The following is a 115,343-nucleotide window of genomic DNA, read 5'->3' on the forward strand; positions in this document are numbered from 1 at the left end:
GAAGGTGACGCCGGCATAGTAGTCATGCCCGTGGTCGAGCCAGTCCCAGCGCGACGCGGTGAACGTCATCCCGTCGAAGTCGCCGACGATGTACTGCATGCCGGAACCCCCGCCCGGATGCCCCGGATTCACGGATAGGGCCAGCACCCACCTGTCGCCCACCGGGAAGAGGTCGGGGCATTCCCACATGCCCTCCGGCGCGCCGAACGGACCGAACACGCTCAGCGGCTTCCACTCGCGCAAATCATCAGACCGGAAGAGATGCACCTGCCGGTCGAGCGCCTCCACTGCGACGAGGATCCACTTCCCGTCATGGCGGAACACCTTCGGGTCGCGGAAGTCGGGGGTACCGCGATCGAGCACGATGCCGTGCTTGGTCCACGTGTAGCCGCCGTCCGCGCTGTGGGCGAGCGCCTGCGCTTGCCCCTGATCCGTCGCCGACGTGTACAGCGCGATCAGAGGAGGACGGCCGTCGGTGCCGAGACCGGACGAGTTCGACGCATCGAACACGATCGAGCCGGAGAACACCTGCTCGTCGTCATCGAATCGCAATGCCACGGCGTGCTCCTGCCACGTGAGCAGGTCGGGGCTGGTGGCGTGCCCCCAGCTCATGTTCCCCCAGTCCGCCGACTCGGGGTTGTGCTGGAAGTACAGGTGGTAGAGGCCGTCATGGTGGATGAGACCGTTCGGATCGTTCATCCAGTTCTCGGCGGGAGCGAAGTGGGCCTGCGGGCGGCTGGTCGCGTCGGTGAGGGGCGTCGTCATTGCGTGGTTCTCAGTTTCGAATCGTGGTGGTCGTCGTGGTGCGGATCAGCGAGATCGGGATGGGCGATCACTCGAAGCCGTCCTGGCTGTACCAGTGCGTCGAGGAGACGAACCGGTGCTCCGGCCGCTCCTGCGCGGGCGATCGCCCCTCCGTGATCGTGTGGATCAGTGCCCGGACGCGGGCGCGATCTTCCCGATCGAACGGAGTGCGCCGGAGCGGATCGGGGGCGGCCGAGACGAGCAGCCGCGTGTACGGGTGCTGCGGCGCGTCCATCACTTCGGCACTCCGCCCGCCTTCGACGAGCGCTCCGCGGAGCATGACGATCGTCGTGTCTGCGACGAACCGCGCGGAGGCGAGATCGTGGGTGATGTAGAGGATCGAGATGCCGCGCTCGTCGCGGAGGCGCTTCAGCAGCTGCAGCACTCCCATCCGCACGGACACGTCGAGCATGGAGGTGGGCTCGTCGGCGAGGATCACCTTCGGGTTCACGGCCAGAGCCCGGGCGATCGCCACACGCTGGCGCTGCCCTCCGGACAGCTCGTGCGGGTGCCGATCGAGCAACGTGGGGTCGAGCTCGACCGATCGCATCAGGTCAGCGGCCTCTTCGCGTCGCTGCGCGGCGGAGAGGTCGGAGTAGATGGCCAGCGGGCGCTCGAGGAAGTGGCGGATGCGCTTCGTCGGGTTCAGGGATCCGAACGGATCCTGGAAGACCATCTGCACCGCGTTCCGGTAACGCCGTGACGCGCGCCGCGGCTCGTCGCGGAGCACATCGATGCCCTCGACCACCAGTCGTCCGTCGGACGGCTGCTCGAGTCGCGCCAGGATGCGGGCGATCGTGCTCTTGCCGCTGCCGGATTCTCCCACCAGCGCCATGATCTCCCCGGCATGCAGGTCGAAACTCGCGCCGTCGACGGCTCTGGTGCTGCGCCGCGCGAACATCGATCCTGCCGTGAAGTCCTTCGTCACGTCGCGGAGCGATACCACCACGTCGTCCTTCGCGGCCGGATCCGGCACGGTTCCGTCCACCGCGTCGGACGCCACCGGCTCCGGCGCTGGCTCCGAAGGATCGCGCTTGACCGGTGGGAAGGCATCGATGAGCTGCCGCGTGTACTCGTGCTTCGGTCGGGCGTACACCTCGGCAGACTCCCCGACTTCGAGCAGGACGCCGTGACGCATGACGCCGAGCCTCTGACTGATCTCGACCATCAGAGACAGGTCGTGCGTGATGAAGAGGATCGCGAACCCGAGGCGGGCCTGCAGCTCCTTGATCTCGTTGATGATCTCCTGCTGCACGACCACGTCGAGAGCGGTGGTGGGCTCATCCATGATCAAGAGGTCCGGCTCGAGTGCCAGCGCGATCGCGATCACTGCGCGCTGGCGCATGCCCCCGGAGAGCTGATGCGGGTACGACGTCATGCGGTCGGGGTCGATGCCCACGAGCTCGAGCAGTTGCCGCGCCCGATCGCGCGCCTCAGCGCGTTTCATCCTCCGATGCGTGGTGAAGACGTCGACGATCTGATCCCCGACCGTCATCACGGGGTTCAGGGAGTTCATCGCGCTCTGGAAGACCATCGAGACGCGGTTCCAGCGGAAAGCGCGCAGCTCCTCCCCGTGCAGACTGTCGATGTCGACGTCGCCGCAACGGATCGATCCCGACACGATGCGGCCGTTGCCGCCGAGGAGCTTGAGGATGGCGTTCGCGATCGTGCTCTTGCCGCTACCCGATTCTCCGGCCAGGCCGAACGTCTCGCCCCGGCGGATCGAGAAGGACACGTCCTCCACAGCGGTGACGGACCGTCCGTTCACGTCATAGGCGATGGTGAGCTCGCGCACGTCGAGGATGACGTCGGCCGCGTCCGGCTGCTGTGTGCTGCTCGCGGGCGCGTGCGGTGTGGTGATCATCGCCGACGGTCCTTTCTCTTGGTCCGTCCGGCGAGTCGAGGGTTGGTGATCTCGTCGACGGCGTAGTTGATGAGGGCGAGCGCGAACGCGACGAGGGCGATGGCGACACCCGACGGGATGAAGGTCCACCAGGTGCCCCGGATCAGTGAGCCCTCGATGCTCGCCCAGTAGAGGTTGGTACCCCAGCTGATGGCCGAGACGTCGCCGAGCCCGAGGAACTCGAGACCCGCCTGAGCGCCGATGCCGAAGATCACACAGGCGAGGAAGGTGCTCATCACGATGGACGCCATGTTGGGCAGCATTTCCCGGAACATGATGGTCAAGGGCCGCTCACCGGTCACGACCGCCGCATCGGTGTAGTCCTTCCCACGCAGGGAGAGTGCCTGCGAGCGGACGACGCGAGCGGACCCCGCCCACCCCGTCGCGACCAGCACCACCACGATCGTCCCGGGTCCCGGCGGCAGGAATGCGGCGAGGATGATCAGCAGCGGCAGCCCAGGGATCAGCAGGAAGATGTTCGTCACCACCGACAGCACGTCGTCGACCACCCGTCCGAAGAAGGCCGACACCAGACCGACCAGCAGGCCGATGAGGGTCGCAAGTGCTCCGACGGTGAAGCCGATGCCGAGCGAGCTCTGCGATCCCCAGATCAGAAGAGCGAGGACATCCTCGCCCTTCGCCGTGGTGCCGAGGAGGTGCGCCAACGACGGCGCCTCGGAACCCTCGACGACGGAGGCGCGGGGATTGCCGGGTGCCAGCAGCGGTGCGGCGATGGCGACCACCACGAAGAGCGCCAGGATGATCAAGCCGATCATGGCGCGCCGGTCGCGGAGCAGACGCGCGAGCAGGTGATCGCGGTAGACCGGGCTCTTCACCGGGACGCCGGGACGCGAAGTCGTCGCGGTGGAGAGCATGCTCGATCCGGAGTTCTGTACGGACATGATTACCTCACTCGCACACGCGGGTCGAGCCGCACGTAGAAGATGTCGATCAGGAAGTTGGCGACCAGCACTGCGGCGGTCAGGGTGAGGAAGATACCCTGCATGAGCGGGTAGTCCAGCGCCTGCACGGCCCGGAGCAGCTGGTAGCCGATGCCGGGGTAGGCGAACACCACCTCGGTGAGCAGCGCGCCACCGACCACGAAGCCGATCGACATACCGAAGGCGGTCACCGAGGGCAGCATGGCATTGCGGGCCGCGTAGCGGTACATGATGCGCCGCTCGGTCAGTCCCTTCGCGCGCGCCATCGTGATGTAGTCCTCGGCGGCGGTGCCGATCATGGTGTTGCGCATGCCCAGCATCCATCCGCCGATCGAGACCGCGACGATCGTCCCGGCGGGGAGGACGAGGTGGAACAGCAGGTCGCCGATGAACTCGCCGCTGAACGACGGGACAGTGCCCAACGTGAACGCCTGACCGATCGGGAACCACTTCAGGCTGACGGCGAACAGGTACAGCGCGATCATCGCGATGAAGAAGTAGGGGAACGATCCGGTGAACACCAGCAGTGGCGGGAAGATGGTGTCCAGCGCGCCGCCGCGACGCCAGGCGGCCCAGATGCCCAGCAGGTTGCCGAGGAGGAACGAGATCACCAGCGCGGTTCCGCCGAGCAGGATCGTGTAGCCCAGTTGAGCGCCGATCACCTGCACGACAGGAGTGGGGAATTGAGAGATCGACAGGCCGAGATTGCCGCTGAAGACATCCCCGATGTATTGGATGTACTGCTGCCACACCGGACGGTCGTCGAGACCGAACAGGTGCCGGAACTGCGCGATCTGATCATCCGTCAGGTTCTGCATCTGACCGAGCATGCGGCCGACGGGGTCGCCCGGCATCAGACGCGGGAGCAGGAAGTTGATCGTGAGGGAAGCCCAGAACGCGATCAGGTAGTAGCCGAGTCTACGGAGCACGAAAGCCATCAGACGCCTCTCAACGCGGTCGCCGCTGATCGCGGGTGGGGAACGGGTGGCCGGTGTTTCCGGACGAGTCCTGGTACCAGTACGCCACCGAGGACACGTCGTCCGAGCGCTCGACGAGGTCGGGCCCGACCTGTCCGATCTGCTGCACGGTGACGCGAAGATCGGTGTGGAAGTAGATGGGGTCGGGTTCGTGCCAGCGGTACATGCCGTGCATCGGAGCCATCGCGGTCGCGTACACCGCCTGCTGGGATTCATCACGCGTGATGTAGGTCGGGTATCCCACATACGGCGCGCTGTAGGTGAGTACCTGCGGCTCGACCTCGGACGACAGCCGATCCTGGAACGCCCATGCACCGCCGTAATAGTCTTCGATGCCGGTGCCGCAGATCGTCGGGTACTCCGTGTCGCCGTCGACGTAGAACTTCATCTCGCCCTCGCCCCACCAGTAGCGCTCCAGCGCGACGATCGTGAGGTACGAGCCGAGGAAGATCCCGCGGCCGGTGATCCCGTCGACCAGCGTGTAGTCCTCGGCGATGCGGGTCGGGTTCTCACGGCGGAACTCGGCGTGGAACCGCAGCTCGGGCACCGCGGCGGGCTCTGGGATCTCGATCCAGTCGATCTGGAAGAAGAAGCCTTCGACATCCACCGGATGCTGGTTCTCGACCGTGATCCTTGCCCCGTCGCGGAACGGCATCCGGAAATAGGAGTTCATGCCGCTGGTGGGCGCGACCAGCACCTGCGACGAGGTGACGAGACTGCGCTGACCGTTGCCGTTGCAGAAGAAGTCGCCGAGGGGGACCTCGACGGAGGGGACGTCGGATCCGTCCCAGTACATGCGCAGCACCAGGTCGCGCAGCACGAAGCCCACGGCGCGGGTGTGGTGGGTCACGGTGAACCAGATGTGCCGGATCTCCCCCGCCCCCGCGGCATCCGCCAGCGTCACCGTCTCACCGGCGGGAATCGTCAGGCAGGGCGCGCCCTTGCGCCCCGGTCCGAGTGCGGACACCGCCTTGCCACCGCCACCGCGCTCGGCGGTGCGATTCTCGGCAGTGAAAGCACGGGATCGATCACCGCGGTCGAGTGCCCGCTCGGCATCGTGCAGGAATGAATGGTTCATCGGTCCTCCTCGGGACGCGCTTGCAGAGAATGGATGTGGCCGGGAGCGACGTCGATGGCTCCCTCTTCGACGAACACAGCGAGCTGGTCACCGGCCATGTCGTAGCCGCGGAAGGTGATCGCCTTCTCTCCGTCGAGGTAGACCCTGGTCACCTCACCATCGAATTCGATCGAGAGACTGACGTCGTCGCCTGCGGGCACGAACGGACGCATGTCGAAGGGTGCGTCCGCGCCGAACCTGTCCAGGCGATCGATCCGAACGCGTCGGAGCGCAGGCTCGAAACGCAGGGAGGAGCCGTGCCGCCGATCGTCGTCGGTGCGCAGCTCGATGCCGAAGATCTTCGTCCCGTACGCGGGGGTGAGCACGAGATCGACGACACCGGCGTACGGCATGACGCCGAGGCTTTGTGTCGCATAGCCATGGGCGGATGCGACTTCCACGGCGTCGAACGCCGCTACGGGCGCATCGGCTCGAGCGATCAGTGCGTCTCTGGCCCGCTGCACGGGGTGCACGAGAAGACGTCCGTCCGCGGCTGCGGTGAGTTCGTGCATCACGAGGTCGCCGCCCCAGAGCCAGGCGGCCCCGTCCTTGCCCGCGGTGTAGTTGGGGCACCAGCCGACCAGGTAGCGTCGATCGCCGTCCGACATGGTCTTGGCGGCGTAGAGGCCGAGGCCGTCGAGTTCGTCGTCGTCCGGAGCCGTCCAAGGACCGGCGAGCGTCGGCGCGGTCCGGTAGCGGGTGACCGTGCGGTCGGTCAGCGTCGAATAGACGAGATACCAGAGCTCTCCCATCCGGAACAGATCCGGGCACTCGTGCACGGAGAACAGATCGGAAGCCCAGAGCGGATCCCCGAGGCTCCAGCGCTCGCCGTCGGGAGAGGTGGCCTGAGCGGTCACCCCTCGACGGAGCGCCGGCCCGTCGATGCTCTGTGCGACGATCAGCATGCGGAAGCAGTCGGCCTCGCCATCCCAGAACACGAACGGGTCGCGCCACTCGTGTCGGTCGTAGCGCGATTCGTCGGCGACGAAGGCGAAGGAGGAGTCCTTCGTCCAGGAGACCAGGTCGGGACTCGTCGCGCGGAGGATCGTCTGATGCCGACCGCCGTTCGCCAACTGCCAGCCGCTGAATCCCGTGTAGTAGGCGTGGAACTCCTCCCCCACGCGCACGATGCTGCCGGTCGCCGTGGAGTGATCGGCGTCGCGGATCCCACCCCGAGTGATGGCGACTCCGACCTCTTCGACGTCCACCAGATCATCTGTCGCGAGGTGCCACCAGTCGGTCTCGATTCGGTCGTGCGTATCGTCGGCGTACCGCTTGAGGTAGAACACGTGGAACGTGCCCTCCCAGTAGAAGGGGATCGTGTCGCCGACGCGGGCGTGCGGCGGCTTGAAAGTGCGAGGCATCTCGAGTCTTCCTGAGGGTGCGGACGGAGCGAGGGGTCCCGGTGGCGGCGCGCAGACGCCGCCACCGGTGGCCCTCAGTCGCGCGGGCGGATGTTCGTCAGCACCACCACGGTGCTCGAGACACCGGACGACAGCGTCGCGTACGGGTCCTCCTCGCTCGGCCAACCCACGAAGTTGGTGCTGTTGTATGCGCCCCACTCCGGGCCGGGGAACAGCGGGATGGTCGGCGCCGACTCCGAGTAGACGGCCTGCAGCTGATCCATCACCGCTGCCTGCTCCTCGTCGGTCGTGGCGGCCGCGAACTGATCGAGCAGCTGGTCGGCCTCTTCGCTGCAGAAGCGCTGGAAGTTCTGCGTCGCCTCTTCGCCCACAGGCTTGACCGTGCGGCACGACATCGCGCTGCGGTAGTACTCGAACGGAGTGACGCCCGCGCCGCTCCAGGCGATGTTGCCCTGGAATGTACCGCCGAACAGCGCCTGGTTGATCTGCGACCAGTCCTGCACCTTCAGCGGGGCGCTGATGCCGAGCTCCGTCATGTTGTCGGAGATCACCTGAGCGACCGCGATCCAGTCGGTCGAGGCAGACCCGACACCGATACTGAACTCGAGCGGCGCACCGTCGGGAGTGACACGCATTCCGTCGGCGCCGCGTGCGTAGCCGGACGAGTCGAGCAGCGCATTCGCGGCATCCACGTCGTAGGTCGTCCAGTCGCACTGCGAGACCAGGTCCTCATCGCGCCACGCGTCGTAGGCGTCGCTCAGACCGGTGCAGTCGGAGGGGTGCGTGTAGCCGTTCATACCCTTCGCGACCACGGCCTCGCGATCGATCCCCATGCTGATCGCCCTGCGGAGATTCACGTCATCGTAGGGACCCTGCGCGGTGTTCAGAGTCAACGCGATGGTGGATCCGACGGCCGGGAACCAGTAGCCGCGGTGCTCGGGGTCGACGTCGACGTAGGTCTTCTGGATGTCCTGGATGAAGCCCAGACCGAAGTCGATGTCGCCGTTGATGGCGGCGATGTTCGCCGCGTCATTGCCACCGTAGGCGATCACCCGGATGCCGGTGTAGTCGGCCTTGTCTTTCTGCCAGTAGTTCGGGTTGCGCAACAGATCGAAGGACTGGGCGGAGAAGTTGGTGACCTCGGTGAACGGGCCGGAGGCCACTGGATCCGGGTTCTGGAACTTTGCCGGGTCGTCGACGTCCTTCCAGATATGCTCGGGGACGATCAACTGGACACCCAGCTCGTACAGACCCGGCGTGTAGGGCCGGTTGAACGAGAACGCCACGGTGGTGTCATCCGGGGTATCGACCGAATCCACGTACTCATAGGTGGCCTCGCCGAGGACCTCACGTGCGAGGCCGAAGGAGTAGGCCACGTCTGCAGAGGTCAGTTCCTCCCCGTCGGACCAGGTGAGGTCGTCGTTGAGGGTGAAGGTGAGTGTGAGTCCGTCATCGCTCCACTCATAACCGGAGGCGAGCCAGGGGACGATCTCGCCCTTGGCGAGGTTCGTCACCATCATCGACTCGAAGACGGCGTTCTTCGACATCGCGACCGCGGTGGGCGAGAACGGGTTGAAATTCTGCACGAAGGACGCGTTTCCGATCGCGGCGACGCGGAGCATGTCGGAGGATTTCGAGCCGGAGGCGGCAGGAGCACATCCCGACAGCGCCATCGCGGCTGCGCCGACCACAGCGGTTACACCAACTAACGCGCGCCAGAAGCGGCGCGAACGAGAATCAGACATGATTTCCTTTCATCTTTGAACAGGACTGTTCGGGTGTCGAAATGGCTTCTCGCGATATGCGGGAACCCGGTGGGTCAGCGCGCGGTCGAGACCGAATTCCGGACGAGGGGCGGGCAGGCCACCGTCACATGGGACGGCGCCTCACCGGCAGCGGCGTTCATAAGGAGTTCCGCGCCCCGCTCGCCCATCTCACGGAAGGGAAGTGCGACGGAGGACAGGCCGGGACGCAACGATCCGGCGATGATCTCCTGATTGTCGAAGCCGACGATGGAGATGTCTTCGGGGATGCGCAGGCCGAGCTCTCTGGCGGCCTCGTATGCACCCATCGCGATACGGTCGTTCGCGCAGAACAGTCCGTCGATGTCGCGATCGCGCAGCACATCGACCGCGACCCGGTAGCCGTCCTCGGCTTCGGGGCCCGACCGGACCATGAGCGTCGGGTCGACAGCGATCCCCGCATCCGCCATCGCGCGACGGTAGCCGGCCTCACGACCGGCTGCGGCCACGAGGTCGCTGGGCAGATTGATGAACGCCACCCGTCGACGATTCGCCTCGAGCAGCATCGACGTCGCGGAATATCCGCCGTTCTCCTCGTCGGGCAGGACCGTGGAGTAACGACCGAGGGGATCGAAGCAGTGCACGAGGACGACGGGCACGCCATCGAGGGAGACGGGCAGTTCGATGGGTCTGTTCCAGGTGGTGGCGACGATGATCCCACCGACGCGATGCTCGAGCATCATCTCGATCGACCGAGCATCCGGGCGTTCGATGTGCGCGGCACCGGCGATGATGAGCGATTTGCCGTGGCGCCAGAACCAGTCCTGAGCTCCGGTGATCAGATCTCCACCGAAGGGAGTCGAGACGATATCGGTGACGAGTCCGAACAGGTCGGTGCGCTGCCCAGCGAGCGCCCGGGCGCCGGCATTGGGGCGGTACCCGAGTTCGGCTGCCCGCTCCCGCACACGATCACGAGTTTCGGCAGATACCTGATTCTCGTCGTTGAACGCGAAGGACACTGCCGAGCGGGAGAGACCGAGGTCTCGGGCTACGTCACTCATGGTGACGGGTCGCTTCGTCATCGTTGACTTTCTGTCGCGCGTTAGTAACTTCAACAATCAAACTAACGCGCGACAGGAGGACTGTCAAGCGTGTGCATCGCATGCTGCCGAGGGTGTTCGAGGTGCTCGCGCGAGGCGCCGGGTTCAGATCGACTCACGAAGGATCGGCGGGCAGGTGACGAGAGTCGGGTTCGAGACGCCCGGCTCGTCGATTCCGAGAAGAACCCGCACGCCGGCCGCGCCCATTTCGTAGTGCGGCAGCGCGACCGTCGAGAGCGTCGGACGCAGATGCGCCGCGATCACATCCTGGTTGTCGAAGCCGATGACGGCCATGTCTTCCGGGATGCGCAGACCGTGCTCGCGCAGCCCGTCGTACAGGCCCATCGCGACCCGATCGTTATGGCAGAAGACCGCCGTGGCGCCCGAGTCGATGATCTGCGGCGTCGCCAGGTAACCACCCTCCTGCTCCGGGGATGCCGGGAGCACCAGGGCGTCGTCGATGTCGATGCCTGCAGCGGTGAGAGCCTGCCGGAACCCGGCGAGCCGCCCGCTCTGCGCGGGCGAAGGCGTGGTGGTGTTCACGAACGCGATCCGCCGATGTCCTGCGGCGATGAGTTCATCGGTGGCCGTGCGCCCGCCCTGCACCTCGTCTGGAACCACCGCGGCCAACCCGCTGTCCGGGGCGAAGCAGTCCACGAGCACCGAATCGGTCTGATGGAGGGCCGCAGGCACCGTGATCTCCCGGTGGTACCAGGTGGAGTAGAGGATGCCGCGCACCTGATGCTCCAGCATCATCGCGATGGCGTCGTTCTCGACTTCGGGGTTGCCGTCGGTGTTGGCCACGAGCAGTACGAAGCCGTGCTTCCAGGCCTCGTCCTGTGCCCCGTGGATGATCTGACCGGCGAACGGCGTGGTGGCGATCTGGTCGGCGACGAGCCCGATGAAGCGCGACGTTCCCTGCGAGAGGGTCTTCGCGAGTGCATTGGGCCGATAGCCGAGCGCGGCGACGGCGTCGTGCACCCGCCGACGAGCATCCTCTCCGATTCGTGCACCTGGCTTGTCGTTGATCACGTGCGAGACCGTGGCGACCGAGACGCCGGCGACCTTAGCGACGTCGCGCATCGTGACGCTGGGCGCGTGGGCGCCGTTCCCTGCGGTAGTCATCCTTTGGTCGCTCCACTCTCGAGGCCCTGGATCATCGCCTTGTTGAGGACGAGGAAGACGAGCAGCAGCGGCGTCACCGAGACGCAGACGGCCGCGAAGGTCGCCGTCCAATCGGTGTTGCCCATTGCCCCAATGTAGTTCTGCAGTCCCAGCGGGATGGTCTTCAGCCCGTCGGAGAGCACGAAAGTGTTCGCGAAGATGAAGTCGTTCCAGATGAAGATGCTGTTCACGAGCACGACCGTGATGATCGTGTTGACCGACAGCGGCGAGGTGATCGTGAAGAAGATCCGGTATGGGCTCGCACCGTCCAGCGACGCGGCCTCGTACGTCTCGCGGGGGATGTACTCGTAGAACGAGGAGAAGAGGTACACCGCCATGGGCAGCGCGAAAGCGGCGAGCGGGATGATCATCGAGAGGTGGGTGTCGAGCAGGCCCACCTGGGAGTAGTCGATGAAGAGCGGCACCAACGCGATCTGCACCGGCACGATGATCCCCAGGAGGAACAGTGCGCGCACCATGCCGCTGAACCGGAACCCGAGCACCTGTAACGCGAAGGCGGCCATCATTCCGGCGATGACGATGAGCACGCTGGACCCGAGTGTCACGATCAGGCTGTTCACGATGTTCAGCCCGAGATTGCCGGTGGCGAACGCGCGCCCGTAGTTGTCGAGCGTGAACTCCGACGGGAGCGCGAACGGGTTGCCGCCGGCGAAGTCCGCCGCCGTGCGAAAGCTCGTCAGGAAGAGCCAGACGAGCGGATAGATCTGCACGACCACGATCAGCACGATGGTGACCGTGAGCAGAGTGCGCTGCGCGCGCAGCCGCGTCGAACTGCTCCGGCGAGCCGGAGGATGCGGCGTAAGCGGGGATGCCGGTGCCGCCGGCGCGAGGGTGGAGGTGGAGGTCATGATCGATCCTTCCGGCGCAGCAGAAGCAGGATGAGTCCGACGGCGACGAGGCACTCGATGACGATGAACACCGAGATCGCGCTGGCGTAGCCGTAGTCGGTGTGCACGAACGCGGTCTTGTACATGTAGGTGGTCAGGAGTTCCGACGCCTGACCGGGTCCGCCCCCGGTGAGCAGGTAGGGGATGTCGAACCCACGGAGCGCGAAGGTGGTCGCCATGATCGTCGTCGTGATCCACACGGGCCGGATGTAGGGGAACCGGATCCGCCAGAACACCTGCCACCAGGAGGCTCCGTCGAGACGCGCCGCCTCTTCCAGCTCGCGGGGCACCGCGATGAGTGCGGCGTAGATGATGAGCATGTACAGGCCGGTGAAGCGCCACCCCTCGGGGATCGACACTGCCGCGAGCACCGTCTGCACATTCGACAGCCACGCGGTCTGGAGGCCCTCGAGCCCGACCCACGCGAGAGCTTGATTCAACAGGCCCACCGGTTCGAGCGAATAGATCCGCTGGAAGAGAATGGCGATGGCCACCGTCGAGATCACGGCGGGCAGGAGGTAGATCGTCTTGACGAGTTCCCGCGCCTTCGGGAGGGCGGTGAGCAGACCGGCGACGAACAGCGCGCCGCCGAGCTGCAGTACGAGACAGATCACCAGGTAGGCGACTGCGTTCCCGAAGGCCGTCCAGAAGACGTCGTCGCGGGTGAGCATCTTGACGTAGTTGTCGAAGCCGACGAAGGCCATGTCCGTGATGCCGTCCCAGCGGAAGAAGCTGAGGACGAGGGACTGCACGATCGGCAGCAGCACGGCCACGCTGTACAGCAGCAGCGGTGGGATGAGGAACACGAGGACCGAGAGCGTCGACCGGCGCGGGAGCATGGCCCCCGACATCGGCCGGCGCCGTGGCTGCCGGGACGGGCGCGTGCGAGCCGCGACCGTCCCGGACGTGAGCACATCAGCCATCGCTGTTCTCCGAGAGCGTCTTGTCCATGGTCTCGATGAATTCATCCGGCGTGATCTCGCCCTGTACGAGCAGGGTGAGCTCCTGCTGAAGGCGCGTGTTCGTGGCCGGGTCCAGCTGCGTGTCCCACGGCATGGCGATCGCCTCGCCGACACCGTCCGCCTGCTCCACCGCGCGGCCGTAGAGCGACGTGGCCGTGTCAGGGATCGTGGTGGCCGCCGATGATGTCGGCGACAGAGCGCCCGTCGATGCGTACAGCTCCGGGTAACGCTCGAGCGCGAAGGCGAGGAAGTCGCGTACCAGAGGGTCGTAGGTCTTGGCGTTCACCGCCATGCCGATGCCGGAGGGCGTGACGTACTCGTTTTCGGCTGTCACCGCGTCGTCGATCGTCGGAAGGGTGAAGTAGTCCACGTCATCGCGGACTCGGGGATCGAGGGTTTCGGTGGCGAGGTTGCCGAACTCCCAGGTGCCGATGTTGTAGACGGCCGCCGCACCCGAGGTGAACTGAGCCTGTGCGTCGGCGTACCCGGTCGCGGAGAAGCCCTCGGAGAAGCAGCCGGACTGCCCGAGCGAGTACAGCCATTCGGCCGCCGCGCGACCAGCAGGGTCGGAGAAGGAGGCGTCCCCGTTCTTCAGGTCCTGCACGTACTCCGGCCCGGCCATGCGGAACGGGTAGTAGGCCATGTACCGCTCGAGGGGCCACTGGTCCTGGCCGTCCAGCGCGATGGGGGTGACGCCCGCGGCGCGGAGGTCCTCGCACATCTGCGGGAAGTCGTCGAGCGTGGCCGGCACGGTCGCGCCGGCATCCTCGAACAGGGCCTTGTTGTACCAGAAGAACTCCAGCTGGAACTCGAAGGGCACCATGTAGAGCGAGCCGTCATCGAACCGCTGATAGTTCAGCGCGGCGGGACGATAGTCATCGGTCAGACCGAGGTCGTCGAGGAGGAGGTCGACGTCGACCATCCGCCCCTGCTCGGCGAGCTTCTGGGCGAAGGGCGTCGCGTCGGTGTCGAAGAGCTCGGGGAGCTTGTTCGCCGCTGCGAGCGTCTCGTACTTCTGGATGTAAGAGGGGCGATCCGGTGTCGTGATCAGGTTGAGTGCGAATCCGGGGTGGTCCGCGGCGTACTCGTCCGCGATCTTCTCCATCGTGGTGATGACACCGCCGTCCGCCGGACGCGAGAGCAGCCAGGAGATCTCACGGGGAACGACCTCCCCCTCGGGGTCGATGTCGGTCGGGTCGCCTGCGGGGGATGCTCCCCCGCAGGCGGTGAGCACCAGCGCGGTCGTCGCGGCGGCGGCGAGAAACGCGATCCTGCGTGCGGGTCGAATCATGGTGAATCTCCTTCGATGTCCATCGGGTTGGGGGTCAGCTATCAGACGTTCGCTGTGAGGAGGCCGGGCTCTCGCGCGGCGGCGGGAGAGCGATCACGCGTGCGCAGGCTCAGCTCGCGAACGGTGGTCTCCCCCTCACCGACGAACACTCCTACCCGACCTGTCGGGTGGTCGTAGAGACGCGTGCTCAGCACGGTCGAGTCGTCGACCGTCGCGACGCAGAGCTCGCCCTCGACGATCACCTCGAGCTCGTGCTCGCCGGGGGCGAGATCGACGGGGCGCTCGAGCTCGATCAGGAAGGGCACGTCTCCCGAGATCTGCCACTGCTCCGTGCCAGTGGAGCGGCGCGGCCAGCGGTCGAAGACGAGGCGGTTACGCTGCGGCTCGAGCCTGAGGCTGTAGCCGGATTCGCCATCATCGCCGACCCGGAGCACGATGCCGCATTCCCTGGTGCTCGCCCCGATGTCGAATCGCGCGACGAGACGGAACGGCTCCTCGACGACGTTCTTCACCAAGCTCTGCTCGTACCCGTCGGGGGCGCTCAGCCTCGTGCCGGCGGGGAGCAGTGCGGTCGGCGCGCCGAAGGTCTGGCGAAGTTCATCGGTCGGGTGGAAGGCCAGCGTTCCGTCGGCGCGCTGCTCGGCTTCGATGACCGCCATCGTGCCCGCCCACTGCCAGGCGCCGTCATCGATGCCGCCCTCGCGCGTTGCGATCCATCCGAAGAAGAAGCGCCGACCATCACGAGCGGCGGACTTGGCCGCGTAGAAGGCGCGGGAGTCGAGAGTGTCGTGCTCGGGAACGATCCAAGGCCCGTCGAGGCTGCGCGCCATGCGGTAACGGGTCGTGAACGCATCGCTGAACTCGGACGAGACCAGGTACCACCAGTCTCCCCACTGGAACACCTCGGGGCATTCGTGCGCCACACAGCGCCGAGGATCCCAGAACGGCGCGACGGGCTGCCAGTGCTCGAGGTCGCTCGAGGTGCACTGGGCGATGACGCCTCGACGCCGGTCCGGACCGTTGTCGTGCCGAGCGGTGATCAGCATCCGCCAGAGTCCGGTGCTCTCGTCGCGGAAGACGAACGGATCGCGCCAGTCGGCGGTCTCATACCCGGCCGTCGCCCCGAAAGTGTGCTCCGGATGACGCTGCCATGAAGCCATGCCGTCATCGCTCGTCGCGTGGAGGACCAGTTGCAGGGGCAGCCCGTCCGGTCCGTGCCTGTCGGGATTCTGTCCTGTGTAGAAGGCGTGGTGCACGCCCTGCGCGTCCCGAACGATGCTGCCCGTATAGATGTTGAAATCGTCGGAGTGAGAGCCGCCGGAGGCGATCGCCTCGCCGTGAACGGCGAAGTCGACGAGGTTGTCCGTAGAGATGCGGTGCCAGGGCATGCCCTCTTTCGGCACCTGTCGCGTCTCGTGCAGGTAGAACAAGTGGAAGACGCCGTCTTCCTCCCAGGGGATGACATCCCCCACCCATGCACTCTGCGGCTGATAGAAACCTCGCTGGCTCACTGCCCGTCCAATCATCGTTGGTTAATCGGTTACGCAGAGAGTAGCCCGACAGATCGAGATTGGTCAAGCGGTTAATCAGATGAGTTCGGGGGGATCGAGCGGCGGCAGATTGAGCGACCATACTCCGGAACCAGAAAATCCCCGCCGGAGCGGGGATTTTCACTGCGGAGACGAGGGGATTTGAACCCCTGGTCCCCGTGAGGGGACTCCACCTTAGCAGAGTGATCCTGACGGAATTGCGGCACCGAGACACTAGACCTGATCAGCCGAGGAAACCTCTGCTTTTGCCTTATGAACAGGGATTCTCAGGATGCACGTGACGCACTTCCGGCACGCGAGAGATCGCCCGAAACAGTATCCTCGCGATGCCCGGGGACACCTGGGGGACACCTGGCGCCGCCCCGATCAGCGTGCTCGTCGCGAATTCGCGCTCACGCCCATACCTGTTGGACAAATGATCTGCACCGTCCCCTGCGACCGAGGTGTAGCGCCACTGATAGTCGTAACTATGTCAGTACCGGTCCGCTGGCCTTGCTGCTGCCACCTTCGTACCTAAAGGCAGTGCTGTCTGCCACACTGAGCTATATGAGCGCCCCAGATCTCTCCGCAGAGGTGATGGCTCAGTTCAAAGAATCTGGTGCCGAGAAGCACACGACCATCCTCTTGGGAGCCGGCGCGTCGACGACCTCAGGGCTCCCCGGGTGGGACGAACTCGTCACCCGTCTGCTTGTGAAGAGCGGAGCCGTGCCTGACACGTCGACAGCAGGCCTGTTGTTGGGGCGGCAGGATCCGCTAATCGTCGCTGAGGCAGCGCGTGCACAGCTAGAGCCGCAGTGGCTGGAGAGCGTTCGGAACGAGCTATACAGACTCTCTACACCCCCCGAGGCATCACCACTTCACCGTGCGGCGGTCTCGCACGCCCTCACGGGTGATGCCGACGACACGAGCTTGGTCACCCTGAACTTCGATGTCCTCCTGGAAGAAGCGCTCGTCGCCGAGCAGGAGTTGGGCAACGCTCCCATGGTGTCCGTCGTATCTGCCTCCGGGAACGTTGATGAAGCGGATGCAATCGTGGTGCACCACCTGCACGGCATCGTGTCCCGCGACGAGATGACGGATGTCGTTTTCACGTTGACCGATTTCCTGGTGGTCCTGAGTGACACCGGATCATGGCAGAGGGCTTACATGCGACAAGCTCTCGCCAAGGGCGCGCTAGTGATTGCCGGCACGTCCTATCGAGACCCCGACGTCAGACAATGGCTACATGCGGCCAAACAGGAGGCCCCACGTGAGCACGCGGCCCTCGTGATCCTTGCTCGAGAGGGATTCGGGGTCACTCGTTCAGAGTTTGAGAGCCTGCAGAACGCGCTTGAGTCGCAATGGGCAGCAGTAGGGCTCCGGCCGGTTCTGGTTGATGATCACTCTGACGCTGCCCAGGTGATTCGAGAGCTGAGGCATGTCAACAACCGTGGCTACCTCGCACCTCGGGAGCGTGCTGCAAAGGTGTGGGACCGACACTTCGAGCAGTTCGATGTGCTTCAAAAGGAGTACGCGAGGTTGCTGGCTGAGGAGTCCGAGACGCTGAGGTCGTACTTCAGTGTCGCCGCCCTCAACGTCTCCCTATGGCTGTCTGACGGCGATGGAGGTCTTGTGCGGTGGGCCGCTGGGGACCGCGTCTACCGAAACTCGGCGTCTCTTCGTCGGGTAGCGACAGGATTCGACACCCCATGGATTGCTGGTCGCGCACTGAGCGCCGACACGCTCCTCATCCAGGACATCGAGGGTGAGCGGACAAGACGCTGGAGGTCTGTCGCAGCCGTGCCGGTCGTCGTCAACATAGAGGGTCACCCTCCGATGTCGACTGCAGTCCTAACAGTGGGCCTGCCTGACGAAGTGGCGGAGTACGACGATTCTTCGTATCTCTGGGTTGACCAACTCGGCCTGGTAGCGGACTCATGGAGCGAGCGATTGTCTGACGCCGTTCTCAGTGACACGGGGTTAGACTCACCCCAAGAGGAACGAGGTGGAGATGACTAGGGCTAGGTCTTTCCAGAGTCTTGGTGACAACGTTTATCGGGTGGGCGGTTCCAACAGGAGCGCCATCACCGGTCGCTTCATCTCTAACGCGGCCGCCGCACGTCACCCGCGCACCGTTGCGGTGGAACGACGATCTTCACCGCCTGACGCGCCGACATCACCGCGCTAGCCCGCTGAGCTCCACGTGGGGTCCGATCTTCCTTCGACTGAGATCGGGCCCCACGTGTCTTCGTGCTAGTTGCCGCGCTCGGTGATGCTGGTGTTGGGCCAGCGAGCCGCGGCAGCATCCGAGATGTAGCGACCGCTGATGGCGCTGCGGTTATGTACACCGGATCCCGAGTTGCCGCCGGCCTCCCGGACGGAGGTTCGGGGGTGGCGCGCTGCTGCGGCATTCGAAATGTATCGACCTGTGACTGAACTGCGGTTCGGCATGATGCCTCCTGTTGTGCCCGCCGCGCGATCTGCCCAGCGGTTGCTTGATACAGTACGCAAGCAGGTTCCAAAAAGCAAGTGCTCGCAAGATCAAGCAATATGCGTGATACTGGGGGAATGATTTCCCGTACTGTTCTCTCCGCTGTGGCCTTGGGTGCAGCCCTCTCAGCAGTTGCCGGGGCAGCGATGCTCCTCAACGCACCCGCGAGCGAGTCAAAGCTCGGCGACCACCTGAAAGCGAGTCGCAAGGCGACGGGTCTCTCTCTTCGTGGCGTGGAAGCGAAGACTCAGATCACCAATGGGTATCTGTCACAGATCGAAAGCAACACGGTCGAGCGCCCATCGCCCAACGTCCTGTTCAAGTTGTCCGAGGTGTACGGCGTCGACTACGGAGATCTGATGCGACGTGCAGGGCACCATGTTCCGCGTTCCACTCCAGCCACGAAGCCAAACGCTCTTGCGGGGATACCGCTGCGGGCGCTGGAAGAACTGACGGAGGATGAGGCCGCGGAGCTACGGAACTACCTTGCCTTCATTCAGCAGAAGCGCGGGTGAATGAACCATGACGAAGCTGCAGCTGGTGTCGGGCGAAGAAGATGACGTTCGGAAATATGCACGCGGCGCACTACGCGCGGCATCTGCTGGCGACCGACTCCCCGTCCCGCTCAACGACGTTGCGGCGGCTGTCGATCTTCAGAAGCACGCCCTCTTCGATTTGGGTGGGCCCGGAGATCTGCCGCCGACGATTCGGTCAATCTACAAGAAGCTCAAGGGAAAAGTCTTGGGTCTGCTCGACGTAGAGGAGCGGCGCTACTTCGTCGACACGTCCCTGAGTGTCGAACGACAGCGCTTCACAGAAGCGCACGAGATCGGCCACGATGCCCTTCCGTGGCATAAGAGTGCCTATTACGGCGATGACCTGCATACGTTGGCGCCCGACACTCGAGAGAGCCTCGAGATCGAGGCGAACCTGTTCTCGGCGGAGATTCTTTTCGCTGGCAAGCGCTTCAACCGGGAAGCCGACGACTGGGCACCTTCGCTGGATGTCCCACTCGCGCTGAACTCTCAATTCCAGGTGTCGGCCGCTGCAGCAATTCGCCGATATGTAGCCGGAAGCAAGCGCGAGATCGCACTGATCGGCACGGGGCTGTTTGGGGGTGCAAGTGGCAGCCTGCCGATCTTCAACGCCATCACGGACCAGTCCATGACGTTCGAGGCTCGATACGGCCGCATTCGTGAGATGTTGCCGGCTAAGCTCACCGGCGGGATCTTCCCGAGTATCGCGGCCATTCACGCGGATCACCGAGGAACTATCGAACCGTGCGAGGTGACTCTCGTCACTCGGAGGGGACCGGTGAAGTTCGCTGCCGAAGCATTCGTGAACGGCAGGAACGGCTTCGTCCTGCTCACGCGCCGTCGCCGCCTCGATGGACAGCGCCTGAGCCTCGTGTAGGGCTTGTTGCTGGAGGATCCCGTTATCGCGCGGACAGATGCAGTCGAGCGTGAGGTCACCCGTTCACGACCATCGCAGGAGCGTCTGATTGCTGCCCAAGGCCAGGCAAATTCGCGGGTCAGCGGGCGCGGAACTGGGGTAACGCTAGTGCCACATCCCCCTGGAGCTAACGCAGGTCGAGGCACGTGGGCGCCATTGACCTCGGCTCCATGCCGTCAATCGTAGGTCGAGAGACCTGGCTCTTACGCGACAGCTACCTATCTCATATCCGTAGCCTTGCGAGGCGTCTTCCCTGACTCGACGCGAAGGAGGCGACCGCACCGTAATCTCTGGGCGGGCAGGTTCTCATAACTACGTGTCGCAACTAGGGCCGCCACCACGCAGACGCCGGCTGCGGTAACGACCCCGCACTGCCACCCGCCGACTTCTATGATGCTCCCCGCGAGAATTCGGCCGACCAGCCCTCCGATGGTGGCTCCCGCGATGTAGCTCCCTGTTGCTGCAGCGGTGTGGGCCGCGTCGATCTCTTCGCTGAGGTAAGCGAGCGCTATCGCCGGTACGGCGCCAAGCCCGACGCCTCCGAGGAATCGCAAGGCCAGAAGCGTCACGACGTCACCGCTGAGTGGGGCGAGCAATCCGAAAATCGGTCGGCTGCCCAGGTGCAGATCCCTACGGGCAGATTGGCACAGCCGGAGAAGATCGCTGCAGCGGTCACGTGGCTAGGTACAGTCTCCGACCCCCGGGGCTAGGGCCACTGCGGATGTGTTCCGGAGCTCCAGCCGCTTCCCCACAGCGTATAAAGGCTGCGGTGACGAGCCGGCGACGATTCCCAGCCCCGCTGCCGGACGATCCTGCACCAGGTCGGCCACAATCGCGGCCCCACCCTGCAATCTCGTTCTGAGTGGTCAGCACAACATCTCTCACGAGGGAGTCCCCATTCTCTTTCTCCGCCGCCTAGATCTGGGTGAAGTCGATGCCCAGGAGGTTCGCTGCCGCGCGGTAGTCATTGGCGTGATGCCCGATCGAGAGTGACCAGTGGTGACCAACACCGGTGCCGCTCCACTCGTCTACCCACACGCCGGGGTCGCGGTCGAAGTCCACTCGACTTGTCGTATTTCCGATCGACAGAAGTGGCCCCGGTCGGACGACGCCCTCGGAGGCGACGAACACCAGCGATCCGTCGCGGTCCTGGCCGAGCCCCAAAAGCGTGACGTGCCCGGGGTGCACATCGAACTCGACACTCACACCCCACCCGCGTTTACCGTGAAAAACGCCCAAACCACGAAGAAGGGGCTCCTGAGAAGAGACAGCCAGGTGCGCCGGACCGTCGTGACCCATCTCGACGACGTTGTCTTCGAAGTTGAGTGCCTGGATCTCAGTGAAGGACCCTCCCGCGCCAATCACCTGCGTCGCCAGCTGGGCCACGGTGGTGCGCAGCTCGTACTCGCCCGTGGTGGGGATCCCTCGTGCCGTGAGAAGCGAAGCACCGAGGATCATGCCCGCGCCGAGCCTCTCGTGAAGCTCACCATCAAGGCCCCGGTGGTAGTACGCGAGAGTATCGAGATCGAAGTCCTCCACGAGAGAGTCCAGCGCGACGCTGACCCGAGCTCCCCACGCAAAGTCCTCGGCATCCACGGTGTCATCCACAGTAAAGACCTCGCGTGCGAGCGCAACGCGCTCTGCGACCTGAGGCTCCGTTACGCGATCCACACGCTGACGCAGATCATCGAACTCTAGTACCTCCACATGCGAACCGAATGTCGTCGACAACAGCGTGAGGTCGGTGGACACATCCAGCATCCCCGGATAGAGGTGGCCCATAAGTCCGTGTCGAGCATGGCGCAGGGACGCCCTTATGTGCGCGGCCCGAACCCACACGCTGATGCGCTCCCATGCCGCCTCCTGTCGCAGGTGCCCCGACACCGATCGGAAGGGGATTCCCGCCCGCCGGAAGACATTCCCGACTTCAGGGACGGGGCATTGACCGCAATACGCCAGCCACATCCCGGTGTCGAACGCAACGTGATCCATCTTCTCGGTTGGCTGCAGGTCAATTACCAGTACGGGAGTGCGAGACCGCTGCGCGATGGGCAGAACCATCGAGGACGTGAGATAGGTCGTCAGAAACAGGACGATGAGGTCACAATCGGCCATTCGAAGCCTCTCCGCGGCAGCAGCCCCTTCGCGCGCGTCAGAGATAAAGCCGATATCGATGACCTCGGCATCCATCTCGGCAAACCGGGCAGAGACGAAGCGCGACGATTCCTCGAGCTGCGGGAGTAGTCCAGGAAACTGGGGCCAGTATGTGCCGAGACCGCCCGCAACGAGACCGATGCGGGTCTTCCGTCGGATCTTTGACGGAAGTGGGCTGAGCGTATTCGAGGTCATTCAGTTCTCCTTACGAGACGACAGGTTGCCCCTGCGCATGTACACAACAAAGATCACCAGATTGGACGGAGGGCGACGAACTCGTGTCGGCTCGGACCTACGAGATCAATGACGTCAGAGGGCTGGTACTCCCGTCCGCTTGTGGAATCGAGAACCACCACCCCCGCGAAAGCCGCCGGAAGCGTGAGCCGAGCCGTGAGCAACGGAATCTCGAGGGTGAGCCGCGACTCTGCCGGGCAGTAGTGCAAATACACCGCGCCACGCGGTGTCAGCGTCGTGCCCTCCACAAACCCCAACCCGGCATTCCTCGGCGCGATCGCGACCGCCTCACCACCGGGCGACTCAATGGTCACACCCAGCAGGTATTCATGAAGCCAGAGGAGGGGCACCGCGCCCCACCCATGAGAACCCGTGGGGTCCCCTGGCTGTTTCTCGTTGGGCTCGCCGGGAGCCAGGCCCAGGTCTTCCCTAGACAGCCAGTATTCCGGAAGCGGTCCACCATAGGGCCCTTGAAGAGCCAGCGGCTCCACATTTCGAGGATTGCCCGGCAAATAGGGGGCGTATCGTTCCAAGAGATGCGAAACCGCTCTCTCCTCGAATCCATGAACAGTCAGTCCGCGCAAAGTCCGGTAGGACCAGGTGGGTGAGTTCCAGCGTGCTACGTCGACGGGGGGAGTGGCCTCGGGTTCCGGGAAGGCGTAGTCGATCACGGCGACCGCCTCCGTGCCATCGAGGAGGTCGCTGTATAGAGCAACTGCCTGACCTGCTTGGCTGTACTCCGGGTATGCAGAGCCGTCGGGACGGACTCGATCAGCGACCAAAGGCACACCATCACTGCGACTTCGATCAATATGGTGAGCGCGAAACGCCTGCGCCATCCGCGATGCGGCTTCATTCCATTCGTCTGCAAGCTCCGGACGCTCGACAGCAAGCGCCAGTGAGGCACCCTCGCGTAACGCGTTCACCATGAAGGGTGTGGAGATCCCGCTCGAATCCCCGGAGGAGATCTGAGAGTTACGAATGTCCCCGAAGAGGTGAGATGTGCGCCAAACATCATCGGTGTCCACCTCCAGCAGTGCCGCCGAGAGGATTCCTTCAACGGTGGGCAGATAGGTTTGAACGAAGTCGGCGTCGGCGCTCCAGAGATACTCTTCGGCGAGAAGGCCGATCCAATGGAGAGACCAGTCCCACTGGCTAGGACCGTATGGGTGGTTGCTGGGAGAGAACGGGTGGAGGGCGCCGTCTTCGCTCTGGCCTTCAGCAAGAAGACGCACGCAGAGGCGTCGAAGCGAGCTGTCACCGAACCACCGTGCGGCGATATCGGCTCGAGGACGCGCATCCTCGATCCACTGTCCGTCTTCCCTGCCGGGCGTGTCGACGAATGTGTCCGACATGGTCAATTCCGCATGAATGATGGCCAGCTTCACGATCTGATCGAGACGCTCGTCGCTGCTTCGGAAGCTCCCCCGTGCCTCGAGAGGGAACTGCGACTTCACTATCCCGAGATCGTGCACGTGCATATCTGCTGCCTGGTCGAAGCGGATGAGAACTGATACCCAGCGCGCAGTGCGCTCGTCGGGGATCTCGTAGTGCCGGCGACCGATCGAAGGGAAGATGCGATCCAAATAGCCCCGCGCGACGACGCCGTGGGGGTCGATCCAGCCGTTCTCCTGAATGAGCGACTCGCCCGTGTAGGTCGACGTCGCCAGCTCCCCATACACGATGTCAACCACGACCCCCGGGGCCGACGTCGAAATCTCAATGAAGGGAAACCCATGGACGGGTCGCTGCAAGTCGAAAGTCAAAAAGAAGGAGTCTGCTGGTTGGCCGCTGATCGTCAGCTTCTCGCCCTTCACGAGCGATGCGCTGCCGGCTGCAAGTGAAGCGACGGGCGTGAAGACCGGTTGGGGCGCGTGGCTGTCGCGCTCCCCCGGAGACGGGGTCACTCCCGAGATGCGACCTGCGGCGAGTACAGAAAGCGGTCGTTGGGTGGACTCTCGCTGGCCAACAGTCTCGACTGGCGTCGGCACCTCGGGCCACGGACCTCGCTCTACTACGTGTGCGGCATCCCACGCCGAGTCGTCAAAAGTCGCGAGATGAAAGAGCTTCGAATCCGCACTCGTTCGGGCGTCTATGACTACAGGGAACCGGATGCGGGGAGTGGACGCGTCGATGCTGATGAACTGATCAGTTCCGTCGCGGAACTCATCTGCCGGCAACCACCGCCAGCGTTCGTCGGTGGCTATCCAGCTCGCATCGAGATAGAGCCCAGCGCGATCTCCCGCTGATCGCTGGAAAGTCGTTATGTCACCCCAGCTGTGGTGAAGCACAACGAACACATTCGCTCCTCGACGAAGCAGGTGAGCGACGTTCACGCGCTCAGCCCGCACTTCGCCCTGATGAAACCTCGTGACTTTCCTTCGCACCAGCTCGCCGTTCACCCACAGTCGGGCCGTACTATCTGCAGCGAAGAAAAACTCACCGGACTCGGGTGGGTCTTTCAACTCGACCACTCTGCGGAACCACGTGAAGTGGTTAGTCGCGGCTGCCGCAGCGGGGTCGCGCCAAATCCAGGTGCCAGCTCCTCGAGACGATCGGTTCGGGGTGAGCGACTCACGACTAGGTAACATACTGTCGATCGTGTCGATGAAGTTGCGGCGTTACAATAGATTCTTGTCGTCTCAATATGGGAGATTCTGCTATGGCACTGATCCAGCCGCAGGAGTCGATGCACCCCCCCGTCGAGCGCGTGTCCGCGGGCTACTTCCGGGAGGGGTCTGACTACGCGACGTGGAGAAGTACGGGCACGAGCGACTACCTCCTGGTGCACACGGTGGAGGGAAGAGGCCGGTTCGGAACGACCGGCGACGACTTGCTCGTCGGACCGGGAGACGCCGTTCTTCTTCCTCCCGGAGTGTTGCACGACTACGGAACTGATCTCGATGCCGGGGTGTGGGAGTTCGGATTCGCGCACTTTCGGCCTAGGACCGACTGGGTTTCGCTGATCGACTGGCCGCTGCGAGACGGGCTCGGCCTTTTGCAGACCAGCGGTGAAGTTCACACTCGCGTGAACTCGGCTCTCCTGAGGTCTGCGAGGATGCGCCAGAGCACTCTGCTGCACGCCGAGTTGTTCGCCGTCAACGCTGTTGAGGAAGCGCTGCTCTGGTTGGATACGCAGAACACACTATCCTCCCGCACCGATGAGCGGATACTGCGTGTGATGGAGTTCATCGCGGGCAACGTCGCGGGTCTGCTTGACGTCACGCAGCTTGCTTCCGTCTCCCATCTCTCGGTGTCGCGCTTCACCCACCTCTTCACCGAGCACGTGGGGCTCAGCCCGCAACGCTACGTGGAGAGGGAAAGGATGCTCGCAGCCCAGCAACTCCTCAACCTCACCAACCGCACGGTGGCGAGCATTGCGCGAGACACTGGCTGGACAGATCCGCTGTATTTCTCGCAACGCTTCCATCGGTTTACGGGGCTAAGCCCAAGCAAGTACCGCAAGCAGGGTCGTAGGTAACTCTCGCTACCGGAGCGGGCCATTTATGCGCTGAACGAGACTCGCGAAACACCCGAGCTAACGTCGTAAGTGGAACCATCCGGCGCCAGGAATTCGGCAACGACGCCCTCGGGCACCGCAACGACCGCGCTAACGGTTCCGTCATCCACGAGATCCCATCGGATAGCGATGCGCCCGCGAGGAGAGTCCAGCTCGGCTGCTGCCCATGTCAGCCCGCCTCCCGGCTTAGGGGCAAACCTGACGCGCTCTGCCCCAGGCGCCCGCAACTCGATTCCAGCCACCGTCGTGTGCATCCAATGGGCGACTGAACCGAGCGCATAATGGTTGAAGGACGTCATCTGGCCCGGGTTGACGCGGCCATCGACCATGAGACTGTCCCAGCGCTCCCAGATCGTGGTCGCTCCCTGGGTGACGGCGTACAGCCACGAGGGCAATTCTTCTTCCAGAAGCTGTCGGTATGCCGTGTCAACCGATCCGGTCTCCGTTAACGCCCTGGAGACTAGCGGGGTTCCCACGAAGCCGGTAGAGATACGGAAGTCCGCGTCTTCCACGAGAGCCCGCAACCGGCGTCCCGCGTGCTCGCGCTGTTCGCCGTCGACAAGTTCGAAGCAGATAAGCATGGCGTACCCGGTCTGGGACTCCTGGTGAAGCGTGCCGACGTCGTCGAGATATCGGAGCCGGATCGCTTGGGCCACTTGATCGGAAAGCCGGGAGTAGTGCTCGCTCTCCGCGACCTTTCCCAGCACCTCTGCGGTGCGGGCGAGCACTCGGCTGGACCAGGAGCAGTATGCACTCGCTACAAGATCGCGGTCCGTCATCGCCTCCGCCGGAGACTCTGGCGGGGCGGCGGGGTCGAGCCAATCCCCCAGTTGGAAGTCTCCTGTCCAAAGCCCGGCAACATCGCACCGTTCCATCATCAGGTCCACCCAGGCGCGAGCGCTGTCCCACTGCCGCACGAGAATCTGCACGTCTCCACTCGCGAACCATAGGTCCCAGGGAACGAGCACAGCCGCATCGCCCCACGCGGCACCGGGTCGCGGTGGCGTCCACACCGCGCGACCAGGCACCGTTGGCACATACCAGGGCACAGTGCCGTCCGGCAATTGCTCGATGGCGAGGTCGCGCAACCAGCCGGCCAGCATCCCCGAGACATCGAAGAGGAAAGCAGCGGTAGGGGCGAAGACCTGGATGTCACCCGTCCAGCCGAAACGTTCGTCCCGTTGAGGACAGTCGGTGGGCACGTCAACAAAGTTGCTTCGCATCGACCAGACCACATTCTGGTGCAGCCGGTTGAGGTTCTCGTTGGAGCAAGAGAACCACCCCACCCGCTGCATTGCCGAGTGGTAGACCCGAGCGATGATGCTGAGACTATCGAGGGTGTCGGGGGAAGCCACTACCTCCGCATACCGAAAGCCGTGATACGTAAACTTCGGTTCCCACGTCACTCTCTCTGAGTCACGAAAGACGTACCTGTCGGTCGCCTTCGCCAGCCGCAGGGGACGAGTGTAGATCTCTCCGTCCTGAAGAACTTCCGCGTGCCTGATCGCCACGCTTTCTCCCCGCTGCCCGGTCGCCTGAATCACGGTACGGCCACTAAGATTCTGCCCGAAATCGACGATCATCCGATCGCGAGCTATCCGGGTGACGGATGCGGGCATGAGATCCTCGGTCGCCCTGACGGGGGGACCGTCCGGGGCAACGAGCGTGCGTGGGTCGCGTTCGCCGATCGTGACCTCACCCCAACTCGAGTCGTCGTATGTCGGCATCGACCATCCGTCGAGTTCGTCGCGAGCGTCGTATCTCTCCCCGTCGTAAATGTCAGAGAAATGAATCGGACTCGGGTGCGACCGCCATGACGAGTCCGTCGCGGTTATTTCCTCGCGACCGTCGGCATAGCGGAGCTCAAGCTGGAGGATAAGGGAAAGATCAGATCCATAGATGTTGCGGTTGCCGCCATTGAACCCGAGGCGCCCGCGGTACCAGCCATCTCCGAGCCACGCACCCAGTGCGTTGGCCCCGGATCGCACTTGAGCGGTGACATCGTACGTGGCGTAACGAAGACGTTCACCGTACACCGACCATCCCGGGCTCAGGGCGTCGCGACCGACACGGGCGCCGTTGAACTCAAGCTCATAGAGACCGTGGGCCGTCACACGAAGAAGTGCCCGACTCACACCGGCACCCACCGTGAAAGTGGTGCGCAACAGGGAAGGGCGCCTGTCCGACTCAGCCTCCTCGAGCCAGCTTGCGCTGATCGGGCACGCGACCCAGCCTGAACGGCTGGGTCCCCGCTCTATGGGGAGCGGGTCGCTCCACGGGGACGGGTCTCCGTCCTCGCCGCGCACGCGTATGCGTAGCACGTGATGTTCGCGGTGGCGGAGAGGAGCGGTCGGCCACGACACGTAAACGCGCTCGCTGGTCATCACAGGACCTGTCACGTTCACCAAACCGTCCGCACCCCGCAGCTCAAGGTCGTACGACGCCTGCTGCCATCCCATCGGCGCGGACACCGTGAAGGACAATCGCGGATTCGCCTCATCGATCCCCAGTGCGGTGTCGTGGTTCTCAACCTTCACGTTGCGCACCGCTACTGCTGCGTTCACTTTCATCGTTCCCCTCACACGAGCGGTTCCTGCGCCCACGACATGACTCACTCCACAGGTTCGAGTTGCCAAGGCTTGGGCCCTTCAAGCGGGCGGTACCGGATGCCCATCGCGTCCAGGCGCGGCAGATGCCCATCCAGGCGTGCGCGCAACTCGCTCCAGTCCGCAGGGGCTCCTGCCCACGCCACCTCCGCCAAAGCGACGCCGCGCGGCCAGGTCATGTAGTCGGCGTGCTCTTCACTGCGAATAAGTTCAGTCCAGACCTGGAACTGCACCCCGATGATCTGGTCGCGTTCCTCACGAGTCCACTCCGACGGATTCGGGTTGAACTCCGCGACCTTCTGGATCGTGGTGGGACCCTCGGTTGCCCATCGCTCTCCTGGCTCATCGCTCTGCGCGAAGTCGAAGTAGGTGGAGTCGATCGGGGCAAGGATGACGGGGAAATTCGCGGCCGCGGCGCTACGTGCGATATCCATCCCACGCCAAGCCATAACGACTCCAGGAGCGGCCCGTCCCTCGTCATTGACGAATGCCTCGTCCCACGACACGAGGATGCGCCCCTGGGATGAGAGCCAGTCGCTCAGCCGGGTCATGAACTGGCTGAAGAGCTCTTCAACGCTGCTCAGCCCCTGCGCCCGCATGTAGTTAGTGATCTCCTCGTTCCGCGACCACACCTCGATCAGGGTTTCGTCGCCGCCCAGATGGATCCAGGGGCCGGGAAAGAGCTCGAGAATCTCGGTGAGCAGCCGTTGGAGCTTCTGTTCCACGGCGGGAAGCGGCGAGATCATCGAGTCAAAGTTGCCCCAGCCTTCCGCGACAATCCTCTTGCCGGGCGCGCTGCCGAACTCGGGATAGGAGGCAAGAAGTGCGGTGGAGTGCCCAGGAAGCTCGACTTCGGGAACGATAGTGATCCCCCGGTCGCTGGCGTATGCCACCATCTCCCGGATGTCGGCCTGCGAAAACTGACCGCCGTGAGGCGCGTTCTCGTAGATCCTCACCTTGAGCCACGACTTCACCTGTGTGCGGGCCCGCACAGCGCCAATCGTGTTCAGGAGCGGGAACTCTTTGCTCTCCACCCGCCACCCCTGATCGTCGGTGAGGTGCAATTGCAGTCGGTTGATCTTGTGCATGGCGAGCGCGTCGATGTAGCTCAACACGTAGCGCTTCGAGAAGAAGTGCCGCGCAACGTCGAGGAGGGCGCCTCGCCAGGCAAAGGCAGGCTCGTCTTCGATCGCGCAATAGGGCACATCTGCGCCCTCCACGCCTCTCGAGTCGAATGCCGCAGTCGGGAGAAGTTGCCGCAGCGTCTGCAGCCCATAGAAGGCGCCGTCCGCAGACGAAGCGGCCACGGTCACTCCGTCGGCAGAGCAGGTCAATGTGTACCCCTCAGAGTTCGCAATCGCAGGATCGCGGGCAACAACGAGGTGCGCGGCTTGTCGAGAGTCGACCAGGGAGATCGTTCGGAAGAAACTAGAAGTGCGTGTCAGGCGGCTTTGTTCTTCAGAATTGAACCCCTCGATGTAGACGGCAGGCTGCGCGGGAAGGGCGAACGAGCCGTCACCCCACTCAAGCGACCGTGGGGCAGGAATGATGACGGGATGCTGAGGCATGGGCTGTCCTTTCATGTTGCGATCCGACGTAGTCTTCCCGCATAGGTCTGTTCTATTTCGAGGTTCCGCTCGTGTCCGCCCTCGACATTGGCGGAAAGGTAGAACGGGGGGAGAGTTCCGGCGGCAAGCATCGAGGTCGCCACACGCGCAACAAGTACCTGCACTAGGTAAGCCGCGGTTATCGAGGACACGCCGCAGATTCGAGCCCCTCCCTCCAGAGGCACAATCGCATCCCCGACCGGCGCGAGATTGTCGAGCACAACCTCGGCGACCTCCGCTAGCAGACGACCCCCACTGTGTTTCGACACGGAGGTCTCGGCATGTGCGCGAGAAGTAACGGCGATAACGGGAACGCCTCGCTCGACCATGGACACGGCCATCTGTACGATGGCTCCGTTCACCCCGGAGTTGGAAAAGAGGATCATTGCGTCTCGTGGCTGCACATCGGCCAGCTCGATCAGTCTGAGCCCTAGCCTCTCGTCGCGCTCGAGAAGCGGGTCATCCAGAACGTTGGGCGACTCGCCGCCATAGATGACCAGGTCGGATATCGCTATCCGATTAGTCGGGATCAGCCCGCCAGCACGACCAGCGATCTCCAGCGCCGATGCCTGCGAATGTCCCGTTCCGAACGCGTGGATCACGCCGCCTCCGGAGACAACCCCAGCCAAGATCTCGGTAGCACGGCTCAGGCCGTCCTCATTCACCGCCTCAATGGAGTCGAGGCGAGTGCGTAACCCCTCTGAGTACGTATGGGAGAGCGATGTCATGCGGTGGATCCTTTTCGTATAGTGATTGTCATTTGCCGGTACCAGCCGTGAGGCCGCTGATCACCTGGCGGGCCGCGATGGCGAAGAGAAGCACCAGAGGAAGGGAAACGATCACAATCGCGGCGAAGAGAGGACCGAGATCGGTTGCCCGCTCGCCGATGAAAGCGATGAGTCCCACCGGCAACGTGAGGTTGTCTTTAGTGCGCAAGAGAACCAGAGGAAAGAAGACGTCGTTCCACACGGGAGCTATCTGGATGATCGCCACCGTGGCTACCGCGGGTCGCACAAGGGGGAACATGATGCTCCGGAACACCCTGAACTCTCCCGCGCCGTCGATTCGAGCGGCTTCGGCGAGCTCGTCGGGTAGTCGTCGGTAGAAGGGGGCCAGGATGAAGATCGAGAGCGGCAGGAGTTGCGAGGCGTAGATGAAGGCGAGCGCAGTCGGGGAGTCGACTAGTCCCAGATCGCTGAACATCCTGAAGATCGGAACGATTCCGAGCTGGGCCGGCACGAAAAGGCCAGCGAGGAAGAATGACAGCAGCGCGGACCGGCCCCGGAAAGCAAACCGGCCCAGAGCGTACGCCGCCGTCACCGACAGAGCGAGACCGACGGTCAGGGCGAGCACCGTGACCCACACGGAGTTGAGAAAGTACACCGAGAAGTCCCCACGACTCCACGCTTCGGCGAAGTTCGCTGCGCCCGTGAGATCAGGCAGCCCGATCGGGCTCAGCGCGATCTGTGCCGTGGACCGGAAGGAATTGGATAGAACAATTATCAGAGGCAGGGCAACCAGTGAGGCGTAGACCGCAACAAAGGCGACGGTGGGTCGCGCCCCCTTCCGAATACTCCGGCTCTTCGGATGACTGATGCTCACAGCACCCTCTTTTCGATAGCAGCGAGTCCTCTTCGGAGCAACAGAGCGCCGCCGAAGATGAGCAGGAAGGTCATGACCGCGAGTGACGATGAGAGACCAACAGAGTTCAGATCAGTCCCGAACGCTGTGCGGTAGAACACCAGCCCGAGCACGTCGATCACTCCTCCCGGCCCACCGTTGATACCGCCGAGCGCCAGTTGCAGGCCGAAGGCGTTGAAGCAGGAGATGAAAGTCAGTACGGTGATCGTCCCGATGATCGGCGAGATCAGAGGCAGCGTGATGAGAACGAACTGCTGCCAGCGGGATGCTCCGTCGACGCTCGCGGCAGAGTAGATCTCTTCGGGGATGCCGGCGATCGCAGCCCCGAACAGCAGCATCGGGAATCCGACCCACTGCCAGGCGTTGATGAGAATAGTGAGGGGCATCGCGAGGACCGGGTCTGAGAGCCAGGGGAATACCCAGGAGGTCAGGCCGAGAGAGTTGAAGACGAAAGCTACAGGGCCGTAGGTGGGGTTGAGCAGAATGGTCCAGATGTAGCCCACGACGAGCGGGTTCATCAGGTACGGAAGCGAGATCAGTGTCTGGAAGAAGAGCTTGACCTTGACGAGACGGTGAATCAGAACGGCCAGCAGAAGACCCGCAGTGTTCTGAACGATCATCGTGCCGATGAAGAAGGTCAGGTTGTTTCCGAAGGCTGCGGCGATCTCCGCTCGAATTCTCTCCGAGTTGAATAGCTCGACGTAGTTCTCGAGACCGAGGAAATCGCGGCGCTTGGACCCGGTCCACTCAAACACGCTGTCGAATCCCACCGACATGAGGGGCCAGATGAGCAGGGTGATGTACAAGAGCAGCGCGGGGCCGACGAACGCAGCCACGAGCAATGCCGTTCCCTGGCGACGATGAGACTTCCGTCGTCGTGCGCTCGTGGCTGCGTTGGTTGTCATGGTTAGCGCGCCTCCCATTCGACGACATTCGCCTGAATATCCGCAGCCACGGCTGCACTGTCCGAGGCGCCCAGAAGCAATGCCTGCGCGCCGTTCATCAGTGCGGCGTACGGGGCAGGCGCGGTGACACCGAAGTAGTCGGTGACCCAGATCATCGGTACCGGGTTCGCCTGGTACATCTCGATGATTTCCTGCAGAAGCGGATCGCTTCCCGTGACTCCGATGACCGAGGAGGGCTGGTTGAGGGTGTCAGTGAAGAGTTGACCGAACTCCGGGGTGGCCATCCAAGCGAGCAGCTTCTCCGCGCCGTCCGGGTTATCTGCCCTGGCACTCATGGCGAACGACCCTTCCTCGTAGCCCCAGACTGGGTTCGCTTCCGACTCTTGGCCGGGTGCCGGGAGGGTGAAGACGCCGTAGTCCTTGTCAGGAGCGAGGTCACGCAGGGGGCTCAGGTCCCATGACCCAGCGGCATACATCGCGGCGTCCCCAGATGCGAGCATCGCGAGCGCGTCCGTGGCGGCCACTCCTCCAACCTGTTCAGGGAAGTAGGTACTCAAGGCCTTGAACTCGTCGAGGGCAGCAATGAAGTTCTTGTTGTCCCAATCGACATCGCCCTCCTGGGCTTTCGCGATGAAGTTCGCTCCACCGTAGGTGTTTCCCACCAGCGCATCGAACGGCATAGGCAGCCCGGATGCGTCCTTGCCAGAGATGGCAATCGGCACGACGCCGGAGGCGCTGATGGTTTCCAGCAACGGCTCCCAGTCGTCTATCGACGCGGGAGGTTCGACGCCGAGTTCGGCGAAGAGTCCCTTGTCGTAGTAGATGACGATGGCCTGTTGGGCGAACGGAACACCGTACTGCACGTCGTCAACTCTGGACGCGCCGAGCGCTTCGTCGGTGAAGCTGCTCGCGAGGTCAGGGACGATAGTGTCATCGATCGCGACCAGCTGCTCCGCGGCCACATAGTTGTGCATAGCGCTGTAGGGGTGCAACATCGCGATGTCGGGCCCCTTGGTTGCAGAAAGGCCTGTCGCGAGAACGGTGGGGTACTCGGTTCCCGGGTATCCGGTGAACTCCACGGTGACTCCGGGATTCTCCTTCTCGAAGGCGTCGAATACCAGGTCCCACTGATCGGCCTGGGTGGTCTGCCAACTCCACACCTTGATTACTTGCTCGCCACCCTCCGCTGCCGGTTGAGTACTCGACGTGCATCCGGCCAACGCGACGACGAAGACACTCGCCGTCGCGATCGCACTGATGTATCTCTTGCTCATTGCTTTCCTTTCGAATGGATAGAACTCAGGGGGATCGATGGTCACGACGACGCTGGTGACCGCTCTGACTTTTTGGTGCTGGGGGAGCTGCGGCGCGAGACGAGCGCTTCAGCAGACTGCGCCAGCAGCGCGGCCGACGTAGCGACTGTCCGCTGGGCGATGAGGCTATAAAGCAGGTCAGCGACAAAGAGCTGCGCGTGCCGGACAGCCAACGACCCGTGTCGGGACTGTCCACCCTCGACATGGGTGGTGAGCACGAGGTCAGCGCGCTGGGCGAGCGGCGACCCGGGGAAGCCGGTGAGGGCGACCGTGGTGGCGCCGCGATTCTTCGCGGCCGTCAGGGTGTCCACGACTTCTGTGGTGCGGCCACTCCTGGAGATGCCCAAGAAAACGTCCCCGGGCTCGAGGATCGAAGCGCTCATGAGCGCTGCATGAGTATCTGCGAATGCCCAGCACGGACGCCCGATGCGATGGAGCCGAAACTGCAGTTCCTGGGCCACGGTTGCGCTTCCGCCGGCACCGTAGACGTTGATTCGCTTTGCGCCGGTCATTACCTGAGCGACGTCGCTCAGCGAGGTGATCGACAGCTGCTCTGCGGTCTGCTCGAGCGCTAGAACGTCCGTACCCATGACTATCTGCGCCACTGTTGCGGCGGAGTCCCCTGGCTGGATCTCCAGCCCGAGGTCGCGGGTCCATGCTGTCTCATTCGAGCCGTACTCGGCCGCGAGCGCCAACTTGAGGGTCGCGAACCCCTTGACCCCGAGCTCTTGACTAAAGCGGGAGACGCTCGCTTTGGACACTCCGGCGAGTGCAGCTAGTTCAGCGCCGGAGCTGTTGAGCGCCAGAACCGGATCATCAAGGATCTGCTGGGCAATCGCGAGAGAGGCATCGCTCAGTCTCGGCATGATCGCTCGGATTCGTAGCGAGATACGGCTCCCGATCTCTTCCGCCCTCATTGCGACCTCCTTGAACTTTATTTTTACGAAGTTTTCGTAAGTGTGAAACTAAGTCCCAAGCGGAGTAATGTCAACCCTGAGAGGAAGACACGTGAATGTAGAACTGAGCGGTGAGGGGCGGCGCTTCGTCGGCGCCGACCTTGGCGGATCACGGACTCGAGTCGTCGTTATGGATGCCGCAGGCCTCGTGATCCATCGGGCCGAGGGCGAGGGTGTGAACTGGCTCACGACCGCGAGATCCGGTGTGCCCGAGAACATCGAGCGCGTGTTCGCTCGCGCCTTGGACGGACAGGGGAGACGAGTTGCGGCAACAGTGATCGGCGTTGCTGGGGTGCTTCCGTTCGAAGAGCCGCCGACCAGGGCTTTTCGTCAGATGTTGCTTGCCCTCGACGTCACTCACGATCCCGTAGTCATGAACGATCTCGAACTGTTGTTCCGATCCTTCGCCGGCTGGCGATCGGGGCTGGCGCAGGTCGCCGGGACCGGCACTATCGCGGCGCGATTCTCTGAATCCTTCCTGACGCGGACCGTCGACGGGTACGGTCCAACCCTGGGCGATTCTGGGTCGGGGTATTGGCTCGGCCGCGAAGCACTCCGCCTGGCACTTCGGGAAGTCGACGGCCGGGCACCCCGATCCGGCCTTTCCCAGATAGTGCTTCATCACCTCACGTCGCTCGGCCTGATCCCCTCCAGCGAAGTGTGCCCTGACCACGTATGGGGCATCGTGAACGCCATCGACTCAGGACCGCGGAGCGTGGTTGCCGATCTCGCGCGGGTCGTGATCGAGGCGGCGGCTCGGCTTCCCGAAGCAATGTCACTCGTGGCCGGCGCTGCCGCCGAGCTGACAGGCTCGCTTAGCGCGCTCGACCCGCAGCCACACGAGTCTCTCGTCTTGGGCGGAAGCCTCTTGACTCATGACAACCCCTTGAGCGCCGCAGTTATGAGCTGGGCCGACCAACAACAGCTCGAAGTCACCGTCGGGCGGGATGTCGCTTTGGCGGCGGCCGAACTTGCGGCAGCCGAGATCCCTTCGAGGGACGGTTAGATGTAGAGATCACGCGCCCAGAAGATCTTTGTTAGTACTCGTTCTCGGTCACGAAGTACGAGATGCTCGCCCGGCGCGGGCACAGATGCCCGCGCCGATCGAGCAGTGAGCAGTTCCCGCCCGTGCCGCGGATGCCAGGACTCTCACATCCGGCCGAGCGTTGGGTGCGAGATCTCTATGCGCAGCTCGGCGGAATTCAAAGCGAGCCACGGCCCGCACCTCGCGGATGGGACCACCCGCTCGCTGGTCATCTCGTGGACAGCCCCGGACTGGACGATGGCTCTTCCATGGAGGCCGAGCTACTGCTTGCAGCGCGCAGAGCCACCTCCGCTGAGGGCACGTTGCGGAGCGGATGGACAGAACGGGGCTCCCGCATTCGGATGTGTCCGGAAGCCCAGGTGCCCACCGCAGCTAGCGAGTCGCACATCGCGTCGTATAGGGCGCGCTGAAGCCAGGACGGGCACTCCTTCTGCAGCAAGAGCCGGTACGCCGTTTCCACATGCCCGGTCGAGCTGAGTGCATCCATGATGAAGGGGGTACCTGCGAACCCCGTCGAGATGTGATGGCCACTCGCGACGACGAGTTCGCTCAGCCGCCGCCCTGCCCAGTCGATCTGCTCCTCATCGAGAAGCCCGAACACGAGGGCAAGCGAGTAGACGGTAGGGCAATCACTGACGATGCGGCCGCCATCCACGTAGACCGTATTGAATGCGGTCTTGATTCGCGCAGCGAGCTGCGTGAACTCCTCCGTTTCGCTCGCGTAGCCCAGAATCGCAGATGTTTCGGCTACGATCCTGGCGGTTCGATACGCGCATGCTGTTGCCACGACGCCGGGGTCAGCTTTGGCCGCGGCAGCGTTCTCGGGCGGAGCATCGGGGCGGATGGCCGGGTTGCAGGCTTTCGCTCAGCCGGTGGAGCTCGTGCTCGGCATGATCTCGACCGATGGCGGATACCGTCACATCGGTCGCCGTGGGGCCGTCCATGTGGACGTAGGGTCAGCAGCCTAGACCTGAACGCGGCGTCGCATGTCCGCTGATCCCGCGCGCGATGACGACGCCGGCGAGCACCCGGCAAGGGCTTGCGCCCCTGCCGGGTGCTATTCACTAAAGAGTGACTAGCGCCACCCGATCAACCTGGAACTGCGGGGCCCATAGGGTCGTCGAGTCAGTCGCCCGGAACGAGACGCTCAGGCGCGTGATGTCGCCCTGCACCGCGTCGAGCGGCATGCGCAGATCGTTCCACTGGTCGGCGGCGACAGCCTCGACATGCTCATATTCGCCGACGGTGGTGGTCACGGAGATCCGCGCTTCATACGCCGAACCCATCCCACCGTAAGCGTTGAGCGAGACGAGCAGCGCTTGGGCGTCGCCGAGTGCGATGGACTCCTCCGGCTCGACGTACGTCGTCCGCCACTGGTCAGCCGGAGCGCTGCCCGTCAAAGCGGCCAGCATAGATGCTCCCAGGCGTGGGGTTCCCGGCTGGTTGGCACTCGACGGGGCGATGCCCACACTCACCATGTTGTCTCCCGCCACCCAGCCCTGGGCGTCCTCCTCGAAATCGTAGAGCAGGTCGGCGTTCTCCGGCAGCTCCGTGTCCGCCAGTTCAAGCGCCACCCGATCAACCTGGAACTGCGGGGCCCATAGGGTCGTCGAGTCCGTCGCCCGGAACGAGACGCTCAGACGCGTGATGTCGCCCTGCACCGCGTCGAGCGGCATGCGCAGATCGTTCCACTGGTCGGCGGCGACAGCCTCGACGTGCTCATATTCGCCGACGGTGGTGGTCACGGAGATCCGCGCTTCATACGCCGAACCCATCCCACCGTAAGCGTTGAGCGAGACGAGCAGCGCTTGGGCGTCGCCGAGGGCGATGGACTCCCCCGGCTCGACGTACGTCGTCCGCCACTTGTCAGCCGGAGCGCTGCCCGTCAATGCGGCCAGCATAGATGCTCCCAGGCGTGGGGTTCCCGGCTGGTTGGCACTCGACGGGGCGATGCCCACACTCACCACGTTGTCTCCCGCCACCCAGCCCTGGGCGTCCTCCTCGAAATCGTAGAGCAGGTCGGCGTTCTCCGGAAGCTCCGTGTCCGCCAGTTCAAGGACGCTGACGGCGTACTCTCTGCCATCGAATCCGACAACCAAAACGTCTCCGTCCGTCACCTCGGCAATGGTCGCCTCGACATTGACCGAAGAGAGGGACGCCAGATCACCAATCGGCACTTCCTCCTCTTCGAGGACGATCGGACCGTCGAGTGTCGTCAGCGCACCCGAAACCTCTTCGCCGCCTCGGTTGGAGACGGTGAGAGACACGGTTGCCCCTGCCTCGATATCGCGCGCGGAGGCGGAGACGGCCAGGTTTGCAGCACCAATCACGCCCGGCGTCGCGGTGAAGCCGGCATCGCTGACCGACAGCTCCCCCACCCAGTCGGCGTTCGATTGCCCCCGCACCCAGACCTTGACGCGGTCGATCTCGTCGCGCGCATCCCAGCCACTCAGGTCGAGCGTCAGCGTGGTCACATCGCCATGGAGAACAACGGTGCCCTCGGCTACCTCAGCACCCGCGTAGACTTTCACCTTCGCCACACGCTGCGCCGCAGCATCCGATCCCGGCGCGTCGAGCCGCACCTGCAGGTACGGCACCGCAGTGGCATCCACCGCCGTCGCCGTCTGATAGGTCACACCCCGCCATTGCTTGTCTAGTGTGTCGAACGAGGCCGTGACCGCACCATCGGCGACCGTCACTCCGGAGACGTTCTCGCCGGCCACCCATTCCTCGGCGGCAATGGCGATGTCAGGTGTGACGACGTCAGCGCGGAGGTCGACCGGCTGGGTCACCGGCAGTGGCCGGGTTCCCTGTGCCTCGATATCGAGGTCAGGGAAGAGCTCCTCCCACGACTGGGCGCCAATGATGGGGAGCGCGAATCCGGTGTGCTCGCGGGACTCCGGTGTGTCGATGTACTTGAAGACGTCGTAGATACGGCGCTGCGTGCCAGGCGACGAGGGCTCGGGGCGATCGTCATCCCACGTCCACAGACCGAGGCGCAGACCACCCTCCAGCTTGTGGTCGACATGACGATGCAGGATGAACGAGTCAATCCCGGGAGTAGAGACCGCGCGGTAGTAGCCGTAAGCGTACGCGGCGGCTTGGAGGTCGGCGTTCGCCTCGTCGTTGCCCGGCGCGTGAAAACCCTGTTCGGAGAGGATGATGCGGCGCTGATCACCCTCGTATGTGAGCTCGTCCTGCAGCAGATACTGGCCGAGAATGTGCAGGTTCTTGAACGTGACGCGCGGAGTGTCGACCGAGTCGATCGCGGTCTGGTCGTTCCACGTCGCCGGGTTGCCTAGGTTCTCCGGATACGGGTGGTAGGCGACGTTCCAGCCGTACTGACCGCCCTCCGCACTCACAGCGTTCATGCGGTCGAGCACATCTCGCCCCTGGTAATAGCGCGTCGGCTCGGCGCCGTCGTTGCTGATCGTCCAGTAGTGGTCGAGCGAGATATATGTGCGTGCTTGCGCATACTCATTGCGTACGGTCGTGTCGACCCAGCGCACGGCGCGCTCGTAGTCGTCGACGTAGCGATTGATCGACTTCTCGCCCATGTTCTGCCAGATCCAGCCGGTGTTCACCTCGTTGCCAACGATCCAGCCGACGACCCGACCGTGCGCTTGGTCCTCGCGGGTGTACCGGTCGGCCAGGAACGCCATGGTCCCGCGAAAGAACCGCGAGTTCTCGTCGACCGTGTTGAAGGCGTAGACCACCGCGCCGGACGCTCCTCGTGCCGCGTCAGGATGGATGATAAGGTCCGCGGCGCCAGGATTCGAATACTCGTTGTCGTAGGCGATCAGGATGGCGTTGACCACCATCCCGTTGTCCGACAGCGGCTTAATCGTCTGATCGAGATCGGTCATGTACTTCTTGTTGAAGTGGTAGGTCTCGCCGTCATGCTCGAACGCGATCGCATCGTTGCTCGCATCGGTCTGGATCGCCTCGTCGAGCGCGATATTGATCGCCGCATGCCCGACACCCAGCTCGTCGGCGTCGTCCGTCAGCTGCACCTGCAGGCCCTTCTTGGTCGCGGGTGCGGGGAACTCGAACTCGTTCTCCGCCGGGTAATCGTGCACCGTCACGTAGCGCGCCGAGTCGATGTATGCCGGCGTACCGCCGGCGTCAGCGACCACCAGGAACTTCGACGAGATCCGGTCTCGCTCGTCGTCGAGGCGCGGCACCGCGAAGGAGAAGTCTCCCCCGCCGTCGGTGGTCGCGAGCTCGATCCCGTCTGCGTAGTCCGGCTCATACTCCCACCCGTCCAGCTCATACAGTGTGAGCGTCTGTCCCGCGGTAGATGCCGGAGCGGAGCCGGAGACGAGTATCTGGTCGCTCGTCGCCGTCACATCACCCACCGATCCGATGTGCTCGACCGGTTCGCGGTCGCCCTCGACCGGTTCGGGTTCGGGCAACGGCTCGTCGTTGAAAGAGAACCCGATGTCGGCGAAAATCACTCGCCCATCATCGGTCGCATTCTCGCCAGGATCGATTCGCAGACGTCGGATAGTCCCCTCCCACGCGGGAACGCCGCGCAGGTCGATGAGGTACTCCCCGGGTTCGGTCTCGTTGGGCCGAAGCGTGAAGGTCGCGCTTCGCGCCTCGGAGCCCGTGGGCTGCGCTTCGGTCTCCCAATAGATCTTGCCCACGGTGTTCGACGTCTCATTCTGCGCATGGATCACCACGGTATTCGCGGTGGTCGCATCGAGCGCGAAGGTGTCGGACATCAGCCACGGATCATTGCCGGTGACCTGAAGCTCGAGTCCGGCCGCCGTCACCTCGACGGTGGCCGTGCTGTTTCCGACGGTCCATCCCTGGGCGTCACCGGGAGTGCCGAACGTCCACTGCGGCGACTCATCCGCGACCGCGGCGACGGGAGCGCCGATGACCCCGCCGATCAGAGTGGCTGCCACAGTTAGCGCCAGCATGCGCCAACGTCCTGCCGAGTGTCTGCGAATCCTCGATCCGAAAGGGACCTGCCCATGCTGCGTCATGATTGCGCTCCTACCAATTCGTCGTCGAATACTGCCGGGTTGTTCTTTTGGGACCAATCGTCCGCGTCGCGAGGGCTTCTCGACCGGGCGCGGCGTTTCTGTCGCACGCGTCTGGTCGATCACACCCTCGTGCGCCGCTTCCGGCGCAGCATGGCTATCGTCGGTCTTACTCTGTTGAATGCTGACGATGCGCACCATAAAGTGAAACGTTATACTGACTATCTACCTGGTCCACTTGTGTGTCAAGCCCTGCCAAGGCGGAAGGCGAACGGCGCGAGGGACCGGCTTGCTCTTGGCGCGACCACCTCGGTTCCGCCGACCACCATGAGACGGACCGTGAGTTCGTCGACGCTCCCCGCTTCGTCCGGCACCAGGCCGATGCTCACGCGGCCAGACGCGCGAGAGCACTGTTCCATGCCCCGCACAGGAGGCCGGAGTCCGAGACGGCATCCGATCCCATGGAAAACCCCCGCGGATCACGAGAGATCCCGACAACGGCACCATCCACTCGCTGACTGTCCTGAGGTCAATAGACCACTCGGCGAAAGGCCGAGTGCGCGTAGAGTGCGGCGAGTCGCCACCCGCGGCGGATGCCGTTGCTCTTCCAAGGGGTTTCGGGAATGAAACGTTAGTATTGGATTCTGCTCGACCCCTCGCTCTGGAGCGAGTGCCTGGTCCGGCGCCCTCGATGAGGACGGAGATCCGTGTGGCGAGTATGAAAGATGTCGCACTGCGAGCATCGGTGTCGTTGGGAACCGTGTCGAAGTATCTGAACGCTCCTCACCGTGTCGCACCAGCCACCCAACAGCGGATCCGTGACGCGGTTGACGCCCTGGGATACACGCGCAATGAGGCGGCCCGCCAGCTCAAGTCCGGACGCAGTCGCGTGCTAGCGTTCGTCGCTCTCGAGCTGAATAACCCCTTCTTCGGAGAGGTCGCCGAGGGCATGGAGCGTCGCGCTGCCGAAGACGACCTCTACCTCTCCATCGTCAGCACCAGTGGTAGCGCTGAACGCGAGACCGATTACATCAGGATGCTCGTCCAGCAAAGGGTGTACGGCGTGATCCTGGCGTCCGGCACGACTCGGCCGGAAGCCTTCGACATCCTGCGCACCGCAGGCATGCCGACCGTGCTGATGGACGCCTACGCCGTCAGCGCGCGGTTCTCCTCCTGCTCCATAAACGACTACTCCGGAGCCCGTAAGGCTACCGAGCACCTCATCGCCCAGGGGTGTCGCCGCATTGCCTTCGTGGGAGGCGAAAATCACACCTACCAGATCGCCGAACGCCTGCGGGGGGCATCCGCCGCCATCGAAGGCGTAGAAGGTGTCGCTCTCGAGGTCGTGCCGACGGTCGACCGCTCCGTGCATGCTGGACTCAGGGTGGGGCGAGAACTCGCCGCACGTCCATCCTACGAGCGCCCGGATGGGATCTTCGCTGCGAACGACTCGCTCGCCATCGGCGCTATCGGGGCGCTGACGCGTGATCGTCGCATCTCCATCCCTCGCGATATCGCGGTCGTCGGATACGACGATGTCGACTTCGTTGCCGCATCGGCCGTGCCGCTCACTTCCGTGCGGCGCCCGCGGGAGGTCTTCGGCCGCCGCGCCGTCGATCTCATCCGCGATCAGGTGGATGCCGGCAGTCCGGGCGGGGCGATCGAGCACGTGCTGATCGAACCCGAACTGATCGTCCGCGAGAGTTCCATCCGGTGCGTCTGACAGCACCACCCTCGTCGGTCGGCCACTCGCCGCGATGGTGTGAGTTCCGGCCGAAAAGCGCTGTCGAGCGGTCACCGGGCGGTTGCCGCCGTCGACCGCGGACCCAGCGAACTTCGAGGGCAGGACGACGTCGGCGAGGACCCCGTCCGGGATTGTCACGACCAGCCGCGGCTCATGAGCATGCAACTCCACACGCACGGTCCCCCTCGGCGTGTACGTGGTGTCTTCAAGGACGCGAAGCCCTGCGGAGTGCGGCTCGATCCGGAGAAGCGCGCCGCCCGGCTCGACGATGCGCACCCCGAGCAGGGTGTCGTGCATCCAGATCAGCGGTGAGGCAGCCCATCCATGCGATCCCGTGGCGTCGACCGGCTGCGTGTCGAGCAGTTCGCCGGTCGCCAGGCCGCGATCCGCGCGGGTGACGATCGAGGAGCATGAAGAGGATGAAGACGGGTGTGATCGCGGCGATCGAGATGCTGCGCCGCCGCTATGAGCCGGCTCCTTAACCTCGTGAGGTCGAACGATCCCTACTCCGGTTCAGCCGGCGAACGCATGGGTTGCGACTCCGCGCACTTGCGGTTGCGCTCGAAAGAGTGCACCGGCGCTTGCATCACGTCGCGGAAGATCCTGCTGCGATGTGGTGATGTACAAATCGTCGAGCTGTGGACCGCCAAATGCACACGCGCTGACATGTGGCGTCGGCAGTTCGATGCGGGCGTCCTGCTTTGCGTCCGGCCCGATCCTAATGATTGCGCCAGCCCCCCACATCGCCACCCAGACCCCGCCCTCGGCATCGACGGCGATGCCGTCCGGCAGACCTGCGATTTTACTGAGGTCTGCAAATGGTTCCCTGTCTGCTAGGCCTGCGGGCGCCAGGCGTAGGCGATCGATGCGGCGCGTTGCGGTGTCGACGTAGAACATTGAATCGCTGAGCGGGTCACCGGCGAGCCCGTTGGAGATGCTGATCCCCTCGGCGACGACGCTTACCGTTCCCGACGGATCCAGTCGATACAGATGCCCGCTGTCGGCAGGACCCTCCGTGCCGCACAGGAACGAGCCATCGGTTGCGCAGGAACCGTCGTTCATACGCAAACGCTCATCGTCGAAAGCCCTTATTTCGCGCTCCGGGCGAAGATCGGCATCGGCAAGCAGGAACCCGTCTCGCGTGGCTATAACCCAGCCCCCGTTGACGCGGGGCCGGAGCGCCGCTGCCCAAGAGCCAATGCGCACGGCGCTCGGGCTCTTTCCCGTCTCCGGGTGAAGGTGAAGGACGGTCCCCTCGACCATATCGACCCACCGGAGTGAACCATCGCGGTGATCCCACACCGGACCTTCCCCGTGAGAGCACAGCGTCGGAGTTATCTGCGCGACGGGAATCAATAGCTGGCCCGTCCACCGCTGATGTCGTAGACCGCGCCAGTCGAGAAGCTGCACTGATCGGAGGTCAGCCAGGCGATTAGGGCGGCAACTTCCGCCGGCCGGCCCACCCGACCCATCGGGATGAGCGAGGTGATGTGCGCCAGCACGTCGGGGGACGTCGTGGCATTCATGGGAGTGTCGATCACGGCGGGGGCGATTGCGTTCACGAGCACGCCGGTCTTGGCCAGTTCCTTGCCCAGAGATTTCGTCAGTCCGATGATCGCCGCCTTTGACGCCGAATAGGCGCTGAGATTCGGATTGCCGTCCTTCCCGGCCATGCTCGCGATGTTGACGATACGCCCCCAGCCTCGTTCCATCATCCCGGGCACGACTGCGCGCGTGACAGCGTATGTGCCATGGACGTTAACGTCGAAAGTGCGTCGCCAATCTTCCGGATCGACGTCCCACAACGGCTGGTTTGGCCCTACGATTCCTGCACTGTTGACGAGGATATCGACGGGCCCGACCGCGATGACAGCTTCATGCACCGAAGCAGAGTCGGTCACGTCGACGTGGAAGTCAGCGCTGGCTGACACATCGAACGTGATGACCTCGATCCCGTCGGCGCGAAGTCGCTCAGCGCTGGCCGCCCCAAGCCCGCTCTGTCCGCCGGTAATGATTGCACGCCTCATGTGACACTCCTAGCTATCGTGGTCGAGCGAATGAAGAACCTCATCGCGGGGCCAGAACCGTCTGACGTTGAGATCCGAGAGCGTCGATCTCAAGTTCGATGACGTCTCCTGGCTGTAACCAGATCGGGGGCTGAAACCCCATACCGACACCTGGAGGCGTCCCCGTGTTGATGAGATCCCCCGGCTCTAACACAAGAAACTGGCTGATGTAATGCACGATGAAATAAGGGTCGAAGATCATCCTCGAAGTGGAGCCGTCCTGCCGACGCACGCCGTTGACGTCTAACCTCATCCCGAGTGCGAGGACGTCCGCTACTTCGTCCTGGGTTACCAGCCACGGTCCCACCGGGTTGAACGTCTCAGCTGACTTGCCTTTAAGCCACTGACCACCTCGATCCAACTGGAAAGCACGTTCGCTAACGTCGTTGACGACGACCCAGCCGGCGATGCAGTCACGCGCCTGCTCCGGAGAGGCCAGATAACTTGCCCGCTCGCCGATGACAATGCCGAGTTCGACTTCCCAATCAGGCTTGGTCGAACCGCGGGGAATCCGCACATCGTCATTCGGACCGACGAGCGTGTTGGGTGACTTGGTGAACAAGATCGGCTCCGCAGGTACCGCCTGCCCCGTCTCCGCCGCGTGATCGCTGTAGTTCAATCCGACGCAGATGATCTGGTGGGGCCGGGCAATCGGCGCCCCAATTCGTTGACACAGGAGCAGATGGACGTCGCCAGATTGAACACGTTGATCAACCACGGGCCGGATGCGTTCTATCCCCCCGCCGGCAAAGAACGCCTCGTCGTACTCAGTGACGACGTCGGAGAGATCGACGTAGGTGTCGTCAGTGATGAACACCGCGGGCCGTTCCTCGCCAATGGCTCCGATCCGAGCAAGCTTCATACGTCTCCTTCTATCGATTTTCGAATGACGCTCCTCTTACAGCACAGTCGGAGATCGGTCTCAGACGGAGCGTGAGGATCACTCAACTCGAAGGGCAATCGGCATCTGCAGCGAGTGTGTGCCCGGCCCGAGTTCGACATCGTTTCTGCCTGGAACGCGGAACGTCCCTGTTGTTCCGAACGGCAGAGTGACCGTGACTGCGATCTCGCGATCACGACGCTCCCACTGCACCGTGGCAACGCCATGGGGGGTCTTCAGACTCGTCTTGGCCCATTCAATCTGATCGCCTGTAATAGGCGCGATCAGGATGCGACGGTATCCGGGCTCAAGCGGGGCGAGCCCACCGAGCACTCGGTGCATCCAATCCGCTACCGCTCCCAGCGCGTAGTGGTTGAAACTCGTCATGCCCCCCGGGTTGATACTCCCATCCGGAAGCATCGAGTCCCAACGCTCCCAGATCGTGGTCGCGCCCTGCGTCACAGGATAAAGCCAAGACGGGCACTCCTTCTGCAGCAAGAGCCGGTACGCCGTTTCCACATGCCCGGTCGAGCTGAGTGCATCCATGATGAACGGGGTACCTGCAAACCCCGTCGAGATGTGATGGCCACTCGCGACGACTAGTTCGCTCAGCCGCCGCCCTGCCCAGTCGACCTGCTCCTCATCGAGAAGCCCGAACACGATCGCAAGCGAGTAGACGGTAGGACAATCGCTGACGATGCGGTCACCATCCACATAGACGGTATTGAATGCGGTCTTGATTCGCGCAGCGAGCTGCGTGAACTCCTCCGCTTCGCTCGCGTAGCCCAGAATCGCAGATGTTTCGGCTACGATCCGGGCGGTTCGATACGCGCACGCTGATGCCACGACGCCGGGGTCAGCTTTGGCCGCGGCAGCGTCTTCGGGTGGAGCGTCGGGGTCCAGCCAATCGCCGAACTGGAACCCTTCCTCCCACACGCCACGATCCGACAGCGCGTCTTGGACTACGCGTGCATGCCTCGTCATCGACGGGAACGCATCGCGAAGCGTATCCGTCTCCCCGTATGCCTCCCACATAGCCCAGGGCACCCAAGCCGCCGCATCACTCCAGATAGCGGTGACCGGCGGCTTGTCGTACACGCTCTCAGCCTCTATGTACTTCAGCACGTCGGGTACAACGAAGGGAACGACTCCGTCATGGTGCCGCTGTTCCAGGGCCAGATCGGTGAGCCAATTTTGAAGGAAGCCGCGGACGTCGAACAGGAACGACGCCGTAGGGGCGAAAGCTGCGATGTCTCCCGTCCATCCCAAACGCTCATCGCGTTGGGGGCAGTCTGTGGGTATGTCAACAAAGTTTCCTTGCATGCCCGTCACCACGTTTTGGTGGAGCTGGTTGAGCAGCGGGTCAGAGCACTCAAACTGACCGATTCGTGCCAAGTCCGAGCTGATAACCACCGCTTCCAGATCACCAGGCTGGATGGCGCTCATTGCGTGCGGCCAACCCTCAAGCTCGACATAGCGAAATCCGTGGAATGTGAACCTCGGCTCGAAGACGTCCTGCCGCCCACTGAGAATGTACTCATCCGTTGCCTTCGCCGTCCGGAGGGGTCGAGTCCCCAATTCTCCGTGCTCCAGCACCTCCGCATGACGCAGGATCAGGTGCGACCCGACTGAACCCGTCACCTTCACTCGGACCCAACCGACTACATTCTTCCCGTAGTCGACGATGATCGTCCCTCTGGAAGTCGTCCACATGTCGACGGGCACGATCGAGTACTGGCGGCGGACCGGCGGACTGACATAGGGCACCAGCTTCCGCGGATCAACATCAACGACATGGGTGCCACCCCATCCATCGCCGCCGCCTTCACCGGTCCGCATGACAGCCTCGATATCGACTCGCCCGTCGATCGTCTGTCCGTCGTAAAGACTGTTGCTGAGGATAGAGCTCGGTCCAGCCATCCATGACGGATCCGTGCCGACGACCTGCTCGTGACCGTCTTCGAAGGCGATCCGCAACTCGAGTAGCGCTGCGAGTTCCTGCCCGTACGGTCGCGCGCCGTCACCGAAACCGAGTCGTCCCCGGAACCATCCGTTCCCGAGAACCGCACTGAGGGTGACCTTCTCCAAGGGGCCGTTCTCCAAGGTGCCGTTCTCCAAGTGCGACAACACGTCGTACTCCGCGTACCTCAGTCGCCACTCGTAGCTCGTCCAGCCGGGAGTCAGCAGGTCCTCCGAGATCGCCGCGCCGTCGATATACGCCTCGATCACTCCCAGCGCGGAGACGCGCATTGAAGCTCGGACGATGGCGCCGTGGTCGCGATCAAGCGAAATGGTCTTGCGTAGGAGCGGTGCCGTCAAGTCGGCATCGTCGGGCGCTACGAACGCCGCCTCAAAGGTGGTGGTCATGAACGTCTCTCTGACTGAGGGATTTGGGAGCGATTCTAGAAGGCCGTGTGGCTCGCAGTATGGACTACTTCATGCCGCTGATGAGCATGCCGTCGCGGATCTGACGGTTGAAGATAAGGAACATGACCGTCGTCGGCACCAGGATGATGAACCCTCCGGCAAGCAGAGCCGGGAAGTTCGTCACGTATTGCCCCTGGAAATAGGTCAGGCCGACAGCGGCAGTCATTTGTTCTGGGGAGTTCAAGTAGATAAGGGGCCCGAGCAGATCGTTCCAGGAGCCGAGGAATCCGAGAATCGCGAGCACAGCGAGGGGACCGCGGAGGAGAGGGAGGTAAATCGTGAAGAGAACTCTCGGAACGGAGCAGCCGTCCAGCACCGCCGCTTCATACAGTTCGTTCGGCACGCCGAGCACGAATTGGCGCAGGAAGAAGACAGCGAACGCGGTTCCCGTCCACATCGGCAGAATCAAAGCCCACGGGGTATCGACGAGGCCGATCGCACGCATCATCGTATAGAGCGGGATCATCGTGATCGTTCCGGGAATCAGCAATGTGAACACGATGATCGCGAAGAGCGCACCTCGACCCGGGAACCTGAGTTTCGCGATCGCGAACGCGGCCAGCAGACTGCCCAGCAGATTTCCCGCTGTAGCGAGGACTGCGATGAAGAGTCCGTTGAACAGCATCCTCAGCATCGGCATCTCTGTGAAGACATCCGCATAGTTCTGGAGCGTCCACGTCGTCGGCAGCACCGACAATGACGAGATGTAGTCCTCGTTCGTCCGGAAGGTGGTCAGCAACGTGATGAGAAACGGACCGAGGATGACGAGAGAGCCCAGGGCGAGGACGACGTACGCGACGATCGAGTGCTCGCGTCGCTGCCGCCTTCGAGGCGTCTTATAGCCGCGTCGCATGGTTACTAACGACGCCGTTGCGGACTCCTGGGCATTCGACGTCGAAATCAGACTAGATGTCATAGTTGACCCACTTCTTCTGAACTTTGAGTTGAATCGCAGTCATCGATAGCAGAATCACGATGAGGAACACCGAAAGCGCAGCCGCGTATCCCATCTGGAGACCGCCGAAAGCTCGCTCGTAGATGTAGGCCATGATCGTGAGAGTCGAGTCCAGTGGCCCTTTGAGAATGAACACTTCACCGAATGTTTGGAAGCCCGCGATGAGGGAGATGATGAGAACGAAGAAGGTGGTGGGAGTCAGAAGTGGGAACGTTACGTACCGGAATCGCTGCCATGCGTTGGCCCCATCAATCTCCGCCGCGTCGTAGTACTCCTGGGGGATGGTCTGCAGACCGGCAACATAAAGAAGGGCTATGTAGCCGACCCCTCCCCAAACGACCATTACGGCGATCGATGTGAGCGCGTGATCCGGTCCCATCCAGAAGACAGGCTCCCACCCGAGGGCGGCTCTGAATTGGTTGAGCAATCCGTCGACGTCGTACAGATACATCCAGATGAAAGCGACGGATACCACATGACAAGTCGTAGGGAAGAAGAGAGCTAATCGGAAGAACGTGCCGAAGCGGGTCACCCTGGTCATGGCGACACCAAGCCCGAGACCGATGGCGATCTTCGCTGGCACCGTGAGTATCACGAGGAGAGCAGTGTTACTCATTGCCTTCCAGAAGCGGGGGTCGCCGAAGGCGGAGGTGAAGTTGCCAACACCTAGCCATTGAGCGGGGGAAATAAGATCCCAGCTGGTGAAGCTCAGGGCGATGCCGATCGCGGCCGCGACGTACACCAGGGCCAGCCCCACGCAGATGGGGACAATGAATACAGGTAGCCATCGTTTCGATCCGGGCGTGAAGTTATGGATCTGTTTAGCGGTGGCTCCCGGTGCTGTGGGGCTGGCGCCCGGTGACGTGGTAACCATGATCAGGGAACGGTGTCCAGCAGCGCCTGAACCTTCACGTCGAGTTCCGTGAGGATTGCTTCGACATCCGAGTCGGCGGACTCGAAGATCTTGTAGTCTGCTTCATTTTCTACGATTGAGATATCTGTGAACTTGGGTCCGAATGCCCATCCGCCGCCGTGTTCGACCGCTTCCTGCACGAAGTATCCGTAGTTCGCGGGCCCCTGAGCTGCCTCTGCGGCGATGCGCTCCTCATCGGTGAGAAGCTCTGTAAGTACTGGAGCCCCGACGTTTGCAATGATGGTCTGCGCGTCGGGATCGAAGACGACGTACTTGATGAACTCCTGAGCGGCGTCAGGGTGCTTGCTGCTCGATGTCACGGAGATGAGGTCCGGGCCAGCATAGTTCGTTCCCTGGAACTCCCCGCTCGGGTTGGGCAGGATGTCCCAATCGAAATTCTCGACCCCTTCCCGGAAGACCCCCGTCATCCAACTCCCATTGAGAGTCATGGCCACTTGCTCCGTCACAAACGGATCCTTCTGCGCAGAGACGTCTTTGGGGTGAGGAGCCACCTTCTCGACGTAGATCAGGTCTCGGAGCCAGGTCTTGTACTCGATCATCTCGGGCGTGTCGTAGGTCGCAGTGCGACCATCGTCCGAGACGGGTGACGCGTCGAAGAGGGAGGCGAAGGCGACTCCGGGGCCCGTGCCAGGGATGGCGATGCCGTACATGTCATCGGTCGTCATCGCCTTCGCGGCGGCGACGAACTCGTCGATAGTCCACCCATCCTCGGGGACCTCCACGCCGGCAGCTTCCATCGCCGAAGTGTTCCCATAGATTGATCCGCCGACGAACCGCATCGGCAGAGCGTATGTCACATTCTCGCCATCGACCTCGGTCTGGCCTGACTTGAGGAGGTTTTCCGGAACCTTCTCGAAGTCCGCGGACAGTTCATCCAGGGCGATCAGCTGCCCGGCCTGCCCCAGCACGCCCGATTGGAATTGCATCCCGACCACGTCCGGCGCGGAGTTGCTGGCCATCTGCGTGTTCAGCTTCGTCCAGTACGACTGGTAGTCGAGCGGCTCGAACTTGACCGAGATATCGGGGTTCGCCTTCTCGAAGCTCTCGATAATGTCGTTCCAGACATCGACGTCGGGCCCGGCGGCCCACATCGAGAAGCGGATCTCGGTGCTGGTTGAGCCGCCCGATCCCCCTGATGTGGGGCTGCACGCCAGTAGCGTCGTTGCTACTACGGCCATCGCAGCAGCAGCAGCAAGCGCCCTCGACCGCTTGCTCTTGCTTTGACTGGTTCTTTTCATTTCTTCTCCTGCTTCCTTTTCGTGCGGACAACGTTAACGTCGACGCCGAGACGTGGCAGATCTGGTCGACTTGGGGGGTAAGTAGGGATGTCGCGGAATGCCTCCGCGTATTGGACCCCCAGTTCGCGTCCCCTCATCGATGCCTGGGACCGAATGAATTCGAGGTAGTCCATGCCGAATATGTGATCGAGCCAGGCCTTCTGGCTGACATGGGCTGCCGCCATTTCGATCTTTTGGTCCATCACGCTCGTGATGTCGACGTAGACGTCGAGTCCGCCTTCCAACTGGCCGATCGTGTCCATGGTGTAGAGCTTTGGTATCTCCGTGAGTGCGGGCAGGCGTGTCTCGACGAGTTTCACAGCCGCGGGAATGCGAGCATCCTGCGCCACCTGGCCCGCGATTCTGTGGTCGGGGTGGTAATCGCCCGTACTGTGGACGAGCATGATGTCTGGCCTGGCGTGACGGATGGCATCGATGAACACGGTTCTCGTAGCGCGGTCGTCGAAAAGCCACTCATCGTCGAAGTCCATCCAGATCAGCTCGGCGCCGATCACCGCGCATGATCGCTCGGCTTCGCGGCGGCGAAGTGCGGCTGTCTGGTCGCGGGTGAGAGTGGCCGATCCCACATTCCCGTTGGTCGCGATCGCAATGACGATGGAGTGTCCAGCCGCCGCGTAGAGTGCGAGCGTCCCGCCACAGAGGATGTCGATGTCGTCCGGGTGAGCACCGATCGCGAGAATCCTCATGCGAGCCTCACCGCCGGCTCGATGAACGGAGAGCGGAAGACGGAATCGCCGTCGATTGTTATCTCCACATTCACCGCATATCGACCCACGACCTCCTTGTTGATTGTCAGGCCGAGACCGGGTGAGTCTGGAACCCGCACGAGACCGTCGGCGTCGACGGCGAGCGTCTCAACCGTCAGGTCTCGCGACACTGGCTGCGAGTCGAGCGGGTACTCGCACCAGGTGGATGTCGCGTCGCCGACGTAGGGCTGGAGAGAGGCTGATAGCGCAAGGTGCGAGGTGAAGGTGTGGTTGAGGTAGGTGGCTCCGCGGTTCGCCGTTGCGCGGGCGACTCTGGAGGCCGTGGTGATGCCCCCGATGCGGCCGGCGTCGATCTGCAGGTAGTCGACGTTCGCGCTGTCCAGCATGTTGAGAGCCATTTCCTCACTATGGCTTCCCTCGCCCGCCGCGATCTTCACGTTGGTTAGTGCCCCGCGTAGTGTGCGGTATGCGCGATCGGCCCCGGGGATGAAAGGCTCTTCGAGGAAGAGTACGTGGAACTCCTCGAGAGCCGCGGCGCGTTCGATTGCTGGGGCCGGGTCGGAACCCCATGCCATGGCAGCGTCGATCATGAGTTCGGCCTCCCCGACGCCCTCGCGTGCGGCTGCCAGCTGGTCGACGTCATCCCGCAGGGACTGCGTTCCGAACCCCTGCCATCCGAATTTGACCGCCCGGAACCCGCTCTCGACGGCGCGCGCTCCCCTCAGCCGGGTCTCTTCAGGAGTGTCACCGAAAAGCACCGATGCGTACGGCCGTTTGCCCATCGATCGCTCCTGCCCGAGGAGTTTCCACACCGGCTCTTCGAATCGGCGACCGAGGAGATCCCACATCGCGATGTCGATTCCGGACAGCGTGTGCGCCGTCTGCAGCAAGTCGAAGGACCGGGCCCGAGTTCGCCGCGAGATCGCGTCGATATCCTCGGCGCTCTCGAGCTTCTCACCCAGAATTGAGCTCAGCACGGGATGGCATGCGCTGTGTGACATGGGAGCGATGAGACTCGCGATCGAGGTCAGGGGCGAGGCCTCGCACTCCCCCCACCCTTCGTATCCTCCGGCTTCGACGCGGACGAGCAGGACATCCTGGCTGCCGTCACCGACATCGAGCACCTCCGGCATCGCCAGGTAGAAGAAGTCGACGGCGTCGATGTGCATCGGAGGCTACCTCGCTGTTCCGTGGTTGGTCTGCGATGACGTGCGTTCGCAGTAAGTACAGATAACCGCAACACTACTTGTGTGTCAAGTGTCTCGTAGAATTAGGCAGTTCTGCCAACTCTGCCAACCAGGCCGCTGACTTGTACTACAGGTTGAACGAGCGGATTCCTTTTGCTGTTGCGCCGCCATCGACCACGATCGCCTGTCCATTGATGAGCGATGACGCCTCGGTCAGGAGGAATTCAATGACGGAGGCCACCTCATCCGGCGTTCCCATCCGTCGCATAAGGTGCAGTGACTCGTCTGCGGCTTGTGCCTCGGCGGGGTCATCGGCGCGTTCCCATTCGAGCCTGCACATGTCAGTGTCGATCGCACCCGGGAGGACGACGTTCGACCGAAGACCCGATGCGCCGTAGTCCACCGCGAGCTGACGAGCCATCGCCACGACGGCTCCCTTCGTCGCCGCGTAGACGAAGGCGCTCGGGAACCCGACCAGCGCATGGATGGAGCTCACGGACACGACTGACCCCCCGTCGGGCATCGCGCTTGCGGCGGCCGCGCATCCCAATAGCGTTCCGACCAGGTTCACGTCAACCTGGGGGCGGATATGTTCGAGCGTGATCTCCGATGCGGGCGCAGCCAACTGAATGGCTGCGTTGTTGACCCACCCCCGGAGGGGCGCCATTTGCGCGGCGGTATCGGCCGCTGCCGCATGCGTCTCCGGGTCGCGAACATCGCCGATGACTCGTGCGATGTTCGGGATCTCAGGTCCGCGGGGATGGACAATATCGACCGCGACGACGGACCATCCGGCACGCGCGAGTCGGATCGACGTCGCTCGCCCGATGCCGTTGCCCGCACCCGTCACCACTACTGACTGCGTCAACATTTCGGATCGTCTCTCTCGTGGCAATAGCGATGCCATATTCGCGCGGCGGTATAGTCACTGCCAACCTAGAGGTTGAGGCTCAGATCATGTCCAGACGATGTCGAACTCGGCGTGGGTCGAAACGATCTCGATGTGAACGGCCTCCTCCTGAGCGTCGTAGGTCCCCGCCGTCACGGTCGCAGCGCCACCTCCTCGCGGATGCGGCAAGCGTACCGAGATGGCGTCAGGGTGTCGATCCGGGTCGAACGAAGCGGAGAATCGAGCGCTGTTCCCGTCATCACTTACAGTCACGCAGGCTGAGACTGGTCCAAAGTAGCTGCGGACATTCGTGAGTTCGATGCGCTCCTTTGGGGACATCCAAGATCGGGGGATGCCGGAGAAGAACTTCAGATCGCGGCCGTCCTCGAGGTACAGCATCCACCTGGTCTGCATGAGGAACCATGCTTCCTCGTGTGTCTTGTGCGGGCTAGCGTGAAAGTAGTGTTCCCAGAACGAGTATGTTTCTCGGTCTGCCAACGAAGCGACCATCGTGAAGTAGGCGCGGAGAAACGCTCGGGGCTCTCCCCGACGCAGATGGACCAGAGGGTGGGGGCTGTAGTACGGCTGGCTGAAAGCTGCATTGTCGTGGAACGAGAGATCTGCGCTGTACTCCAGCATTTCTTGCGCCGTCGGCTCATCCGGTTCAAGTACCTCTTGCGCGATCAACCAGAGCGGTCCGATCAACGCGTCTCGCGTAGTGATCGTGCCGTGCGAGAACGCGGGCTCAGCGGTCCGTGCGAGCATGACAGGTCCAGGGTGCCCGGCCCAGGGTGGCGCCGTCCGCGACCATGTCCCGTCGCTGAGTGGCACGATGGGCGAGATGGCCATCGCTTCTGCAAGAGATGCTCGAATATCTTCTTTGAGATCATGAGCTGCTCTGGACCAGAGTGCACTGAGATCGGGGTCGATATCCTCGAACATCTCAGCGGCTCGCGAAAGCCCGAGGCATGCGAACCCGTTCAGCATGTAGGTGGCGAAGGGATCGTCGGGATCTGCGACTTTCCCGACGAGCAGCCCGTGCGGCTCGACACCTTCGCTCTGCTGGACGGCTCTCTGATCGAGGATGTAGCCGACGGCGCTCTCAATTGTCGCGCGTGAACGAGAGAGCCAGTCGGCGTCGCGATGGATCCGATAGTGCTCACCGAACGACCACAGGATCGCTTCGGTCTCCAGCATGTAGCCGTTGAAGTTTTGAATGAACCCATCGGGTCGTTGTTTCATTGAGAAATAGTCCAACGATCGGCTTGCGACGTCCGACCACCCCATCGAATCGAAGAACTGAATGATGGGCCCGCTTTCGGAGCCGATCGGGCTGTAGACGCCAATCATCGGCGCGAGCGGTGCCTCTGGTTCCGATCCGAAAGTGATGAGGTCCAAGTGGAGCAGCCCAGCGGAGATCATGTTCGCGATGCGCGGATCCGGAACCTTGATCGAAGCCGCTGAGGACAACTTGGCTTGCCAGTATCGGGAAACATCGGCAGTGATGAGATCCGTCGACTTCGCATAGAGCGCAAGCGCCCGCTCGGACGTCACCGGGGTGTGGGGAATTGCCACGTCAAGGGTTGCTTCTCCTCCAGGAGCGAGGAGCAGGGCCGTCTCCTCGTGCTCGGGGGCACGTCCGTTCAACTTTGCCACAGCGTAGATTCGACCATCCGCGAGAGCACCATACCCATCCGCGAAAACGTGGTCGATGAGAGTCTCGCCACCAAGCTTGTATGGAGCGGGCACGCCAAAGAACGCATGCCTTGCGACAGATGCGTTGTTCTCCGCTCGAATGCGCAGGAAGAGCACCGTCTCCTCCGCCGGCTCATACTCCCCTAGCTGAGCTTCGTACTCGGCCGTTTGGTCTGCCGTGAATGTGTGGCCACCAGCATGCCCGTCGGCGACCAGAGCGGGGGTCCCGAAGATCGGATTTTCGGCCAGCGACGAGACCTCCAAAGAAACAAACGCTGTGACGGTGTAAGTGATCTCACCATCCGGCACGCTGGCGACGAGGATCGGGAGGCAACCATCGACTAGCGACCGGGCGACGTCATGCTGCGAACTGATCCCTCTTCCGAGGTTATAGCGATAGTTCACGGGGTCACCGTCCGGGTCAAGCGTGACACCCTGCCAATGCCGAAGAGGCGTGACCCAGTTCGCCGAGCGCTCGGCGTCATTGACCGGCCCAACCCCTGCGAACCCGACCGAGAAAATCCTGTGATCACGTCCCAGACCGAGCCAGGTCGGCCCCGGCAGTGTGCGCCCGTTCGAAGCGGCAGCAAACGAATGCTCCTCAGATCCGAAGGACGCTAACGCCGTCTGCCTCCCCTTATCCTCGATACTCGACAACAAGGTAGCGAAGTCTGCCATGTTCTCGGCTAGAACGACGGCAGCTCCGACCCTGCGGACGAGCATCTGCTCTACTGTGTCAAGCTCGTCTGGCCAGAAGGAAAAGCCACCGTCAGCGGTGTCTACTCTGACGAGCTCGTGGGGGCGTGTCGACCACGACGCGAGAAATCGACCTGGCCTGACCTGATCGACTCGCTCCGCACCCCTCACCGTGGCGCGGGATGAGGGATCCTGCAACTCGACGGCAATCTCGTACATGTCGGCCTCTCGATGACGATGTATACGCCGAGGAAGTCGGCCATCAAACCGATGGTAGGCAAAGCCTACTTATGTGTCAAGTTCAGCAAACAAGCCCTATAGCGAGCGAGAAACACCTGCTTTACCGCTTTCTTGTATGAGAACCGATGTCATCGGTCGGGGTCACCGAGTCCGCGTTCGGTATCCGCTAGGTCCTCAACCATCGCTCGAGCCGCAGCCTCAGGATCGCCCGCCGCGATCGCGTCGCGAATGGCGATATGCCGATCGACGGCGACATCGTTGGTACCCCCATCGCGGAGGTAGCCATCCCAGACAGCCTGACGCGACTCCATGAGCAGCCCGGCAAGACCCTCAAGCACGAATCCGAAAACCGGATTCGCTGCGTTCGCGATCGTGCGGTGGAACTCGACGTCTGCCTTGAGCAGGTCAATGTCGTCCTTTCCGGAACGCATCTCACTCAAGAGATCTGACAGGCGCGCGATGATTGGTCCGTCCGGACGCGCCGCTGCGAGGCGAGCCGCGCCCACCTCGACAACCTCGCGAAACGCGTGGAGGTCTCGGAGGGACGCGCGTTCTATCGTGAACTTCGAGCTGAGTAGTGTGGAGAGCTGTTCCGCCTGCGGTCGCCTGATGACTCCTTCGCGTCCCTGACGCCTGTCGAGCAACCCCTGTCCCGACAGCTGCGCAAGCGCCTCCCTAATCACGGTGCGAGACACACCAAACTCATCAGCGAGTTTGCCGGTCGACGGTATCGAATCTCCATCGCTAAGGCCGATCTCGGCGAAATGAGCGGCGAGCCTTGCGGCGACGCGGTCCGTCATCGATGGCGCTGGCTCGCGTCCCGTGGGCAGTTGACTCATAGCGGTTCCTTCGGGTTCACGACGGGACTGTCGGTGACGGCTGAGGGTCGGCGAATTCAACGGGGAGAACCAGCCCTCATCCGTATCGCCAGTCTGCCGGATCTTCGGTTCTCATGCTCGGGAAGTCATTGGCTCTTTCGACGCCTTCGGGGCACCGACGTGCAGCTTGTTCTCTGTAGAAGGGTTCAATCGCGCCAGCGTATCCCGCAGCAGCGCAGAGAGCACCAGAAACGATCGTTTACGGTGAATCGATCGCCGACTACCACCAGGTGTGCAACACACCGAAGGCTGATCCGCCAAAACCCCTGCCGAAACCAAGCCGCGCCGGAACATCGATATCACGGTTTTCGGCGCGGTCGCGAGCGACACCACCACAGACGCTTTCACGCCCTATGTCCCGACTGCTATATCGCGAGCCGCGGACTCGACGGCGGCCGATCTTAGCTTTTGCGGGCATGTTCACGACCTCGCCTACGACTGCGTGAACCAGGGTGACGTCTCGAACGTGCAGACGATCCAGCCTCCGGATTGAGCCGACCAGTCGTAGCAAAGCAGCTACAGAGACGGCCCGACCCTCTGTACTTCGGTGCGGCGGGTTCGTTGCTGCTCAGGTGGGTGGGCCTGGGCGAGGTTCTGTACCCGGTGAAGGGCAGCACGGGCGCGGGTGGCGTCGATCTTCTGCGCCTCCGACTCGGCCTGCGCCCCAAGCGGGGACGATCCGGTGATCCCGTAGCGGTCGCGGTAAGCGGCGATGGTGCGGGCACCGTAGCGCCATCCCCGGGCCGCTCGTGCCTGCGTCGGTTGCGTGCCGAGCTTCGTGATCCACTCGTGTTTGTCTGTGAGTGCAGTGTCGACGAGCACGTCGGCACGCGCCTCGATGAGGTCGCGCCGGTCGGTCAGAGCCCGCCGCATCTCGGACGGCATGAAGCCTGTGGCCTCCGGGATGAGACCGGCGATCAGGCGCGGTGCCGCGCGGGCACGGCCGGCGCCTGCTGGGCGGGAGGTCGCGTTGGCGACGCGGTCGTGCAGGACGGCGGCGATGTCTTCGGCGTCTCCGAAACCGCGCGTTCTGACTAGGTGTGGCAGCAGGGTCTCGATGTCGTGCTGGTTCGCTTCGGCCCGTCGCAGCTCGGCGGTGAGTGCGCCGAAAGCCGGCGAGGCGATCGCGTCCTCGGCGCCGTTGCCGCTGAGCCCGGAGGATCGGATGAGTGCGGCCCAGCGGTCGTGCTGTGCGGCGGTGGCTAGGGTCTCGTATTCGGCGGCTAGCTGCGCGATCGAGGTCCAGGTGTCCTGCTCGGCGGTGACGGTCTCGTGCGCGGAGAGTTCGGCACCTGCGTGCTGCAGTACCCCGAACAGCACCGACCGTGCGGTTGCCTCGGTGTTGTCGCCGGGGTGCGGGCCGTCGTGGGCGGGGTCGGGCTTGTCGACGGCGACGTAGGCGATGTTCTCTTCGCGGCCGCGGGTCATGGCGACGTAGAACGTTTCCTTGGTCATCGACGCATCCGCGAGAACGTGAGAGGAGTTCACCGTGATGCCCTGCGCCCGGTAGGAGGTGACGGCGTAGCCGAGGTCGAGGTGCTCTGTCACGTACCCCGCCGGGACTACAACCGTCCCGCTCCACCTGCGTCCGGCGCGGCGCAGGGTGAGGGCACCATGGTGGTGGACCTGGGTGATCATCCACCGGTCGCCATTGCGTACCCAGGATCGCCCGGCGCGCAGGCGACGGTCGTTGCGGCGGGTGATGACGGTATCCCCGACCGCGGCGCGGGAGCCGTCGTGCAGCTCGACGTCGCGGCCGGGGTTCACCGTGCCGTCAAGGATCAGATCAGCCCGCGCCCTGTTGTTGAGCGCTTGGACGGATTCGAGGGAGTCGGTCACGAGGACACTGGCCCGACCGGCGAGGGAGTCTGCCCGCCAGGCGGTGTAGGCGGCGTCGATCATGTCCTCGGTCTCCCCGCCGATCACACGGGAGTGCTTGGCGTAGGTGTCGATGACCTCGGTGCGGCCGTGCCGCAGGTCGAGGGAGGCGGTCTTCTCCCATGGGTTGACGAAACGGTGCACGTCGACCAGCTCGGGGATGTCGTCGCGGTCCTGGACGAGGAGAGAGAACGCGCCGCCCGCGGTGACGGACTGGAGCTGGGCGTGGTCCCCGACCAGCAGCACCTTCGCCCCGGCCTCCGCCGCCAAGGCCGTGATGCGGTCGAGGGAGAGCGTGCCCGCCAGCGATGCCTCATCGACGATGACGAGCTGGCCCCTGCGGAAGGTCTCCCCGGTGCGGTCATGGATGTCGAGCCACTTGGCGGTGTTCTCCGTCTGGATGCCGAGGTCATCGGCCAGGACCTGCGCTGCCGCCGCAGACGGCGCGAGCCCCACCACGCTGCCGCGCCCGTGTTCCTGCTCCCACGCCCACCGCAACGCCGACATCGCGGTCGTCTTCCCCGCACCCGCCGGACCAACCAGCACATCGAGCATCCGCCCGGAGACCGCGATCTTCGCCAACGCGACCGCCTGGTCGTCACCGAGCACGTGACCCTTGCTGTCGGGGCGCTTGGTAGTCCATTCGACGGTCGTCAGCGGCACGGTCGGGGCGGTGGTGGTGCGCGCGCGCTCGAGAAGGCGATCCTCGGCGGCCAGCAGCACCTCGGACGTGAACAGTGCCGAGTGCTTCGGCCGGAACACGCTCGTGCCATCCCGCCGGCGGAACGCTGCCGGGCTGGACGCGAGCTCGGGCGGAGTCAGGCGCAGCGACGCGGCTTCGGCGGCGTCGACGACCAGTCCGATGACGGCTTCTCGATCTGCGGTCGTGGCGAACCGGTAGCTCATCGTCTGTCGCGCCGCCTCGGCGGTGAGGTTCCAGCGGTGCCAGGTGGAGCGCTTCTCACCGACCGCGGTCACCACATCCTGCCCGAGCAAGGCGATCACATCGAGGGGCACGTCGTCGGCGCGCAGCAGCAACGGCTCATCGTTCACCGTGACGGTGCGTGCCCACGCGGTTGCATCCGCCCCGAGCACTTGTCTGGCGCGTTCCCGCCAGGAGGTGGTGAGGTCGGCCAGCGACCGTACCTTTTTATCGGGCCGGGTGGAGAGGGTGGCTTGGGCGCGGAGCTTCATGATCGTCGTCGATGACGGCCGCCGCCCGCGCGTCGCGATGTATTGGCTGATGAGGCGATCGGTCTCGGTGTCGATGCGCCGGGCCCGGGTGGAGAACTCCTTAACCAGCGCCTCCGGCACCGCGGCGACCGCCCACGCCGGGTTCCGGTCGCGGCCCCTGTCCCGCGCCTCCCACGAGACACCCAGCACCCGGGTCAGATGGTCAGCGAAGACCGCCTCGTGCAGTTCGGAGAGGGCGACCACGGCGGCGTGCATCGGCCCCCCGTCCAACGCCCGCCACTTGTTGTCGAGGACGGTCTGCACCTTGTTACTGATAACGACATGCGTGTGCAGGTGCGGATCACCCGCCCTCGAGTCGTAGTGAGCAAATGCCGTCGCGACCAAGCCGCGGACATCGACCTGCGCAACCGCACCGTCACGGCCGGTTGCACCGGCGCGGGTGGCTGCAACCTCCCGCTCCATGAACGCAACCACCTCCCCAACCGCCGCATGGTGCGCGTCCGCGATCACCGCCTGTGTCCCGGCATCCGCGACCGCCCACAACACGCTCGCGGACTTCGGGATCGAGAACGTGAAGTCGTACCCCGCCACCGCCCTCCGCGTCCCGCGCTCGGACTCCTCCGCCTCGATCGCGGCGACGGCCTCTGCACGTGAAGCGCGCCCGAGGGCTGGATTGAGTGCCGCGGCGCGTTCCTCGATGCGCTCGGCAACGCTCCGGTATTCGGGGTAGGCGCGGCCGAGCGGATCGCCGGTGATGGGATCACGGCCCATGCCGACCAGGAGCTGGAGCTGAGCTTCGGAGACCTGATCGCCCACGTTGATCCGCCCGCCGCCAAGCGTGGCGACGCCCGTGCCGAGCCAACGGCCTGGCGGTGTGCCCTCAGCGTTGTAATAGCGCGTCAACGCGGTGGAGAGAGACCTGTCGCCGTCGCCGGCCGCGACGGTGCGCAGCAGATATTTGTATCCATCGCCCGCGCTCATCACGCGCATCGACACCGTCATACGTCCGCCCTTCTCCTCCTGCTCACGAGGTGAGCAGCAGCCCGTTGAAAGCGGGCTCACCCTCGATCTGCAAGAGGCGTGGCAGATCTTGCGCCGGACGGTGGCAGGGTCGTGGATCCAGCAAGGTCCAATGGCCGAGATGGGCTGCTTTCTGAAGGACGTGCGTGTGGACGCCGGCTGATCTCAGCGCGACGCGTACGAGCATCTCCTCGGCGAAGTTGCCTCCGAACACGGATGGGGCGTGGAAGTAACACACATGACGAGCGATCGTTCGGAACCCTGGCGACCCCCGCCCCGGCTCATCGAGATTCATTCGACGCGTTCGACTTGCTGCCGTCACCGGAGGTCGAGGCTCGCAAGATGGTCCATGACCTCAACGCAGGGCTGGCTGAGTTCGCGAGCGTCGCTGAGGCGCTCGAAGAGGCCGATGTATTCCGGGGGCGGCTTGCGGTCGATGCGAACGATCGTGTGCTTGCGAGAACGGTGCCGCAAAATTTTCGGCACCGTCATCGTTGCGTCAAGGCCACCGGCGTCTCCCCCTTAAGGTACGCCGCCGCCCCCTGGAGTCAATAGCGGCACGTCAAGGAGGGGAACGCAGCGAATGAAAGCGCTGGCAAGACGTTCCCCCGTGGGCAGGCAAGCGCGAGCGGGCTTCCAGAGATACGTGGGAGCGAAGCGTACACCTGTCCATCGCCGGAACTGTTGTCGCGCCTCGCCACCGGGCAGTCGCGATGTCGGCCACGAATGGTGTCGCACAAGATAGGAGAATGCGATGAGCGCGGATCACAGTACCGACTCGCCTCGGATGTTCCTCTCCGAGGAAGAGGCGGCAGCACAGCTCGGCATCCACCGCACGACGCTGCGCGCGTTGGCCTTGGATGGCCGGTCCCCCCCTCGAGCCCGTCAATCTGACCGCGCATAAGCGGATCTACCGTCTCCGCGATCTCGAACGGCTGGGCGGTGTATCAGAGTGAGCATCGAGATCCGGCGGACTACGGCCGGTAGGCCCTACTACGTCGTTCGAGTCAAGTCCGGCCGCCGGCTAGTGGCCTCGAAGGCGTTCGATATCAAGCGAGACGCAGAGATATGGGAACGGACACAGAAGCACCTCGTCGAGACAGGCCGCTCCTTGCCTCCTCCTCGCACGTTCACCCTCGGGAAGCTTGTCACGCAGTTCAAGATGGCGCGCGCGGGCGGGAACCCGCACAGTGTCGACACCGATGTGAATAACCTGAACACGCTGCCCGCGAGCCTGCTCGACCGCCCGCTTGCGTCCATCAACGCCAGCGACATCCGCGCTCATCTGCTCCGGCAGCTGCGGGCGGGCAAGAAGCCATCCACCGTCGCGCGGGCAAAGACCACGCTGAGCGCCTTGTTCACCTTCGCCGCTGCTGAAGGTCTTCTGCATCAACCTCACCCGGTGCGCACCATGGCGCGGATCCCCGAACTCGCAGCACCCACGCTGCGTCCCGTCAGCCCACATTCCATCCCCACATCGCGGATCGTTGCCTCGGCTCTCGCCGACCTCCGTGGGCGCCGCTCGGATATCGCTGATGTCTTCGAGTTCCTCTCGCTAACTGGACTGCGCTGGGGTGAGCTCCGCGCTCTCCGCACGAATGCGCTGTCGGATGTTCCGCTTCCGCAGTTGATTGTCGAGCGCTCGCACTCCGATGGCTACGAGGAAAAGGAGCCGAAGTCCTGGCGTGGTGCGCGTCTGATCCCACTTTCCCCTCGAGCAGTGGCCATCTTCCGCGAGCATGCGCACGGAAAGCCGCTAGACGCCTACTTGTTTACTAACCGTCGCGGCGAACAGCTGAGCGTGGGCGTCGTCCGCAAGTTCCCTCTCGGCTTCCGCCGCCACGCTCTGCGCCACTACGCCGCATCCACCTGGTTACGGCTGGGAACACCCGTAAACGAGGTCGCCGAGTACCTCGGCGATGATCCGCGCACCGTGCTTGCGGTATACGCCCACGTACTGGGGGACGACCAGCGGCGCGCGCACCTGCGACGCCTCACGGCTGCCGAGGAGCATCCCTTCGAGCAGCGTCGCGCTCAGCGCTCCCCTAACGATCGCCTTCCGGGGCTCGGCAGCTGACACTCCCCCAGCGACCTCGCGCGGAGCTAATGCACCGGTCCGCCGCTATCTGAGAGCCGAACGGCCTCGGCGGCCCAGTCGAACAGCGACGTTCTCGACGCTTGGAGCGCCGCAAATGGCGGCGGCTCGTGCAGTCCGTGGAACCCGTCATCCGATCGGGGGACACCTGGGGGACACTTGGCGGCCGAAACGCGGCATTCACGTCAGATTGACCCCACAACCCCGGAACCAAGAAATCCCCGCCTGAGCGGGGATTTTCGCTGCGGAGACGAGGGGATTTGAACCCCTGGTCCCCGTGAGGGGACTCCACCTTAGCAGGGTGGTGCACTCGGCCGGACTATGCGACGTCTCCAGGCATCCGACCCGAAAGCACGGATGCACCTAGCCATCATAACGGCTCTGCGCGACGGGCACGAACCGAGGCGCCGCTCGCGCTCGGTGGTCCGCAGCGGGTGATCGTCCAGTCCATGTTCTGCACGCGTCGAGCATAGGGAATACCGGCTCGAACGATTTGAATTGACCCCATCGTCCTCGGCGAAGCGAACGCCGCACGGACAGCACCGGCAGAGGTACAGAGGAGTATCCATGAGCATCACGGTCCAGACCGGAGCCTGCGTCGGCGCCGGCCAGTGCGCACTCGTCGCACCCGACGTCTTCGACCAGGACGACGACGGCATCGTCCTGCTGCTCGAGCCGAACCCGGAGGGCTCCGACCTCATCGATGCCACCCGTGCCGTGCGCCTGTGCCCGGCTCGCGCCATCACCCTGACGTCGCCATGACCGCACCCGCACGGGTCGTCGTGGTCGGCGCATCGATCGGCGGACTCACCGCCGCCGAGACCCTGCGCCAGGAGGGCTTCGACGGCGAGATCATCCTGCTCGGCGACGAGTCGCACCTGCCGTACACCCGCCCTCCGCTGTCGAAGCAGATCCTCCTCGGCGAGTGGACCCCGGAGGAAGCGGCCATCCGGACGACGGCCGAGCTCGACGACCTCCGCATCGACGTGCGCACCGGCTGCGCGGCCATCGGGCTCGACGTCGACGCCCGCGTGCTGCAGACCTCCGACGGTCCGCTCCCCTTCGACGAGCTGGTCATCGCGACCGGTACCGAACCGCGCACGCATCCGCTGCTCACCGACGCTCCGACGCTGCGCACCCTCGAGCATTCGGTCCAGCTGCGCGAGCGCCTGCAGACCGCGCGTCGCATCGCGGTCGTCGGCTCCGGCATCCTCGGTTCCGAGATCGCCAGCGCCGCACGAAAGCACGACGCGGAAACACTCCTCCTCGGGCGCTCGGGCTCACTGGGCTTCGGCGGGGTCGGCCGGCTCCTCACCGACCGGCTGAGCAGCCTGCACGAGGACCACGGCGTCGAACTCGCGCTACGCGCCGACATCACCGCCGCCACCCCGGCAACCGGCGGAGGTACCGAACTCACCGTCGACGGCACCACCCGCTCCTTCGACCTCGTCGTCGTCGTGATCGGCGGAACGCCGCGCACGCGGTGGCTCGACGGTTCATCCCTCGACCTCAGCGACGGCGTCGCCTGCGACCGTGCGGGCGCTGCCGCCCCCGGTGTCTGGGCGGTCGGCGACGTCGCCGCCTGGGCCGACCCGGTGACCGGCGAGCACGTACGCGTCGAGCACCAGAGCAACGCGATCGAGCAGGCGATCGCGGTCGCCTCCCGGCTCACCCACGGTGCGGAGAGCCCGCAGCCGGTCCCGTTCTTCTGGTCCGAGATCCACGGCACGCGCATCAACGCCTACGGATGGTTCGACGCGCAGCATCCGCTGATCGACACGACGACGGATGCCGACGCCAAAGGCGCCGTGCTCGAGAGCCGCGACGCCGCCGGCCACCTCCGCGGCGTCGTCGGCTGGAACGCCTCGCCTCGCGACTTCCGCACCGCCCGCACCGCCGTCGTGACCTCCGCCCCTCCTGTCCCCCAACCCTGAAGAAGGTAGATCGATGACGATCCCCGCCGGATGCCCGTTCCACGCCCGCTCCCTGCCCGGAGACGGCACACCCCTCGCACCGTCGCCGCAGCTCGCGGCCTGGCGGGAGGAGGCGGCGTTCATACCGCTCGACTTCCAGGACGGCCACGAGGGCCTCGTCGCCACCCGCTACGACGCCGCAGTGAGCGTGCTGCAGGACCCGCGCTTCAGCATGCGCCCCGGACGGATGCCGGTGGGCCCTGCCGTCGAATCCCACGGCACCGGGCACGAGGGCGCCCAAGAGGGCACCGCCGAGACCGCCGCGGTCCCTCTCGAAGCGCCCGGCGAGCTCGACGAGGCAGGACAGCGGTCGGACGACCTCAATCTGCTCAACCTCGACGGCGAGGAGCACTCCAAGCTCCGCCGCGCAGTGACCGCGCGCTTCTCGGTGCGCCAGGCCCGCGCGCGCGAGCCGTGGATCCGCGGCATGATCGCCGAGCAGATCGCGCGGCTGCGCACCCTGGGAGCCGAGGTCGATCTGTGGCGCGAGTACGCGATGCCCATCTCGGCGCGCACCCACTGCCATGTCATCGGCATCCCGGAACACCACTACGAGACCTTCGTCGCGCTGTTCGTGGAGGAGTCCACGGCGCAGCAGAAGTACGACTTCATCCGCGCTCTGCTCGAGGAGCGCCGCAGCTCGCCCGGCGACGACGTGATCAGCGACCTGCTCGCCCACCCCGATCTCGACCGCATCGAGGTCGAGGGAGTGCTGCGACTGCTCATGGGCGCCGGTCGCGATTCGGTGGCGTACCTGATCGCCACGGCATCCGTCGCTCTCCTGACGAATCCCGACCAGCGCGCGATCCTGCAGAGCGAGCCGGAGAAGATCCGCCCGGCCGTCGAGGAGTTCATGCGGGTCGGAGCGATGTTCGTGACACTGTTCGCGCGCACCGCGCTCGAAGACGTCGAGGTCGAGGGGACGACGATCCCGGCCGGAACCTCGGTGTCGGTGTCGCCCGTCTCCGCCAACCGCGACCCTGCGCACTGGGGAGCGGATGCCGAGACCTTCGACGTCGAGCGCGACGCGTTCGGACACCTCGGCTTCGGCTACGGCATCCACGGCTGCATCGGCCAGCAGGTCGCCCGGGTCGAGATCCGCGAGGCGATCACCGCGCTCCTCGAGGCCTTCCCCGCCATCGAGCTCGTCGACGCCGAACAGCTCACCCCGCAGCCGTTCGCGCACCCCGTCGCCGTCTACGAGGCAGGGAGCGTGATCGCGCGTCTCGAGCCTGTGTCGGATGCCGCGAGTGAACTAGCATCGGCGAGATGACGACCCTTCGCCCCGACGATGACCCGGTCGTCGTCGGGGCGAACTGGTACCGGTTCTCCTCTGGCGAGCGCATCGTCAATCCGCATGTGAAGAGCGTCTCGTTCGTCTGGATCGTGAGCGGTGGCGGTGAGATCCGCGCCGGCGGCCAACGCTTCGCCGTCGACGCCCAGCACGTGCTGCGCCTGCCCTGGAACCACCACGTCGAGTACCGCGCCCACGCCCGCGGTCCGTTCCACATCGGCACCCTGCACGTGGTCCCGCGGCATGACCGGGATGCCGCCGTCATCCCGCGAGTCGCGCACCTGCCGGGCGATCCGCTGCTCGACGATCCCGCTCGCAGCGGCGATGCCTCCGCCTTCCGCCCCGGGCTCTCCTCGATGCGCAACGCCGCCGCCCGCCGCATCACCGAGTTCGGCACCATGGCGATCGAGCGGCTCGGCGAAGGCGGCTTCGACGAGGACTACTTCCGCGCGCTCGGCCGCCTCATCCTGCTCGAGAACGAGGCCTGGGCAGACACGCACGTGCAGCAGGCGACGCTCCCCGGGTCGCTCGAGCTGATGATGACGTTCATCCGCCACCACATCGCCGAGCCGCTGACCGTGGCGCGCGTCGCGGAGGCCGCCCGCTGCAGTGAGACCACTGCGCAGCGCCTGTTCGTGCGGCATACGGGCGAGTCCACCCAGGCGTGGATCCGGCATCACCGCCTGCGCGAGGCGAGCAGTCTGCTCCGCACCACCGGCCTGCGCGTGAGCGAGGTCGCGCAGCTCGTCGGCTACCCCGATCCGCTGTACTTCTCGCGCGCGTTCCGGCGTGCCTACGGCGTCGCTCCCAGCCAGTTCGCCCGCGCCACGCTCCGCCCCTGACCGCCGTTCGCGAGCCGCGGGAAGCACCCTGCTCGTCCAGTCCATGTTTCGGTGTTCCGGTGCCCGCCGTGGAGCGGCCGCGATCCGTAGATTCGACAGCAGAGTCGCGCAGTGTCGGCTGCGCCAGAGCGTGAAGGAGCGCACCTGCACATGACGGTTCATCGGCGTCGGTTCGGACGCACAGGGTGGGAGATCAGCGAAGTGTCCTTCGGGGCGTGGCAGCTGGGCGGCCAATGGGGGCCGGTCGACGACGACGCCTCCGTGCGGGCTCTTCTCGAGGCCTACGAGCGAGGGATCAACTTCGTCGACACGGCGGAGATGTACGGCTCAGGGCACAGCGAGGAGGTCGTCGGGCGTTCGCTGCGCGAGTGGCAGGGCGAGAAGATCTTCGTCGCCACCAAGTTGCAGCCGACGGCCTGGCCGCATCCGTCGGTCGACGATCCCGACATCGCCGCCGCCTACCCGCCCGAGTATCTCCGGGCGCAGGTGGAGCAGTCGCTGCGCCGGCTCGCCGTCGACCGGCTCGATCTGATCCAGCTGCACTGCTGGATGCCGGGCGGCATGCACGACCGCGCCTGGCTCGACACCCTTCGCGCGCTGCAGGCCGAGGGCAAGATCGACCGGATCGGCGTCTCGCTGCGCGACTACCGCGCTGACGAGGGCGTCGAGATCGCCGGGTCCGGCCTCGTCGACTCGATCCAGGTCATCTACAACATCTTCGAGCAGCGACCGGAGCACGCGCTGTTCGCCGCCGCGGCCGCATCGGACACCGCGATCATCGCCCGGGTGGCCCTCGATTCCGGTTCGCTGAGCGGCGCGTGGACGGCATCGTCCTACGACGAGTGGGCCGAGGACTCGGTGCTGAAGACGATGTTCCGCGGCGAGCGCTTCGCCGAGACCCTCGAGCGACTGGACGAGCTGAAGAAGGTGACCGAGGCGCACTACCCGGGGCTCGACGAGGCGGCCGTGCGCTTCGTACTGGACCGCCCCGAGGTGTCGACGGCGATCGTCGGCATGACCTCGCAGAAGCGCATCGCGCGCAACCTGTCCTTCGCGGATGGCCAGGGGCTGGTCGACGGGCTCCACGAGAAGCTCGCGCCGTTCGAGTGGCAGAGGAACTTCTACGTATGACCACCTCATCGACAGCCGCCGTGGAGCGGCTCAGCCCGCAGCAGATCGAAGATCGCCTCGCGATCGCGCCGGTCGCCTATCTTCCGCTGGGCTCGTTGGAGTTCCACGGTCCGCACCTGCCGATCGGTCTCGACGCGCTCACGGCTTACGGCATCTGCCTCGCCGCGGCCGAGCGCGGCGGGGGCATCGTGTTGCCCGCGTACTACCAGGCGGTCGGCGGGGAGCACAGCCGGTACCCGTGGACGATCATGAGCGACAACCCGGATGCCATCGAGGCGCTGCTGGGCGAGACCCTGCTGCGGCTGTCCGAGCTCGGCGTGCGTCGCGCCGTGATCCTCAGCGGTCACTTCGCCGACGAGCAGCGCGACCTCATCACGCGTGTGGCCGAGCGCTGGAACGGCGGCCGCTCGGAGCTGTCGGCCGTCGCCCGCACCCTCGGTCAGGCGCCAGAGCCGCCGGTCGCGCCCGACCACGCCGGACGATTCGAGTCGCTGCTGCTGCACGCGATGTCACCCGAGCTGGTGGATGTGAGCGTGCTCCCGGACGCCGACGCGTTCCCGGCCCCGGCGGACGAAGACCCCTACGGACAGAACCGCCACGGCGCCGAGCATCCGCTGCACGGCATCTTCGGCGCCGACCCGCGCCGCCTCGATGTGGAGAGCGCGGCTCCCCTGTTCGAGCACCTCGTGCACTGGACCGGGGGGCTGGCGGAGGACGCGTAGCCCCGCCGCACGCCGGAAATCATGCACACGAAGAGGCGCCCGGTCGGATTTCCGACCGGGCGCCTCTCTCGTCGTTCTCGACTCAGAAGTCGAACTCGCCGATGTTCTCCTTGTCGAACACGTACGGGTCACCGAGCAGCACGGTGGCGTCGGGACCGACGGTGAACGAGCCGAGCTCGCCCGCCTCGAACTCGTCGCCTTCCTTGCCGGTGATCTCGCCGGTGATCAGCGCACCGGCGGCGTAGGCCGCGAGAGCACCCAGGTCCTCCGGGTTCCACAGGGCGAACGAGGTGACGGTGCCGTTCTCGACATACTCGCGCATCTGGTTCGGGGTGCCGAGACCGGTCAGCGCGACCTTGCCCTTGTAGTCCGAGGTGGACAGGTAACGGGCGGCGGCCGAGATGCCGATCGTCGTCGGCGAGATAATGCCCTTCAGGTTCGGGTGCGACTGCAGCAGCGCCGCCGTCTTGTCGAACGAGATCTGCTCGTCATCGTCGCCGTAGACGGTCTCCACGAGGGTGATGTCGGGGTGCTCGGAGGCGAGCAGCTCCTCCATCTTGGCGATCCAGTCGTTCTGGTTCGTGGCGTTGGCCGTCGACGACACGATCGCGATCTCGCCGGCGTCACCGATCTGCTCGGCGATGAGGTCGACCTGGATCTTGGCGATGCCGTCGGCGGTCGCCTGGTTGACGAACAGGTCGCGGCATCCCGGCTCGGTGTCGGAGTCGAAGGTGACGACCTTCACGCCGGCGTCGCGAGCCTCGTCGAGTGCGTCGCAGATCGCCGTCGGGTCGTTCGCCGAGACGACGAGCGCGCCGACACCCTGCTGCGTCGCGGTGTTGATGTAGCTGACCTGCGCATCGGGGCCCGACTCCGCCGGACCGACCTCGGCGAAGGTGCCGCCGAGGTCTTCGACGGCTGCCTTGCCGCCCTTGCTCGACGTGTCGAAGTACGGGTTGCCGAGGTTCTTGGGCAGGAAGGTGATCGCGAGGTTGTCGCTGCCGCCTTCGGACTCGCCGCCACCGCCGCCGCCACCGGAGCCGCCGGTGTCGGCACAGCCGGACAGTGCGATCGCCGCAGCGACTGCCATCGCGGCGACCGCCGCCACACGCTTGTGTGCAAACTTCATTGTTTCGTTCCTTTCGTGCGGGCGACCGAGACGGGTGCCGTCGGCCGAGGACGCAGCTCGGTCATGGTGCTGTGGATGCTGCGAGATGCGGGAGACGGCCGGGTCGCCGTCGAGTCTTCTGTAGCCAGGCGAGCACGCTGGCGCTCACGACCGAGACGACCAGCAGAGCGCCGGTGATGACGTTGATCACGTCGGAGGTGACGTTGGCGAGGCGCAGAGCGCTGGAGAGCACTCCGATCAGGAGCACGGCGGCGACCACGCCGTGCAGCTGCCCTCGCCCTCCGAAGACCGAGACGCCTCCGAGCACGACCGCGGCGATGACCTGCAGTTCGAGCCCCGTGGCGTTGTCACCGCGCGCGCTGCCGAACCGGAGCGTGTAGAAGATGCCGGCGAAGGCGGAGACCAGTCCCGCGAGCACGAAGAGGAGGAACTTCGTGCGCTCGACATGCACGCCCGAGAACCGGGCGGCATCCTTCGAGAGACCGATCGCGTAGATCCCCCGCCCGAAGGCGGTGAAGTTCAGCACGACGATCAGCACGACCAGCAGGATCAGGAACGGCACCATGATGTACGGGATCGTGGTGCCGGCGATCTTTGCCTTGGCGAGCGCGGTCCACATCTCGGGGAAGTCGGTGACGGCGGTGGATCCGAGGATGCCGACGGCGAGGCCGCGGAACAGTGCGAGCGTGCCGATGGTGACGGCCAGCGACGGCAGTCCGACCACGGTCACGAGGAATCCGTTGAAGGCGCCGCCGACCACGCCGGCGAGCAGTGCCAGGATCGCGGCGACCTCGAACGGGAGGCCCGCCTGCACCCCCGCACCGGTGACGATGCTGGAGAGACCGACCATGCTGCCCACCGAGAGGTCGATCTCGCCGGTGATCATGATGAGCGCCATCGGAAGGGCGATGAGCAGGATCGCCGCGACGTCGAGCAGGAGGTAGTTGAGCGTGATCGGTTGACCGAAGCCGCGCACCGTGAGCACCGAGTAGGCGACCACGATGATGAGCAGCGCGATGATCGCGCTCTCCCTGGTGATCAGGATGCGGCGCCAGAGCGGCTTCTCGAAGTCGCGCGCCACCCGGTTCAGGGAGGCGGTGTCTGCGGTCGCGGTCGTCATGACTGGTCCCTCGATTCGATGAGCTGCCGTCTCTGCCGCACGGCGAGCCAGCGGTCGAGCACGATCGCGCCGATGATGAGCACACCCACGACGGCACGCTGCCAGAAGTCGGGGATGCCGAGGATCGGCAGCGCGCGGTTGATGGTCATCAGGAGCATGGCGCCGATCGCCGCTCCCCAGACGGTGCCGACGCCGCCGGTGATCGCGACACCGCCGATGACGGCGGCGCCGACGGCATCCAACTCCCAGCCGGCTCCGGCCTGCGAGCTGACCGATCCGTAGCGCGCCGCATAGAAGACGCCCGCGAGGCCGGCCAGAGCTCCCGACAGCACGAACGCAGTGAGCACCCGGCGCGTGACCTTGAGGCCGTAGAGGCCGGCCGCGGCCGGGTCGGAGCCGATCGCGAAGTACTCTCGCCCGCCGCGGGTGTTCCGCATATACCAGGCGGCAGCGGCGAGCACGATGAACGCGACGATCGCGAGGATCGGGATGGTGAGGATCTGGCCGGTGCCGATCGCGAGGAAGTCCTTCGGCATGTCCGAGGCGTTCACGCGGGTCGACCCCGCCCACATCACGTTGATGCCGCGATAGGCGTAGAGCGTGCCGAGCGTGATCACCATCGCGGGCACCTTGGCGAAGGCCACCAGTGCGCCGTTGATGAGTCCGAGGACCGCTCCGAACAGGACCGACAGCAGCACGACGACCGGGATCGGCAGGCTCGGCAGGTCGATGAAGAGGCGTCCGGTCAGGTACGCCGACAGCCCCATCACCGAGCCGACCGAGAGGTCGACGTTGCGGGTGATGATGACGAACGCCTGACCGACGGCGACGAGCACCAGGATCGACGGGGTCAGCAGCAGGTCGCGCCAGCCGTCCGGCGAGAAAACGAACGCCGGGTTCTTGGCGGTGGCCACCACGACGACGAGCGCCAGGGCGACCAGGATGCCGAACTCACGGGCCTTGCCGAGCGCACCGATGTGCTTCGTGATGCCCGAGACCGGGATGCGGGTGGTGGAGGTGAAGGTCACGAGTGCTGCTCCGATGCGTGCGTGGCGGCGAACATCACGTTCTCGCTGGTGGCCTCTGCGCGGTCGATCTCCGCAGTGATCTGTCCTTCTCGCATGACGAGCACCCGGTCGGCCATGCCCAGCACCTCGGGGAGTTCGGACGAGATCATCAGGATGCCCATCCCCTGCCCCGCGAGCTCGGACAGCAACCGGTGTACCTCGGACTTGGTGCCGATGTCGATGCCACGGGTCGGCTCGTCGATGATGAGGACGTCGGGTTCGGTGGCGAGCCATTTCGCCAGGACGACCTTCTGCTGGTTGCCGCCCGAGAGCGTCGCGGCGACCGTGTCGAAGGAGTGCGCCTTCACCTCGAGCCTGCTCGCCCACTCGCGTGCGGCCCGGTTCTCCGCGCCGGTGGTGAGGAGACCGACGCGCGAGAGCTGACGGCGGATCGCCATCGTGATGTTGCGCCCGACCCCCGACTCGATCACGAGGCCCTGCTTGCGGCGATCCTCGGGGACGAGCGCGATGCCGGCGCGCATGGCCTCGGTGGGCCGGCCGCCGCGGATGCGCTTGCCCTTCATCGTGACCGTGCCCTCGCGGTAGTCGTCGACTCCGAAGATCGCCCGGGCGACCTCGCTGCGGCCGGCGCCGACGAGACCGGCGAGACCGACGATCTCGCCGGCGCGCACGGTGAAGGAGATGTCGTGGAAGACACCGGGAGAGGTGAGGTTCTCGACCTCGAGCAGCGGAGCGCCGATCACGGCGTCCTGCTTGGGGAAGAGGTCGGTGACGTCGCGCCCGACCATCTGTCGCACCAGCTCGGCCGGTGTGGTGTCGGCGATGGCGGTCGTGGAGATGTAGGCGCCGTCGCGCATGACCGTGACGGTGTCGCAGAGCGCGAACACCTCGTCGAAGCGGTGCGAGATGAAGATGAGGCCGCGGCCCTCGTCGCGCAGGCTGCGGGCGATCGTGAAGAGGCGCTCGACCTCGACGCCGGACAGCGCCGCGGTCGGCTCGTCCATCACGAGCAGCTTCGCGTCGAGCGAGACGGCCTTGGCGATCTCGATGACCTGCTGGTCGGCGATGGAGAGCCCCTCGGCGGGACGGTCGGGGTCGATCGCGACGCCGAGCCGGGTGAACAGACGCTCGACCTCGTGTCGCATCGCCTTGCGGTCGATGCGACCGAAGCGACCGACCAGCTGGCGACCCATGAAGATGTTCTCCGTCACGGAGAGGTCGGGGAACAGGGTCGGCTCCTGGTAGATGACCGCGACGCCGGCCGCCTTCGACTGCGCCGTGGAGGTGAAGTCGACATCCTCGCCGTCGAAGCGGAACCCACCGCCGTCGCGGCGGTAGAGGCCGGCGACGATCTTGACGAGCGTCGACTTGCCCGCGCCGTTCTCGCCGATGAGGGCGTGGATGGAACCGGACTGCACGCGGAGACTTCCTGAACGCAGTGCGATGACTGCGCCGAACGCCTTGGCGACGTCCGTCAGCTCGAGTACCACCGGGGCATCGCTGCTCGGCACGGTTCCTCCTCGTCGAGGTGCGGGTGAGTCGGGTCCCGAACTGCGGTTCCCGAGGAAAAGATATGAATCGATTCATTCGCGATTCATCGCAAGTGTAGGTAACCGCGACCGTCCGGTCAAGTCACGGATCCGATAAGTCCTCGGAGCCCCCGAATACGGCTCAGCGCCCGGTCGAGGCCCGCACCACGAGCTCGGGCTGGAACCGCACGTGACGCACGGCACCCCGCGGCGACGCGAGCGCCTCGAGCAGCAGCTCGACGGCCGTGACCCCGATCGCACGGGCCGGCTGCCGGATCGACGACAGCGGCACCACCGCCGCCTGGGCGAAGTCGATGTCGTCGTAGCCGATGATCGCGAGGTCTTCCGGAACCCGGACCGAACCGAGGATCGCGGTCCCCTGCAGCAGTCCGACCGCCAGCAGATCGTTCGCGCAGAACACCGCATCCGGACGCTCATCCGCCGGGCGGCGCGCGATCTCCTCGCCCGCATCGCGCCCGCACAGAACGGTGAGGGCGTCGAGCTCGATCACCTCGAGCGAGGCATCCGGCGTCGTGGCGAGGGCGCGCCGCGCACCTTCGAGACGGTCCGCGACCTGCCGGATCGACGAGGGTCCGCCGACGAAGGCGATCCGCCGCCTCCCCCTCCCGAGCAGGTGGGAGACGGCGAGCATCCCACCCTCGATGTCATCGACGGCGACGGACGGGGTCGCTCCGCCGGGCAGCTCCTCGTCGACGAGCACCAGCGGGATGCCGCTGTCGGCCAGGCGACGCACGGCCGATCCCGCGAGATCCGTGGGGGTCAGGAGCACGCCGCTGACCCGCTGCTCGCGGAAGAGGTCGAGATACGACACCTCGCGGTCGGCGTTCTGGTCACTGTTCCCCAGCAGCACGGCCATGCCCTCGCGGGCCGCGCGCTCCTCGGCGCCGCGGGCGACCTCGGCGAAGAACGGGTTCGCACTGTCGAGCACGATCAGGCCGATGCTGCGACTGCGGCCGGCGCGGAGTTGGCGGGCGGCGTCGTTGCGCACGAACCCGAGAGCATCGATGGCCGCCTGGACACGCTCCACGGTCGCGCGGGCCACCTTGTCGGGCCGATTGAGCACATTGGAGACGGTTCCGACCGACACGCCCGCCCTCGCGGCGACGTCCTTCACGCTCACGGACATGATCGGCGGCCTCCGGCGGTTCGACGTCAGGGCATCTCTTGACGGATGCTGATGTCCACATTACAGTTTGAAACGATTCATGGTTGGATCGATTCATTGAATGGGTCTATCCCACCCCGCTCACACCACGAAGGAGTGCCGTGACCCGCGTCGCGTTCCAGTTGACCGTGCGCCCCGACATGATCGAGGCGTACATCGCCCGGCACTCCCCGGTCTGGCCGGAGCTGCTTGAGGAGATCGCCGCGGCGGGCCGCCGCAACTACTCGATCTTCCTCGGCGAAGGCGGGCGTCTGTTCGGGTACTACGAGACCGACGACGACGACGCCGCACGGCAGTACCTCGCGAACTCCGAGGTCGCCGCCCGCTGGGAGGCGTCGATGGCCGAGTTCTTCGTCGGTCTCGACGGGCGCGCCGATCAGGCCGCCGCTCCCCTCACCGAAGTCTTCAATCTGCACGACCAGCTGACGGCTGCGGCCGGCACCGACAACGAAAGCTCCGCCTCATGAGCATCCTCACCTCCGACCATCTCGCCGCCCTCGAGCAGCAGGCCATCGAGCTCCCCAGCTGGGCCTTCGGCAACTCCGGCACCCGCTTCAAGGTGTTCGGCACGCCCGGCACGCCGCGCGATCCGTGGGAGAAGATCGCGGATGCCGCGCAGGTGCACAGGTACACGGCTCTGGCGCCGGCAGTGGCCCTGCACATCCCGTGGGACCTGGTCGATTCCTTCGACGACCTGCGCAAGCATGCGGAGGATCACGGCGTCGTGCTCGGCACGATCAACTCGAACACCTTCCAGGACGACGACTACAAGTTCGGTGCCCTCACGCACGAGGATGCCGCGATCCGGCAGAAGGCCATCGACCACCACCTCGCCTGCATCGACGTGATTGACGCCACCGGCAGCCGCGACCTCAAGATCTGGCTCGCCGAGGGGTCGAACTACCCCGGCCAGGCCGACCTGCGCGGCCGCCAGGACCGCCTGCAGGAGTCGCTGCAGCAGATCTACGCACGGCTCGGCGACGACCAGCGGCTCGTGCTCGAGTACAAGTTCTTCGAGCCGGCGTTCTACCACACCGATGTTCCGGACTGGGGCACGTCGTACGCCCAGGTGTCGTCGCTCGGCGAGAAGGCCATGGTGTGCCTCGACACCGGCCACCATGCCCCCGGAACGAACATCGAGTTCATCGTCATGCAGCTGCTGCGCCTCGGCAAGCTCGGCTCCTTCGACTTCAACTCGCGCTTCTACGCCGACGACGACCTGATCGTCGGCGCCGCCGATCCGTTCCAGCTCTTCCGCATCCTGTTCGAGGTCATCCGCGGCGGCGGACTCAACAATCCCGACGTCGCGTTCATGCTCGACCAGTGCCACAACGTCGAGGACAAGATCCCCGGCCAGATCCGCTCGGTGCTGAACGTGCAGGAGATGACGGCGCGTGCGCTGCTCGTCGATCACGACGCCCTCACCGCCGCGCAGAAGTCGGGCGACGTGCTCGCCGCCAACGCGGTCTTCATGGATGCGTTCTACACCGATGTGCGCCCGGCGCTGGCCGAGTGGCGCGAGTCGCGCGGTCTCGCCGGCGATCCGATGGCGGCCTACGCGGCATCCGGCTACCAGCAGAAGATCGCGGCGGACCGCGTCGGCGGCGTCCAGGCGGGCTGGGGCGCCTGAGCGCCTCTCCGCCCGATCTCGCACACCCCACTCTCTCGAACCCGCGCTCTTCGACTCCGAGGAAAAGACTGATGACGAATCCCACTGCCGCCGCCCTCATCGAGCGGTCGAACCGCCTGGGCGCGGATCCCGCGAACACCAACTACGCCGGCGGCAACACGTCCGCCAAGGGCACCGAGACCGACCCGGTCACCGGGCAGCCGGTCGAGCTGCTCTGGGTCAAGGGCTCGGGAGGCGACCTCGGCACCCTGAAGGAGTCGGGTCTCGCGGTGCTGCGCCTCGACCGCCTGCTCGCGCTCAAGGGCGTCTACCCCGGTGTCGAGCGAGAAGACGAGATGGTCGCAGCCTTCGACTACTGCCTGCACGGCAAGGGCGGTGCCGCGCCCTCGATCGACACCGCGATGCACGGGCTGGTGGATGCTGCGCACGTCGACCACCTGCACCCGGACTCCGGCATCGCGATCGCGACCGCGGCCGACGGCGAGGCGCTGACGGCGAGCATCTTCGGCGAGAAGGTCGCCTGGGTCCCCTGGCGTCGCCCCGGGTTCCAGCTGGGTCTCGACATCGCCGCGATCAAGGATGCGAATCCGGCTGCGATCGGCTGCATCCTCGGCGGACACGGCATCACCGCCTGGGGCGACACGTCGGAGGCGGCCGAGGCGAACTCGCTGTGGATCATCGAGACGGCATCCGCCTATCTCGCCGAGCACGGGAAGGCTGATCCGTTCGGTGGCGTGCGCGCCGGCTTCGAAGCACTGCCCGAGGCCGAGCGCCGCGAGCGCGCGGCAGCACTCGCCCCCACCATTCGCGGCATCGCCTCGCACGATCGTCCGCAGATCGGCCACTTCACCGATGCCGACGTGGTGCTCGACTTCCTGGCGTCCGAGAAGGCTCCGGCACTCGCCGCCCTCGGCACGAGCTGCCCCGACCACTTCCTGCGCACCAAGGTCAAGCCGCTGATCCTCGACCTGCCGGCCACCGCGTCACTCGAGGAGCAGATCGCCCGCCTGCGCGAGCTGCACGAGGAGTACCGCGCCGACTACCAGGCCTACTACGACGCGCACGCTTCGACAGGCTCAGCGGGGACCGCGGCAAGTCCCGCGATCCGCGGCGCCGACCCGCTCATCGTGCTGATCCCCGGCATCGGCATGTTCTCCTACGGCGCCAACAAGCAGACCGCCCGCGTCGCCGGCGAGTTCTACGTCAACGCGATCAACGTCATGCGCGGCGCCGAGTCGCTGTCCACCTACTCCCCCATCTCCGACGCCGAGAAGTTCCGCATCGAGTACTGGGCCCTCGAAGAGGCCAAGCTGCAGCGGATGCCGAAACCGAAGTCCCACCAGGGCCGTATCGCGTTCGTCACCGGCGCGGCATCGGGCATCGGCAAGGCCATCGCCACTCGCCTCGCGGCCGAGGGCGCGTGCGTCGTCGTCGCTGACCTCGACCTCGAGAAGGCGCAGGCCGCCGCGGCCGAACTCGGGAACACCGATGTCGCGATCGGCGTCGCGGCGAACGTGGCGGATGCCGCGGCGATCCGGGCCGCCATGGATACGACGGTGCTCGCCTTCGGCGGCGTCGACCTCGTCGTGAACAACGCAGGACTCTCGCTGTCGAAGCCGCTGCTGGAGACGACCGAGAAGGATTGGGACCTGCAGCACGACGTGATGGCGAAGGGCTCGTTCCTGGTCTCGCAGGCCGCGGCCCGCGCGCTCATCGACCAGAAGCTCGGCGGCGACATCATCTACATCTCGTCGAAGAACTCGGTCTTCGCCGGCCCCAACAACATCGCGTACTCGGCGACCAAGGCCGACCAGGCGCACCAGGTGCGGCTGTTGGCGGTCGAGCTCGGGGAGTTCGGCATCCGCGTCAACGGCATCAACCCCGACGGCGTCGTGCGCGGCTCGGGCATCTTCGCCTCGGGTTGGGGCGCCAACCGCGCCGCGACCTACGGCGTCGCGGAAGAGGACCTCGGCCAGTTCTACGCGAACCGCACGATCCTCAAGCGCGAGGTCGTTCCCGAGAACGTGGCGGATGCGGTGTTCGTACTCACCGGCCCCGAGCTGAGCCGCACCACCGGCCTCCACATCCCGGTCGACTCCGGCGTCGCCGCCGCCTTCCTGCGATGACCACCCGGGCCGTCGCGGCGGTCGACCTCGGAGCGACCAGCGGGCGGGTCGTGATCGGGCGGGTCGGCGACGGCGTGCTCGAGCTCGAACTCGTCTCGCGGTTCCCGAACGGTCCGGTCGAGCGCGAAGACGGCCTGCACTGGGACTTCGCGGCGCTGTCCGAGCACGTGGTCGAGGGGCTCGCCGAGGCCGTGCGCCGCGAACCCGCGATCGAGAGCATCGGCATCGATTCGTGGGCGGTCGACTACGGGCTGCTCGCGGGCGACGACCTGCTGGCCGAGCCGTTCCACTACCGCGACGCCCGCACGGCCCGCGGAGTCGAAGAGGTGCACGCGCTCCTCCCGTTCGCCGAGCTGTACCGCCGCAACGGCCTGCAGTTCCTGCCGTTCAACACCCTGTACCAATACCGGGCCGACTCGCGGATCACGGATGCCGACAGCGCACTCCTCATCCCCGATCTGCTCGCGTTCCTCCTCACCGGTGCGCGGGTCGCCGAACGGACGAACGCCTCCACGACCGGCCTGCTCGGCGTCGAGACCGGCGAGTGGGACGCCGACCTCGCCGCCCGCCTCCGCATCCCGGCGGCTCTGCTCCCGCCGCTCGTCGACCCCGGCACGACGATCGGCACCCTGCGTCCCGAACTCGCCGCCCGGATCGGCAAGCACCTGCCCGTCATCGCGGTCGGCTCGCACGACACCGCCTCGGCCGTCGTAGCCGTGCCGATGGTCGCAGGGTCGGCCGCCTACATCTCCTGCGGCACCTGGGGACTCGTCGGCGTCGAGCTGACCGAGCCGGTGCTGACGGATGCCGCGCGCGAGGCGAACTTCACGCACGAGCTCGGCGTCGACGGCCGCTACCGGTTCCTGCACAACGTCACCGGGCTGTGGCTGCTCAGCGAGACCGTGCGGGCGTGGGAGGCGGAGGACGGCGCGAGCCTCGATCTGTCCGAGCTGCTCACCGCCGCATCCGCCGTCACGGGCGACATCCCGCTCTTCGACGCGAACGACCCTTCGCTCAGTGCGCCGGGCGACATGCCGACGCGCATCACCGTGCTTCTCCGTGGCGACGCGCCCTCATCGAGAGCCGCCTTCGCCCGCACGATCGTCGAGTCGATCGCCGCGGCGTTCGCGGAAGCCGTGCAGACGGCATCCGCTCTCTCCGGGCGCACGCTCGACGTCGTGCATCTCGTCGGCGGCGGCTCGCTCAACCGCCTGCTCTGCCAGGCGACCGCCGATCGCACCGGCCTGCCGGTGCTCGCCGGCCCGGTCGAGGCGACCGCCCTGGGGAACGTGCTCGTGCAGGCCCGCGCCCTCGGCGCCGCCCCCGCGACGCTCGAGGGTCTGCGCGCCCTGGTCGCCGCGACCCATCCGCCGGAGCGCTTCGAGCCGCACCCCTGACGCGGGTCTATCCCTTCACCGCTCCCCCGAGCCCTGCCGACCGCAGGAACACCGACTGGAACACGAGGAACATCGCGATCGGGATCAGCGTCGCGATCGCCAGCGCCGCGAGGAACACGTCGAGCTCGGTCTGCGACTGCACGGCGGGGAGTCGCACCGACAGGGGCTGCACCGCGGGATCGGGCAGCACCAGCATCGGCCAGAGGTAGTCCTTCCACGCGGCGATGATCGCGAACACCGAGACCACTCCGAGGATCGGCTTCGACATCGGCAGGACGATCGACCAGAACAGCCGGAAAGGGCCGGCGCCGTCCGTGCGCGCCGCCTCGAACACCTCGCGCGGCAGCGAGTCGAAGAACCGCTTCACGAGCAGGATGTTGAACGCGTTCGCGCCCATCGGCAGCCACACGGCCAGGTAGTTGTTCAGCAGGTTGACCTCGCCGAGCAGCGGCGGGTTCACGATGGTCAGGTACAGCGGCACCAGCAGCACGATCCCGGGGATGAACAGCGTCGCGAGCACGAGCGCATTGAGCACGGGGGCGTACGCGGGACGCAGCACGGACAGCGCGTACCCGGCGGTGGTCGCGATGAACAGCTGCACGAACCAGGCGCCGACCGCGATCACCACCGTGTTGAGGAAGTACTGGTCGATGTGGATGTCGTTCCACGCGGTGGACAGGTTCGCCCAGTCGATCCCGTTCGGCCACAGCGCGAAGGGTTGCTGCAGCGTGTCCTGCGTGGGAGTGACCGCGGACTTCGCCAGCCAGAGGATCGGCCCCAGCCCGGCGACCACCAGCCCGATGGTGAGGAACACGTGCGTCAGCGACATGCCGAATCGGATGCCGGGGCGCCGGCGTTCCGAGGCGGAGATGACGGTGCGGTCGCCCGCACTGTCGACCGCGCGCTCGGCGGCCTTCTCGGCCGCCCGCGTCGAGAGGCGAGTGGTGAGGCTCATGTCGTGCTCCATCGGTCGGTCAGCGTGAAGTACAGCCACGAGAGCACCGCCAGCACGATCGCCAGCAGCACCGAGACCGCGGTGGCCTCGCCGTAGTCGCCGCCGAGGCTGTTGCGGAACGCCTTGTCGTAGATGTAGAGCAGCACGGTCTTCGTCGCACCGGCAGGGCCGCCGCCGGTGAACAGGAACGGTTCGAGGAACACCTGCGCGGTGGCGATCACCTGCAGGATCAGCATGATGAAGAGGATGCCGCGCAGCTGCGGCAGCGTGACATGCCAGACCTTTTTCCAGATGCCGGCGCCGTCGACCTCGGCGGCGTCGTAGAGCTCGGGCGGAACACCCAGAAGCGCGGCGAGGTAGATGATGATCGACCCGCCGGCCCCGGCCCAGGTCGCCTCGAGCACCAGCGAGGGCATGGCCTGCACCGCGTCCTGGATCCACGGCTGCGGCGGGATGCCGACGGCGCCGAGCACGGTGTTGAAGACGCCGGAGGGGTCGGCGCTGTAGAAGAACTTCCACAGCAGCACGGCGACGACCGGCGGGATGACGACCGGCAGGTACGCGAGGGCCGAGTAGAGCCCCTTGCCACGACGCACCTCACTCATCAGCACGGCCATGAGCAGCGGCAGCGGGAAGCCGAAGAGGAGGGCGAGCACCGCGAACCAGAGCGTGTTGATCACCGCCCGTCCGAGTTCCGGATCGCTCAGAACGACGAGGTAGTTGTCGAAGCCGACCCATTCGGCCACGATCAGGTTCGTCTTCTGCAGGCTCATGATCACCGACTGCACGATCGGCGACCACGAGAAGAACACGAACACGAACAGCATCGGGAGGACGAAGAGGAGGTTCGCGAGACCGCCGCCGCGGTACCAGGTGAGGGGCGAGCGGCGGCGAGCGGAGCGCACAGGGGGCGGCGGAGTCTCCTCCGCCGCCACCCGCTGCTCAGAGAGCGTCATCGTCATGGACTACTCGTCGAGCTTCGCCTGGGCGTCGGTCTGGGCCTGGGCCAGCAGGGCGTCGATGTCGGCGTTCTCGTCGGTGAGCACGGTCTGGACCACCGAGTCCAGGAGCGAGTACACCTCCTGCGTCTTGACCTTCGGCTCCCCCACCGGCGTCTGGTCCCAGATGCGCTCGCTGAACGGCGCCATCTGCTCGACCGGGACATTGATGTAGTCGGCGATCCAACCGAGCGACTCCTCGTACAGCTCGCGGCTGAGCACCGGCAGCAGCGGGGTGCCGACGGCCTGGTCCGACTCGCTCAGCGTCTTCGCGTCCTGCACGGCCGCATCCTCATCCATGAGCTTCTGCATGTAGTACCAGTCGATCCACTCGACGCCGGCCGCCTTGGTCGTCTCATCGATGGTCGGGCTCATCACCGCGATGTCGCCACCGCCGAGCGTGCCGGGATCATCGCCCTCCAGCGGCACGACCGTCATGCCGTAGATCGCGGAGTCCATCCCGAAGTCGCGTACGAGTGCGGTGTAGATGTCCGAGCCGGACGTGTACATTCCGATGTTCCCGGCGGCGAACTCCTGGTTGATCGTGCCCCAGTCCAGGTCGACCTTCGAGCCGAAGGACGAGTCCTCCCATTTCACGTCGTGCAGGAACTGCAGCGCCGCCTTCGTCGCGTCGTTGTCGATCGTCGACTCCGCGGTGCCGTCGCCGTTGTCGGTCTGGGTGCGCCCGCCGCGCGCGACGGTCTGCGAGGTGAGCTGCCAGCCACCCGTGTTGTTGATGGCCATCTGCGCGTAGCCGGCCTTGCCCGTGGCATCCGTGATCGCCTTGGCGGCCTCGCGGATCTCGTCCCAGGTCTGCGGCGGGTTGTCCGGATCGAGCCCGGCCTGCTCGAACAGATCGCGGTTGTAATGCAGGGCCGCGGCGTAGGCCTGGCGCGGGAAGCCGTAGAGCTTGCCGTCGTCGCCGGTGACGCCGTCGAGGATGACCGGGTTGAACCGGTCCGTGTACCCGAGCTCGTCGATCGCGTCGGTGACGTCCATCAGCTGCCCGTTCTCGAGCAGGGTCTTGGAGTCGGTGAACGGCACGGTGAACACGTCGGGCAGGCTGCCGCCGGCGAGCTGTACCGCGAAGGTCGGCCCTTCCCATTCGTACTCGACCCCGATGATGTCGATGTCGGGATGCTCCTTCTCGAACTGCTTCTCCTGAGCGGCGAAGGCGTCGTAGGCCGCGGCATCGGCGCCGGGCGGGAACGTCGCGACGCGCAGCTCGGTCTTGCCGCTCGCGTCGCCCTCTCCTCCGTCTGCGGAGCAGCCGGCGAGAGCGGTGACCGTGGCCAGTGCGGCGATGCCGGCGACCAGGGTCCTCGTGGGTGACTTCATCGTCTTTCCTTCCATGTGAGTGCGGATCGGGTCGTGCAGGGGTGGGTCATGCGGGGTCGGGTCATCTCTGAACTCGGTGCGGCACGGAAGCCCCGCGCTCGGGCACCGCCCGCAGCCCGAGCCAGGCGGTGGCATCGGGCGGCAGCATGCCGTCGAGCTGCGTGCTGGCGAGAAGCACCTCGTGGTGGGCGGGGAGCGGCACCGCCGTCGGGCCGAGGTTGGTGACGCTGATCATGCCGTCGCCGCGTCGGAAGGCCAGCACGTCGGCGCCCGATTCCAGCCAGGAGAGCTCCCCCTCGGCCAGATCGACGAGGCTCCGTCGCAGCGCGATGGCCCGGCGGTAGAGGTGGAGGGTCGATGCGGGATCCTGCTCCTGCGCCTCGACGGTCAACCGCGCCCAGTCCGTCGGCTGCGGCAACCACGGCCGGCCGCCGAAACCGTACGGGCTCGCCGTACCCGACCAGGGCAACGGCACCCGGCATCCGTCCCGCCCCGGATCGACCCCGCCGGAGCGGAAGTGCATCGGATCCTCGATCGCGTCGAGCGGGAGCTCGACCTCCGGGAGTCCGAGCTCGTCGCCCTGGTAGATGTAGAGACTGCCGGGGAGAGCCGCGATCAGCAGCGCCGCGGCGCGGGCGCGGTGCTGCCCGCGCGCAGCATCCGTCGGCGTGCCGAAGCGCTTGCGGTCGAAGGCGAAGCCGGAGTCGGCGCGCCCGTAGCGCGTCGCCGGTCGTGTTACGTCATGGTTCGAGAGCACCCAGGTCGCCGGGGCGCCGACCGGCGCATGCTCGGCCAGTGTGCGGGCGATGGAGTCGCGCATCGCCTGTGCGCTCCACGGCTGGGTCATGAACCCGAAGTTGAACGCGGTGTGCATCTCGCCGGGGCGGAGGTAGCGGGCGAACCGCTCCGGGTCGTCGAGCCAGACCTCCCCGACCAGGACGCGCTCGCCCTCGTACTCGTCGGCGACCGAGCGCCAGCTGCGGTAGATGTCGTGCAGCTCGTCGCGATCGAGGTGCGGATGGTCGACGGCGGGTGCGCCGCCCGACGGGAGGTCGGGAAGGGCGGGGTCCTTCGCGGGAAGCGCCGCCGAATCGATGCGCACGCCGGCGGCCCCCCGGTCGAACCAGAAGCGGAGGATGTCCTCGTGCTCGCGCCGTACGTCGGGGTGGTTCCAGTTGAGGTCGGGCTGTTCCGGGGTGAACAGATGCAGGTACCACTCGCCGGGTGTGCCGTCGGGGTTCGTGGTCCGGGTCCAGGTCTCGCCCTGGAAGCTCGAGACCCAGTTGGTGGGGATGCCGTCGCCTGCTTCGCCGCGGCCGGGGTGGAACCAGAAGCGCTCGCGTTCGACGCTGCCGGGGCCGGCCGCCAATGCCTGGCGAAACCACTCGTGCCGGTCCGAGATGTGGTTCGGGACGATGTCGATGATGGTGCGGATGCCGAGTTCGAGCGCCTCGGCGATCAGCTGCTCCGCCTCCTGCAGGGTGCCGAACCGCGGGTCGATCTCGCGGTAGTCCTGCACGTCATACCCGCCGTCGGCGAGAGGGCTCAGGTACCAGGGGTTGAACCAGAGCGCATCGACACCGAGGCTCTTCAGGTACGGAAGTCGTTCGCGCACTCCGGCGAGATCACCGGTGCCGTCGCCGTTCCCATCGGCGAAGCTGCGCACGTAGACCTGGTAGATCACGGCGGTGCGCCACCATCCCTCATCCGCCGGCATGCTCAGGATGCGGGGGGATGCAGGCGCGGTCGCAGTGGTGCGCAGAACGTCGGTGTCCACGGAACTCCTCGTCGTCAGTGGCGATGTCCCGAATGTAGCTTTTCGGAACACATGACGCAAGAACTAAACAAACTGTCGCAATTTTGCGATTCTTGCAGGGCGCACGTAAGCGGACGGGCTCGGCGACCCCGGGAACGAGTGTCAGGCCAGCGGGCCCGTGGAGGATCGGAGCACGAGTTCGGGCTCGAACAGGAGCTCGTCGATCGGCTGCGCGGTGCCGGCGATCTGCGCGAGCAGCAGCGCGATCACGGCCCGCCCCATGGACTCGATGGGTTGACGCACCGTCGTCAGCGGAGGCTCGGTGCAGCTCATCAGCGCCGAGTCGTCGAACCCGACGATGCTCACGTCGCCGGGTACCGAGAGGCCGGCCCGACGCGCCGCGCGGATCGCCCCCAGCGCCATCGGGTCGCTGGCGCACACGATCGCCGTGGCTCCGGCGTCGAAGAGACGAGCCGCGCCGGCCTGCCCCGACTCCAAGGAGTACATGCCCCGAATCACGAGGTCATCGGAGAGCGGCGCCCCCAAACGCTCGAGCAGCCGACGCGCGGACTCCAGCTTGCGCTGCGATGGCACGTGGTCGGTGGGGCCGAGCAGCATCCCGATGCGCCGATGGCCCAGCTGGTGCACGTGCAGGAGGGCCTGCTCCGCCGCGGCGGCGTCGTCGGTCGAGACCGTGGCGAACTGCAGCTCGGGCACCCGCGCGTTCACGAGGACGGTGGGCAGGTTGACCTGGCGCAGCCGGGCGTAGTGCTGATGCGCGGCATCCGCCTGGGTGTAGTTGCCCCCGAGGAAGATCACCCCCGACACCTGCTGCGCGAGGAGCAGATCGATGTAGTCCGACTCGGTGACGCCGCCGGCGTTCTGCGTGCACAGCAGCGGGGTGTACCCGTTCTGCGTGAGAGCGCCGCCGACGATCTCGGCGAAGGCGGGGAAGATCGGGTTCTGGAGTTCCGGCAGCACCAGCCCGACCAGTCGTGCCCGCTCACCGCGCAGTTTCGTCGGGCGTTCGTAGCCCAGCACATCCAGCGCGGTGAGGACGGCCTGACGCGTGGCGTCGGAGACCCCGGGCTTGTCGTTGAGCACGCGGCTGACCGTGGCCTCGCTCACACCGACCTTGCGCGCCACCTCGGCGAGTCGCTTCGACATGGGGTCAGTGTACGCAAGTTCTTGCAAACGCGCGCAAGCGCCTTGCAGAGCGCGCGGAGCGGGTCAGCGGACGTTGCCGTTGGAGCAGGTCTGCTGCGCGGCGGAATTGCCCTTGATCGAGTCCGGCAGCGCCACGACGTTCTCCGGCGTCGCGGTCGCACCCGGGGTGGGTTCCGCGGTCGGCGTCTCCTCCGCCGGCGCAGTGGGCTCCTCGACGACCACGCCGTCGTTGCTGTTGTTCTGGTGCGTGATCTGGAGCTGGGCGTTCGCCTCGATCGCGGCCCAGAGCTGGTCTGCGGCGTCGTAGTTCGGGACCACCTTGTTCGGATCCTCGTAGTCGGCGCCGGTCGGGTACTGCACGAACACGATGTCCTCGAAGGGCACCTCTCGCACGGCGAGCGCGATCTGGACGATCTTCATCGGGTCTGCGAGGGAGGTGCTCGCCTCGAGGTTGTTGAGCCCCGTGTTCGCGAGCTTCAGCATCACCGGCACATTCCCGAGCACCTCGCCGCTGATCATCTTGCGCGCGAGGCTCGACATGTACTGCTGCTGGTTGCCGATGCGTCCGAGGTCGCTGCCGTCGCCGACCCCGTGACGGGTACGGAGGAACTGCAGCGCCTCGATGCCCTTCACCGTGTGCGTGCCCGCGGTCATGTCAAGCCCGGTGTACCTGTCCCGAATCGGGTTGGCCAGACACACGTCGACGCCGCCGATCGAGTTGGTGATCTCGATCACGCCGCCGAAGGTGACGGATGCCGCGAACTGCACTTCCTGACCCGTGAGCTCGGAGATCGTCTTCACGACGCAGTTCAGCCCGCCGTCGGTGTAGGCGACGTTCAACGGTCGCTTGCTCATCGCGGAGTGGACGTTCCCGTCGTCGTCGGTGCACTCGGGGATCGGGATCATCAGGTCGCGCGGGAAGCTGACGACCGTGATGCGGCGCGGGTCCTTCGAGACGTGCACCAACAGGTTCACGTCGTTGAGCGTGCCTTCGGAGTCTCCGCCGGTGCAGCGGTCGCCGAAGTACTGCTTGTAGTCGTCCTCGCAGGTGTCGACGCCCGTGAGAACGAGGTTGAAGCCGTCCTTGTACTCGCCGATGTCCGGCGGCACGGGCGCGTCTCCTTCGAGGTCGACCGCATTGGCCGAGACCGTGCTGGAGAAGTCATACAGAATGTAGGCGCCGACGCCGAAGCCGCTGACGAGGACGACGGCCAGGCCGATCGCGAGGAACTTCAGCAGCTGGCCGACCGGGCCGGGCGTGTGCAGCTGACCGTGCCGCGCGATGGTGCGACGGCGTCGGGTGTACTCGCTCACTCGTGGCCTTTCGAGGTCAGCGCCGGTGCGGGGTCACCGTGCTCGGATGCGGAGGGTGTGGGATTCGAACCCACGAGACATCTCTGCCCACTGGTTTTCAAGACCAGCTCCATCGGCCACTCGGACAACCCTCCCGACAGATGCATCTGCCGACAACGCGTGAGTCTAGCCGAGTTCTATTGTCCCGCGCTGACCTGGGCGGGCGCTGGAAGCGTGTCCAGGGCCGTTGCCAGGCCCCCGTCCTCGACGTCGGTGGTGATCTCCGACGCGGCATCCTTCACTTCCGGCGGCGCCTGCCCCATCGCCACGGCCCGGCCGCCCAAGCTGCGCGCCCAGCCGAACATGCCGATGTCGTTACGGCCGTCTCCCGCGACGAAGACCCGCTCCCGGCCGAGACCCAGCTCGGCGCGCACCTGCTCCAGGGCGGTGCCCTTGTCGACGCCCATGGGCGCGATGTCGAGCCAGGCGGTCCAGCCGATGGCGTAGGAGACCTCATTCAGCCCCGCATCCGCGACCAGCCGATGGAAGTCCTCCTCGTCATGCCCCGGGGAGACGACGACGATGCGCGAGACCGGCTCGGCGCCGAGCTCGTCGAAGTCGACCTGGCGCCCGCCGTCGAGGGTCCAGTCGTCGAGCTGCGCGGTGTACAGACGCTGACCGGAGGCGAGCTCGACCATGTAGCGGGCATCGGGCAGCCGGTCCTGCAGCAGAGTGAGCACCGGGCGCGGGTCGAAGGTCTCGACGTTCCAGCGTTCCCAGTCGTCTCCCGCGCGGCGCATCGTCACGGCGCCGTTGGAGCATACGACGAAGTCGGCGGTCATGCCCAGCTCTTCCACGTAGCGCCGCGTGGCCATCCAGCTGCGTCCGGTGGCGATCGTGACCACGTGGCCGGCATCGCGCACCCGGGCGACCGCCTCGGGCACGCCGGGGCTCATGGTCTCGTCCTGGAGCAGGATGGTTCCGTCGACGTCGAGGCCGACGAGCCAGGTGCCGGTCATCGTGATTCCTGCGCGTCGGCGGGCTCCGCGGTCCAGCCGAGGGGCCGGATCACGTCGAGGCCGCCGAGGTAGGGGCGCAGCACCTCCGGCACACGCACCGAGCCGTCCGCCTGCTGGTGCGTCTCGAGCAGCGCGACGATCCAGCGGGTGGTGGCGAGCGTGCCGTTCAGCGTGGCGACGTGCTGCGTCTTCTTCTCCTGTCCGTCGCCATCCGCCGGCCGGTGACGCACGTCGAGCCGGCGCGCCTGGAACGTCGTGCAGTTGGAGGTGGAGGTCAGCTCGCGGAAGGCGCCCTGAGTCGGCACCCAGGCTTCGATGTCGTACTTGCGCGCCGCGCTCGACCCGAGGTCGCCGGCAGCGACGTCGATCACGCGGTAGGAGAGACCGAGCGAGGTCAGCATCTCCTCCTGCAGCGCGACGAGGCGCAGGTGCTCGGCCTCCGCATCCTCGGCGTTCGTGTAGACGAACATCTCCAGCTTGTTGAACTGGTGCACGCGGATGATCCCGCGGGTGTCCTTGCCGTGCGATCCGGCCTCGCGACGGTAGCAGGTCGACCAGCCGGCGTAGCGCAGGGCACCGTGCGACAGGTCGACGATCTCGTCCTTGTGGTACCCGGCGAGCGCGACCTCGCTCGTGCCGACGAGGTAGAGGTCGTCATCCTTGTCGAGGTGGTACACCTCGTCGGCGTGCTCGCCGAGGAACCCGGTGCCCTGCATGATCTCGGGGCGCACCAGGGTCGGGGTGATCAGCGGCACGAAGTCGTTCTGCAGCGCCTTGTCGAGAGCCAGGTTCATCAGCGCGATCTCGAGGCGGGCGCCGATGCCGCGGAGGAAGTAGAACCGCGCACCCGACACCTTCGCGCCGCGCTCCATGTCGATCGCTCCGAGGAGCTCGCCGAGCTCGAGGTGATCGCGCGGCTCGAAGTCGAAGGTGGGCATCTCGCCGACGCGGCGCAGTTCGACGAAGTCGGCTTCGCCGCCCGCCGGAACACCGTCGATGACGACGTTCTCGATCTTCGACAGAGCCGCAGCTGCGGCGTCGGCCGCCTCGTTGGCTGCCTGCTGCGCCTGCTTGACCCGATCGGCGAGCTCTCTCACCTGGGCGACGAGGGCGGCCTTCTCCTCCTTCGGCGCCTTCGCGACCTGCTTGCCGAAGGCGTTCTGCTCGGCCCGCAGCTCCTCGAACGCGGTGAGCGCCGCGCGGCGCGATCGGTCGGCCTCGAGTGCGTCGTCGACGGTGCTCTCGGCGTTCCCGCGAGCAGCCTGTGAACGGCGGACGATCTCCGGATTGTCGCGGAGGAGTGCGAGGTCGATCATGCCTCAAGTCTAGAGCGCGCTCCCCGGCCCTCAGCCGCGTGCGGTCAGCTCCCGCCACGCCAGAGCGAGACGGGACACTCCCTCGGTCAGGTCCTCCGAGCTCACCTCCGAGAACGACAGCCGCAGGAAGCCGCGATACCCCTCGCCCGCCGCGGCGAACCACTCCCCGCGCTGGTAGAAGACGCCGCGATCCTGCGCGGCCTCGAAAAGGCGGGTGAAGTCGACGTCTCCGATCAGGCGCGCCCACGCGAAGAATCCGCCCCGGGGCTCCGCTACCTCGACCTCGTTGCCGAACTCCGCGCGGAGCGCCGCCGTCAGCGCGCGCGCCTTCACCGCGTACTCGGCTCCGGCCGCGGAGATGGACGGGTCCAGCCGCTCGTCGGCGAGCATCCGGGTCACCACCGCCTGGAGGATGCCGCTGGTCTGTCCGTCGAGGCGATTGCGCAGCCAGGTGACGCGCTCCGAGAGGGCGGCGGGCAGCACGATCCAGCCCAGCCGGAGGCCGGGTCCCAGGGTCTTCGAGAACGTGTTCACCGCGAGCACGTGGTCGGAGCCGCGGAACGACCGACGCTCGGGCACGACGAACCCGGGGGACGAGATCGCGCGATAGGGGTCGTCCGCGATGATCGTGAAGCCGTACTTCTCGGCCAGGGCGACCAGCGCGGCCTCCTTCTCCACGCTCAGTGTGACACCCGACGGGTTCTGGAACGTGGGCACCGTGAAGAGCGCCTTGGGGCGAAGACCCTCGCGCAGCCGGCGTTCGAGCTCGTCGGTGTCGATGCCGTCGGACCCCACCCGGATGGCAGCGACTTCGACGCCGATCAGATCAAGCACGCGGAGGAAGAGCGGATACACCGGGTCGTCGACGACGATCAGGTCGCCGGGATCGAGCAGGCTGAGTACCGCGAGCGCGAGCCCGTGCGCCCCGCCGTTGGTGATGAGCACCCGCTCGGACGAGACTCCCTCGCGCGCCGCGATCGCCGACCGCAGCTCGGGCAGTCCGGCAGCCGGCGAGTACTTCAGCAGCGGAGCCAATCTGTCGCTGTCGGTCACCTCATGGAAGGCGTCGCGATAGACGTCCAGCGGCAGCAGGTCCGTCGACGGGTTGCCTCCGCCGAGGTCGATGGCACCCGGGGCGAGGCGGATGAGCGTCGCGTCGCCGAACCCCTGGCGGGCGGGGAGCCCGGCCAGCAGTGCGCTCGGGGTCAGGGCGGTGTCCGTCATGGGTGTCCGTTCGGGTCAGGGGCGGAAGGGGGCGAGTCTCGGGTCGGCGTCGCCGCGGATATCACGGGCGATCAGGTCACCCAACAGCGCCGCGAGTGTGACGCCGCTGTGGGTGAGGGCGACATACACATCATCGGCGACGGGACCGACGGCCGGCGAACCGTCGTCGGCATGCGGGCGGGCGGCATGCTCGACGGCGACGTGCGCGTCATCGGCGACACGCCACCCCAGCGCGGCGTCGATCTCGTCACGGAGCGCCGGCCAGACCGATCCGACGGAGGCGACGATGCCATCACGCCGCAGTGCCGCCTCGATGCTCAGGCTCTGCGCCGCGATGCGACCACGGCCGTCCGGGCGCACCTGCAGCCCGTCGAGGGAGCGGATCCGGTCGATCGGGTGATCACCGACCTCGATCCGGGCGAGGAAGCCATCCACCCCCGTCGATCCGGAGAGCCGCTGGGCTTCGGTCGCCACTGCCGCCACGAGCTCCGCCGTTCCGGAGCCGGCGGCCACGACGATCGTGTCGACCGGCCCGACCAGGTCGCGCACCTGATCCAGCGACCGGATGCGCGTCGCATCCCGCACCGTCCCGCCCGCCCGCCGCAGGTCGTCGAGATGTGCGGCGAGGAAGGCGCGGGTGTCGACGTACCCGTCGTCGGGGTACGCGATGCCGTCGATCTCCGCGCCGGTCTGCACGAACCACGGGATGGCGTGGGCTGCGGAACGCTCGGCGTGCACACGACGACCGTCCTCGTTGAGCCGACGGTACGACTCCGGCTGCTTGCCGTGGGAGTTCACCCAGGCGAAGCTCGCGCGCGACACCGCGGTGCTGCCGATCGGCTCGGCCGAGACGAGCACCACCTCATTCCCGTCCTCCGCGATCCGCGCGGCGGCCGTCGTGCCGGTCACTCCCGCGCCCACGACGGCGACACGGCGCCGAGACGCCGTCATCCGTCGATGAAGTGCTTGGCGATGCGGTTCCCGATGAACTGCACCAGCTGCACGAGGGCGATCAGGACGACGATGATCAGGATCATCACGGCGTAGTCGAACCGCTGGTAGCCGTAGGTGAGCGCCAGGTTGCCGAGCCCGCCTCCGCCGACCACGCCGGCGACGGCGGTCGCGTCGATCAGGGCGACGAAGATGAACGTCAGCGACAGCAGCAACGGCCCGAAGGCCTCGCGCACCACGAAGCCGAACAGGATGTGCAGCGGAGACGCCCCGAACGACTTGGCCGCCTCGATGACGCCCGGATCCACCGCGACGAGGTTCGACTCGGCCACGCGGGCGATCCCGACGGAGGCCGCGATCGTCAGCGGCAGGATCGCGGCGGCCGGACCGATGCTGGTGCCGATGAGCGCCCGGGTCAAGGGTGTGAGCGCGATCAGCAGGATGATGAACGGGATCGGCCGCAGGGTGTTCACCACGATGTTCAAGGTCGTGTGCACCACGCGGCTGTGCAGCAGCTGGCCGGGACGCGTGGCGTACAGGAAGATGCCGAGGATCAGACCGATCACGGAGGCGAGGAAGAACGCCACCGTCACCATGAAGAGCGTCTCGCCGAGCGCGCGGGCGACCTTGGGGATGACCACCTCCAGGTCGAGCACGTCGAAGGTCACCATGACGTCACCTCCGTACGGGTCGCGAGCTCGGCGACGAACCTCTCGACGGCAGCATCCTCGCCGTGCAGTGCGAGGCTGAGCTGGCCGTACGGCAGGTTCTTCACGCGCGCCACACCGCCCTGGATGATCGAGAAATCCACGTCGTGGCGGCGGGCGAGCGACGAGAGCAGCGGCCCCTCGGCGACCGCGCCGTCCATCGCGACGGATATCCGAAGACCCGAGAAGCTGGTGGCGAGTTCCGCGCGCTGCGCGTCGCTCAGGAACGTGCGCGTGTAGGAGCCGACCAGGTTCGCCGTGACCGGATGCTGAGGCCGCGCGAGGATCTGGTGGATGCCGCCCGACTCGACGACGTCGCCGTTGCTGAGGATCGACACGCGATCGGCGAGCTGGCTCATCACGTCCATCTCGTGCGTCACGACGACGATCGTGATGCCGAACTCCTGGTTCACCGACCGCAGCAGATCGACGATCTCCGTGGTCGTCTGCGGATCGAGAGCGCTCGTGGCCTCGTCGGCCAGCAGCACCGAGGGCTTGGCCGCGATCGCCCGCGCGATCCCGACGCGCTGCTTCTGCCCGCCGGAGAGCTGTCGCGGCCGCGCGAAGGCCTTTCCACCGAGTCCCACGAAGTCGAGCAGTTCGGCGACCCGTCGCGAGACCGCGTCGTCCTTCCATCCGGCGAGCTTCAGCGGCGTGGCGATGTTGCTGAACACGGTGCGCGAGTTCCACAGGTTGAACTGCTGAAACACCATCCCTATGCTGTGCCGCAGCACCCGCAGCTCGGCGGGTGGTAGCGACTGCACGTCGACCCCGTCGACGAGCACGCGCCCCTCCGTCGGCGCCTCGAGGCCGTTGATCATGCGCAGGAGGGTCGACTTGCCCGCCCCGGATCGCCCGATCAGGCCGTAGACCTCTCCCGCCCGCACCGAGATGTCGACGTCGCGCAGCACGCGGACGGGCTCGCCCTTGCCTCGCGCGGGGTAGTCCTTCGACACCCCGGACAGCTGGATGCGCTCTGTCATTCGGTCCTCGGTCTGGTCGTGCGGTCGCCCCGCACGACGGCGGATTACTGCGCGACGAGCTCGGCGAGCGCCGCGCGCAGGTCGTCGACGGGCAGCTCGACGATGGTGGCCTCGCCGCGCTTCTCCTCTTCCAGGGCTGCGACGACGCGGTCGTCGCGGTAGGTCTTCTCGAGGAGCCTCCAGGCCGGGTCATCGGCGCGGTCGGCGGTCGTGGCGACGACGATCACGTAGGGGCTCGAGGTGGTGGCGGCCGAGTCCTCGAGCACGAGGGCGTCGTCGCTGGTGATCTCGAGCGCCGGGTCGAAGTCGTCGGTCGCGATCACGACGGCCGAGATGGTCGGGTCGCTGTAGCTGGTCTGCACCGACTCGTGGGCGATGCGCACGAGCTCGACCCCGCGCGGGTTCGAGGTGATGTCCTCCTCGGTCGGGAAGACGCCGGCGTTCTCGTCGACCTCGATGACACCGGCGGTCTGCAGGATGAACAGCGCGCGCGAGAAGTTCGCGGGGTCGTCGGGAACGGCGACCTTCGCCCCCTCGGGAATGTCGTCCGCCGACTCGAGATCCTCCGAGAACAGACCCCACGCCGAGATCACCGTCGAGAAGACGGGGGTGATGTCCGAGTCGTTCTCCTTGTTGAACTGACTCAGCCACGCGACGTGCTGGAAGGAGTTGCCGTCGACCTCGCCCTCGACGAGCGCGGTGTTCGGCAGGTAGGGGTCGTCGAAGTTCACGAAGGTGAGGTCGAGGCCGTTCTCCCGGCCGACCTCGATGATCGCGTCCTGGAAGTCGCTCTGCGCGGTGTCGGCGATCGTCAGCGGGATCAGCTCGTCCTCGCCATCGCCGGCAGCCTCGGGGGTCGCGTTCTGCACCACGATCGGGATGACGATGGCCGCGGCGATCGCCACGACGGCGACGGCTCCGCCGATCAGCCACAGACGCTTGCGCGACTTCTGCTTCGCGAGGTGCGCGTCGATCTCGCTCTGGGTCTGATTCTGCTCTGACATGAGGGGCTCCTGCGAGGTGGGCGGGTCGTCGGGAGTGCGTCCCACGTCGGTGACCGACCGTTCGGGCGGCGGCGCGACAGATGCGGGATGTGTTCCGACGTTAGCCGCGGGGCCACCGGGGGCACGATCCAGGCGGTAACGCGCGGAAACACGAGCGGGGCTCGTCGTGCGGGAAAGGCGAGCGGACGGCGGGTTTAGAGTAGCGCCATGACCTCGCCCGTGCCCGTCCGACGACAGGCGGCGCTCGTCTACAACCCCATCAAGGTCGACGAGAAGAGGCTGCGCGCCGCGGTGCGGGATCTGTCGCGCGAGGCCGGGTGGGAGCATCCGGCCTTCTATCCCACGACGATTCAGGATGCCGGTCAGGCCGCCACCGCGCAGGCTCTCGCACGCGGCGTCGATGTCGTGCTGGTGGCCGGCGGAGACGGCACCGTGCGCGCGGTGTCGGAGGCGATCGCGAACACCGGGGTGCCGCTCGCGATCCTCCCGAGTGGCACCGGCAATCTGCTGGCCCGCAATCTGGGGCTCCCGCTCGGCGACCCGGCGGAGATGATCCGGGCCGCCCTGGGCGACTTCCGATTGCCCATCGACATCGGATGGGCGCGGATCAACCGTGCGAACGGGGAGGTATCGGAGCACGCCTTCGTCGTGCTGGCCGGCATCGGCCTCGACGCCGACATGATCGCGAACACCCGCTCAGACCTGAAGAGGTCGGTGGGGTGGATCGCGTACGTCGACGGGGCCGCCCGCTCGCTTCCGCGCGCCCGCCCCTTCCGCGCGGTCTATCAGATCGACGACGGGCGCCTGCATTCGACGAAGGTGCACAGCATCCTGTTCGCGAACTGCGGCACCCTGCCGGGCGGCATCGCGTTGATTCCGGATGCGTCCATCACCGACGCGACCCTCGACGTCGCGGTCATCCAGCCCACGGGCATGCTCGGCTGGCTCGGAGTCTGGCGGAAGATCTGGTGGGACAACTCGGTCCTGCGGCGCTTCCGCGCCGGTCGCCGCGTGCTGGAACGTCGTGGCCGGGATGCATCGGTGCATTACTTCCGGGGGCTCGCGGCCGAGGTCGCGCCGCCGGGCCCCACCCCGATCGAGCTGGACGGCGACGAGTTCGGCGAGGCCGTGCGGATGACCTGCCGCACCGACCCCGGGGCGCTGCTGCTCGCGCTGCCCGCGGGGCACCCCGTCTCGATGCTCTGAGCGTCAGCGCAGGCGATCAGCCGATCCGGATGGTGCCATCGAGTCCGTCTCCGACGAGCGTCAGGGTGAACGGCCCGTCGTCGTCCACAGCATCCTCCCCGAAGTCGAGGATCGTGCCGCGAGGGCCCATGTCCATGGTGCAGATCTGCTGATCATCGGTGACGAAGGTCGCGGTGCCCGCGTTCCCTGCACCCTCGAGCGACTCGACCACCGGTACGCACGACGACGATCCCCAGGTCAGGAGCACGAGCCCGCCGTCATCGAACCAGGCGGCCGTCGACATCCCGGTCTCGAGCCCGGACTCGCCGGTGGCCGCCGGGTCGCCGTCGATGTCGACGTCGTCGTTCACGTCGCCGTAGGTCACCTGCAGCGTGATGTCGGACTTCGGGTCGACTCCCTCCGGAAGGGCGCCGAGGCTCGCCCGCGGGACGAGATCCTTCGTGCACGCCGCATCGCCGGGAACGTCGACGAGCGTGACGGTGACCGTCTGCCCGTCGGCGGAGACCTGATCGACCTGCGGCACGCACGTCGACGACCCGGACGTGATGACCGCGAACATGCGTCCGTTGTCGAGCAGTACGCCTTCGACGTCGTTGCGGTCGTCGGCGTCCTCGGGCGCGGACGACGGCGCGGCGGAGCTCGTCGGGGTCTCGGCGCCCGGCGTCGTGGTGCAGCCCGCGAGGAGCGCGACCGCGGCGAATGCGGAGAGGACGGCGGCGTAGCGAGTGCGGAGGGCCATGCTCACAGGGTACCCGGCGGGCATGACGGAGTCACCCGGTCGAGCGGCGCAGCGGACGGCTACTGCAGCGCCGAGGTGAGTCGCGCGAGGTTGTCGAGCACCGTGGAGCGCAGGGGTTGCTGCATCCACTCCTCGAGCGTCAGCTCTCGACTGAGGGATCGGTACTGATCCTCCACCTCGCGCATCTCGGAGACGAACTCCTGCCCGCGCACCAGCATCGACACCTCGAGGTTCAGGCCGAACGACCGCATGTCCATGTTGCTCGACCCGATGACCGCGACCTCGTCGTCGATCGTGAGCGTCTTGGTGTGCAGGATGTACGGCTTGCGGTACATCCAGATGCGCACGCCCGCCTTCAGCAGCACCTCGTAGTAGCTGCGCTGGGCGTGGTAGACCATCGCCTGGTCGCCCTCTTCCGAGACGAACAGCTCGACGTGCACGCCACGGTCGACCGCCGCGGTGACCGCCAGCAGCAGCGCCTCGTCGGGGACGAAGTACGGGCTGACGATCATGATCTTGTGCTTCGCCGCGTACAGCAGCCCGAGGAAGAGACGCAGGTTGTTCTCGACCTCGAATCCCGGCCCCGAGGGGACGACCTGGCAGTCCAGATCGCCCGACCCGATGTCGGCGTGCGAGATGTCGATCTCCTCGAGCACCTCATCGGTCTCGCTGTACCAGTCGCTGAGGAAGATGGCGTTCACGCTCAGCACGACCGGACCGTCGATGCGCACCATCAGGTCGACCCAGTGGAGTCCGCGTTTGATGTTCCGTCGCAGGTTGTAGGTCGAGTCGGTGATGTTCTGGGAGCCGAGGAAGGCGATCTTGCCGTCCACGACGAGGAGCTTGCGGTGATTGCGCAGGTCAGGGCGCTGCATCCGCCCCTTCAACGGCTGGACGGGCAGCATCAGGTGCCAGTCGGCGCCCATCGCATTGAGTCTCTTGATGGTCTTCTTGTAGCGGGGCTTGCCGCGGTTGGCCCAGTGGTCGAGCAGCACGCGCACTTCGACACCGCGGGCCGCGACCTCTTCCATCGCGCGGAAGAAGTCGTCCGTGGCCGCATCGGACTGCAGGATGTAGAACTCGACGTGGACGTAGTCCTTCGCCTCGCGGATGGCGGCGGCCATCGCATCCAACGACTCCTGGTAGTCCGAGATCAGGTGCGCGCCGTTGTCGCCGGAGAGCGGCAGCGCACCCAGCCGCTGATTCATCTCGACGATCGGGCCGAACCACCCCGGAGCGTGCGGCCGCAGGGTCCCGAAGTGCAGGTGCTCGCTCGTTTGCGCGATGTACTCGTTGATCTGGTCCTGCTTGCGGCGCCGGGCCCGCGGGAGCCGTGGGTTGCCGATCAGGAGGAAGAGGAAGACGCCGACGAACGGGATGAAGAACACCGCGAGGAGCCAGGCCATCGCGGCGGTGGGTCGGCGGTTGCGCGGGATGACGATGATCGCCGTGGTGCGGATGACCAGGTCGAGGGCCAGCAGGAAGGCGGCGATCCACCATCCCCAGGTCTCCGCCGTCATCGTTGCCCCTCACTTCGGCGGCGTTCGCCGTACGTCGGCGCCGTCGCCCGCGCGTCTGCTACACAGTAGCCGATGGTGCAGACGTCGCTCAGACGCGAGGGGGAAGGCCGCGCGCTGCGCGCTCCTCGGCCTCGATCCGGGCGTGCACCTTCCGCTCGGTGCGGTCGGAGCGGAGGATGCCGCGGAGCACGAAGAAGAACACGACGCTCACGCCGATGGTCGGCAGGATCGACCATGCCGCAGCGAGCCAGAAGTTCTCCATCCCTCCATCGTACGCGAGCCACTCCTCGTACACAGTCGGGGCCTTTCAGCGACTGCCTCCACAGGACGCGGATCCGCCCCACGAGGATGCCCCGATCGATGACACTCCTGGCATGACAACACTGCTTCGTGCTTCCGGCTCCGCCGAATTCCTCCGCATCGTCCCCGCCCTTGCCGGCTTCACCCCACGACAGAGCATCGTGCTGCTGCCGTTCCGCGACTCGCGCACGTATGGCGCGATGCGTCTCGACCTCCCCGGTCCCGACCTCTCCCTGGAGGACTACGCCGATGCCGCGGTCGGTCTGGTCGCGCGGGTCGAGGGAACAGACGCGGTCGCCGTGGTGGTGTACACCGACGAGGCGGCGCACCCGACCCGCGACGGCCTGGTGCTGCCGTTCGCCGTCGAGGTGGACGAGCTGCTGGGATGCGCCGCGGAGGCAGGACTCCGCGTGGTCGACGCTCTCTGCGTCACGCCGGCAGGCTGGTCGAGCTACCTCGATGAGGACCCGGAGATCGGTCCGTCCGACGAGATCGAGCCGCTTCGCGATGCACCGTCCGAGGGTGATGTGTCCGGCGACCAGTCGACCGGATCGGACCTTCCGGAGATCGGCTTCATCGAGAAGGAACGCGTCGGGCAGGCGCTGGTCGATCTCACGCGCCTGCTCGGTCACGATGGTCACGGGAAGCCGAGCGGGCGCGAGAACCCCGCCGCGATCGCCGCCCTCGTCATGCTCGAAGACGTCCCGGCGTTCTTCGAGTCGGTGCTGCGCTCACCCGACGATCTGCCGCCGTTCGCGACCGCCGCACTGCTCTGGTGCCTGAATCGCCCGCTGTTCCGCGATGTGGCCATCGCGCAGTGGGCGACGGACCTGGCCGGAGGCATGCGCACCCTCGAGGCCCAGCTCGCGTTCTCGGCGACGGGCGAGACCGTGCCCGACGACCTCGGAGCCGTGTTCCTCGGGCAGGGTCCCGCTCCCGACACCGATCGCCTTCGGGTCGCCCTGACCGTCGTCCGGGAGGCGGCGGCACGAGCGCCCCGGGAGTTCCGGCCGGCACCGCTCACGGCAGCAGCCTGGCTGTCCTGGGCTCTGGGGCGCTCGACCCACGCGGGGCACTACCTCGAACGGGTGCGAGAGATCGACCCGCAGTATGGACTCGCCGCGCTGCTCGGCACCATGATCGGCGGGGCGATGCTGCCGGAGTGGGCGTTCCGGCGAGGACCGCTCGGATGACGGTCCGGCCGCTCGCCTACTTGACCAGGGGGAAGAGGATGGTCTCTCGGATGCCGAGACCGGTGATCGCCATCAGCAGGCGGTCGATCCCCATGCCCATTCCTCCGGACGGCGGCATGCCGTGCTCGAGAGCGCGCAGGAACTCCTCGTCCACGGGCATGGCCTCCACGTCGCCACGCGCGGCGAGCTTCGCCTGCTCGACGAAGCGCTCGCGCTGGATGACCGGGTCGACGAGCTCGGAGTATCCGGTCGCCAGCTCGAATCCGCGGATGTACAGGTCCCACTTCTCCACGACGCCCGCGATCGAGCGGTGCTCGCGCACCAGCGGCGACGTGTCGACCGGGAAGTCCATCACGAACGTCGGGCGCACGAGGTCGCCCTTCACGAAGTACTCCCACAGCTCCTCGATGAGCTTGCCGTGGGTCGCCTGCGGCGGCAGATCGACGTCGTTCGCCTCGGCGAAAGCGATGAGGTCCTCGACCGGATCCTGCGGCGTGAAGGTGCGACCGGCCGCCGCCGACAACGAGTCGTACATCGAGATGCGGTCCCACTCGCCGCCGAGGTCGTATTCGGTGCCGTCGGCCCACGTCACGGTCGTCGACCCCGCCACGGCGATCGCGGCCTGCTGCACGAGCTCCTGAGTGAGCGCCGCCATCTGGTCGTAGTCGCCGTACGCCTGATAGGCCTCGAGCATCGCGAACTCCGGGCTGTGCGTCGAGTCGGCGCCCTCGTTGCGGAAGTTGCGGTTGATCTCGTACACCCGCTCGATGCCGCCGACGACGGCCCGCTTGAGATAGAGCTCCGGGGCGATGCGGAGGTACAGCTCGGTGTCGAAGGCGTTGGAGTGCGTGACGAACGGACGGGCGGATGCTCCCCCGTGCTGCACCTGCAGCATGGGGGTCTCCACCTCGAGGTAGTCGTGGCCGGTGAACGTCGCACGCAGACTGGCGTTCACGGCGGCGCGCGCCCGCACGGTGGTGCGGGCCTGCTCGCGGACGATCAGGTCGAGATAGCGACTGCGGACGCGTCCTTCTTCGCTGAGCTCGGAGTACGCGTTCGGGAGCGGGAGGATCGCCTTCGACGCGATCTCCCAGCCGTCGGCCATGATCGACAGTTCACCGCGGCGGCTGGAGATGACCTCGCCGTGCACGAACACGTGATCGCCCAGGTCGACGTACTCCTTCCAATCGGCAAGAGACTCGTCGCCCACGTTCGCGAGCGAGATCATCGCCTGGATGCGCGAGCCGTCGCCGGCCTGCAGCGTGGCGAAGCAGAGCTTGCCCGTGTTGCGGCTGAAGACCACTCGGCCCGCGACCCCGACCACGAGGCCGGTCTCGGCTCCCGCCTCGAGCTCACCGTATTCGGCGCGCAGGGCCGGGATCGCGTGCGTGACCGGCACACCGACCGGGAAAGCCCCGCCGGCGGCATCTGCGCGCTTCGCGATCAGCCGCTCGCGCTTCGCGAGACGCACGGCCTTCTGCTCGTGGACGTCCTCTTCGGACGAGGGGTCGGCCGAAGCCGAATCGGGCGCGGCGGACGCGTCAGTCATGTGCGGGCTCCTTGAAGTCCTCACCAGTTTACCGAGCCGGGATGCCGAGACTGCGGCGTCGCCTGGGTAGCCTCGAAGCATGGCCGCCACACGCACTCTCCGCGCGCTCGCAGCACTCGCCCTCGCTCTCGCCGCGGTCGCCACGCCCGGCGTGGCCTCTGCAGCCGTCGCTCCCGGAACCGCCTCCTCCCTGCCGTCGCAGGCAGCCGGGTCGGCGGCGGCCGACGTCGACGATTTCTCGTACGCCTCGTGGGACGCCCGATACGAGGTCGGGCTCGACGCCGAGGGCCGCGCCCGCATGCACGTCACCGAGACCGTCGTCGCCCGCTTCCCCCCATACGACCAGAACCGGGGCATCGTCCGCGGACTGCCGACGTCGTACGAGGGCGCGAGCACCGAGACCCGGGTGCTGTCCGTCACGGACGACTCCGGGGCGGACGTGCCGTTCGAGACCGACGAAGAGGACGGCCTGCTCCTGATCCTCACCGGCGACGACGACTTCGTGCAGGGGCTCACCACCTACGTGATCGAGTACGAGATGCAGGACGTGATCCTGGCGGCGGACGCGTCGAGAGGGTCGCGTGGCGAGCGGGCGGGGACGCCGGCGGTGGACGAGTTCTACTGGGACCTCCTCCCTCTCGACAGCACGCAGGCCATCGAGCGGTTCCGCGCCGACATCGTGTTCGATGCCGCGATGAGCAAGCGCCTCGCGGGATCCGCGAGCTGCTACGCCGGCGTCTCGGGTGCGACCGAGGAGTGCTCGCTCGACGGACCGGCGATCGACGGCGATGTCGCGACGTTCCGTGTCGAATCGGGTGAGCGCGCGGCCGGAGACGGAGTGACGGTGGCGATCGGCTTCGAACCGGGCACCGCGACCCAGCCCTCCGCCCGCACCCCGAACCCGGTGACCGACACCGTCCCTCTGATCGCCGCCATCGGCGCCGGGGCGCTGTCCGTCGGCGCCTGGGCGACGGTGTGGGCCTTCCAGCGCCGCCGCCGCACGGCGACCGGCGTCGTCGTCGCCCAGTTCGACGTGCCCGACTCGATGCCGCCCCTGCTCGCCGCCGCGCTGATCCCCGGCGCGAAGGACATCATCCCCGCTGAGATCGTGCACCTCGCCGTGCGCGGAACGCTGCGCATCGAAGAAGGAGGCTCCCCGGAGCATCCGCGGTTGCGAAGGATCCCCGACTCACGGATCCCCGACCAGCTCGACGTCGAGGCGCTCGACGCGCTGTTCCTCAAGGCGAATGCCGGGGGCGTCGTCGACGTCCCCACGTCCAGCGAGGCGTTCGCGGACCGGATGAACGCGCTGCTCCAGAGCGGCAAGAGCACCGCGGAATCGCGCGGCCTCACCACCGCAGCCCGTAGTCGCGGCGCAGTCATCGTGCAGTGGTGCGCCATCGCACTCGTGCTCCTCGGGCTCGGCGTCTCCCTCGTGGGCGTGATCACCGGACGGCTCTCCGCCATCCCTGCCCTCGTCGCCGTCTCGTTCGGCGTGGTCCTCGTGCTCATCGCGTGCTTCTACTCGTTCTCGAAGCACACCGTGCTCACGACCGAAGGCGCGCGGGAGCTCGAATACCTGAAGGGCGTCGAGGAGTTCATCCGCGTCGCGGAGGCGGACCGGCTCCGCATGCTGCAGTCGTACAGCGGGGCGGAGCGCCGCACGGACGGCGGAGCCGATGTCATTCACGTGTACGAGCGCCTGCTGCCCTACGCGATGCTGTTCGGCATGGAGAAGGAGTGGGGCGACGTGCTCGAGCGCGTCTATTCCGCCGAGCAGCACGGTCCGTCCTGGATCGGTGACCCCTCCTCCCCCTACGTCGGCGTGTACCTGTCCTCGTTCACGGCGTCGTCACACGCGGCAGCGACGTACAGCTCGCCGTCCGCCGGGACGTCGTCGAGCTCGGGGGGCTCGTTCGGCGGAGGCTTCTCCGGCGGCGGGGGCGGCGGCGGATTCTCCGGCGGCCGCTGAGAGGCCCGGCGGCCGCTGGGGCGCGATCGTCCGTCGGAGCCTGCGGCCGTCCGTCAGATCAACGCGGGAGGATCGGATGCTTCGCGCAGCGCGCGTTCGACGGTCGACTGCACGAGCGCCGAGAGATAGCCGCCCGGGTTCTCCACGCCGATCTCGCGCAGCCGCGCGGTCGACTGACCGATGATCGACCGCGAGAACTCGGTGGCGGTGTGGATGGCGTCGGCGTAGGCCGGGCGGTCCTCCTCGGCGATCACGATGGGCTCGCACCCGATCTCCACGGCGAGGGCCTGGGCGATCGGCAGCACCGCCGCCGGCGCCGTCACGGCAGCGAAACCCGCCTGCAGCTGCCGCAGATCGATCGACGTGCCGGTGAAGGTGATCGCGGGATGCACGGCCAGCGGAATGGCTCCGCGCTCGGCGGCGGGGCGCAGCACCTCGATGCCGTGGGACGCGTCCGTGTGCAGCACCAGCTGACCGACCTGCCAGCCGCCGACCTCGGCGATACCCGCGACCAGCGAGGGAAGCTGTTCCGTCGGGACCGCGAGGATGACCAGCTCGGCGCGGCGCACGACCTCGAGGGCGTCGAGGATAGGCACGTCCGGCAGCACCGCGGATGCCCGCTCGTCGTCGGACCCGCTCGTGATCCCGACGACGGCGTGCCCGGCGCCGCCGAGTGCCGCCCCGATGACGGGTCCGACCCGACCGGCGCCGATGATGCCGACGCCGAGACGTCCGTCTCGCACCACGGCGTCAGTCCCCCGTCGTCGCCGGTGGAGCAGGAGGCGCAGGAGGCGGTGCGACCGGCGGAGCAGGAGGCGCGACCGGAGGAGCAGGAGGCGGTGCGACCGGCGGAGCAGGCGGCGCCACCGGCGGTGCAGGAGGCGCCGCAACCGGCGGAGCAGGAGGAGCAGGAGGCGCAGGCGGCGGTGCAACCGGCGGAGCAGGAGGAGCGACCGGAACCGCGGGCTGCCCCGGCGCCGCATATGCCGGAGGCGCGACCGGCGCTCCCTGTGCCTCGGCCGCCGCATGCGCACTCCATCGGTGCGTCGTGTCGCGCGCCGCAGCCTCGGCGGCCGCGCGGCTGACGCCGTCGAGCAGCGCCAGCGCGTCCGCGCGTTCCAGTCCCGAGAGGTAGCCGGTGATGGGGCCGGGTGCGGTGTGCACCTGCGCGCCGGAGACGCGCTGCGACCGGTCGATCGGTCCCTGCGAGAGCGAGACGCCCTGCAGACGGGCGAGCGGGAACACCGCGAGCTTGCGCCAGATGATGCCGCGGCGCAGCAGCAGCCCGAAGTCGGTCACCGCGTAGCCGTGGCGCTTCCACGAGACCGGACGGCGCCACCACGCGCGTCGGGGCATGGTGCGATACGGGTCGCCGTCGATGGGCCCGGTGATCCCGTGATCCCAGAGGAACGGGATGCTGTCCGTGGGCACATCGGGGAGCACGAGCCCGAGGACCCGCTCGACGTCCGCCCGCTTGCCCACCGGGAGCACCACGTTGAACTGCTGCGCACTGCCCGACTGCTGCGCGGCCGCGCTCTTGCCGCTCATCCGGTTGATCTTGATCGTCCACCATCCGAACGGACGCCACAGCAGCGACTGCGAGACCTCGACCGCGAAGATGCGGCCGGGGGGCAGCGTCTCGGTCACGGTCGTCAGCAGGCCGTAGGTGATGCGGACGCCATCCGGTGTCGGGGCGATCGAGTAGCGCAGCGACTTGGAGATCTGCGCCCAGGTGATACCGACGACCGCGATGAGCATCGGGACGCCCATTCCGAGCCCGATGCCCAGCACGATGAAGCCGCCGTCGCTCTCGCCGTCGGCGATCAGTCCGATGATCGTGCTGCCGAGCGCGACCGCGAAGATCACGCCGAAGAACACCAGCCACAGCAGGGCCGAGATCAACTGCGAGCCGATCAGGCGACCGGTGGGGATCTTGACGACGCTCTCGGGCGCGACGTCGGCGAGGTCGACGCCGGAGATCAGGCTGTTGACGCCCTCGTTCACCGACCCGACCAGCTGGGAACGAGCCGACGCGCGGGTACCGTCCGCCGGCGGGTTCGCCGCGCCCTGCGGGTTCAGCGCGGCCTGACGCGCGGCCCTGGCTCCCGATGCGAGACGCAGGATGTCGGACCGCACGGCCTCGGCACGCGTGGTGGCGAGATACTCCAGGTCGACGTTCGCGTCGGTTCCGGCGCCGACCACCTCGAGCTTCGCGAGGCCGATGATCCGGGCCGGGAAGGGACGCGTGAGGTTGACACCCTGCACGCGGTCGAGCGGGGCTCGTCGGTGCGAGCGGAACACGATGCCCTTGCGCACCTCGACGTGGTCGCCCGTGATGCGGAACTGGTGGAATCGCCAGAAGAACCAGAAGATCGCCACCAGCACGATCACGAGGGCCAGCACGCCGAGCAGCACGAGCAGGATCAGGTTGTTCTCGACCACCCAGTCGACGGGGTCGCCGCCGTTGTAGTCGCCGTAGTGCGCCTCTTCGGGCGTGAACAGCGCGACGAACCAGTTGATGACCCGGTCCCGCATGTTCGCGATCACGATACCGGCGATGATGATCAGCGCCAGCCCGCCCTTGAACAGCGGGGTGAGCGGATGCATCCGGTGCCATTCGCCGTCCGCCAGGTTCGACGAGGTATCGCGATCGCGCGTCGCAGCCTTCGGCGCTTCGGGGAACTGCTGCTCGCTCACAGGCCGGTCCGGCGGGTCTCGGCCACTTCGATGAGGGTGTCGCGCAGCGCCTCGGCCGCGCCCTGCGTGAGACCGGGGATCTGGACGCCGGTGGTGGCCGCGGCCGTCACCATCTTCAGCTGGCTGATGCCGAAGGCGCGGTCGAGGGGGCCCTGCGTGATGTCGACGAGCTGCATGCGGCCGTACGGCACCGCGATCATGCGCTGCCACAGGATGCCCTTGCGGAACACGATGTCGTCGGCGCGCAGCATGTAGCCGATGGCCTTCGCCTGACGCGGCAGGATGATGAGCGCGATCACCGTGATGAGGAGGATCACTCCGGCGGGGATCCACACCCAGTCCTGCTCGAGGACGATGTTCAGCACGATGGCCACGGCCGCGACGAAGGCGATGAAGATCACGTTCTGCACGACCTGCGAGACCACATACCGCGGCGAGATCTGATGCCAGGTGCCGTCCAGTTCCAGACGCGCCTCGTTCCGCGCCGTGCGCAGCTGCGTGTAGGTGCCCTGGTCGAGGGCGTCGAGATCAACGCCCTCCGCCGGGTTCAGGGGCGCGGTCTCTGGGTTCTGAGTCATCAGGATCCTTCGGCAGGGTGCAGAACTGTTCGGCGACGAGCGCGGCGATCACGAGGATGATCGCGCTCCCGATCAGGGCCAGCATGGCCACAGTCGACCCTACCTGTGGATCGATGGGCCGCGACAGGAGGAACACCAGCAGGCCGACGCCGAAGCCCGCCATGATCGCTCCGAGCAGACTCGACGACCGGGCCAGCGTCGCCGCCCTGAGTGCACGGAACGGATCGATGCGGATGCCGGAGCGCACGCTGCGGCGCACCGGCCACGAGACGCCGAGCGCCGCGGCGGCGATCAGCAGCAGGAGCACGGGGAGCAGCAGCGACGGCGTGAACGTCGCTCGGCCGGTCACGGTGAGCAGGTGGTCGAGCAGGAATCCGGCACCCGCCGCGAGCAGCGCGAGGACGGCCAGCACACCCGCCGACGTGCGTCTCATCCGTCGCCCCGGGCGCGCAGCCGGGCCGCCAGGTCGGCGACCCTGCCGTGTCCTGGGAGTTCGGCATCCGCGTCGAGGTCGAGCCAGGGCTCGAGCACGAACAGCCGCTCGGAGGCGCGCGGATGCGGCAACTGCAGGTTCGGCTCGTCCGATGTGACGTCGCCGTAGGCGATGAGGTCGAGGTCGAGCGTGCGATCGCCCCAGCGCTCCCGGCGTTCGCGACCGTTCTCGTCTTCGATGGCGTGCAGCATCCCGAGCAGGATCGCGGGCGCGAGTCTCGTGGTCACCAGTGCGACGGCGTTCACGTATGTGGGCGCCTCGGGGTCGGGGCCGTCCACGCGCAGCGCGACGGTGTCGAAGAGACGGGACAGGCGCACATCGCTGACCAGAGGCAGTCGCGCGATCCGCTCGGCGGCGGCCCGGATCGTCGTGTGGCGCTCTCCGAGGTTCGCACCGAGCGCGACGACCGCCCGGGTCTCGGGGCGGCCGGCGCTCCGGTTCCCGTGATCGAGCGGGATGGCGAGATTGCGGCTCATGTGGTGATGTCCTCCAGCCCGACGGGCGACTGCGTGCGATGCACGGTGACGGCCACGTCGGCGAAGGTGAGCGGGATGGGGGCATGCGGCTTGTGCACGGTCACCGTGACGTTCTGCACCCGACGGTCGTCGAGCGCGACCCCGGCGATCCGCTCGGCGAGCGTCTCGATGAGGTTGACCGGCTCACCCGCGACGACGGCCGCCACCTTCTCGGCCAGTTCGCCGTAGTGCACCGTGTCGTTCACCTCGTCGGATGCTGCCGCCTGATCGAGCGACAGTCGCAGGCGGAGATCGATCGAGAACTCCTGCCCCTCCTCCCGCTCCTGCTCGTACACGCCGTGGCGGCCGAACACGGTCAGACCAGTGAGGACGATCTCATCGAGGGAATCCATGCCCCTAGCGTACGGGGGCGGTTCCGGACACGCCCTCAGCCTTCCCACGCGTGGGCGATCGCGAGTGCATCGCGGGTGGATGCGACGTCGTGCACGCGCACCGCCCACACCCCGACCCGTGCGGCGAGCGCGCTCGTGACGGCGGTGGCCAGGTCGCGGCGCTCTTCCGACACCTCAACGTCGCCGGATGCGCCGTGTCGCAGCGTCTCCGCGAGGAACCGCTTGCGCGAGGTGCCGATCAGCACCCGGGGCCCGAGGGCCACGATCTCGTCGAGCCCTCGCAGCACGTCCCAGTTCTGAGCTCCCGCTTTGGCGAAGCCGATGCCCGGGTCGACGATGAGGCGGGAGGGCGCGATTCCGGATGCCGCGGCTTCGCCGATCCGCTCCTGCAGTTCGCCGGCCACCTCCCGGGCCACGCGCCGGTACTCGGCGTTCGCATACATGTCGGCGGAGAAGCCCCGCCAGTGCCCGACCGCGAAGTCGGCTCCGGACTCCGCGACCGCCGCCCGCATCTCGGGGTCGGCGAGGCCGCCCGAGACGTCGTTCACGATCCGGGCGCCCGCGCGTACGGCCGCCACGGCCGTGGCCGCGTTCAGGGTGTCGATGCTCACCGGCACCCCGGCGGCGGCGAGCTGCTCGATGACCGGGATCACCCGCTGCTGCTCGACCTCGGTGTCGACGCGCTCGGCGCCCGGCCTGGTCGACTCTCCGCCGACGTCGAGCACGGTGGCCCCATCGGCGCGCAGCTGCAGACCGCGCGCCACGGCACGATCGACGTCGAGGTAGCGCCCGCCGTCGCTGAACGAATCGGGCGTCACGTTGACGATGCCCCAGATCGCGGTCATGCGGGCAGTCTTCGCTCGAAACCAGGGGTCCCTGAGCTTGTCGAAGGGCCGATCAGCGTGATGAGCTCCGCGCGTGCGGCAGCATCCGTGTACTCGCCCCGTGCGGCGATCGTGAGCGTCGACGCCTCCGGCTGACGACCGCCCCGCATGGTCACGCACCCGTGGCTCGCGTCGAGCACGACGAGCACTCCGCGGGTGTCGAGGTGCTCCGCGATGGTGTCCGCGATCTGTTCGCCGAGCCGCTCCTGCACCTGCGGCCGGGCGGCGAGGATCTCGACGACGCGCACCAGCGCACCCAATCCGACCACCTGCTCCCCCGGCAGGTAGGCGATGTGGGCGTGGCCGGCGAAGGGCAGCAGATGGTGTTCGCACACCGAGCGGAAAACGGATGTCGCGCAGCAGCACGGCCCCGGAGGGCAGGGTGTCCGGCGCCGGACCGCGCGTCACGCTGATCGTGCGCTGCAGCGGCTCCGCAGCATCCGCACCCACCCCGCCGAAGAATTCCGAGTACAGCTCGGCCATCCGGGCGGGGGTCTGCTTCAGTCCGGGCCGGTCAGGGTCTTCGCCGATCGCCTCGAGCAGTTCCCGGGTGAGCCGTTCGACGCGCCGACTGTCGACGGTCACGTCACGCCGTCGCGGGACGAGGGTGGCTCGCCCCTGCCGAACCCTGCTGCGTGCGAGGCGCCGCGGCCGGAGCCTCGACGGATGCCGCGAGCGACACATCCTTCTTCGGCACCTCGATCGGGGGCCGCTCGGAGACCGGGCGGTCTTCGCTCGACAGCCAGAGCGGACGCTCGGGGAGCTTCTTGATCTCGGTGAAGATCTCGGCGATCTGGTTGTGGTCGAGGGTCTCCTCCTCGAGCAGAGCCAGCGCCAGCTTGTCGAGCAGGTCGCGGTTCGCGCTGATCACTTCGTAGGCCTCGTTGTGTGCCTGTTCGATGAGCGCCCGAACCTCCGCATCGACGCGCTCCGCGACGCTCTCCGAGTACTCGCGGCCACGGCCCATGTCACGCGCCACGAAGACGTCGCCGCCCTCGGAGCCGAGCTTGACCGGTCCGACCTTCGTGGTCATGCCGTATTCGATGACCATCTTGCGGGCGATCGAGGTCGCCTTCTCGATGTCGTTCGACGCACCGGTGGTCGGGTCGTGGAAGACGAGCTCCTCCGCGACGCGACCGCCCATGGCGTAGGTCAGCTGGTCCTGCAGCTCGTTGCGGGTCACGGAGTACTTGTCGTCGAGCGGCAGCACCATCGTGTAACCCAGGGCCTTGCCGCGCGGGAGGATGGTGATCTTCGTCACCGGGTCGGTGTAGTTCATCGCCGCCGCCGCGAGCGCGTGTCCGCCCTCGTGGTACGCCGTGATGAGCTTCTCCTTGTCGCGCATCACACGCGTGCGCCGCTGCGGGCCCGCGATCACGCGGTCGATGGCCTCGTCGAGAGCACGGTTGTCGACCAGCTGCGCGTTGGAGCGCGCGGTGAGCAGCGCGGCCTCGTTGAGCACGTTCGCCAGGTCGGCGCCGGTGAATCCCGGGGTCTTGCGGGCGACGACCTCGAGGTCGACGCTCTTCGCGAGGGGCTTACCCTTGCTGTGCACCTCGAGGATCCGCTGGCGGCCCTTGAGGTCGGGCGCATCGACGCCGATCTGTCGATCGAAGCGGCCGGGACGCAGCAGAGCGGGATCGAGGATGTCGGGGCGGTTGGTCGCAGCGATCACGATCACGTTGGCGTTGGGGTCGAAGCCGTCCATCTCGACGAGCATCTGGTTGAGCGTCTGCTCACGCTCGTCGTTGCCGCCACCCATACCGGCGCCGCGATGGCGACCGACGGCGTCGATCTCGTCGATGAAGATGATGGCCGGAGCGTTCTCCTTGGCCTGACCGAAGAGGTCGCGGACACGGGAGGCACCGACGCCGACGAACATCTCGACGAAGTCCGATCCGGAGATGGAGTAGAAGGGAGCGCCGGCCTCTCCGGCGACCGCGCGTGCGAGCAGCGTCTTTCCGGTTCCGGGAGGGCCGTAAAGGAGCACGCCCTTCGGGATGCGGGCGCCGATCGCCTGGAACTTGCCCGGGTCCTGCAGGAACTCCTTGATCTCGTGGAGCTCTTCGATCGCCTCGTCGGCACCGGCGACGTCGGCGAAGGTGACGGTCGGGGTCTCCTTGTTCACCAGCTTCGCCTTGGACTTGCCGAACTGCATGACCTTGCCGCCGCCGCCCTGCATCGACGAAAGAAGCCACCAGAACAGCAGTCCGAGGAGAACGAGCGGCAGCAGCAGCGAGAGGAAGCCGTCGAACCAGGTCGCGCGCGGGACGGCGTCGTTGAAGCCGTCCTTCGGGGCCGACTCGTTGATGGCCGAGACCACCTCGTCGGCGCGGGCGTCGACGTAGTAGAACTGGACGTTCTCCGCACCCTGGAACGGCTTCGACAGTGTCAGGTCGACGCGCTGGTCGCCGTCGGTGTTGACGACCTCGGTGACCGTCTGGCCGGAGAGGAGCTTCAGCCCCTCCTGAGTGGTGATCTGCTTGGGTGCCCCGAGGTTCGAGATCAGGAGGAAGCCTCCGAAGAGCAGCACGCCGATCAGCGCGACGTAGATCAGCGGATTCCGGGTGAGCTTCTTCACATCCATGATCGGATCAGCGTATCGCGCGCGTCCTAGGGGGCCGCTGTGCGTTCACCCACGGCGTAGCCCGTCAGCTGTAGACGTGCGGGGCGAGCACGGCGACGTCGCGAAGGTTGCGATACCGCTCGGCGTAGTCGAGGCCGTACCCGACCACGAAGTCGGTGGGGATGTCGAAGCCGACGTACTTGCAGTCGATGACGACCTTCGCCGCCTCCGGCTTGCGCAGCAGCGCCAGCACCTCGATCGACTCCGCGCCGCGGGAGCCGAAGTTCTCCAGCAGCCAGCTGAGGGTCAGGCCCGAGTCGATGATGTCCTCGACGATCAGGACGTGCTTGCCGTTCAGGTCGGTGTCGAGGTCTTTGCGGATCTGCACGACGCCGCTGGACCGGGTGCTGGCGCCGTAGCTGGAGACGGCCATCCAATCCATCGGGGCGTGGAACGGGAGGGCGCGGGCGAAGTCGGCCATCACCATCACCGCTCCCTTGAGGACGCCGACGAGCACGAGATCCTTGCCCTCGTAGTCGATGGCCACCTGGGCCGCGAGCTCCTCGAGCTTGGCGAGGATCTGCTCCTCGGTCACGAGGATCTGGGCAAGGTCGTCCTGGATTTCCGCGGCGCGCATGGATCGATTTTAGGTGACCGGCCCGAGTGCTCGGGGACGGATCCGAGGATCGGGCGAATATCCCTGCGCCCGCGGCATCCGCACTACTCTGGCGGGGAGACGGGCCCACGCCCACCGACGGAAGGATTCACCATGGCTCTTGACGACATCCTCAAGCAGGTTCCGATCGACGACATCGCCGAGAAGCTCGGAGTCTCCCACGACGAGGCGAAGGCGGCCGTCGAGCAGGGCGGCGCCGTGCTGCTGGGCGGTCTCGCGAAGAATGCGGAGACCGAAGAGGGCTCCGCCGCCATCCAGAAGGCCCTGCGCAAGCACGAAGGATCGCGCGGCCCCTCGAAGGTCGACGATGTCGATCAGGCCGACGGCGACAAGATCGTGACCCACATCCTCGGATCGAACAAGAAGGACGTCACCGAGAAGCTCACCGAGTCCAAGGCGACCGCCGGCATCGACTTCGGCAAGCTCCTCCCGATCCTCGCGCCGATCGTGATGGGTCTCATCGCGAACGCCAGCAAGGGCAAGACCGAGAAGGCGGATGCCGGGGCGCAGGAGTCCGGCGGCGGCATCGGCGACCTCATCGGCGGCATCCTCGGCGGCGGCGGCAGCGGTTCCGGCAGCAGTGCCGGCGGGGGCGGAATCGGCGACGTGATCGGCGGGATCCTGGGCGGCGGCAAGTCCGGTGGTGGCGGGATCGGCGACATTCTGGGCGGCCTCTTCGGAGGCAAGAAGTAGTCAGCGACCGGAAGCGGAGAAGACGATCTGCCCGCCGCGGCGCAGAGCCGAGCAGCCGGGCAGGTCTATCGGCCCCTGACCTGTCCAGTCCGTGACGAGACGGGCGACCTCGACCGTCTGCGTGCGCGTCAGGCTCACGCCGAACTCGCTGTCCACGACGAGACGGATGATCCGGTTGCGCAGGGCTGCGGGATTCGCGGCGAGTGCGGCGACGCTGACCGAGATACCCGCCTCGGCATGCTCGACGATGTCCTCGATCGTCTCGTGGATCATCTCGTCGAACGCCTCTGCGTCTTCCCGCAGCTGCTCGGCGGTGCGGGCGAGCGCCTCCGCGATGCCCGGACCCAGCTCGGCCTCGAGCACCGGGAGCACCCGCTGTCGCACCCGCACCCGGGCGAAGCGCTCGTCGAGGTTATGCGGGTCTTCCCAGGGCGTCAGACCGGATGCCGCGCAGAGCGCCCGCGTCGTCTCCCGCCGCACGCCGAGCAGCGGCCGCAACCAGCGCAGCCCGTCCTCGTCTTCGCGCGATGGCGCCATGCCCTGGAGGCTCGCCGCTCCCGACCCGCGGGCGAGGCCGAGCATCACTGTCTCGGCCTGGTCGTCGAGCGTGTGCCCCAGAAGCACCGCAGACGCACCGATCTCGGCCGCGACTTCCCGCAGCACCCGGTAGCGGGCCTCGCGCGCCGCCGCCTCCGGCCCTCCCTCCCCCTGGACGTCGACACGCACCACGACCGTTTCGACTCCGAGCGCGGCGGCGATGCTCGCCGCACGTGCGGCGACCTCCGCCGAGTCGACCTGGAGACCGTGATCGACGGTGACGGAGGTCGTCCGGACTCCGGCCTTCGACGCCTCGAAGGCCGTCGCGGCGGTGAGGGCGAGCGAGTCGGCGCCCCCGGACAGGGCGACGATCACCGTCGATCCCTCAGGAAGGTCGGCGAGCGCGGTGCGCACGGCGAGGCGGATCTCGGCGATGACGGGAGAGAGCGACGGCACCTGTCCACGGTAGGACACCAGCCGTGTTTCCGCGCGCGTGCGTCGCCCCGAGCACCGCGCGGTCTAGTCTGGCGCCGTGACAGATCGCAGGAGCACGCAGCAGTTCTCGACCGAGAGGTTCAAGGCCTTCGCCGACGCCGTCGTCGCGATCGCGATGACCCTGCTGATCCTCCCGTTGCTGGAGTCGGTGTCGGATGCCGGCACCGAGGGCCTCACCACGGCCGACTTCTTCCACGAGAACAGCGGACAGCTGTTCAGCTTTGGGCTGAGCTTCGTCCTCATCGCGAACTTCTGGATGGAGCATCACCGGCAATACACCGAGGTGACGTCGATCACACCGGCGCTGCTCTGGATCAACATCGCGTGGATGGCGACGATCGTGTGGTTGCCCGTGCCGACCGCGATGCTCGGGCAGATGGACACGGACCCGCTGCAGGAGATCGTGTACATCGGCACCCTGATCCTCACCCAGATCACGACGCTCGCCGCTCGCGTCTACCTGCTTCGGCATCCGGAGATGACCACCGCGACGACCGCTCGAGTCCGGCACGGCGCCGCCGCCGACATCGCCGCGATCATGCTCTTCGCGCTCGCACTCGCGGTCGCCCTGCTGATCGGCGACCAAGGGTATTTCGCACTGTTCCTCCTGGTGCTCACCGGCATCGTCTCCCACCTCATCTATCGGCTCTGGACGCATGGGAAGCCGGGCACGACCGGGGAGACGGCCGCAGACGCGCGCGAGTAGGCTGGTCCGCGGCATCCAACCGTCTTTTCAGAGGAGCACACGCATGGGCGCACACGACGCCGTCATCGAGATTCCGCGCGGCAGCCGCGTGAAGTACGAGGTCGACCACGAGACCGGACGAGTGCATCTCGACCGCGTGCTCTACACGACCTTCGGGTACCCGGCCGACTACGGCTACTTCGACAACACGCTCGGCGAGGACGGCGACCCGCTCGACGTGCTCGTGCTGCTCGACCAGGCCATCTACCCGGGCGTCGTCGTCGAGGTCCGCCCCGTCGCCGTGCTCAAGATGAGCGACGAGGCCGGCGGAGACGACAAGCTCGTCGCCGTGCTGTCGAAGGACCCGCGCTGGG

General features: G+C 66.1%; 95 protein-coding genes, 2 tRNA genes and 1 pseudogene (2 of these 98 running past the window's edge). 24 read left to right on the forward strand and 74 right to left on the reverse strand.

Annotated elements, in window-relative coordinates; all coding sequences use genetic code 11:
• From QFZ21_RS08525 to QFZ21_RS08585, 13 genes are all read right to left on the reverse strand, one after another.
• Positions 1 to 765, reverse strand: partial view of a glycoside hydrolase family 32 protein gene (locus QFZ21_RS08525; protein WP_307376655.1) — the 5' portion only. The gene continues 615 nt to the left of window position 1, outside the view; the window shows 765 of its 1,380 coding nt (coding positions 1-765); it begins with the start codon at positions 763 to 765; the stop codon falls past the left edge of the window.
• 67 nt (positions 766 to 832) lie between these two features.
• A complete protein-coding gene (locus QFZ21_RS08530; RefSeq protein ID WP_307376656.1) occupies positions 833 to 2,668 on the reverse strand; it encodes an ABC transporter ATP-binding protein in 1,836 nt (611 codons plus the stop codon).
• The gene (locus QFZ21_RS08535; RefSeq protein WP_307376658.1) at positions 2,665 to 3,609 is read right to left on the reverse strand and encodes an ABC transporter permease; all 945 of its coding nucleotides are present in this window, start codon (positions 3,607 to 3,609) and stop codon (positions 2,665 to 2,667) included. Before QFZ21_RS08535 ends, QFZ21_RS08530 begins: the two co-directional genes overlap by 4 nt.
• A 2-nt stretch (positions 3,610 to 3,611) precedes the next feature.
• Positions 3,612 to 4,586 carry an ABC transporter permease gene (locus QFZ21_RS08540; protein ID WP_307376660.1) on the reverse strand — a complete coding sequence of 325 codons (975 nt, stop codon included), beginning with the start codon at positions 4,584 to 4,586 and terminating at the stop codon, positions 3,612 to 3,614.
• Between the two features lie 10 nt (positions 4,587 to 4,596).
• Positions 4,597 to 5,703: a glycoside hydrolase family 172 protein gene (locus QFZ21_RS08545; protein WP_307376662.1), complete on the reverse strand. Its 1,107-nt coding sequence runs from the start codon at positions 5,701 to 5,703 to the stop codon at positions 4,597 to 4,599.
• On the reverse strand, positions 5,700 to 7,106 hold the full coding sequence (locus QFZ21_RS08550; protein WP_307376665.1) for a hypothetical protein: 1,407 nt from the start codon (positions 7,104 to 7,106) through the stop codon (positions 5,700 to 5,702). Before QFZ21_RS08550 ends, QFZ21_RS08545 begins: the two co-directional genes overlap by 4 nt.
• A gap of 74 nt (positions 7,107 to 7,180) precedes the next feature.
• A complete protein-coding gene (locus QFZ21_RS08555; protein ID WP_307376667.1) occupies positions 7,181 to 8,851 on the reverse strand; it encodes an ABC transporter substrate-binding protein in 1,671 nt (556 codons plus the stop codon).
• Positions 8,852 to 8,925: 74 nt separating this feature from the next.
• A complete protein-coding gene (locus QFZ21_RS08560) occupies positions 8,926 to 9,930 on the reverse strand; it encodes a LacI family DNA-binding transcriptional regulator (RefSeq protein ID WP_307376670.1) in 1,005 nt (334 codons plus the stop codon).
• 123 nt (positions 9,931 to 10,053) lie between these two features.
• Positions 10,054 to 11,073: a LacI family DNA-binding transcriptional regulator gene (locus QFZ21_RS08565; protein WP_307376673.1), complete on the reverse strand. Its 1,020-nt coding sequence runs from the start codon at positions 11,071 to 11,073 to the stop codon at positions 10,054 to 10,056.
• Entirely contained in the window at positions 11,070 to 11,981 is a 912-nt protein-coding gene (locus tag QFZ21_RS08570) for a carbohydrate ABC transporter permease (RefSeq protein WP_307376676.1), read from the reverse strand. The genes QFZ21_RS08565 and QFZ21_RS08570 overlap by 4 nt, the downstream gene beginning before the upstream one ends.
• Positions 11,978 to 12,859, reverse strand: a complete 882-nt coding sequence (locus QFZ21_RS08575) for a carbohydrate ABC transporter permease (protein ID WP_307381263.1) — start codon at positions 12,857 to 12,859, stop codon at positions 11,978 to 11,980. Before QFZ21_RS08575 ends, QFZ21_RS08570 begins: the two co-directional genes overlap by 4 nt.
• A 76-nt stretch (positions 12,860 to 12,935) precedes the next feature.
• Positions 12,936 to 14,273 carry an ABC transporter substrate-binding protein gene (locus tag QFZ21_RS08580; RefSeq protein ID WP_307376679.1) on the reverse strand — a complete coding sequence of 446 codons (1,338 nt, stop codon included), beginning with the start codon at positions 14,271 to 14,273 and terminating at the stop codon, positions 12,936 to 12,938.
• A 41-nt stretch (positions 14,274 to 14,314) separates the two neighbouring features.
• Complete coding sequence (locus QFZ21_RS08585) at positions 14,315 to 15,799, reverse strand: glycoside hydrolase (protein WP_373426008.1); 1,485 nt, start codon at positions 15,797 to 15,799, stop codon at positions 14,315 to 14,317.
• Positions 15,800 to 16,369: 570 nt separating this feature from the next.
• Here QFZ21_RS08585 and QFZ21_RS08590 point away from each other — a divergent pair.
• From QFZ21_RS08590 to QFZ21_RS08600, 3 genes are all read left to right on the forward strand, one after another.
• The gene (locus QFZ21_RS08590; protein WP_307376685.1) at positions 16,370 to 17,821 is read left to right on the forward strand and encodes an SIR2 family protein; all 1,452 of its coding nucleotides are present in this window, start codon (positions 16,370 to 16,372) and stop codon (positions 17,819 to 17,821) included.
• A gap of 549 nt (positions 17,822 to 18,370) precedes the next feature.
• On the forward strand, positions 18,371 to 18,808 hold the full coding sequence (locus QFZ21_RS08595; protein ID WP_307376689.1) for a helix-turn-helix domain-containing protein: 438 nt from the start codon (positions 18,371 to 18,373) through the stop codon (positions 18,806 to 18,808).
• Positions 18,809 to 18,815: 7 nt separating this feature from the next.
• Positions 18,816 to 19,706, forward strand: coding sequence for an ImmA/IrrE family metallo-endopeptidase (locus QFZ21_RS08600; protein ID WP_307376692.1), 891 nt, complete (start codon positions 18,816 to 18,818; stop codon positions 19,704 to 19,706).
• Between the two features lie 257 nt (positions 19,707 to 19,963).
• On the opposite strand, the gene QFZ21_RS08605 is transcribed toward QFZ21_RS08600, so the two are convergent.
• From QFZ21_RS08605 to QFZ21_RS08615, 3 genes are all read right to left on the reverse strand, one after another.
• The gene (locus QFZ21_RS08605) at positions 19,964 to 20,341 is read right to left on the reverse strand and encodes an MFS transporter (protein ID WP_307376696.1); all 378 of its coding nucleotides are present in this window, start codon (positions 20,339 to 20,341) and stop codon (positions 19,964 to 19,966) included.
• Positions 20,342 to 20,660: 319 nt separating this feature from the next.
• On the reverse strand, positions 20,661 to 22,094 hold the full coding sequence (locus tag QFZ21_RS08610) for an L-fucose/L-arabinose isomerase family protein (RefSeq protein WP_307376699.1): 1,434 nt from the start codon (positions 22,092 to 22,094) through the stop codon (positions 20,661 to 20,663).
• Positions 22,095 to 22,147: 53 nt separating this feature from the next.
• Positions 22,148 to 24,607 carry a hypothetical protein gene (locus QFZ21_RS08615; protein ID WP_307376702.1) on the reverse strand — a complete coding sequence of 820 codons (2,460 nt, stop codon included), beginning with the start codon at positions 24,605 to 24,607 and terminating at the stop codon, positions 22,148 to 22,150.
• Positions 24,608 to 24,795: 188 nt separating this feature from the next.
• On the opposite strand from QFZ21_RS08615, the gene QFZ21_RS08620 reads away from it, so the two are divergent.
• Entirely contained in the window at positions 24,796 to 25,614 is an 819-nt protein-coding gene (locus tag QFZ21_RS08620; RefSeq protein ID WP_307376705.1) for a helix-turn-helix domain-containing protein, read from the forward strand.
• Positions 25,615 to 25,637: 23 nt separating this feature from the next.
• Here QFZ21_RS08620 and QFZ21_RS08625 read toward each other — a convergent pair whose 3' ends face one another.
• From QFZ21_RS08625 to QFZ21_RS08655, 7 genes are read right to left on the reverse strand one after another with little or no spacing between them, the layout of a single operon-like run.
• Positions 25,638 to 28,223, reverse strand: coding sequence for an alpha-L-rhamnosidase (locus tag QFZ21_RS08625; protein WP_307376708.1), 2,586 nt, complete (start codon positions 28,221 to 28,223; stop codon positions 25,638 to 25,640).
• Positions 28,224 to 28,264: 41 nt separating this feature from the next.
• The gene (locus QFZ21_RS08630) at positions 28,265 to 29,827 is read right to left on the reverse strand and encodes a beta-N-acetylhexosaminidase (RefSeq protein WP_307376711.1); all 1,563 of its coding nucleotides are present in this window, start codon (positions 29,825 to 29,827) and stop codon (positions 28,265 to 28,267) included.
• Positions 29,828 to 29,838: 11 nt separating this feature from the next.
• Positions 29,839 to 30,594: an SIS domain-containing protein gene (locus QFZ21_RS08635; protein ID WP_307376714.1), complete on the reverse strand. Its 756-nt coding sequence runs from the start codon at positions 30,592 to 30,594 to the stop codon at positions 29,839 to 29,841.
• Positions 30,595 to 30,622: 28 nt separating this feature from the next.
• A complete protein-coding gene (locus QFZ21_RS08640; RefSeq protein WP_307376717.1) occupies positions 30,623 to 31,468 on the reverse strand; it encodes a carbohydrate ABC transporter permease in 846 nt (281 codons plus the stop codon).
• Positions 31,465 to 32,412 (reverse strand): carbohydrate ABC transporter permease, encoded by a 948-nt coding sequence (locus tag QFZ21_RS08645; protein WP_307376720.1) that lies wholly within the window; start codon positions 32,410 to 32,412, stop codon positions 31,465 to 31,467. Before QFZ21_RS08645 ends, QFZ21_RS08640 begins: the two co-directional genes overlap by 4 nt.
• Positions 32,413 to 32,414: 2 nt before the next feature.
• Entirely contained in the window at positions 32,415 to 33,686 is a 1,272-nt protein-coding gene (locus QFZ21_RS08650; RefSeq protein ID WP_307376723.1) for an ABC transporter substrate-binding protein, read from the reverse strand.
• A 41-nt stretch (positions 33,687 to 33,727) separates the two neighbouring features.
• On the reverse strand, positions 33,728 to 34,642 hold the full coding sequence (locus tag QFZ21_RS08655) for a MurR/RpiR family transcriptional regulator (RefSeq protein WP_307376726.1): 915 nt from the start codon (positions 34,640 to 34,642) through the stop codon (positions 33,728 to 33,730).
• A gap of 91 nt (positions 34,643 to 34,733) precedes the next feature.
• Here QFZ21_RS08655 and QFZ21_RS08660 point away from each other — a divergent pair, with 91 nt between their 5' ends.
• Entirely contained in the window at positions 34,734 to 35,687 is a 954-nt protein-coding gene (locus tag QFZ21_RS08660; RefSeq protein WP_307376729.1) for an N-acetylglucosamine kinase, read from the forward strand.
• Positions 35,688 to 35,934: 247 nt separating this feature from the next.
• Here the strand turns inward: QFZ21_RS08660 and QFZ21_RS08665 are convergent, their stop codons facing one another.
• Together QFZ21_RS08665 and QFZ21_RS08670 are read right to left on the reverse strand one after the other, a co-directional pair.
• On the reverse strand, positions 35,935 to 36,513 hold the full coding sequence (locus QFZ21_RS08665; protein WP_373426009.1) for a hypothetical protein: 579 nt from the start codon (positions 36,511 to 36,513) through the stop codon (positions 35,935 to 35,937).
• 277 nt (positions 36,514 to 36,790) lie between these two features.
• Positions 36,791 to 40,639 carry a DUF5722 domain-containing protein gene (locus tag QFZ21_RS08670; RefSeq protein WP_307376730.1) on the reverse strand — a complete coding sequence of 1,283 codons (3,849 nt, stop codon included), beginning with the start codon at positions 40,637 to 40,639 and terminating at the stop codon, positions 36,791 to 36,793.
• 796 nt (positions 40,640 to 41,435) lie between these two features.
• Between QFZ21_RS08670 and QFZ21_RS08675 the strand changes: the two genes are divergently transcribed.
• Together QFZ21_RS08675 and QFZ21_RS08680 are read left to right on the forward strand one after the other, a co-directional pair.
• Positions 41,436 to 42,440 (forward strand): LacI family DNA-binding transcriptional regulator, encoded by a 1,005-nt coding sequence (locus QFZ21_RS08675; RefSeq protein WP_307381265.1) that lies wholly within the window; start codon positions 41,436 to 41,438, stop codon positions 42,438 to 42,440.
• A 174-nt stretch (positions 42,441 to 42,614) separates the two neighbouring features.
• Positions 42,615 to 42,773 carry a hypothetical protein gene (locus QFZ21_RS08680; protein ID WP_307376733.1) on the forward strand — a complete coding sequence of 53 codons (159 nt, stop codon included), beginning with the start codon at positions 42,615 to 42,617 and terminating at the stop codon, positions 42,771 to 42,773.
• Between the two features lie 201 nt (positions 42,774 to 42,974).
• Here the strand turns inward: QFZ21_RS08680 and QFZ21_RS08685 are convergent, their stop codons facing one another.
• The 14 genes from QFZ21_RS08685 to QFZ21_RS08750 all read right to left on the reverse strand — a co-directional run bounded on the left by QFZ21_RS08685 (position 42,975) and on the right by QFZ21_RS08750 (position 61,897).
• On the reverse strand, positions 42,975 to 43,871 hold the full coding sequence (locus QFZ21_RS08685) for an SMP-30/gluconolactonase/LRE family protein (protein ID WP_307376736.1): 897 nt from the start codon (positions 43,869 to 43,871) through the stop codon (positions 42,975 to 42,977).
• Complete coding sequence (locus QFZ21_RS08690) at positions 43,814 to 44,488, reverse strand: SDR family NAD(P)-dependent oxidoreductase (protein WP_307376739.1); 675 nt, start codon at positions 44,486 to 44,488, stop codon at positions 43,814 to 43,816. Before QFZ21_RS08690 ends, QFZ21_RS08685 begins: the two co-directional genes overlap by 58 nt.
• A gap of 40 nt (positions 44,489 to 44,528) precedes the next feature.
• Positions 44,529 to 45,389, reverse strand: a complete 861-nt coding sequence (locus tag QFZ21_RS08695; RefSeq protein ID WP_307376742.1) for a fumarylacetoacetate hydrolase family protein — start codon at positions 45,387 to 45,389, stop codon at positions 44,529 to 44,531.
• Positions 45,390 to 45,467: 78 nt separating this feature from the next.
• Positions 45,468 to 47,774 (reverse strand): alpha-L-rhamnosidase, encoded by a 2,307-nt coding sequence (locus QFZ21_RS08700; RefSeq protein ID WP_307376745.1) that lies wholly within the window; start codon positions 47,772 to 47,774, stop codon positions 45,468 to 45,470.
• 64 nt (positions 47,775 to 47,838) lie between these two features.
• Positions 47,839 to 48,525: a carbohydrate ABC transporter permease gene (locus QFZ21_RS08705; protein ID WP_307376748.1), complete on the reverse strand. Its 687-nt coding sequence runs from the start codon at positions 48,523 to 48,525 to the stop codon at positions 47,839 to 47,841.
• A 214-nt stretch (positions 48,526 to 48,739) separates the two neighbouring features.
• Positions 48,740 to 49,663: a carbohydrate ABC transporter permease gene (locus QFZ21_RS08710; RefSeq protein ID WP_307376750.1), complete on the reverse strand. Its 924-nt coding sequence runs from the start codon at positions 49,661 to 49,663 to the stop codon at positions 48,740 to 48,742.
• A gap of 2 nt (positions 49,664 to 49,665) precedes the next feature.
• Positions 49,666 to 50,961 (reverse strand): sugar ABC transporter substrate-binding protein, encoded by a 1,296-nt coding sequence (locus QFZ21_RS08715; protein ID WP_307376754.1) that lies wholly within the window; start codon positions 50,959 to 50,961, stop codon positions 49,666 to 49,668.
• Positions 50,958 to 51,707 (reverse strand): PIG-L deacetylase family protein, encoded by a 750-nt coding sequence (locus QFZ21_RS08720; RefSeq protein ID WP_307376755.1) that lies wholly within the window; start codon positions 51,705 to 51,707, stop codon positions 50,958 to 50,960. Before QFZ21_RS08720 ends, QFZ21_RS08715 begins: the two co-directional genes overlap by 4 nt.
• Positions 51,704 to 52,897 (reverse strand): mandelate racemase/muconate lactonizing enzyme family protein, encoded by a 1,194-nt coding sequence (locus QFZ21_RS08725; protein ID WP_307376759.1) that lies wholly within the window; start codon positions 52,895 to 52,897, stop codon positions 51,704 to 51,706. The genes QFZ21_RS08720 and QFZ21_RS08725 overlap by 4 nt, the downstream gene beginning before the upstream one ends.
• A 145-nt stretch (positions 52,898 to 53,042) precedes the next feature.
• Entirely contained in the window at positions 53,043 to 53,786 is a 744-nt protein-coding gene (locus QFZ21_RS08730) for an SDR family NAD(P)-dependent oxidoreductase (RefSeq protein WP_307376761.1), read from the reverse strand.
• An 84-nt stretch (positions 53,787 to 53,870) separates the two neighbouring features.
• The gene (locus tag QFZ21_RS08735) at positions 53,871 to 56,414 is read right to left on the reverse strand and encodes a hypothetical protein (RefSeq protein WP_307376763.1); all 2,544 of its coding nucleotides are present in this window, start codon (positions 56,412 to 56,414) and stop codon (positions 53,871 to 53,873) included.
• A gap of 149 nt (positions 56,415 to 56,563) precedes the next feature.
• A complete protein-coding gene (locus QFZ21_RS08740; protein WP_307376765.1) occupies positions 56,564 to 57,274 on the reverse strand; it encodes a FadR/GntR family transcriptional regulator in 711 nt (236 codons plus the stop codon).
• 555 nt (positions 57,275 to 57,829) lie between these two features.
• Entirely contained in the window at positions 57,830 to 61,387 is a 3,558-nt protein-coding gene (mobF, locus tag QFZ21_RS08745) for a MobF family relaxase (protein ID WP_307376768.1), read from the reverse strand.
• 336 nt (positions 61,388 to 61,723) lie between these two features.
• Positions 61,724 to 61,897, reverse strand: coding sequence for a hypothetical protein (locus QFZ21_RS08750; protein ID WP_307376771.1), 174 nt, complete (start codon positions 61,895 to 61,897; stop codon positions 61,724 to 61,726).
• A gap of 460 nt (positions 61,898 to 62,357) precedes the next feature.
• On the opposite strand from QFZ21_RS08750, the gene QFZ21_RS08755 reads away from it, so the two are divergent.
• The gene (locus QFZ21_RS08755; RefSeq protein ID WP_307376774.1) at positions 62,358 to 63,482 is read left to right on the forward strand and encodes a tyrosine-type recombinase/integrase; all 1,125 of its coding nucleotides are present in this window, start codon (positions 62,358 to 62,360) and stop codon (positions 63,480 to 63,482) included.
• Between the two features lie 263 nt (positions 63,483 to 63,745).
• Here the strand turns inward: QFZ21_RS08755 and QFZ21_RS08760 are convergent.
• A tRNA-Ser gene (locus tag QFZ21_RS08760) sits at positions 63,746 to 63,834 on the reverse strand.
• Positions 63,835 to 63,998: 164 nt separating this feature from the next.
• On the opposite strand from QFZ21_RS08760, the gene QFZ21_RS08765 reads away from it, so the two are divergent.
• The 6 genes from QFZ21_RS08765 (at position 63,999) to QFZ21_RS08790 (ending at position 69,462) form a co-directional block, all read left to right on the forward strand.
• The gene (locus tag QFZ21_RS08765; protein WP_307376776.1) at positions 63,999 to 64,262 is read left to right on the forward strand and encodes a ferredoxin; all 264 of its coding nucleotides are present in this window, start codon (positions 63,999 to 64,001) and stop codon (positions 64,260 to 64,262) included.
• Complete coding sequence (locus tag QFZ21_RS08770; RefSeq protein ID WP_307376778.1) at positions 64,259 to 65,434, forward strand: NAD(P)/FAD-dependent oxidoreductase; 1,176 nt, start codon at positions 64,259 to 64,261, stop codon at positions 65,432 to 65,434. The genes QFZ21_RS08765 and QFZ21_RS08770 overlap by 4 nt, the downstream gene beginning before the upstream one ends.
• Positions 65,435 to 65,447: 13 nt before the next feature.
• On the forward strand, positions 65,448 to 66,746 hold the full coding sequence (locus tag QFZ21_RS08775; protein ID WP_307376781.1) for a cytochrome P450: 1,299 nt from the start codon (positions 65,448 to 65,450) through the stop codon (positions 66,744 to 66,746).
• Positions 66,743 to 67,609: an AraC family transcriptional regulator gene (locus QFZ21_RS08780; protein ID WP_307376784.1), complete on the forward strand. Its 867-nt coding sequence runs from the start codon at positions 66,743 to 66,745 to the stop codon at positions 67,607 to 67,609. Before QFZ21_RS08775 ends, QFZ21_RS08780 begins: the two co-directional genes overlap by 4 nt.
• A gap of 150 nt (positions 67,610 to 67,759) precedes the next feature.
• Positions 67,760 to 68,740: an aldo/keto reductase gene (locus QFZ21_RS08785; RefSeq protein ID WP_307376787.1), complete on the forward strand. Its 981-nt coding sequence runs from the start codon at positions 67,760 to 67,762 to the stop codon at positions 68,738 to 68,740.
• Positions 68,737 to 69,462, forward strand: a complete 726-nt coding sequence (locus QFZ21_RS08790; RefSeq protein WP_307376790.1) for a creatininase family protein — start codon at positions 68,737 to 68,739, stop codon at positions 69,460 to 69,462. The genes QFZ21_RS08785 and QFZ21_RS08790 overlap by 4 nt, the downstream gene beginning before the upstream one ends.
• An 82-nt stretch (positions 69,463 to 69,544) precedes the next feature.
• Here the strand turns inward: QFZ21_RS08790 and rhaS are convergent, their stop codons facing one another.
• From rhaS to QFZ21_RS08815, 5 genes are all read right to left on the reverse strand, one after another.
• Positions 69,545 to 70,591 (reverse strand): rhamnose ABC transporter substrate-binding protein, encoded by a 1,047-nt coding sequence (gene rhaS / locus QFZ21_RS08795; protein WP_307376793.1) that lies wholly within the window; start codon positions 70,589 to 70,591, stop codon positions 69,545 to 69,547.
• Between the two features lie 61 nt (positions 70,592 to 70,652).
• The gene (locus tag QFZ21_RS08800) at positions 70,653 to 71,711 is read right to left on the reverse strand and encodes an ABC transporter permease (protein ID WP_307376795.1); all 1,059 of its coding nucleotides are present in this window, start codon (positions 71,709 to 71,711) and stop codon (positions 70,653 to 70,655) included.
• Entirely contained in the window at positions 71,708 to 72,739 is a 1,032-nt protein-coding gene (locus tag QFZ21_RS08805) for an ABC transporter permease (protein ID WP_307376798.1), read from the reverse strand. Before QFZ21_RS08805 ends, QFZ21_RS08800 begins: the two co-directional genes overlap by 4 nt.
• Positions 72,736 to 74,250, reverse strand: a complete 1,515-nt coding sequence (locus tag QFZ21_RS08810; protein WP_307376801.1) for a sugar ABC transporter ATP-binding protein — start codon at positions 74,248 to 74,250, stop codon at positions 72,736 to 72,738. The genes QFZ21_RS08805 and QFZ21_RS08810 overlap by 4 nt, the downstream gene beginning before the upstream one ends.
• Before the next feature lie 160 nt (positions 74,251 to 74,410).
• Positions 74,411 to 75,415, reverse strand: coding sequence for a LacI family DNA-binding transcriptional regulator (locus tag QFZ21_RS08815; RefSeq protein WP_307376804.1), 1,005 nt, complete (start codon positions 75,413 to 75,415; stop codon positions 74,411 to 74,413).
• Positions 75,416 to 75,555: 140 nt separating this feature from the next.
• Between QFZ21_RS08815 and QFZ21_RS08820 the strand changes: the two genes are divergently transcribed.
• From QFZ21_RS08820 to QFZ21_RS08835, 4 genes are all read left to right on the forward strand, one after another.
• Positions 75,556 to 75,921 (forward strand): L-rhamnose mutarotase, encoded by a 366-nt coding sequence (locus QFZ21_RS08820; protein WP_307376808.1) that lies wholly within the window; start codon positions 75,556 to 75,558, stop codon positions 75,919 to 75,921.
• A complete protein-coding gene (gene rhaI, locus QFZ21_RS08825) occupies positions 75,918 to 77,084 on the forward strand; it encodes an L-rhamnose isomerase (RefSeq protein ID WP_307376810.1) in 1,167 nt (388 codons plus the stop codon). The genes QFZ21_RS08820 and rhaI overlap by 4 nt, the downstream gene beginning before the upstream one ends.
• Positions 77,085 to 77,155: 71 nt before the next feature.
• A complete protein-coding gene (locus QFZ21_RS08830) occupies positions 77,156 to 79,210 on the forward strand; it encodes a bifunctional aldolase/short-chain dehydrogenase (protein ID WP_307376812.1) in 2,055 nt (684 codons plus the stop codon).
• Positions 79,207 to 80,607, forward strand: coding sequence for a rhamnulokinase family protein (locus QFZ21_RS08835; protein ID WP_307376815.1), 1,401 nt, complete (start codon positions 79,207 to 79,209; stop codon positions 80,605 to 80,607). Before QFZ21_RS08830 ends, QFZ21_RS08835 begins: the two co-directional genes overlap by 4 nt.
• Before the next feature lie 7 nt (positions 80,608 to 80,614).
• On the opposite strand, the gene QFZ21_RS08840 is transcribed toward QFZ21_RS08835, so the two are convergent.
• The 14 genes from QFZ21_RS08840 to QFZ21_RS08905 form a co-directional block, all read right to left on the reverse strand.
• On the reverse strand, positions 80,615 to 81,562 hold the full coding sequence (locus QFZ21_RS08840; RefSeq protein ID WP_307376818.1) for a carbohydrate ABC transporter permease: 948 nt from the start codon (positions 81,560 to 81,562) through the stop codon (positions 80,615 to 80,617).
• A complete protein-coding gene (locus tag QFZ21_RS08845; protein WP_307376821.1) occupies positions 81,559 to 82,524 on the reverse strand; it encodes a carbohydrate ABC transporter permease in 966 nt (321 codons plus the stop codon). Before QFZ21_RS08845 ends, QFZ21_RS08840 begins: the two co-directional genes overlap by 4 nt.
• Before the next feature lie 3 nt (positions 82,525 to 82,527).
• On the reverse strand, positions 82,528 to 83,898 hold the full coding sequence (locus QFZ21_RS08850) for an extracellular solute-binding protein (RefSeq protein WP_307376825.1): 1,371 nt from the start codon (positions 83,896 to 83,898) through the stop codon (positions 82,528 to 82,530).
• Between the two features lie 61 nt (positions 83,899 to 83,959).
• Positions 83,960 to 85,615 carry a glycoside hydrolase family 13 protein gene (locus QFZ21_RS08855; RefSeq protein ID WP_307381266.1) on the reverse strand — a complete coding sequence of 552 codons (1,656 nt, stop codon included), beginning with the start codon at positions 85,613 to 85,615 and terminating at the stop codon, positions 83,960 to 83,962.
• Between the two features lie 201 nt (positions 85,616 to 85,816).
• Positions 85,817 to 86,821, reverse strand: coding sequence for a LacI family DNA-binding transcriptional regulator (locus tag QFZ21_RS08860; RefSeq protein ID WP_307376828.1), 1,005 nt, complete (start codon positions 86,819 to 86,821; stop codon positions 85,817 to 85,819).
• A 63-nt stretch (positions 86,822 to 86,884) separates the two neighbouring features.
• A complete protein-coding gene (locus tag QFZ21_RS08865) occupies positions 86,885 to 88,135 on the reverse strand; it encodes an LCP family protein (protein WP_307376831.1) in 1,251 nt (416 codons plus the stop codon).
• Positions 88,136 to 88,184: 49 nt separating this feature from the next.
• Positions 88,185 to 88,269, reverse strand: a tRNA-Ser gene (locus QFZ21_RS08870).
• Positions 88,270 to 88,311: 42 nt separating this feature from the next.
• Complete coding sequence (locus QFZ21_RS08875; RefSeq protein WP_307376834.1) at positions 88,312 to 89,133, reverse strand: HAD family hydrolase; 822 nt, start codon at positions 89,131 to 89,133, stop codon at positions 88,312 to 88,314.
• Entirely contained in the window at positions 89,130 to 90,449 is a 1,320-nt protein-coding gene (serS, locus tag QFZ21_RS08880) for a serine--tRNA ligase (protein ID WP_307376836.1), read from the reverse strand. The genes QFZ21_RS08875 and serS overlap by 4 nt, the downstream gene beginning before the upstream one ends.
• Before the next feature lie 30 nt (positions 90,450 to 90,479).
• On the reverse strand, positions 90,480 to 91,673 hold the full coding sequence (locus tag QFZ21_RS08885; protein ID WP_307376839.1) for a PLP-dependent aminotransferase family protein: 1,194 nt from the start codon (positions 91,671 to 91,673) through the stop codon (positions 90,480 to 90,482).
• A 15-nt stretch (positions 91,674 to 91,688) separates the two neighbouring features.
• Positions 91,689 to 92,624, reverse strand: a complete 936-nt coding sequence (locus QFZ21_RS08890) for an FAD-binding oxidoreductase (protein WP_307376842.1) — start codon at positions 92,622 to 92,624, stop codon at positions 91,689 to 91,691.
• Positions 92,621 to 93,295 (reverse strand): methionine ABC transporter permease, encoded by a 675-nt coding sequence (locus QFZ21_RS08895; protein WP_307376844.1) that lies wholly within the window; start codon positions 93,293 to 93,295, stop codon positions 92,621 to 92,623. The genes QFZ21_RS08890 and QFZ21_RS08895 overlap by 4 nt, the downstream gene beginning before the upstream one ends.
• Positions 93,289 to 94,314 (reverse strand): methionine ABC transporter ATP-binding protein, encoded by a 1,026-nt coding sequence (locus QFZ21_RS08900; RefSeq protein ID WP_307376847.1) that lies wholly within the window; start codon positions 94,312 to 94,314, stop codon positions 93,289 to 93,291. The genes QFZ21_RS08895 and QFZ21_RS08900 overlap by 7 nt, the downstream gene beginning before the upstream one ends.
• 44 nt (positions 94,315 to 94,358) lie before the next feature.
• Positions 94,359 to 95,318 carry a MetQ/NlpA family ABC transporter substrate-binding protein gene (locus tag QFZ21_RS08905; protein WP_307376850.1) on the reverse strand — a complete coding sequence of 320 codons (960 nt, stop codon included), beginning with the start codon at positions 95,316 to 95,318 and terminating at the stop codon, positions 94,359 to 94,361.
• A 207-nt stretch (positions 95,319 to 95,525) separates the two neighbouring features.
• On the opposite strand from QFZ21_RS08905, the gene QFZ21_RS08910 reads away from it, so the two are divergent.
• Positions 95,526 to 96,524 carry a diacylglycerol kinase family protein gene (locus QFZ21_RS08910; RefSeq protein ID WP_307376853.1) on the forward strand — a complete coding sequence of 333 codons (999 nt, stop codon included), beginning with the start codon at positions 95,526 to 95,528 and terminating at the stop codon, positions 96,522 to 96,524.
• A gap of 16 nt (positions 96,525 to 96,540) precedes the next feature.
• Here QFZ21_RS08910 and QFZ21_RS08915 read toward each other — a convergent pair whose 3' ends face one another.
• The 3 genes from QFZ21_RS08915 to QFZ21_RS08925 all read right to left on the reverse strand — a co-directional run bounded on the left by QFZ21_RS08915 (position 96,541) and on the right by QFZ21_RS08925 (position 99,045).
• Complete coding sequence (locus tag QFZ21_RS08915; RefSeq protein ID WP_307376855.1) at positions 96,541 to 97,263, reverse strand: hypothetical protein; 723 nt, start codon at positions 97,261 to 97,263, stop codon at positions 96,541 to 96,543.
• A 59-nt stretch (positions 97,264 to 97,322) separates the two neighbouring features.
• A complete protein-coding gene (gene cls / locus QFZ21_RS08920; RefSeq protein WP_307376858.1) occupies positions 97,323 to 98,783 on the reverse strand; it encodes a cardiolipin synthase in 1,461 nt (486 codons plus the stop codon).
• An 88-nt stretch (positions 98,784 to 98,871) separates the two neighbouring features.
• The gene (locus QFZ21_RS08925; protein ID WP_307376861.1) at positions 98,872 to 99,045 is read right to left on the reverse strand and encodes a hypothetical protein; all 174 of its coding nucleotides are present in this window, start codon (positions 99,043 to 99,045) and stop codon (positions 98,872 to 98,874) included.
• Positions 99,046 to 99,157: 112 nt separating this feature from the next.
• Here QFZ21_RS08925 and QFZ21_RS08930 point away from each other — a divergent pair, with 112 nt between their 5' ends.
• A complete protein-coding gene (locus tag QFZ21_RS08930; protein WP_307376863.1) occupies positions 99,158 to 100,276 on the forward strand; it encodes a DUF4192 family protein in 1,119 nt (372 codons plus the stop codon).
• Between the two features lie 16 nt (positions 100,277 to 100,292).
• On the opposite strand, the gene lysS is transcribed toward QFZ21_RS08930, so the two are convergent.
• Positions 100,293 to 101,825 (reverse strand): lysine--tRNA ligase, encoded by a 1,533-nt coding sequence (lysS, locus tag QFZ21_RS08935; protein WP_307376866.1) that lies wholly within the window; start codon positions 101,823 to 101,825, stop codon positions 100,293 to 100,295.
• Positions 101,826 to 101,904: 79 nt separating this feature from the next.
• On the opposite strand from lysS, the gene QFZ21_RS08940 reads away from it, so the two are divergent.
• Positions 101,905 to 103,797, forward strand: coding sequence for a DUF2207 domain-containing protein (locus tag QFZ21_RS08940; protein WP_307376868.1), 1,893 nt, complete (start codon positions 101,905 to 101,907; stop codon positions 103,795 to 103,797).
• 53 nt (positions 103,798 to 103,850) lie between these two features.
• On the opposite strand, the gene QFZ21_RS08945 is transcribed toward QFZ21_RS08940, so the two are convergent.
• The 10 genes and pseudogenes from QFZ21_RS08945 to hpt form a co-directional block, all read right to left on the reverse strand.
• Positions 103,851 to 104,543, reverse strand: coding sequence for a DUF2520 domain-containing protein (locus tag QFZ21_RS08945; RefSeq protein ID WP_307376871.1), 693 nt, complete (start codon positions 104,541 to 104,543; stop codon positions 103,851 to 103,853).
• A gap of 4 nt (positions 104,544 to 104,547) precedes the next feature.
• Positions 104,548 to 106,494, reverse strand: a complete 1,947-nt coding sequence (locus QFZ21_RS08950; RefSeq protein WP_307376873.1) for a PH domain-containing protein — start codon at positions 106,492 to 106,494, stop codon at positions 104,548 to 104,550.
• On the reverse strand, positions 106,491 to 107,072 hold the full coding sequence (locus tag QFZ21_RS08955) for a PH domain-containing protein (RefSeq protein ID WP_307376875.1): 582 nt from the start codon (positions 107,070 to 107,072) through the stop codon (positions 106,491 to 106,493). Before QFZ21_RS08955 ends, QFZ21_RS08950 begins: the two co-directional genes overlap by 4 nt.
• On the reverse strand, positions 107,023 to 107,505 hold the full coding sequence (locus tag QFZ21_RS08960) for a DUF3180 domain-containing protein (RefSeq protein WP_307376878.1): 483 nt from the start codon (positions 107,503 to 107,505) through the stop codon (positions 107,023 to 107,025). Before QFZ21_RS08960 ends, QFZ21_RS08955 begins: the two co-directional genes overlap by 50 nt.
• Entirely contained in the window at positions 107,502 to 108,041 is a 540-nt protein-coding gene (folK, locus tag QFZ21_RS08965) for a 2-amino-4-hydroxy-6-hydroxymethyldihydropteridine diphosphokinase (protein WP_307376881.1), read from the reverse strand. Before folK ends, QFZ21_RS08960 begins: the two co-directional genes overlap by 4 nt.
• On the reverse strand, positions 108,038 to 108,433 hold the full coding sequence (gene folB / locus QFZ21_RS08970; RefSeq protein ID WP_307376883.1) for a dihydroneopterin aldolase: 396 nt from the start codon (positions 108,431 to 108,433) through the stop codon (positions 108,038 to 108,040). The genes folK and folB overlap by 4 nt, the downstream gene beginning before the upstream one ends.
• A 35-nt stretch (positions 108,434 to 108,468) precedes the next feature.
• The gene (gene folP, locus QFZ21_RS08975) at positions 108,469 to 109,278 is read right to left on the reverse strand and encodes a dihydropteroate synthase (protein WP_307376886.1); all 810 of its coding nucleotides are present in this window, start codon (positions 109,276 to 109,278) and stop codon (positions 108,469 to 108,471) included.
• A pseudogene (folE, locus tag QFZ21_RS08980) lies at positions 109,275 to 109,902 on the reverse strand (GTP cyclohydrolase I). Before folE ends, folP begins: the two are co-directional and overlap by 4 nt.
• A 1-nt stretch (position 109,903) precedes the next feature.
• Positions 109,904 to 111,904, reverse strand: a complete 2,001-nt coding sequence (gene ftsH, locus QFZ21_RS08985; protein WP_307376888.1) for an ATP-dependent zinc metalloprotease FtsH — start codon at positions 111,902 to 111,904, stop codon at positions 109,904 to 109,906.
• A 64-nt stretch (positions 111,905 to 111,968) separates the two neighbouring features.
• Positions 111,969 to 112,520 carry a hypoxanthine phosphoribosyltransferase gene (gene hpt, locus QFZ21_RS08990; protein WP_307376890.1) on the reverse strand — a complete coding sequence of 184 codons (552 nt, stop codon included), beginning with the start codon at positions 112,518 to 112,520 and terminating at the stop codon, positions 111,969 to 111,971.
• Positions 112,521 to 112,652: 132 nt separating this feature from the next.
• Here hpt and QFZ21_RS08995 point away from each other — a divergent pair, with 132 nt between their 5' ends.
• On the forward strand, positions 112,653 to 113,252 hold the full coding sequence (locus QFZ21_RS08995; protein ID WP_307376894.1) for a DUF937 domain-containing protein: 600 nt from the start codon (positions 112,653 to 112,655) through the stop codon (positions 113,250 to 113,252).
• On the opposite strand, the gene tilS is transcribed toward QFZ21_RS08995, so the two are convergent.
• Positions 113,253 to 114,245 (reverse strand): tRNA lysidine(34) synthetase TilS, encoded by a 993-nt coding sequence (gene tilS, locus QFZ21_RS09000; RefSeq protein WP_307376896.1) that lies wholly within the window; start codon positions 114,243 to 114,245, stop codon positions 113,253 to 113,255.
• Between the two features lie 76 nt (positions 114,246 to 114,321).
• On the opposite strand from tilS, the gene QFZ21_RS09005 reads away from it, so the two are divergent.
• The gene (locus QFZ21_RS09005) at positions 114,322 to 114,990 is read left to right on the forward strand and encodes a TMEM175 family protein (RefSeq protein WP_307376900.1); all 669 of its coding nucleotides are present in this window, start codon (positions 114,322 to 114,324) and stop codon (positions 114,988 to 114,990) included.
• A 43-nt stretch (positions 114,991 to 115,033) separates the two neighbouring features.
• Positions 115,034 to 115,343, forward strand: the 5' portion of a protein-coding gene (locus QFZ21_RS09010) for an inorganic diphosphatase (protein ID WP_307376901.1). Its footprint extends 182 nt past the window's final position; only the first 310 of its 492 coding nucleotides appear in the window; its start codon is at positions 115,034 to 115,036; the stop codon falls past the right edge of the window.

Source organism: Microbacterium sp. W4I20 (assembly GCF_030816505.1).
Classification (GTDB): Bacteria; Actinomycetota; Actinomycetes; order Actinomycetales; family Microbacteriaceae; genus Microbacterium.

Coding starts and splice junctions, on each gene's coding strand:
- QFZ21_RS08800 (WP_307376795.1), bottom strand. CDS start 71,711: ATGACGACCGCGACCGCAGACACCGCCTCCCTGAACCGGGTGGCGCGC.
- QFZ21_RS08680 (WP_307376733.1), top strand. CDS start 42,615: ATGAGCATGCAACTCCACACGCACGGTCCCCCTCGGCGTGTACGTGGT.
- QFZ21_RS08725 (WP_307376759.1), bottom strand. CDS start 52,897: ATGCACATCGACGCCGTCGACTTCTTCTACCTGGCGATGCCGGAGGTG.
- QFZ21_RS08585 (WP_373426008.1), bottom strand. CDS start 15,799: ATGATTGGACGGGCAGTGAGCCAGCGAGGTTTCTATCAGCCGCAGAGT.
- QFZ21_RS08855 (WP_307381266.1), bottom strand. CDS start 85,615: ATGCCGGCGGATGAGGGATGGTGGCGCACCGCCGTGATCTACCAGGTC.
- QFZ21_RS08565 (WP_307376673.1), bottom strand. CDS start 11,073: ATGACTACCGCAGGGAACGGCGCCCACGCGCCCAGCGTCACGATGCGC.
- folB (WP_307376883.1), bottom strand. CDS start 108,433: ATGGATTCCCTCGATGAGATCGTCCTCACTGGTCTGACCGTGTTCGGC.
- QFZ21_RS08655 (WP_307376726.1), bottom strand. CDS start 34,642: ATGAGGGCGGAAGAGATCGGGAGCCGTATCTCGCTACGAATCCGAGCG.
- QFZ21_RS08890 (WP_307376842.1), bottom strand. CDS start 92,624: ATGACGGCGTCTCGGCGCCGTGTCGCCGTCGTGGGCGCGGGAGTGACC.
- QFZ21_RS08550 (WP_307376665.1), bottom strand. CDS start 7,106: ATGCCTCGCACTTTCAAGCCGCCGCACGCCCGCGTCGGCGACACGATC.
- QFZ21_RS08540 (WP_307376660.1), bottom strand. CDS start 4,586: ATGGCTTTCGTGCTCCGTAGACTCGGCTACTACCTGATCGCGTTCTGG.
- QFZ21_RS08620 (WP_307376705.1), top strand. CDS start 24,796: ATGGCACTGATCCAGCCGCAGGAGTCGATGCACCCCCCCGTCGAGCGC.
- QFZ21_RS08575 (WP_307381263.1), bottom strand. CDS start 12,859: ATGCTCCCGCGCCGGTCGACGCTCTCGGTCCTCGTGTTCCTCATCCCA.
- lysS (WP_307376866.1), bottom strand. CDS start 101,825: ATGACTGACGCGTCCGCCGCGCCCGATTCGGCTTCGGCCGACCCCTCG.
- QFZ21_RS08545 (WP_307376662.1), bottom strand. CDS start 5,703: ATGAACCATTCATTCCTGCACGATGCCGAGCGGGCACTCGACCGCGGT.
- QFZ21_RS08600 (WP_307376692.1), top strand. CDS start 18,816: ATGACGAAGCTGCAGCTGGTGTCGGGCGAAGAAGATGACGTTCGGAAA.
- QFZ21_RS08925 (WP_307376861.1), bottom strand. CDS start 99,045: ATGGAGAACTTCTGGCTCGCTGCGGCATGGTCGATCCTGCCGACCATC.
- QFZ21_RS08900 (WP_307376847.1), bottom strand. CDS start 94,314: ATGACAGAGCGCATCCAGCTGTCCGGGGTGTCGAAGGACTACCCCGCG.
- QFZ21_RS08835 (WP_307376815.1), top strand. CDS start 79,207: ATGACCACCCGGGCCGTCGCGGCGGTCGACCTCGGAGCGACCAGCGGG.
- QFZ21_RS08715 (WP_307376754.1), bottom strand. CDS start 50,961: ATGAAAAGAACCAGTCAAAGCAAGAGCAAGCGGTCGAGGGCGCTTGCT.
- QFZ21_RS08790 (WP_307376790.1), top strand. CDS start 68,737: ATGACCACCTCATCGACAGCCGCCGTGGAGCGGCTCAGCCCGCAGCAG.
- rhaI (WP_307376810.1), top strand. CDS start 75,918: ATGAGCATCCTCACCTCCGACCATCTCGCCGCCCTCGAGCAGCAGGCC.
- ftsH (WP_307376888.1), bottom strand. CDS start 111,904: ATGGATGTGAAGAAGCTCACCCGGAATCCGCTGATCTACGTCGCGCTG.
- QFZ21_RS08770 (WP_307376778.1), top strand. CDS start 64,259: ATGACCGCACCCGCACGGGTCGTCGTGGTCGGCGCATCGATCGGCGGA.
- QFZ21_RS08895 (WP_307376844.1), bottom strand. CDS start 93,295: ATGGTGACCTTCGACGTGCTCGACCTGGAGGTGGTCATCCCCAAGGTC.
- QFZ21_RS08700 (WP_307376745.1), bottom strand. CDS start 47,774: ATGACCACCACCTTTGAGGCGGCGTTCGTAGCGCCCGACGATGCCGAC.
- QFZ21_RS08580 (WP_307376679.1), bottom strand. CDS start 14,273: ATGATTCGACCCGCACGCAGGATCGCGTTTCTCGCCGCCGCCGCGACG.
- QFZ21_RS08750 (WP_307376771.1), bottom strand. CDS start 61,897: ATGACGGTGCCGAAAATTTTGCGGCACCGTTCTCGCAAGCACACGATC.
- QFZ21_RS08710 (WP_307376750.1), bottom strand. CDS start 49,663: ATGGTTACCACGTCACCGGGCGCCAGCCCCACAGCACCGGGAGCCACC.
- QFZ21_RS08915 (WP_307376855.1), bottom strand. CDS start 97,263: ATGGCCCTCCGCACTCGCTACGCCGCCGTCCTCTCCGCATTCGCCGCG.
- QFZ21_RS08635 (WP_307376714.1), bottom strand. CDS start 30,594: ATGACATCGCTCTCCCATACGTACTCAGAGGGGTTACGCACTCGCCTC.
- rhaS (WP_307376793.1), bottom strand. CDS start 70,591: ATGAAGTTTGCACACAAGCGTGTGGCGGCGGTCGCCGCGATGGCAGTC.
- folP (WP_307376886.1), bottom strand. CDS start 109,278: ATGACCGCGATCTGGGGCATCGTCAACGTGACGCCCGATTCGTTCAGC.
- QFZ21_RS08535 (WP_307376658.1), bottom strand. CDS start 3,609: ATGTCCGTACAGAACTCCGGATCGAGCATGCTCTCCACCGCGACGACT.
- QFZ21_RS08910 (WP_307376853.1), top strand. CDS start 95,526: ATGACCTCGCCCGTGCCCGTCCGACGACAGGCGGCGCTCGTCTACAAC.
- QFZ21_RS08675 (WP_307381265.1), top strand. CDS start 41,436: ATGAAAGATGTCGCACTGCGAGCATCGGTGTCGTTGGGAACCGTGTCG.
- QFZ21_RS08940 (WP_307376868.1), top strand. CDS start 101,905: ATGGCCGCCACACGCACTCTCCGCGCGCTCGCAGCACTCGCCCTCGCT.
- hpt (WP_307376890.1), bottom strand. CDS start 112,520: ATGCGCGCCGCGGAAATCCAGGACGACCTTGCCCAGATCCTCGTGACC.
- QFZ21_RS08590 (WP_307376685.1), top strand. CDS start 16,370: ATGAGCGCCCCAGATCTCTCCGCAGAGGTGATGGCTCAGTTCAAAGAA.
- QFZ21_RS08815 (WP_307376804.1), bottom strand. CDS start 75,415: ATGTCCGTGAGCGTGAAGGACGTCGCCGCGAGGGCGGGCGTGTCGGTC.
- QFZ21_RS08785 (WP_307376787.1), top strand. CDS start 67,760: ATGACGGTTCATCGGCGTCGGTTCGGACGCACAGGGTGGGAGATCAGC.
- QFZ21_RS08555 (WP_307376667.1), bottom strand. CDS start 8,851: ATGTCTGATTCTCGTTCGCGCCGCTTCTGGCGCGCGTTAGTTGGTGTA.
- QFZ21_RS08860 (WP_307376828.1), bottom strand. CDS start 86,821: ATGTCGAAGCGACTCGCCGAGGTGGCGCGCAAGGTCGGTGTGAGCGAG.
- QFZ21_RS08930 (WP_307376863.1), top strand. CDS start 99,158: ATGACAACACTGCTTCGTGCTTCCGGCTCCGCCGAATTCCTCCGCATC.
- mobF (WP_307376768.1), bottom strand. CDS start 61,387: ATGACGGTGTCGATGCGCGTGATGAGCGCGGGCGATGGATACAAATAT.
- QFZ21_RS08885 (WP_307376839.1), bottom strand. CDS start 91,673: ATGACGGACACCGCCCTGACCCCGAGCGCACTGCTGGCCGGGCTCCCC.
- QFZ21_RS08570 (WP_307376676.1), bottom strand. CDS start 11,981: ATGACCTCCACCTCCACCCTCGCGCCGGCGGCACCGGCATCCCCGCTT.
- QFZ21_RS08695 (WP_307376742.1), bottom strand. CDS start 45,389: ATGAAGCTTGCTCGGATCGGAGCCATTGGCGAGGAACGGCCCGCGGTG.
- cls (WP_307376858.1), bottom strand. CDS start 98,783: ATGACGGCGGAGACCTGGGGATGGTGGATCGCCGCCTTCCTGCTGGCC.
- QFZ21_RS08955 (WP_307376875.1), bottom strand. CDS start 107,072: ATGACTCAGAACCCAGAGACCGCGCCCCTGAACCCGGCGGAGGGCGTT.
- QFZ21_RS08840 (WP_307376818.1), bottom strand. CDS start 81,562: ATGAGCCTCACCACTCGCCTCTCGACGCGGGCGGCCGAGAAGGCCGCC.
- QFZ21_RS08730 (WP_307376761.1), bottom strand. CDS start 53,786: ATGTTGACGCAGTCAGTAGTGGTGACGGGTGCGGGCAACGGCATCGGG.
- QFZ21_RS08595 (WP_307376689.1), top strand. CDS start 18,371: ATGATTTCCCGTACTGTTCTCTCCGCTGTGGCCTTGGGTGCAGCCCTC.
- QFZ21_RS08720 (WP_307376755.1), bottom strand. CDS start 51,707: ATGAGGATTCTCGCGATCGGTGCTCACCCGGACGACATCGACATCCTC.
- QFZ21_RS08735 (WP_307376763.1), bottom strand. CDS start 56,414: ATGTACGAGATTGCCGTCGAGTTGCAGGATCCCTCATCCCGCGCCACG.
- QFZ21_RS08625 (WP_307376708.1), bottom strand. CDS start 28,223: ATGAAAGTGAACGCAGCAGTAGCGGTGCGCAACGTGAAGGTTGAGAAC.
- QFZ21_RS08560 (WP_307376670.1), bottom strand. CDS start 9,930: ATGACGAAGCGACCCGTCACCATGAGTGACGTAGCCCGAGACCTCGGT.
- QFZ21_RS08645 (WP_307376720.1), bottom strand. CDS start 32,412: ATGACAACCAACGCAGCCACGAGCGCACGACGACGGAAGTCTCATCGT.
- QFZ21_RS08995 (WP_307376894.1), top strand. CDS start 112,653: ATGGCTCTTGACGACATCCTCAAGCAGGTTCCGATCGACGACATCGCC.
- QFZ21_RS08630 (WP_307376711.1), bottom strand. CDS start 29,827: ATGCCTCAGCATCCCGTCATCATTCCTGCCCCACGGTCGCTTGAGTGG.
- QFZ21_RS08650 (WP_307376723.1), bottom strand. CDS start 33,686: ATGAGCAAGAGATACATCAGTGCGATCGCGACGGCGAGTGTCTTCGTC.
- QFZ21_RS08775 (WP_307376781.1), top strand. CDS start 65,448: ATGACGATCCCCGCCGGATGCCCGTTCCACGCCCGCTCCCTGCCCGGA.
- serS (WP_307376836.1), bottom strand. CDS start 90,449: ATGATCGACCTCGCACTCCTCCGCGACAATCCGGAGATCGTCCGCCGT.
- QFZ21_RS08740 (WP_307376765.1), bottom strand. CDS start 57,274: ATGAGTCAACTGCCCACGGGACGCGAGCCAGCGCCATCGATGACGGAC.
- QFZ21_RS08530 (WP_307376656.1), bottom strand. CDS start 2,668: ATGATCACCACACCGCACGCGCCCGCGAGCAGCACACAGCAGCCGGAC.
- QFZ21_RS08905 (WP_307376850.1), bottom strand. CDS start 95,318: ATGTCAGAGCAGAATCAGACCCAGAGCGAGATCGACGCGCACCTCGCG.
- QFZ21_RS08780 (WP_307376784.1), top strand. CDS start 66,743: ATGACGACCCTTCGCCCCGACGATGACCCGGTCGTCGTCGGGGCGAAC.
- QFZ21_RS08875 (WP_307376834.1), bottom strand. CDS start 89,133: ATGACCGGCACCTGGCTCGTCGGCCTCGACGTCGACGGAACCATCCTG.
- folK (WP_307376881.1), bottom strand. CDS start 108,041: ATGAGCCGCAATCTCGCCATCCCGCTCGATCACGGGAACCGGAGCGCC.
- QFZ21_RS08850 (WP_307376825.1), bottom strand. CDS start 83,898: ATGAAGTCACCCACGAGGACCCTGGTCGCCGGCATCGCCGCACTGGCC.
- QFZ21_RS08960 (WP_307376878.1), bottom strand. CDS start 107,505: ATGAGACGCACGTCGGCGGGTGTGCTGGCCGTCCTCGCGCTGCTCGCG.
- QFZ21_RS08690 (WP_307376739.1), bottom strand. CDS start 44,488: ATGAGGCGTGCAATCATTACCGGCGGACAGAGCGGGCTTGGGGCGGCC.
- QFZ21_RS08610 (WP_307376699.1), bottom strand. CDS start 22,094: ATGACCTCGAATACGCTCAGCCCACTTCCGTCAAAGATCCGACGGAAG.
- QFZ21_RS08845 (WP_307376821.1), bottom strand. CDS start 82,524: ATGACGATGACGCTCTCTGAGCAGCGGGTGGCGGCGGAGGAGACTCCG.
- QFZ21_RS08830 (WP_307376812.1), top strand. CDS start 77,156: ATGACGAATCCCACTGCCGCCGCCCTCATCGAGCGGTCGAACCGCCTG.